At 41.2% G+C, this 115,343-nt stretch carries 107 protein-coding genes, 2 tRNA genes and 2 pseudogenes (2 of these 111 cut by a window edge); 65 read left to right on the top strand and 46 right to left on the bottom strand.

Features of this window, described 5'->3' with window-relative positions; genetic code table 11:
* Nucleotides 1–502, top strand: partial view of a 2-iminoacetate synthase ThiH gene (thiH, locus tag EHQ64_RS10015; protein ID WP_135649344.1) — the 3' portion only. Its footprint begins 632 nt before the window's first position; only the last 502 of its 1,134 coding nucleotides appear in the window; its start codon lies off the left edge, out of view; it ends in the stop codon at nucleotides 500–502.
* Nucleotides 503–508: 6 nt separating this feature from the next.
* On the opposite strand, the gene EHQ64_RS10010 is transcribed toward thiH, so the two are convergent.
* From EHQ64_RS10010 to EHQ64_RS10000, 3 genes are all read right to left on the bottom strand, one after another.
* Nucleotides 509–796 carry a Cys-rich protein gene (locus EHQ64_RS10010; RefSeq protein ID WP_135649343.1) on the bottom strand — a complete coding sequence of 96 codons (288 nt, stop codon included), beginning with the start codon at nucleotides 794–796 and terminating at the stop codon, nucleotides 509–511.
* 23 nt (nucleotides 797–819) lie between these two features.
* Nucleotides 820–893, bottom strand: a tRNA-Met gene (locus EHQ64_RS10005).
* Between the two features lie 122 nt (nucleotides 894–1,015).
* Nucleotides 1,016–2,269, bottom strand: coding sequence for a hypothetical protein (locus EHQ64_RS10000; protein WP_135649342.1), 1,254 nt, complete (start codon nucleotides 2,267–2,269; stop codon nucleotides 1,016–1,018).
* Between the two features lie 319 nt (nucleotides 2,270–2,588).
* Between EHQ64_RS10000 and glnA the strand changes: the two genes are divergently transcribed.
* Nucleotides 2,589–4,010: a type I glutamate--ammonia ligase gene (gene glnA / locus EHQ64_RS09995; RefSeq protein WP_135649341.1), complete on the top strand. Its 1,422-nt coding sequence runs from the start codon at nucleotides 2,589–2,591 to the stop codon at nucleotides 4,008–4,010.
* Nucleotides 4,011–4,254: 244 nt separating this feature from the next.
* Here glnA and EHQ64_RS09990 read toward each other — a convergent pair whose 3' ends face one another.
* Nucleotides 4,255–5,013, bottom strand: a complete 759-nt coding sequence (locus EHQ64_RS09990) for a hypothetical protein (protein ID WP_135649340.1) — start codon at nucleotides 5,011–5,013, stop codon at nucleotides 4,255–4,257.
* Nucleotides 5,014–5,248: 235 nt separating this feature from the next.
* On the opposite strand from EHQ64_RS09990, the gene EHQ64_RS09985 reads away from it, so the two are divergent.
* Entirely contained in the window at nucleotides 5,249–7,177 is a 1,929-nt protein-coding gene (locus tag EHQ64_RS09985; RefSeq protein WP_135649339.1) for an alginate export family protein, read from the top strand.
* Nucleotides 7,178–7,405: 228 nt separating this feature from the next.
* On the top strand, nucleotides 7,406–8,818 hold the full coding sequence (locus tag EHQ64_RS09980) for a protein-disulfide reductase DsbD family protein (protein ID WP_135649338.1): 1,413 nt from the start codon (nucleotides 7,406–7,408) through the stop codon (nucleotides 8,816–8,818).
* A gap of 495 nt (nucleotides 8,819–9,313) precedes the next feature.
* Here EHQ64_RS09980 and EHQ64_RS09975 read toward each other — a convergent pair whose 3' ends face one another.
* On the bottom strand, nucleotides 9,314–10,276 hold the full coding sequence (locus tag EHQ64_RS09975) for a prolipoprotein diacylglyceryl transferase (protein WP_135649337.1): 963 nt from the start codon (nucleotides 10,274–10,276) through the stop codon (nucleotides 9,314–9,316).
* Between the two features lie 72 nt (nucleotides 10,277–10,348).
* Nucleotides 10,349–11,365 (bottom strand): M23 family metallopeptidase, encoded by a 1,017-nt coding sequence (locus tag EHQ64_RS09970; protein ID WP_135649336.1) that lies wholly within the window; start codon nucleotides 11,363–11,365, stop codon nucleotides 10,349–10,351.
* A 59-nt stretch (nucleotides 11,366–11,424) separates the two neighbouring features.
* On the opposite strand from EHQ64_RS09970, the gene pcnB reads away from it, so the two are divergent.
* Nucleotides 11,425–12,876: a polynucleotide adenylyltransferase PcnB gene (gene pcnB, locus EHQ64_RS09965; protein ID WP_135649335.1), complete on the top strand. Its 1,452-nt coding sequence runs from the start codon at nucleotides 11,425–11,427 to the stop codon at nucleotides 12,874–12,876.
* Nucleotides 12,877–12,878: 2 nt separating this feature from the next.
* Here the strand turns inward: pcnB and recJ are convergent, their stop codons facing one another.
* From recJ to EHQ64_RS09935, 6 genes are all read right to left on the bottom strand, one after another.
* Entirely contained in the window at nucleotides 12,879–14,783 is a 1,905-nt protein-coding gene (gene recJ / locus EHQ64_RS09960) for a single-stranded-DNA-specific exonuclease RecJ (RefSeq protein WP_135649334.1), read from the bottom strand.
* 2 nt (nucleotides 14,784–14,785) lie between these two features.
* Entirely contained in the window at nucleotides 14,786–15,106 is a 321-nt protein-coding gene (locus EHQ64_RS09955; RefSeq protein WP_135649333.1) for a bactofilin family protein, read from the bottom strand.
* 501 nt (nucleotides 15,107–15,607) lie between these two features.
* A complete protein-coding gene (locus tag EHQ64_RS09950; protein WP_135649332.1) occupies nucleotides 15,608–16,777 on the bottom strand; it encodes an iron-containing alcohol dehydrogenase in 1,170 nt (389 codons plus the stop codon).
* An 83-nt stretch (nucleotides 16,778–16,860) separates the two neighbouring features.
* On the bottom strand, nucleotides 16,861–17,184 hold the full coding sequence (locus EHQ64_RS09945; RefSeq protein ID WP_135649331.1) for a flagellar biosynthesis anti-sigma factor FlgM: 324 nt from the start codon (nucleotides 17,182–17,184) through the stop codon (nucleotides 16,861–16,863).
* A 12-nt stretch (nucleotides 17,185–17,196) separates the two neighbouring features.
* Nucleotides 17,197–17,946: a 16S rRNA (cytidine(1402)-2'-O)-methyltransferase gene (gene rsmI / locus EHQ64_RS09940; RefSeq protein WP_135649330.1), complete on the bottom strand. Its 750-nt coding sequence runs from the start codon at nucleotides 17,944–17,946 to the stop codon at nucleotides 17,197–17,199.
* Nucleotides 17,943–18,668 (bottom strand): LIC11073 family putative lipoprotein, encoded by a 726-nt coding sequence (locus EHQ64_RS09935; protein ID WP_425460415.1) that lies wholly within the window; start codon nucleotides 18,666–18,668, stop codon nucleotides 17,943–17,945. Before EHQ64_RS09935 ends, rsmI begins: the two co-directional genes overlap by 4 nt.
* A gap of 58 nt (nucleotides 18,669–18,726) precedes the next feature.
* Between EHQ64_RS09935 and EHQ64_RS09930 the strand changes: the two genes are divergently transcribed.
* Nucleotides 18,727–19,449, top strand: coding sequence for an LIC_20245 family lipoprotein (locus EHQ64_RS09930; RefSeq protein ID WP_425460410.1), 723 nt, complete (start codon nucleotides 18,727–18,729; stop codon nucleotides 19,447–19,449).
* An 882-nt stretch (nucleotides 19,450–20,331) separates the two neighbouring features.
* On the opposite strand, the gene nadE is transcribed toward EHQ64_RS09930, so the two are convergent.
* Together nadE and EHQ64_RS09920 are read right to left on the bottom strand one after the other, a co-directional pair.
* The gene (nadE, locus tag EHQ64_RS09925; RefSeq protein WP_135649328.1) at nucleotides 20,332–22,221 is read right to left on the bottom strand and encodes an NAD(+) synthase; all 1,890 of its coding nucleotides are present in this window, start codon (nucleotides 22,219–22,221) and stop codon (nucleotides 20,332–20,334) included.
* A 197-nt stretch (nucleotides 22,222–22,418) separates the two neighbouring features.
* Nucleotides 22,419–23,654, bottom strand: a complete 1,236-nt coding sequence (locus EHQ64_RS09920) for a 3-deoxy-D-manno-octulosonic acid transferase (RefSeq protein ID WP_135649327.1) — start codon at nucleotides 23,652–23,654, stop codon at nucleotides 22,419–22,421.
* A 6-nt stretch (nucleotides 23,655–23,660) separates the two neighbouring features.
* Here EHQ64_RS09920 and EHQ64_RS09915 point away from each other — a divergent pair, with 6 nt between their 5' ends.
* Nucleotides 23,661–24,278 carry an HAD family hydrolase gene (locus tag EHQ64_RS09915; RefSeq protein WP_135649326.1) on the top strand — a complete coding sequence of 206 codons (618 nt, stop codon included), beginning with the start codon at nucleotides 23,661–23,663 and terminating at the stop codon, nucleotides 24,276–24,278.
* Here EHQ64_RS09915 and EHQ64_RS09910 read toward each other — a convergent pair.
* Nucleotides 24,250–24,993 (bottom strand): flagellar filament outer layer protein FlaA, encoded by a 744-nt coding sequence (locus EHQ64_RS09910; RefSeq protein ID WP_135649325.1) that lies wholly within the window; start codon nucleotides 24,991–24,993, stop codon nucleotides 24,250–24,252. The genes EHQ64_RS09915 and EHQ64_RS09910 overlap by 29 nt on opposite strands.
* A 99-nt stretch (nucleotides 24,994–25,092) precedes the next feature.
* Between EHQ64_RS09910 and EHQ64_RS09905 the strand changes: the two genes are divergently transcribed.
* From EHQ64_RS09905 to proC, 3 genes are read left to right on the top strand one after another with little or no spacing between them, the layout of a single operon-like run.
* Nucleotides 25,093–25,785 (top strand): hypothetical protein, encoded by a 693-nt coding sequence (locus EHQ64_RS09905; RefSeq protein WP_246048682.1) that lies wholly within the window; start codon nucleotides 25,093–25,095, stop codon nucleotides 25,783–25,785.
* Between the two features lie 15 nt (nucleotides 25,786–25,800).
* A complete protein-coding gene (locus EHQ64_RS09900; RefSeq protein ID WP_135649323.1) occupies nucleotides 25,801–26,466 on the top strand; it encodes a YggS family pyridoxal phosphate-dependent enzyme in 666 nt (221 codons plus the stop codon).
* The gene (gene proC, locus EHQ64_RS09895) at nucleotides 26,463–27,245 is read left to right on the top strand and encodes a pyrroline-5-carboxylate reductase (RefSeq protein WP_135649322.1); all 783 of its coding nucleotides are present in this window, start codon (nucleotides 26,463–26,465) and stop codon (nucleotides 27,243–27,245) included. The genes EHQ64_RS09900 and proC overlap by 4 nt, the downstream gene beginning before the upstream one ends.
* 114 nt (nucleotides 27,246–27,359) lie before the next feature.
* Here proC and EHQ64_RS09890 read toward each other — a convergent pair.
* A tRNA-Met gene (locus EHQ64_RS09890) sits at nucleotides 27,360–27,432 on the bottom strand.
* A gap of 200 nt (nucleotides 27,433–27,632) precedes the next feature.
* Here EHQ64_RS09890 and EHQ64_RS09885 point away from each other — a divergent pair.
* The 12 genes and pseudogenes from EHQ64_RS09885 (at nucleotide 27,633) to EHQ64_RS09830 (ending at nucleotide 41,586) form a co-directional block, all read left to right on the top strand.
* A pseudogene (locus EHQ64_RS09885) lies at nucleotides 27,633–28,697 on the top strand (diguanylate cyclase domain-containing protein).
* A gap of 65 nt (nucleotides 28,698–28,762) precedes the next feature.
* Nucleotides 28,763–28,993 (top strand): hypothetical protein, encoded by a 231-nt coding sequence (locus tag EHQ64_RS09880; protein WP_135649321.1) that lies wholly within the window; start codon nucleotides 28,763–28,765, stop codon nucleotides 28,991–28,993.
* 107 nt (nucleotides 28,994–29,100) lie between these two features.
* Nucleotides 29,101–30,120 carry a retropepsin-like aspartic protease gene (locus EHQ64_RS09875; protein WP_135649320.1) on the top strand — a complete coding sequence of 340 codons (1,020 nt, stop codon included), beginning with the start codon at nucleotides 29,101–29,103 and terminating at the stop codon, nucleotides 30,118–30,120.
* On the top strand, nucleotides 30,113–31,264 hold the full coding sequence (gene mnmA / locus EHQ64_RS09870) for a tRNA 2-thiouridine(34) synthase MnmA (protein WP_135649319.1): 1,152 nt from the start codon (nucleotides 30,113–30,115) through the stop codon (nucleotides 31,262–31,264). The genes EHQ64_RS09875 and mnmA overlap by 8 nt, the downstream gene beginning before the upstream one ends.
* Nucleotides 31,240–33,525 carry an alpha-hydroxy-acid oxidizing protein gene (locus EHQ64_RS09865; RefSeq protein WP_342775349.1) on the top strand — a complete coding sequence of 762 codons (2,286 nt, stop codon included), beginning with the start codon at nucleotides 31,240–31,242 and terminating at the stop codon, nucleotides 33,523–33,525. The genes mnmA and EHQ64_RS09865 overlap by 25 nt, the downstream gene beginning before the upstream one ends.
* Nucleotides 33,526–33,770: 245 nt before the next feature.
* Nucleotides 33,771–34,970 (top strand): annotated as a pseudogene (locus EHQ64_RS09860) (PilZ domain-containing protein).
* Nucleotides 34,918–35,934, top strand: a complete 1,017-nt coding sequence (locus EHQ64_RS09855) for a pseudouridine synthase (RefSeq protein WP_425460414.1) — start codon at nucleotides 34,918–34,920, stop codon at nucleotides 35,932–35,934. The pseudogene EHQ64_RS09860 and the gene EHQ64_RS09855 overlap by 53 nt, the downstream one beginning before the upstream one ends.
* Complete coding sequence (nhaC, locus tag EHQ64_RS09850) at nucleotides 35,931–37,391, top strand: Na+/H+ antiporter NhaC (RefSeq protein ID WP_135649315.1); 1,461 nt, start codon at nucleotides 35,931–35,933, stop codon at nucleotides 37,389–37,391. The genes EHQ64_RS09855 and nhaC overlap by 4 nt, the downstream gene beginning before the upstream one ends.
* A gap of 177 nt (nucleotides 37,392–37,568) precedes the next feature.
* Entirely contained in the window at nucleotides 37,569–39,572 is a 2,004-nt protein-coding gene (locus EHQ64_RS09845) for a PLDc N-terminal domain-containing protein (protein ID WP_135649314.1), read from the top strand.
* A gap of 48 nt (nucleotides 39,573–39,620) precedes the next feature.
* Nucleotides 39,621–39,935: a PLDc N-terminal domain-containing protein gene (locus tag EHQ64_RS09840; protein ID WP_135649313.1), complete on the top strand. Its 315-nt coding sequence runs from the start codon at nucleotides 39,621–39,623 to the stop codon at nucleotides 39,933–39,935.
* 17 nt (nucleotides 39,936–39,952) lie between these two features.
* A complete protein-coding gene (locus tag EHQ64_RS09835) occupies nucleotides 39,953–40,981 on the top strand; it encodes a multicopper oxidase domain-containing protein (RefSeq protein ID WP_135649312.1) in 1,029 nt (342 codons plus the stop codon).
* On the top strand, nucleotides 40,978–41,586 hold the full coding sequence (locus EHQ64_RS09830; RefSeq protein ID WP_135649311.1) for an SCO family protein: 609 nt from the start codon (nucleotides 40,978–40,980) through the stop codon (nucleotides 41,584–41,586). The genes EHQ64_RS09835 and EHQ64_RS09830 overlap by 4 nt, the downstream gene beginning before the upstream one ends.
* Nucleotide 41,587: 1 nt before the next feature.
* Here EHQ64_RS09830 and EHQ64_RS09825 read toward each other — a convergent pair whose 3' ends face one another.
* The 3 genes from EHQ64_RS09825 to EHQ64_RS09815 all read right to left on the bottom strand — a co-directional run bounded on the left by EHQ64_RS09825 (nucleotide 41,588) and on the right by EHQ64_RS09815 (nucleotide 42,827).
* Nucleotides 41,588–41,929, bottom strand: a complete 342-nt coding sequence (locus tag EHQ64_RS09825) for a DMT family protein (RefSeq protein WP_135649310.1) — start codon at nucleotides 41,927–41,929, stop codon at nucleotides 41,588–41,590.
* Between the two features lie 90 nt (nucleotides 41,930–42,019).
* Nucleotides 42,020–42,409 carry an Hsp20/alpha crystallin family protein gene (locus EHQ64_RS09820; protein ID WP_135649309.1) on the bottom strand — a complete coding sequence of 130 codons (390 nt, stop codon included), beginning with the start codon at nucleotides 42,407–42,409 and terminating at the stop codon, nucleotides 42,020–42,022.
* 10 nt (nucleotides 42,410–42,419) lie between these two features.
* Nucleotides 42,420–42,827 carry an Hsp20/alpha crystallin family protein gene (locus EHQ64_RS09815; RefSeq protein WP_135649308.1) on the bottom strand — a complete coding sequence of 136 codons (408 nt, stop codon included), beginning with the start codon at nucleotides 42,825–42,827 and terminating at the stop codon, nucleotides 42,420–42,422.
* Between the two features lie 260 nt (nucleotides 42,828–43,087).
* Here EHQ64_RS09815 and purU point away from each other — a divergent pair, with 260 nt between their 5' ends.
* The 4 genes from purU to EHQ64_RS09795 all read left to right on the top strand — a co-directional run bounded on the left by purU (nucleotide 43,088) and on the right by EHQ64_RS09795 (nucleotide 48,314).
* Nucleotides 43,088–43,951, top strand: coding sequence for a formyltetrahydrofolate deformylase (purU, locus tag EHQ64_RS09810; protein WP_135649307.1), 864 nt, complete (start codon nucleotides 43,088–43,090; stop codon nucleotides 43,949–43,951).
* 27 nt (nucleotides 43,952–43,978) lie between these two features.
* On the top strand, nucleotides 43,979–45,385 hold the full coding sequence (locus EHQ64_RS09805; protein WP_135649306.1) for an SLC13 family permease: 1,407 nt from the start codon (nucleotides 43,979–43,981) through the stop codon (nucleotides 45,383–45,385).
* A gap of 124 nt (nucleotides 45,386–45,509) precedes the next feature.
* Nucleotides 45,510–46,973 carry an SBBP repeat-containing protein gene (locus tag EHQ64_RS09800; protein WP_135649305.1) on the top strand — a complete coding sequence of 488 codons (1,464 nt, stop codon included), beginning with the start codon at nucleotides 45,510–45,512 and terminating at the stop codon, nucleotides 46,971–46,973.
* A gap of 147 nt (nucleotides 46,974–47,120) precedes the next feature.
* Nucleotides 47,121–48,314 carry a CapA family protein gene (locus EHQ64_RS09795; protein ID WP_246048681.1) on the top strand — a complete coding sequence of 398 codons (1,194 nt, stop codon included), beginning with the start codon at nucleotides 47,121–47,123 and terminating at the stop codon, nucleotides 48,312–48,314.
* 2 nt (nucleotides 48,315–48,316) lie between these two features.
* On the opposite strand, the gene EHQ64_RS09790 is transcribed toward EHQ64_RS09795, so the two are convergent.
* On the bottom strand, nucleotides 48,317–48,715 hold the full coding sequence (locus tag EHQ64_RS09790; RefSeq protein ID WP_135649303.1) for a type II toxin-antitoxin system VapC family toxin: 399 nt from the start codon (nucleotides 48,713–48,715) through the stop codon (nucleotides 48,317–48,319).
* On the bottom strand, nucleotides 48,699–48,977 hold the full coding sequence (locus tag EHQ64_RS09785) for a FitA-like ribbon-helix-helix domain-containing protein (RefSeq protein ID WP_135649302.1): 279 nt from the start codon (nucleotides 48,975–48,977) through the stop codon (nucleotides 48,699–48,701). The genes EHQ64_RS09790 and EHQ64_RS09785 overlap by 17 nt, the downstream gene beginning before the upstream one ends.
* Before the next feature lie 321 nt (nucleotides 48,978–49,298).
* Between EHQ64_RS09785 and rpsF the strand changes: the two genes are divergently transcribed.
* The 14 genes from rpsF (at nucleotide 49,299) to EHQ64_RS09715 (ending at nucleotide 63,030) form a co-directional block, all read left to right on the top strand.
* Nucleotides 49,299–49,574, top strand: a complete 276-nt coding sequence (gene rpsF / locus EHQ64_RS09780) for a 30S ribosomal protein S6 (RefSeq protein WP_135649301.1) — start codon at nucleotides 49,299–49,301, stop codon at nucleotides 49,572–49,574.
* On the top strand, nucleotides 49,567–50,004 hold the full coding sequence (locus tag EHQ64_RS09775) for a single-stranded DNA-binding protein (RefSeq protein ID WP_135649300.1): 438 nt from the start codon (nucleotides 49,567–49,569) through the stop codon (nucleotides 50,002–50,004). Before rpsF ends, EHQ64_RS09775 begins: the two co-directional genes overlap by 8 nt.
* 14 nt (nucleotides 50,005–50,018) lie before the next feature.
* Nucleotides 50,019–50,333 (top strand): 30S ribosomal protein S18, encoded by a 315-nt coding sequence (gene rpsR / locus EHQ64_RS09770; protein ID WP_135649299.1) that lies wholly within the window; start codon nucleotides 50,019–50,021, stop codon nucleotides 50,331–50,333.
* Between the two features lie 10 nt (nucleotides 50,334–50,343).
* The gene (gene rplI, locus EHQ64_RS09765) at nucleotides 50,344–50,808 is read left to right on the top strand and encodes a 50S ribosomal protein L9 (protein WP_135649298.1); all 465 of its coding nucleotides are present in this window, start codon (nucleotides 50,344–50,346) and stop codon (nucleotides 50,806–50,808) included.
* Nucleotides 50,809–50,821: 13 nt separating this feature from the next.
* Nucleotides 50,822–52,144, top strand: a complete 1,323-nt coding sequence (dnaB, locus tag EHQ64_RS09760; RefSeq protein WP_135649297.1) for a replicative DNA helicase — start codon at nucleotides 50,822–50,824, stop codon at nucleotides 52,142–52,144.
* Between the two features lie 94 nt (nucleotides 52,145–52,238).
* On the top strand, nucleotides 52,239–54,044 hold the full coding sequence (gene aspS, locus EHQ64_RS09755; protein ID WP_135649296.1) for an aspartate--tRNA ligase: 1,806 nt from the start codon (nucleotides 52,239–52,241) through the stop codon (nucleotides 54,042–54,044).
* Nucleotides 54,045–54,048: 4 nt separating this feature from the next.
* Complete coding sequence (locus EHQ64_RS09750; RefSeq protein WP_135649295.1) at nucleotides 54,049–55,017, top strand: PhoH family protein; 969 nt, start codon at nucleotides 54,049–54,051, stop codon at nucleotides 55,015–55,017.
* Nucleotides 55,017–57,425, top strand: coding sequence for an HD family phosphohydrolase (locus EHQ64_RS09745; RefSeq protein WP_135649294.1), 2,409 nt, complete (start codon nucleotides 55,017–55,019; stop codon nucleotides 57,423–57,425). The genes EHQ64_RS09750 and EHQ64_RS09745 overlap by 1 nt, the downstream gene beginning before the upstream one ends.
* 65 nt (nucleotides 57,426–57,490) lie before the next feature.
* On the top strand, nucleotides 57,491–57,910 hold the full coding sequence (gene ybeY, locus EHQ64_RS09740) for an rRNA maturation RNase YbeY (protein WP_425460413.1): 420 nt from the start codon (nucleotides 57,491–57,493) through the stop codon (nucleotides 57,908–57,910).
* On the top strand, nucleotides 57,883–58,656 hold the full coding sequence (recO, locus tag EHQ64_RS09735; protein WP_135649292.1) for a DNA repair protein RecO: 774 nt from the start codon (nucleotides 57,883–57,885) through the stop codon (nucleotides 58,654–58,656). Before ybeY ends, recO begins: the two co-directional genes overlap by 28 nt.
* A complete protein-coding gene (locus EHQ64_RS09730) occupies nucleotides 58,649–58,906 on the top strand; it encodes a hypothetical protein (RefSeq protein ID WP_135649291.1) in 258 nt (85 codons plus the stop codon). The genes recO and EHQ64_RS09730 overlap by 8 nt, the downstream gene beginning before the upstream one ends.
* 19 nt (nucleotides 58,907–58,925) lie before the next feature.
* Complete coding sequence (gene argS, locus EHQ64_RS09725; RefSeq protein WP_135649290.1) at nucleotides 58,926–60,692, top strand: arginine--tRNA ligase; 1,767 nt, start codon at nucleotides 58,926–58,928, stop codon at nucleotides 60,690–60,692.
* On the top strand, nucleotides 60,689–61,945 hold the full coding sequence (locus tag EHQ64_RS09720) for a nicotinamide-nucleotide amidohydrolase family protein (protein ID WP_135649289.1): 1,257 nt from the start codon (nucleotides 60,689–60,691) through the stop codon (nucleotides 61,943–61,945). Before argS ends, EHQ64_RS09720 begins: the two co-directional genes overlap by 4 nt.
* Complete coding sequence (locus tag EHQ64_RS09715; protein ID WP_135649288.1) at nucleotides 61,942–63,030, top strand: hypothetical protein; 1,089 nt, start codon at nucleotides 61,942–61,944, stop codon at nucleotides 63,028–63,030. The genes EHQ64_RS09720 and EHQ64_RS09715 overlap by 4 nt, the downstream gene beginning before the upstream one ends.
* Before the next feature lie 240 nt (nucleotides 63,031–63,270).
* Here EHQ64_RS09715 and EHQ64_RS09710 read toward each other — a convergent pair whose 3' ends face one another.
* From EHQ64_RS09710 to lepB, 8 genes are all read right to left on the bottom strand, one after another.
* A complete protein-coding gene (locus EHQ64_RS09710; protein WP_135649287.1) occupies nucleotides 63,271–64,263 on the bottom strand; it encodes a response regulator transcription factor in 993 nt (330 codons plus the stop codon).
* Between the two features lies 1 nt (nucleotide 64,264).
* Complete coding sequence (locus tag EHQ64_RS09705) at nucleotides 64,265–65,389, bottom strand: LIC_12097 family sensor histidine kinase (protein WP_135649286.1); 1,125 nt, start codon at nucleotides 65,387–65,389, stop codon at nucleotides 64,265–64,267.
* A 5-nt stretch (nucleotides 65,390–65,394) separates the two neighbouring features.
* Nucleotides 65,395–66,147: an endostatin-like outer membrane lipoprotein LenA gene (gene lenA / locus EHQ64_RS09700; protein WP_246048679.1), complete on the bottom strand. Its 753-nt coding sequence runs from the start codon at nucleotides 66,145–66,147 to the stop codon at nucleotides 65,395–65,397.
* Complete coding sequence (gene secG / locus EHQ64_RS09695) at nucleotides 66,089–66,466, bottom strand: preprotein translocase subunit SecG (protein WP_135649285.1); 378 nt, start codon at nucleotides 66,464–66,466, stop codon at nucleotides 66,089–66,091. The genes lenA and secG overlap by 59 nt, the downstream gene beginning before the upstream one ends.
* A 129-nt stretch (nucleotides 66,467–66,595) precedes the next feature.
* The gene (gene tpiA, locus EHQ64_RS09690) at nucleotides 66,596–67,351 is read right to left on the bottom strand and encodes a triose-phosphate isomerase (protein ID WP_135649284.1); all 756 of its coding nucleotides are present in this window, start codon (nucleotides 67,349–67,351) and stop codon (nucleotides 66,596–66,598) included.
* 30 nt (nucleotides 67,352–67,381) lie between these two features.
* On the bottom strand, nucleotides 67,382–68,560 hold the full coding sequence (locus EHQ64_RS09685; RefSeq protein ID WP_135649283.1) for a phosphoglycerate kinase: 1,179 nt from the start codon (nucleotides 68,558–68,560) through the stop codon (nucleotides 67,382–67,384).
* A 3-nt stretch (nucleotides 68,561–68,563) separates the two neighbouring features.
* Nucleotides 68,564–69,571, bottom strand: coding sequence for a type I glyceraldehyde-3-phosphate dehydrogenase (gene gap, locus EHQ64_RS09680; protein ID WP_135649282.1), 1,008 nt, complete (start codon nucleotides 69,569–69,571; stop codon nucleotides 68,564–68,566).
* A 308-nt stretch (nucleotides 69,572–69,879) separates the two neighbouring features.
* A complete protein-coding gene (gene lepB / locus EHQ64_RS09675; protein WP_135649281.1) occupies nucleotides 69,880–70,437 on the bottom strand; it encodes a signal peptidase I in 558 nt (185 codons plus the stop codon).
* A 121-nt stretch (nucleotides 70,438–70,558) separates the two neighbouring features.
* Here lepB and EHQ64_RS09670 point away from each other — a divergent pair, with 121 nt between their 5' ends.
* From EHQ64_RS09670 to topA, 6 genes are all read left to right on the top strand, one after another.
* Complete coding sequence (locus tag EHQ64_RS09670) at nucleotides 70,559–72,079, top strand: LA_3751/LA_3752 family putative glycosyltransferase (RefSeq protein ID WP_135649280.1); 1,521 nt, start codon at nucleotides 70,559–70,561, stop codon at nucleotides 72,077–72,079.
* A 102-nt stretch (nucleotides 72,080–72,181) separates the two neighbouring features.
* Nucleotides 72,182–72,739 (top strand): gamma carbonic anhydrase family protein, encoded by a 558-nt coding sequence (locus tag EHQ64_RS09665; RefSeq protein ID WP_135649279.1) that lies wholly within the window; start codon nucleotides 72,182–72,184, stop codon nucleotides 72,737–72,739.
* Between the two features lie 54 nt (nucleotides 72,740–72,793).
* Nucleotides 72,794–73,864, top strand: a complete 1,071-nt coding sequence (locus tag EHQ64_RS09660; protein WP_135649278.1) for a hypothetical protein — start codon at nucleotides 72,794–72,796, stop codon at nucleotides 73,862–73,864.
* 123 nt (nucleotides 73,865–73,987) lie between these two features.
* On the top strand, nucleotides 73,988–74,917 hold the full coding sequence (cysK, locus tag EHQ64_RS09655; protein ID WP_135649277.1) for a cysteine synthase A: 930 nt from the start codon (nucleotides 73,988–73,990) through the stop codon (nucleotides 74,915–74,917).
* Nucleotides 74,918–75,448: 531 nt separating this feature from the next.
* Nucleotides 75,449–76,297, top strand: coding sequence for an oxygenase MpaB family protein (locus EHQ64_RS09650; RefSeq protein WP_135649276.1), 849 nt, complete (start codon nucleotides 75,449–75,451; stop codon nucleotides 76,295–76,297).
* 34 nt (nucleotides 76,298–76,331) lie between these two features.
* Nucleotides 76,332–78,173 (top strand): type I DNA topoisomerase, encoded by a 1,842-nt coding sequence (gene topA, locus EHQ64_RS09645; protein WP_135649275.1) that lies wholly within the window; start codon nucleotides 76,332–76,334, stop codon nucleotides 78,171–78,173.
* A 90-nt stretch (nucleotides 78,174–78,263) separates the two neighbouring features.
* Here topA and EHQ64_RS09640 read toward each other — a convergent pair whose 3' ends face one another.
* On the bottom strand, nucleotides 78,264–79,064 hold the full coding sequence (locus EHQ64_RS09640) for an ABC transporter ATP-binding protein (RefSeq protein WP_135649274.1): 801 nt from the start codon (nucleotides 79,062–79,064) through the stop codon (nucleotides 78,264–78,266).
* Entirely contained in the window at nucleotides 79,051–80,532 is a 1,482-nt protein-coding gene (locus EHQ64_RS09635) for an HDOD domain-containing protein (RefSeq protein ID WP_135649273.1), read from the bottom strand. Before EHQ64_RS09635 ends, EHQ64_RS09640 begins: the two co-directional genes overlap by 14 nt.
* A 114-nt stretch (nucleotides 80,533–80,646) precedes the next feature.
* Here EHQ64_RS09635 and EHQ64_RS09630 point away from each other — a divergent pair, with 114 nt between their 5' ends.
* A complete protein-coding gene (locus EHQ64_RS09630) occupies nucleotides 80,647–80,934 on the top strand; it encodes a hypothetical protein (protein WP_135649272.1) in 288 nt (95 codons plus the stop codon).
* 81 nt (nucleotides 80,935–81,015) lie between these two features.
* Nucleotides 81,016–81,264, top strand: coding sequence for a hypothetical protein (locus tag EHQ64_RS09625; RefSeq protein WP_135649271.1), 249 nt, complete (start codon nucleotides 81,016–81,018; stop codon nucleotides 81,262–81,264).
* Between the two features lie 319 nt (nucleotides 81,265–81,583).
* Here EHQ64_RS09625 and EHQ64_RS09620 read toward each other — a convergent pair whose 3' ends face one another.
* The 3 genes from EHQ64_RS09620 to EHQ64_RS09610 form a co-directional block, all read right to left on the bottom strand.
* Nucleotides 81,584–82,435: a hypothetical protein gene (locus tag EHQ64_RS09620; protein WP_135649270.1), complete on the bottom strand. Its 852-nt coding sequence runs from the start codon at nucleotides 82,433–82,435 to the stop codon at nucleotides 81,584–81,586.
* A 164-nt stretch (nucleotides 82,436–82,599) separates the two neighbouring features.
* A complete protein-coding gene (gene panD, locus EHQ64_RS09615; RefSeq protein WP_008592788.1) occupies nucleotides 82,600–82,956 on the bottom strand; it encodes an aspartate 1-decarboxylase in 357 nt (118 codons plus the stop codon).
* A gap of 6 nt (nucleotides 82,957–82,962) precedes the next feature.
* The gene (locus EHQ64_RS09610) at nucleotides 82,963–83,496 is read right to left on the bottom strand and encodes a type II toxin-antitoxin system antitoxin SocA domain-containing protein (RefSeq protein ID WP_135649269.1); all 534 of its coding nucleotides are present in this window, start codon (nucleotides 83,494–83,496) and stop codon (nucleotides 82,963–82,965) included.
* Between EHQ64_RS09610 and lipB the strand changes: the two genes are divergently transcribed.
* The 6 genes from lipB to EHQ64_RS09580 all read left to right on the top strand — a co-directional run bounded on the left by lipB (nucleotide 83,474) and on the right by EHQ64_RS09580 (nucleotide 92,657).
* Entirely contained in the window at nucleotides 83,474–84,163 is a 690-nt protein-coding gene (lipB, locus tag EHQ64_RS09605) for a lipoyl(octanoyl) transferase LipB (protein ID WP_135649268.1), read from the top strand. The genes EHQ64_RS09610 and lipB overlap by 23 nt on opposite strands.
* Nucleotides 84,164–84,229: 66 nt before the next feature.
* Nucleotides 84,230–85,192: an LIC_12071 family protein gene (locus EHQ64_RS09600; protein ID WP_135649267.1), complete on the top strand. Its 963-nt coding sequence runs from the start codon at nucleotides 84,230–84,232 to the stop codon at nucleotides 85,190–85,192.
* Nucleotides 85,193–85,198: 6 nt separating this feature from the next.
* Entirely contained in the window at nucleotides 85,199–85,912 is a 714-nt protein-coding gene (locus EHQ64_RS09595) for an STAS domain-containing protein (RefSeq protein ID WP_135649266.1), read from the top strand.
* Between the two features lie 36 nt (nucleotides 85,913–85,948).
* The gene (murJ, locus tag EHQ64_RS09590; RefSeq protein WP_135649265.1) at nucleotides 85,949–87,538 is read left to right on the top strand and encodes a murein biosynthesis integral membrane protein MurJ; all 1,590 of its coding nucleotides are present in this window, start codon (nucleotides 85,949–85,951) and stop codon (nucleotides 87,536–87,538) included.
* 9 nt (nucleotides 87,539–87,547) lie between these two features.
* Nucleotides 87,548–87,778: a DUF167 domain-containing protein gene (locus EHQ64_RS09585; RefSeq protein WP_135649264.1), complete on the top strand. Its 231-nt coding sequence runs from the start codon at nucleotides 87,548–87,550 to the stop codon at nucleotides 87,776–87,778.
* On the top strand, nucleotides 87,771–92,657 hold the full coding sequence (locus EHQ64_RS09580) for an LA_1737 family protein (RefSeq protein ID WP_135649263.1): 4,887 nt from the start codon (nucleotides 87,771–87,773) through the stop codon (nucleotides 92,655–92,657). Before EHQ64_RS09585 ends, EHQ64_RS09580 begins: the two co-directional genes overlap by 8 nt.
* Nucleotides 92,658–92,717: 60 nt before the next feature.
* Here the strand turns inward: EHQ64_RS09580 and groL are convergent, their stop codons facing one another.
* Together groL and groES are read right to left on the bottom strand one after the other, a co-directional pair.
* Nucleotides 92,718–94,358 (bottom strand): chaperonin GroEL, encoded by a 1,641-nt coding sequence (gene groL / locus EHQ64_RS09575; protein ID WP_135649262.1) that lies wholly within the window; start codon nucleotides 94,356–94,358, stop codon nucleotides 92,718–92,720.
* Between the two features lie 18 nt (nucleotides 94,359–94,376).
* Nucleotides 94,377–94,664, bottom strand: coding sequence for a co-chaperone GroES (groES, locus tag EHQ64_RS09570; protein WP_135649261.1), 288 nt, complete (start codon nucleotides 94,662–94,664; stop codon nucleotides 94,377–94,379).
* A 342-nt stretch (nucleotides 94,665–95,006) separates the two neighbouring features.
* Between groES and EHQ64_RS09565 the strand changes: the two genes are divergently transcribed.
* The 5 genes from EHQ64_RS09565 to EHQ64_RS20525 all read left to right on the top strand — a co-directional run bounded on the left by EHQ64_RS09565 (nucleotide 95,007) and on the right by EHQ64_RS20525 (nucleotide 99,723).
* Entirely contained in the window at nucleotides 95,007–96,518 is a 1,512-nt protein-coding gene (locus EHQ64_RS09565; protein ID WP_135649260.1) for a deoxyribodipyrimidine photo-lyase, read from the top strand.
* Between the two features lie 78 nt (nucleotides 96,519–96,596).
* Nucleotides 96,597–96,932, top strand: a complete 336-nt coding sequence (locus tag EHQ64_RS09560; RefSeq protein ID WP_135649259.1) for an Mpo1-like protein — start codon at nucleotides 96,597–96,599, stop codon at nucleotides 96,930–96,932.
* Nucleotides 96,933–97,004: 72 nt separating this feature from the next.
* Nucleotides 97,005–97,217 carry an ArsR family transcriptional regulator gene (locus EHQ64_RS09555; protein ID WP_135649258.1) on the top strand — a complete coding sequence of 71 codons (213 nt, stop codon included), beginning with the start codon at nucleotides 97,005–97,007 and terminating at the stop codon, nucleotides 97,215–97,217.
* A 231-nt stretch (nucleotides 97,218–97,448) separates the two neighbouring features.
* Nucleotides 97,449–99,647: an ammonium transporter gene (gene amt, locus EHQ64_RS09550; protein WP_135649257.1), complete on the top strand. Its 2,199-nt coding sequence runs from the start codon at nucleotides 97,449–97,451 to the stop codon at nucleotides 99,645–99,647.
* Nucleotides 99,613–99,723, top strand: coding sequence for a DUF5360 family protein (locus EHQ64_RS20525; RefSeq protein ID WP_210410840.1), 111 nt, complete (start codon nucleotides 99,613–99,615; stop codon nucleotides 99,721–99,723). Before amt ends, EHQ64_RS20525 begins: the two co-directional genes overlap by 35 nt.
* Nucleotides 99,724–99,868: 145 nt before the next feature.
* Here the strand turns inward: EHQ64_RS20525 and EHQ64_RS09545 are convergent, their stop codons facing one another.
* Complete coding sequence (locus tag EHQ64_RS09545) at nucleotides 99,869–100,276, bottom strand: DUF5360 family protein (RefSeq protein WP_135649256.1); 408 nt, start codon at nucleotides 100,274–100,276, stop codon at nucleotides 99,869–99,871.
* The gene (locus tag EHQ64_RS09540) at nucleotides 100,276–101,553 is read right to left on the bottom strand and encodes an adenylate/guanylate cyclase domain-containing protein (protein ID WP_135649394.1); all 1,278 of its coding nucleotides are present in this window, start codon (nucleotides 101,551–101,553) and stop codon (nucleotides 100,276–100,278) included. The genes EHQ64_RS09545 and EHQ64_RS09540 overlap by 1 nt, the downstream gene beginning before the upstream one ends.
* A 232-nt stretch (nucleotides 101,554–101,785) precedes the next feature.
* On the opposite strand from EHQ64_RS09540, the gene EHQ64_RS09535 reads away from it, so the two are divergent.
* The gene (locus EHQ64_RS09535) at nucleotides 101,786–102,472 is read left to right on the top strand and encodes an oxidoreductase (protein WP_135649255.1); all 687 of its coding nucleotides are present in this window, start codon (nucleotides 101,786–101,788) and stop codon (nucleotides 102,470–102,472) included.
* 9 nt (nucleotides 102,473–102,481) lie between these two features.
* On the opposite strand, the gene EHQ64_RS09530 is transcribed toward EHQ64_RS09535, so the two are convergent.
* From EHQ64_RS09530 to EHQ64_RS20520, 3 genes are read right to left on the bottom strand one after another with little or no spacing between them, the layout of a single operon-like run.
* Entirely contained in the window at nucleotides 102,482–103,360 is an 879-nt protein-coding gene (locus EHQ64_RS09530) for a SpoIIE family protein phosphatase (protein ID WP_167882381.1), read from the bottom strand.
* The gene (locus tag EHQ64_RS09525) at nucleotides 103,351–103,536 is read right to left on the bottom strand and encodes an SDR family NAD(P)-dependent oxidoreductase (RefSeq protein ID WP_135649253.1); all 186 of its coding nucleotides are present in this window, start codon (nucleotides 103,534–103,536) and stop codon (nucleotides 103,351–103,353) included. Before EHQ64_RS09525 ends, EHQ64_RS09530 begins: the two co-directional genes overlap by 10 nt.
* Complete coding sequence (locus EHQ64_RS20520; protein ID WP_135649252.1) at nucleotides 103,533–104,789, bottom strand: hypothetical protein; 1,257 nt, start codon at nucleotides 104,787–104,789, stop codon at nucleotides 103,533–103,535. The genes EHQ64_RS09525 and EHQ64_RS20520 overlap by 4 nt, the downstream gene beginning before the upstream one ends.
* Before the next feature lie 292 nt (nucleotides 104,790–105,081).
* Here EHQ64_RS20520 and EHQ64_RS09515 point away from each other — a divergent pair, with 292 nt between their 5' ends.
* Complete coding sequence (locus EHQ64_RS09515; RefSeq protein ID WP_135649251.1) at nucleotides 105,082–105,843, top strand: SDR family NAD(P)-dependent oxidoreductase; 762 nt, start codon at nucleotides 105,082–105,084, stop codon at nucleotides 105,841–105,843.
* A 121-nt stretch (nucleotides 105,844–105,964) separates the two neighbouring features.
* Here the strand turns inward: EHQ64_RS09515 and EHQ64_RS09510 are convergent, their stop codons facing one another.
* The 3 genes from EHQ64_RS09510 to EHQ64_RS09500 form a co-directional block, all read right to left on the bottom strand.
* Nucleotides 105,965–107,719 carry an acyl-CoA dehydrogenase family protein gene (locus tag EHQ64_RS09510; RefSeq protein WP_135649250.1) on the bottom strand — a complete coding sequence of 585 codons (1,755 nt, stop codon included), beginning with the start codon at nucleotides 107,717–107,719 and terminating at the stop codon, nucleotides 105,965–105,967.
* Nucleotides 107,720–108,448: 729 nt separating this feature from the next.
* Nucleotides 108,449–109,255 (bottom strand): major surface lipoprotein LipL32, encoded by an 807-nt coding sequence (gene lipL32, locus EHQ64_RS09505; protein WP_135649249.1) that lies wholly within the window; start codon nucleotides 109,253–109,255, stop codon nucleotides 108,449–108,451.
* A 263-nt stretch (nucleotides 109,256–109,518) separates the two neighbouring features.
* Complete coding sequence (locus EHQ64_RS09500) at nucleotides 109,519–109,917, bottom strand: ParB N-terminal domain-containing protein (protein ID WP_135649248.1); 399 nt, start codon at nucleotides 109,915–109,917, stop codon at nucleotides 109,519–109,521.
* A 195-nt stretch (nucleotides 109,918–110,112) separates the two neighbouring features.
* Here EHQ64_RS09500 and metK point away from each other — a divergent pair, with 195 nt between their 5' ends.
* The 3 genes from metK to EHQ64_RS09485 are packed head-to-tail and all read left to right on the top strand — an operon-like array spanning nucleotide 110,113 to nucleotide 112,580.
* Nucleotides 110,113–111,273 carry a methionine adenosyltransferase gene (metK, locus tag EHQ64_RS09495; RefSeq protein WP_135649247.1) on the top strand — a complete coding sequence of 387 codons (1,161 nt, stop codon included), beginning with the start codon at nucleotides 110,113–110,115 and terminating at the stop codon, nucleotides 111,271–111,273.
* Nucleotides 111,273–112,232 carry a transketolase family protein gene (locus EHQ64_RS09490; protein ID WP_135649246.1) on the top strand — a complete coding sequence of 320 codons (960 nt, stop codon included), beginning with the start codon at nucleotides 111,273–111,275 and terminating at the stop codon, nucleotides 112,230–112,232. The genes metK and EHQ64_RS09490 overlap by 1 nt, the downstream gene beginning before the upstream one ends.
* A gap of 33 nt (nucleotides 112,233–112,265) precedes the next feature.
* Nucleotides 112,266–112,580, top strand: a complete 315-nt coding sequence (locus tag EHQ64_RS09485; protein ID WP_036090316.1) for an ATP-dependent Clp protease adaptor ClpS — start codon at nucleotides 112,266–112,268, stop codon at nucleotides 112,578–112,580.
* Nucleotides 112,581–112,965: 385 nt separating this feature from the next.
* On the opposite strand, the gene EHQ64_RS09480 is transcribed toward EHQ64_RS09485, so the two are convergent.
* Both EHQ64_RS09480 and lsa23 read right to left on the bottom strand, forming a co-directional pair.
* Nucleotides 112,966–114,141, bottom strand: a complete 1,176-nt coding sequence (locus EHQ64_RS09480; protein ID WP_135649245.1) for a MaoC family dehydratase — start codon at nucleotides 114,139–114,141, stop codon at nucleotides 112,966–112,968.
* A 74-nt stretch (nucleotides 114,142–114,215) separates the two neighbouring features.
* Nucleotides 114,216–114,815, bottom strand: a complete 600-nt coding sequence (gene lsa23 / locus EHQ64_RS09475; RefSeq protein WP_135649244.1) for a surface adhesion protein Lsa23 — start codon at nucleotides 114,813–114,815, stop codon at nucleotides 114,216–114,218.
* A gap of 98 nt (nucleotides 114,816–114,913) precedes the next feature.
* On the opposite strand from lsa23, the gene EHQ64_RS09470 reads away from it, so the two are divergent.
* Nucleotides 114,914–115,343: the beginning of a M3 family metallopeptidase gene (locus EHQ64_RS09470; RefSeq protein ID WP_135649243.1), read on the top strand. It continues 1,529 nt past the right edge of the window; the window shows 430 of its 1,959 coding nt (coding positions 1–430); its start codon is at nucleotides 114,914–114,916; its stop codon lies beyond the right edge, outside the window.

The following is a 115,343-nucleotide window of genomic DNA, read 5'->3' as shown; positions in this document are numbered from 1 at the left end:
GGATCGAGGAGGACTCGCAGGTTTTCGTCGTATCGGAGTGGGGGCACTTTTAGGACTTTCGGATCCATACGGAGAAATGTTTCGTCTTGGAGAACATGCACATTATCTTTCTAAAAAATACTGGAGAACTACGATCCAAATCTCTCTTCCTAGAATGAGGCCCGCAGAAGGGGAGTTTGATAAAACGATCTTTGTTTCTGATCGAGAGTATGTTCGTTTTCTATTCGCTCTTCGTTTGTTTTTACCCGATAGCGGGCTTGTCCAATCCACAAGAGAATCTGTCGGAATGAGAGATCATCTCTCAGGAATGCCGATCACTCATATGTCTGTGGAATCTCGTACGGATCCTGGAGGTTATTCAGGAGGAGAAGAGCTAAAACAATTTGAAATAGAAGATACTCGAAAGATCGGGGAATTTACTCAGATGTTGAGAGAGAAGGGACTGGATCCCGTATTTAAGGATTTCGATCGGGCATTTTTGGGATCGCCCGATCGGATTTGATTAGGATTATTTTTTTCCTTTATAACTATCCATTAAGCAAGAGTTGAAGGCAGTACATTGGCCTGAGTGGCTTTCGTAACAAGAAGTAACTGATGCATAATTTTTACGGCAGGTATTTAAACATCCTGCTCCTACTTTTTGTTTATCGCCCGCGCTTAATTTTTTTTGGCCTTCTACGCAGCTAGTGTAAAAATCACAGATTTGATTACATGCTTGGCTTTGAGCGTTTAGATTGGAAATTCCTGCAAAAGCAAGAACTGTCAGGACTAAGGTTGCGAGGATTGTTTTTTTCATTAGGTAACTTTCTCCAAAGGATCTAGCGACGCAGGGATTCGAACCCCGGACCTGCGGATTATGATTCCGTTGCTCTAACCAGCTGAGCTACGTCGCCGTTTTTCCTAGGAAATGCCCAAAGGACATTCACCGGTCATTTTTTTTGAAATACCGGCCTTGTCAAAGATTTCTCTTCCCGAACCTTGAAAGCTTTCCTAGGGTAAACTGGCTTTAGTTTCCTTAGTCAGACCTCTGGCCGATCAGAATGTTCCAGCTTTCAGGGCTTTTTCCGTCCCCTTCTGAAGAAGGAATTAGTAAATTTTTTCTTTCCGAGAGTAAATTTTCCAAACGATCTTGTAATGTTTTTCCGATTTTTTCCCACTCGGATTGTAGATCTTCCGGGAATTTAAGTTTGGAATGAGAATCCAATTGAGAAAGTAGATCCGGGATCAGCTTTTCTTCTATTTCGGTTTTTCTTTCCGTAGAATAGGATATTAGGTTCTTTTTAGAACGGAAATATTCTTCTTCTAATCGTTTCAGAAGGAATCGATCCGTTCTATCCGAATATTTATCCAATAATCGAACGATCCTTTCTTCAAAGATCGCATACATTCCTGACTCAGAATGAGGATGAGATTCTTTATGAGTCCATTCTTCCAATTTGATAAGTGCATCTTTTAGTTGAGGTCTTTCTTCAATCCAGAGAGAAACTAACTCTTCGTAAGCTTCTGCAAAAACAGTGAATAATAGTAATAGTTGTAAACCGAAAGAAAAATGGGTCTTAGGCAAGATCACAAATCTATCTTGCGCCCCCGATTTCCCGAGCGCTCCTAAAAGGGAAAAATATTTTGAATTCGTTCTTTTGAATAAGAATCGCAGAATAGCCGCTTCTAATTCCGAATTCGTTTCCGTATTTAATTCGTATTCTGTGATCTCTCTTATATCGGTCAAAGATCCTACAAAAAAAGCGGACTCAGGAGATAGGGGAGAAGAGAGTCTTTGTCCGTTCTCCTTTTTGCCCCAGAGCTTTTTTTCTAAAAGATAAGAAACCGAATGTTTCTCTTCTTCTTTCCAAACGATTTTCAAGATGGATTGGATCTCTTCTCCAAAAAATCCGGAGAGTTGTGCTTCTGCCTTTCCGATCTTTTCTAGAACATGAAAGTACGAATCCGTAAGACTTTTTCCATCTCCATCAGTAGTCCAAATACAAAGTTTATTCCCGAATAATACAGGAGGGAGTAAATAAGAGAGGGAAGAAGTTCCTAAAACTTTTTCTGAGTTAGAGATTGGATAAGAAGGTAAAGAAGATAAATACTCTTCTCTAGGAGGCCATTCTTCTAAAGGAACAAAAAAGTATTCTCCTGCTTGTTTTTCTTTTGCCCATGCCAAGATGGATTGGATGTATTCGTCTGGGTTCGGAATTGCCGAACTTGTTTCTGATCTATCTAAAAAATTCAGATCGTTTGGACTCGGCCATTGGGCAAGGGTCTGCATGGTTTCTCCCATGATTATATTTTGAGCGTAGTGTACCAAACTAACGCAGGAGCAGGTATAGATCAGAGAAAAACTCTATGGAACAAAAATCTATCGAATCCGCTTATTCGGAGTTTTTTACTGATTGCCTCAGGTTCAAGGATTTTTAGCCTGAGCAAGAGCTGCTTTTATAGGGGGTCCCACTTTTTTTAAAGCGAGGGACGATACTTGCAAGATGGGTTTTAGGATTTGGCACATCTCTTGCATAAGCATAAGCAGGACACGCTTTTCGCGTGCGAATTAGAGACCCCTAGTACAAACAAATAGGAGATAAGTATCAATGGCGAAAAATGCCGCAGAAGTGATTGCTTTCGCAAAAGCGAACAAGATTCTTTTCTACGATTTCCGGTTCACGGATATTAAAGGAGCTTGGCACCACGTTTCTTACCACGTAGATTCCGTAGACGAAACTACTCTTAAAGGACTTCCTTTCGACGGTTCTTCCATCCCTGCTTGGCAGCCGATCCACAAATCGGACATGCAGTTGATCCCTGACCCAACTTCTATCTTTTTAGATCCGTTTACTGCAGATCCTACTCTTGTAGTATTCTGCGATGTTTGGGACATTTATAAGAACCAAGCTTACGAAAAATGCCCTCGTTCCATCGCTAAAAATGCGGTGAAATACCTGAAAGATTCCGGTATTGGTGACACTGTTTATTTCGGACCAGAAAACGAATTTTTCATTTTCGACGGTTTGAAAGTAAGAGACGCGATCAATATCCAATACTACGAATTGGAATCTTCCGAAGGTATTTGGAATTCCCACACTGATCTTCCTGGTTCCATTAACACTGGACACCGCCCGGGAACCAAAGGTGGTTACTTCCCAGTAGCTCCAGTGGATTCTCAAGTAGATCTTCGTGCTGATATCGTTAAAACCCTTCATAAGATCGGAATGGAAACTTTCGTGGTTCACCACGAGGTTGCTCAGGCTCAAGGGGAAATCGGAGTAAAATTCGGAACCCTGATCGAAGCAGCGGATAACGTTCAGAAATTGAAATACGTTGTTAAAAACGTAGCTCATAAATGGGGAAAAACTGCTACCTTCATGCCGAAACCTCTTTACGGAGACAACGGTAACGGTATGCACTGCCACCAATCCATTTGGAAAGACGGTAAAAACCTGTTCGCAGGAAACGGATACCAAGGATTGAGCGAGCTTGCTCTGAATTATACCGGTGGCGTGTTGAAGCACGGAAAAACCGTAGCTGCTTTCACTAACGCTTCCACTAACTCTTACAAAAGACTTTTACCAGGATTCGAAGCTCCTGCGATTTTAGCTTACTCTGCTCAGAACCGTTCCGCTTGCGCGAGAATTCCGTTCGTTAGCGGTGAAAAAGCGAAACGTGTTGAGTTCCGTTTCCCTGATTCTTCTGCGAACCCTTATCTTGCATTTGCAGCATTGCTTATGGCAGGACTTGACGGGATCCAGAACAAGATCGATCCAGGACCTCCTCGGGAAGAAGACTTATTCGAACTTTCTCTGGATGAGATCCGTGAGAAAGGGATCCAACAAATGCCTCACACTCTTAGAGAAGCTGTTGAGCATATGTTGGCAGGTAAAGAGATCTTCAAAAAAGGAGATGTATTTACTGAAGAGTTCATCCAAACCTACAAGGCTTACAAATTCGAAACCGAAATTTGGCCATGGGAAGGACGTCCTCACCCGTTCGAGTTCCTTACTACTTATTCTTGCTAATCGCAGGGAAACCAAGTATGGATCAAAAAACCCCGAGATTTCTCGGGGTTTTTTATTTTGTGAGTTCGGGTCCGCACGGAGTTCACTGAGAACACAGAGATTTAAAAAAGACAAAATCCTTAGCGTCTTTGCACCTTTGCGTGAACCCAAAAAACTCGTTCAACAATTTTCGCGCGAAGCCGCGAAGAAAAGAAGGTTCTACTTATAAAGCGCTCCGTGAGCTCTGTGGCCTCTGTGCGAAATCTTAAGGAATTTGATCTAAGTTTGGCTTATCCGCTTCAGGATATTTCGCCAGATACTCGCGGACGGTTTCTCTTTTTTTGGTAAGCCTTTCTCTATGGTCTGAGATGATCTGACCGAAATCCAATTTACCTATGATGATCTCGTATCTTTCGGTTTCCATTGTGCCTAGATCCAGATCATAATCGATCTCGGAGGCTTCATCCGCGTATTTTCTGGCGGCTTCCCAGTAGGGGATCGCTTCCTTATAAAAGGAATCTGCGACTTCGAAGGATTGTTTGAGCTCGTGGGCGAAATCTAAATTATAAAAATATAAATGCCTTTTATCGAATTGGGATGCGATCCTCATATAGGATCTCATGATCTGAAGATTCATATGCATAAAAATTAGAAGTCTATATTTATGATATTCTTCTTCATTTCGCACCTGGCAGAGAGCATTACGAGGATGACGAAATCTCTTCTTCAAACCTGCTTTTAAGAAGAATATATTTCTTCGAAGTTCATTCTCCTTATAATGGAGTTTTAGCCCGTACATCTCATAATAATCTTCTAAAAACTTGGGTTCCCATTTATGGAGTTTATAAGGGACCCAATCGGAGAACTTGGTATAAACACCGTTCTTCTCATATTCGTAATTATAATCTATATCCACTTCTGTGCTAATGGATACAGGGATTGAATTCGTGGTTTGTAAATTCGGAGAGACTAGGAGAAAAAGAAATGTCCATGCCTGGAATATGTATTTGCTTTTTCTCTGCATTCTGTCTTAATCATCGGCCTTTCTGATGATTTCTGAATGGAAAAGAGGATCTTAGGAATTCTACTTTAACAGAGGTGCTGTCGATTTGGCCGTTAAAGGCTATAATTCTTGATCAAAATGATACACAGCTGTCTAAAAAAGTTCCCAAAATTCTAAATAATCCTTTACAAAATTCACTAAAGTTAAATTTATATCCGCTATATTGGATTTATATCCAAAATAAGGGACTCTCCATATGTTAAAAAATACACTCTTTCATCGCTCAGATGGGAACAAAAAATACAGGCAATTACCGATCCGACTCCTATTGTCGTTCGGTTTCTTAGGATTAGAGACAGTTTGGGCTCAAGGGGCGGATGCTCCTAAGCAGGAATCGGTTACACAAGCGGAGAGTGCTCCTGTTAAACCTGCGACTGTAGAAGAAAAACCAGCAACTACAACACCGACCCAAGCACCGGCTACCACTACAGCGGCTCCGGATCCTAAGGACAAAGACAAGGATAAAGAAAAAGCACCTGCTGCTCCTTATAAAAGTCCTTGGAAAGGAAAATTGGACGGAGAACTTCTAGGAACATTACTCTTAACTCCAGAGCACCAAGATTCTGTGAAGAAGAGCACAAATCTTTGGATCACAGATAATCTTCGTTTCGGATTACAGATCAGACCTAGATTCGAAAATTTTAATAACCAAGATTTTGATAAGTCCACAAGCGATTCTAAAAACTACGTAACTCAGAACACTCAATTCTGGACCTTATTGGATATTAACGAATCCTTTGCGGTGAAGTTGACCATCCAAGATACTCGTCTTTATGGACAGTATAAGGATCCGAGTGGAACTGGATACGGGCCGACTAGTTTTACGAACTCCATCGGAACAGCGTATGCACCAGGAAGCCAGATCCCTGTAAAAAACAATACTGATATCAGAGAAGCATACGTAATTTGGAAAGATTTTCTTCCTTATACTAAATTGTATTTAGGTCGTCAGGTTTTCTCTTACGGTGATTCAAGAATCATAGGAGCAAGGAACGATAGCCAGATCGGTAACTCTTTCGACGGAGTTCGTGTGGCATTCGATACCAAAACTTGGTCCACTCACGCAGGTTATACTGTTCTTGCTGAAGAGAGTAATGGTCCGAACGGATTTGTGACTGCAAACAGCCAGAAAGTAGGGGGAGCAAAATCCTTAAACGACACCTATCTTGCTTTCTTATACAATACTTGGAAACCTTCTGAGGAGTTGGTAGTCGATCTATACGAGATCGGTGTTGTTAAAAAATACAATACTACTACCGCAACTGGTCCTCTTGTAGATCCGAACGAAAGAACCAACGGTAGAGATAATCTTTTCACTACAGGAATTCGTTTAAGCAATAGAACTGCTTCCGGTAGAAGTCTTCCTGCAGGAAAATCCTGGGATTGGGGACTCGAGTATGCGGCTCAAACAGGTAGCACAGGCCAAACCATCAATGCTTCTTGGGATACACTGAATACCACGATCGGAAGCGGCGCGGATAAACATGCAGCTTACAAGGAAACTGTGCAACATGATGCTTCCTTCTTCTTAGCCCAAACTGGATATACCTATAAAGGATTTAGGCTTGGAGTTCAGTTTGCTCGAGCTTCCGGGGATCCAAACCGTGCAGATGGAAAATCCGGGACCTGGGATCCTCTATTTGCGACCAGATCCGGAGGATTCCCTTACTTCGATTCAGGAAACGGTATCGCGAACGCTGCATTCTGGGCAAACGTGAGAACTTCTTCCGTTCATATTCAATACTACGATGATACTTGGGGAAGATTCATTTTTGCAGTTTATGATATTCGCAAGGATAAGGTCCAAGACGCATGGTACGACGGGAACAGAAATGCTGTTACAGGTAGCACAGGTTTCGATGCAAACGGAGACTTTTTGGCAAACAAGACTGTTACAGGAAGTACAGAAAACTTCTCCAACGATCGTTTCATGAAAAATTGGCAACCAGGACACAGGCTTTTATTGGAATATGATCTGATTTATATCAAGAAAGTCAGTGATTACTTCTCTATCTGGGCAGGAGCGACAGTTCTTTACGCTGGAGACGCGATCAAGAACCAAAAACAGTTCAATTTCGACAAAAACAGCACCTATTTCTCTCTCACACTTCAGTTCGCAATCTGATCCGGAGAGAAAGTTTAGAGGCCCGGTCTTTTTTAGGAAAGGTCGGGCTTTTTCACATCTTTTGGGCCTTTCGGCTCGTCCAAACAAGTACAGACAAAATCTAGGGTTGTCGTCCGGGACTTTCGGATTGACCATACTTTTGGAAATCGCAATCTGGATTTCGAGGTTAATACCGAAAATGAATCTTAGGAGAAATAGAAATCCTGTTTGGGTCTAACTGTCCATCCCATGAAGAAAGTTCGGATTTTCCTTTCCAAAATATTTTTTTCGCCTAAGATCGCCCTCTTAGTACTTCCATTTTTTACTTCTTCTATATTTGCTCAGGGCTCGGATGTTTCCGGTTCTTGGATGGGTTCCCTGAGCCGCTGGATGGAGACTGGCGTTTCCGGTTCTGAATTCGGTTTCGATTCCGCTCTTTTTCTGATCGCCGGAGGACTTTGCGCGAGCCTTCTTCCTTGCGTGTATCCTTTGTATCCGATTACAGTCGGTATCATCCAAGCTAGGGGAGAATGTAGTAATAGTAATAAATTTTTCCATCCTCTTGTTTACTATTTCGGCCTGGCATTTATGTATTTCTGCTTCGGCCTTGTTGCTGGAATTTCGGGAGGAGCCTTTAATACTGTCTTAAGATTTCCTGCCACAAATCTTTTTCTTGCTGTTCTAATATTCTTACTCGCACTTGCTTCCTTAGGATTTTTATATTTACCGATTTTTCCCTCTAAAGAGTGGAGAGGCGGAGAAGGTTGGAAAGGAACATTTCTTTTAGGAATGGGGGCTGGCTTTTTATCTTCACCTTGTGTAGGGCCTGTAGTAGTCGCGATCCTGATCCAAGTTACTGCAGGAGTCCAAAGCGTAAGTTTTGGTTCCATTACACTTTCTGCATTTAAGATGTCCTTATTCGGATTCGGACTTGGACTACCTTTCTTATTTTTGGGAGTGTTCGGACTTTCACTTCCTAAAACCGGAAAATGGACCAGATGGATCCAAATGGTTTTGGGTCTGATCGTTTTCTATTTCGCTTGGTCCTATTATAATAAGGCGATGCAATTATGGTCTGTTCCTACGGATCTAAGTCTTGGCATCTTAGCCGCTGGGCTTGGAGTTTTGACTACAGCTTACTTTTATCAGTCCGCTTCTCTTCTTCGCACTGAAAGAACGAAACGTGCATTACTTCTTACAGGATTTGTATGTTGTAGTGCGATCCTGATCCGTCTGGCAGGTTGGGGAACCTTAAACGGTGGGGTCAAAAAAGACGTAGTAGAAGAGCATGGGAATTTAGAATGGCATAGAATTTCGGAGACCGCATTCGAGACTGCTCGTAATGAAGATCGTTTGGTATTTGCGGACTTCTATGCGGATTGGTGTTCCAACTGCAAGGCATTCGAAGAATTGACTTTATCCGATCCGAGTTTGAACCAAGCTCTCGGAAAAGCGATCCTCTTAAAAGTCAGGGACGATGATAAAGACTTTGCTCAGTATGAGAATGATCCTAGATTCCCTGAGTTGAAAATCGGTCTTCCTTTCTTTGTAATTTTCTCTCCTGATGGCAAAGTTCTTTTTAAAACTACCAATTATCTAAATACAGCTGACATGATCCGAACCATCAAAGGTGAAAATATTCACGCTGCCTCCGGTGAGTGAGACGAGAGGGTAGCTCTTAGTTGCATTTTCACGCCGAGACGCAAAGCCTCGGAGAAAAGAAGATCTGGCCTTTATTTACCGAACCCTCCGTGTTCTCAGTGTGCTCCGTGCGAACCAATTATTAAAATAAATTTCGCACAGAGACCACCGAGGTCACAGAGCTTGGGGCAGTAAAAACAGAACGTCGGTCTTAAGTACTTTCGCGAATGCGAAGTGTATAGCGCGCGAAGCCGTACAAAAAGAAGGTTTGGCTTTTTATTTGCCAAACCCTCTGTGTTCTCAGTGCACTCTGTGTGAACTAAATTACAAAAACAAGTTTCGCACAGAGACCACCGAGTTCACAGAGCTTGGGCAGTAAAAACAGAACGTCGGTCTTAAGTGCTTTCGCGAATGCGAAGTGTATCGCGCGTGAAGCCGTACAAAAAGAAGGTTTGGCTTTTATTTGCCAAACCCTCTGTGTTCTCAGTGTACTCTGTGTGAACTAGTTTTTACAGATTAAGCTGGGACTGGTTCTTTTTCCCAGAGTTTCCATTTCACTAAGAAAAATACACCAACCAGGATGATCGCGATCGAAACATATTGGGATTGAGAGAATCCATGCCAGTAATACCCGTTTAAGAAGGTAGTAGTTTCTACTGCTGCTCCTGGGATATTCGCTTGGGTAGGAGGATCAAAGAATGGGATCACCGCTTTATTTACTCTTAAGAATTCAATCGCAAGTCTTGCAATTCCATGAAGGATCAGATATTGAGCCCCTAAACTGAAACGTTTAAAGTTTTGGAATCTTGCCCATTTCTGGAAGTATAGAAAATACAAAAAGGAAACGATGGATTCCATGATTGGAGTGTTCCATACGGGTACACCACTTGGCACGGCGCTTGTTGGCCAATAGGTAAATGTAAGAAGTGGAATATGAGTATGAGTTGCGAATCCGTAACAACCGTCTCCGGAAACAAAACATCCTAATCTACCAATCGCGTAACCTAATGCCATGCTTGGAACGGCAGCGTCCAAATACTCTTTTACATTCAATTTGTTTTGGATCATGTAAAGGCTAATGAACAAGATCCCGAATAGGAACCCTCCGTAGAATACAAGACCGCTTCCGGAGAATAAACTGGACCAAAGTCCCATACGTCCCGGAAAACCTTCGAAGTGGGTGAGGGGATACGCATACTTTCCGTCGAAACCGGGAGTATCTACGAAGATCTGATCCCAGATCTCAAAAATGAAAAATACTTTAGCGCCTACGAATGTTCCGAAGACCCCTAGGATCAAAAGCCAATCCGCATGAACCGGATCTAAATTTTTTCTCTCTAATTCTTTCGGTAGAAGATAAGAAGCCGCCAAAAAGGCGAAGACTACTAATATACTGAATGTGGAAATTCCTTCCCAACCGCTGCTAATGTATTTCTGGACGAAAGGTACGAGTCCGGGAATCTCAATGACTTTATACATGGTTCCTTCTTTGGATCTTTTTTCCCTAGTATTCGTTCCCCGAACCGGGAAAGTTTCGGAGAGATTTAATAATTATTCCATATTCACAAATTCTGCAGGGTCCATCGGAGGATCATAACCTATATGGACCTCGTAATGAACATGGGGACCGGTCGCTTTTCCTGTCGAACCTACATTACCGATATGTTGCCCTCTTGTTACGATCTGTCCCTTCTCTACTAAGACTAAGGAACAGTGGCCATATACGGTATAAAATCCGTTCAAATGATTGATACGAATACTTTTTCCAAGTCCACCCGCAGATTGTCCATTATCTTCTATAATCCCGGGAGCGGTCGCATAGATTGGAGTTCCTTCCCCTGCGGCAAAATCTATCCCAGAATGGAATTCTCCCATTTCTACAAGTCCGAATGGATCCACCCTTCCTCCGAAAGTGGAAGTAACAAATCCGACTCCGGGCTTAAGAGGTCTACCTCTAGGCATCGCGTATAGAATGGATTCTCTCTCTTCTAGATAATCGAATGCGTTTTGGAATGCATGTTTGATCTTATAGAGTTCTATATTTCTTTCGGCGAATCCTTCTACAGTATCTTGGTATAAATCCATGTTAGTCGAAGACTCTGGTACATTTTTTTTCAAACTGAACTCGGGCACATAGTCGAAGGTAAGGATCCTTTTCCATGGAACTTCTTCCCACGCGACTAGATTCAGTTGTTCAGTTTTCTTTTCGAGTCCTGAAATTTCTTTTTTAGCGTCTTTCAAAAGAGAGTTATAATACAAGAATAGCCCGACATTATTATCAGTTTCTCGGATCAGTTCCCGATTCGGGACGAAGAAAAAATTCATATAGACTACGAATGCGCTCGCGAGAAGAAAAAGTAGGACGGAAAGTACTCCTAAAAACGCAGCCATAAAAACGCTGAGCTCCACATTGAGTACTGCTTCGTGATCGTGAGGTACAAGTAGGAAAGAAATTTTCCGAGACCCCTTTTCTTTCATTTTTAGCCAGGAAGAACGAAAGCGAAGATACTGAATCTTCAGCCTTTCTGCGGCTCTGGGGCGGTCTTCGAACTTTGCCTCGTTGTTCATAGATTTTTACTTGCAGGTAGGGGTCCGACGGGGATTATAGGACTTAACTATCCCATCATATGAAATTTCTGTCCAATCTCTTCAAGAAAAAAATAGGATCCGTCGACGACATTCTTATTTATCCGGAGGGAAAGAGATTTTACAGGGATTCGCATCCGGTTCGCAAGACTATGATCGACGAGGATGCGGTCAAGATCATTCATCGTCTTCATAAATTCGGATACAAGGCCTATATAGTGGGCGGAGGAGTTCGAGATCTTCTCTTGGGACGTAAACCCAAAGATTTCGACGTGGTCACGAACGCGACTCCGAACCAAATTAAAAAAATCTTTAATAACTGCAGAATTATCGGTCGCAGATTCAAGATCGTTCATATCCTATTTAAGGGAAAGGTGATCGAGGTCAGTACTTTCCGTTCTCTTCCGGAACATCGTTTTGAAAAACCTGTCGAAGATCAGGATTATCTGATCAAGAGAGATAATAAATTCGGAACTCCTCAAGAAGATGCTGCTCGAAGAGACTTCACGATCAACGCGTTATACTATGATATTCGTAACGATTCCATCGTGGATTATGTTGGTGGATACGAAGATATCCAAGGCAGACAACTCAGGGTGATCGGAAACCCCGACATTTCTTTCAGGGAAGATCCTGTGAGAATGTTGCGTGCAGTTAAATTTGCTGTGTTGCTTGGATTAAAGATCGATCGCGGAACTTCTAAGTCTATCAAGAAGAATGCATACGAATTGGAGAAGGCTTCTTCGTCCCGTATGTTGGAAGAGTATAATAAAATCTTCCGCACCTGGAGAACTTCACTTATCTTCCAAGGTATGGCCCAAAATTCCTTATTGGAAGTTTTGTTTAAGGATGCTTTCGAAAGAGAACGTAAAAAGAATCCTGACTTCGGAGACAAGTTTTTGGAAACCAGGGTAGGTAAACGCCTGGCGATCGCAGATAAACTATTATCCGAAAGAGAGGAACTTACTCCTCAGATCTTCTATGCACTTTTATTTTCCGATTTAGTCGAAGAGTCTTTATCTAAGAAGAGTGGGGGGCATTTGGTTGCTTCTCTCAAACAGGCCCTAGAGCCTATTTTCCAAAGACTCGGAACTCCTAAAAAAGATAAGGAAAGACTGATCAAGGTTTTCGCTTCTCAAGAAAGATTTACTCATACAGAGGACGATAAAGCCACTCAGAATAATTTTTTCCGTAAAAAAGACTTCTTCTACGATGCATTCTACGTCTTTAAGATAAATGCGATTGCGGATAATAACGATCAAGCTTTACAATCCGCATTCTTCTGGGAGATTTCTCTTAGAAAAAGACCTGTGCTGCCAAATAGTATCGGTGGTGGAGGAGGCCGCAAAGAAGGTGGTCGTCCGAACAAGAATCGCAAAGAGAGAGAAGGTCGTTTTCGGGATAAAAATCGAAAAGGCCGCCAGAATGGAGAATCTTCTAAATCAAAAGAGGATTCTGCGGAAGCTTCGGATTTTTCAGATTCGGAAGATTGATCTTATTCGAAAAATTGGATCACGAATTGTAGGCTAGTTTTGCCTTTAAAAGTGTTTTCTTCCAAAGTTCCCCAAAGATCCAATTCTCCTTTTTCTCTTAGAACTCTGGAAAATTCTTCCGCCTTATTCCAAATGATCGCTTGGATCGATTCTGAAGAGGCTAAAATTTTAAATCTTGCATGTTTTCCATCGGATAAAGGTCTATAAGAAAGTATTTTAGCTCCTTTGATGGAAAGTAATGGAGTTGGGTTTTCCATTCCGAAAGGTTCGAAGATCCCAAGTTCTGTATAAATATTTTCTCTTAGTTCTTGTGGTCTTAGGCTTACTAAACTTTTGGTCTCTTCTGCAATGTTTGAAACTTTTTCTTCTTCTAACCAGCTACCTGCTTCTTGAAAAAGTATTTCTGCTAATTTCGGGATCCGATCTATAGAAAGTGAAAATCCTCCCGCTTCCTTATGGCCCCCGAATTGATGAAAAATATCTTCCGCTTTTTTTAATAAGTTCAGAACGTTTTCCGTTCCGTAAGCTCTTACACTTCCTTTTGCGTGTCCATGGTCCGGGGCGATAAATACTACGGGTCTTTTGTATTGTTCTACGAGTCTTGTTGCGACGATCCCGGAAACTCCAGGTTCGAAGTCCGGCTCATAGCAGAATAGAATAGGCCTTTCCGTTCTTTCTCTTTTTCTTTTTAGAAAACCTTCTACCCTGAATAGATTACGTTTGGTTCTTTCTCTTCTTTCTTCGTTTAATTTTAGAAGGTCAGTAGCAAGATTTTCCGCTTCTTTGTTGGAGTTAGAAAGTAAAAGACCGAGTGCAGTTTCCGTTTTTTGCATTCTTCCCGCGGCATTGAGTGCGGGCCCAATACTCCAGCCTAGATCTCTGGAAAGAACCTTCTTCTTATCTAAATCCAATTGTGCTAAAAGTTGGTATAGACCCGGGCGATGAGAAAATTCTCCAGTCTTGATCCTTTGAAGAGAAACACATCCTTCTTTTACGATGATCCGATTTTCTCCTACAAGAGGCATCATGTCAGTGATAGTTCCTATAGAAGCCAGATCCAAATTTTTTTGGACCTGTTCCCATACTGCAGGTGATCCCGATATCTGGGAAAAGAAAACTTCTCTTTCTGGAAATTGTGTTTTGGAAACTTTTCCCCAATTGATAAAATTTCCTCCAAAACGTTTTTCAGCTTCGGATTTATCTCCCTGGAAAAGTTTGATCCCTTTTTGGACTAAACTTCCGCTAAAGAATGTTTCTCCATCCGGGACCCAGTAATAAGAATCATAATTTTCTAATGTAGTATAAAGCCATGCGGTGACCAGTTTCCATGCGATCACGGACGTGCAGATCTTTTCAGTCGGATATAAAGAATCTCCTCGTTTAGGAGAGATCAATTTACATGCAGAAGGGATCCTTTCCGGGATCTCATGGTGATCCAAGACCACCACTTGAATCCCTTCTTGGTTTAGTTCCTCGATTTCAGCGCTATTGCTCGTACCAAAATCAAGAGTGATCAGAAGATCCGGTTTTACTTCCCTCACATACTGCATCGCGGGAGCACAAAGTCCGTAATCTTCTTCGCTCGAAGTTTTTACTGTGAGTTTTCCTGGATGGATCCCTTGCAGAAAAGAGGCGAGTAGACTTGTGGAACAAACCCCGTCGCTATCCCTGTCTCCATAAAGTAGAATGGATCTGTTTTCTTTTATAGCTGACTGAATGGTTTTAATGGATTCATCCATATCAGGAAGAAGGAAGGGAGAAGGAAGATCCGCTATACTCAAGCCAAGGATTTGGCCTGAGTTCGAGACTTGCCCGAATTTAGATTTGAATATATGAGATTGAAGACCTGTTAAGCCCTGTATGGATGAATTAGGTAGATTATGAAATTCGGGTCCATGCTGGGGCATAATTACATGATGCAGTTCCCGCTAAATTTTGCTCCTGATTCTATTTCCAGATCCGGGGTGCGAACATCTCCTACTAATTTTCCGGTCTTGCGAACGGATACTTTAGAAGAAGCGCTGATATTTCCTTTGAGATCCCCTTCGATTTCGAGGGTTCCGGTTTCTATATCAGCTTCGACCCTACCGGTCTCTCCCACGATCAGGGATCCGGTTGTTTCAATCGTGCCCTTAAATTGGCCCTTGATCTTGAGTGCGTTATTGAAACGCAATTTTCCTCGGAATTGGATATCTTCTCCGATGATCGTGTCTATGGATTCTTCGCTCATGTGTCTACATTTTCGAAGTCCGACCCCGCCTTTCAAATATTTTTCAAAGACATAAGGCTATTTTTTTCGGTTCACACGGAGTTCAGAAACGGCACGTAGAATAGGATGGTTCTCAGTAGAAGTTCCTAAAATAATAAACCCTCTGTGACCTCAGTGTTCTCTGTGCGAACTATAAAGATTGGAAATTTCACACGGAGTTCACGGAGACACAGAGTTAGAAACTTACAATATCCAAACCCTTGACGTCTTAGCGCCTTTGCGTGAACCAAAAAACTCGTTCAATAATTTTCACGCGAAGTCGCGAAGAGAAGAAGGAGTGGTCCCTGAGTGATTTTCACGAAGTGAAAATTGTATCGAAGGGAGGTTAAAGGAAAAATTTAATACTAATATGTTCCCAACTTCGTGACGCTCCCGCGTGCGATACAATCTTCGCTTTTGCTCAGATTACTCGGGAACCGATAAAAACCCTCTGTGTTCTCAGTGGCCTCTGTGCGAAACGAACTAGAACGCAGCGACTAAGATTGTTTCGATCTCGTTTTTAGGAAGTTCTCTCGGAAGAGAATCCAGGAAAGGAAAAGAAGAAGCAAGGCTTGCTATCCCCGGCAGATCTATTTTACGAACCTCGTATTCCGAAAGCCTTTGTGGAATCTTAAGTTCGATATAAATTTTACGGATCCCTTCTACAGCTTTGATCGCAGCCTCGATCACTGAAATATTAGTGATGTCTTCATCCAAAGCTTTCGCGATCATTACGTATTTACCCGCGGAGGAGGTGAGGTTGTATTCCATCACATGGGGGAGAAGAATGGACATCGCCTGAAAAACATCCAAATTTGTCAGATTGGAAGCTGCCAAAGAAAGTGCATAACAAAGTCCTAATGAACTGGAAGAATGGGACATTCCTACAAGTAAACTCGCACCGAAGATTGCGTTCTTGTATTGTAAATTCTTAGGGTCTCTGATCGCAGGAACCAAGTTTTTATAAATGATCTCTATGGCGCGCAATGAAGAAGAGTTTGTAAGCTCGTTTGAGTATTTGGAAAGAATGCTATCCACTGCAGCTGCCAAGATCCCAACTCCAACTTTCGCAACGTCTGCGGAAGTCATAAAACTACTGATCTTAGCATCTGCGATCACCATCTCCGGAAAAAGATGTTCATGTGAAAAATAACGAACAGTTCTATCATCGTCCATGTAAACGGTTGCAGTAGGGGAACATTCCAGTCCCATCACTGGATGGGTCGGGATTAAAATAAGAGGGATCGGTTTTTTAAGTCTTTGCGTTTTTCTTAGTATAAAAACATCTTCCGCAAAAGAATCGTTATTCGCGAGTAAGGAAACTAACTTGGCAGTATTTAAACTTTCGTAGGAACCGTAACCAATAATGCAGTTTGCGTTGGAGATCCTCGCAAAATATGCAGCAGTATCTAGTTCTTTTAATGTTGGCTCCTTCTCTATATTGTCGTAGAGGATAACACCATCTATATGTTTTTCTAAAGAAGTTTTGATGATGGAGAATTCATCCATATTCTCCAACTCGCTCTGGGTGGAGAGAATGACAGCACGACTTCCAACATTCTTTACGAAATTTCCCATTTTGAAACCACAATCTGCTTCAAAATGGATTTTGGTGGGAAAACTAAAATTGATCCAGTCGGGGAGTATCGGCATTTTGTGTCGTTCTCCCTTATGATTTGAGAGGAGATAAGTAGAACCCGGAATCCAAGGGAAACAACTCCGGGTTCAGTGATGAATTAACGGCCTAAAAAAGATTCTGCAATACGATCAGCGACTGCATTCAGTAATTCAGGGCTGAGATTATCATAATCTCCGTTCTTTAATTTTTCCTTAACTTCCTTAAGTTTCGCAGAGCGCTCTGAGTCTACAGGGCTTGCTACGATCTTTTGAGAAATCGTTTGCACTTCCGCTTGGATACGCGCTTCAGAAGCCTTCTGCTTTGCGGTATCGGAAATAGAAATATTGTCGAATGATTCCTTAGATTCAGTTTTGCGAACAGGAGTAGATTTACGTGGCTCGTAAGATCCTCCACCAATGCCGCCAATTTTATCGATAGTCATGGGTTTTCCCTCTCACTCCAAAGTATCGGCATATCCGACACGTCCGTTAAGCATTTTTTTAGGATTTGTATAGATTAATACTACAAATTCTCCCTTTTCCGGGAATTTCAGGGATTCTATCGGCTGAACGGGTTCTATTTTTAAGATTTCCTCATGGATTTTGGTCAATTCTCTCCCTAAAAGGATGGGAGAATTTGGGAATATTTCTCTGATTGCGGCGAGGGTGTCCCGGATCCTATGCACGGATTCGAAGATGGTTAGAACTCCTTCGAAGTTTTCCCATTCCTTGAGTTGGTTGCGTTTCTTCCCTTTTTTTTCCGAAAGAAATCCAAGGAAAAGAGAAGGTTGCACCTGCCATCCGGAAATAGAAAGCATAGAAGTAAGAGCGCTTGCTCCAGGGATGGGAACGATTGGAATATTCTCTTCTCTCAAGATCCTTACAAGTTGGGAGCCAGGATCAGAAACTCCAGGAGTTCCTGCATCCGAAACAAGTGCTAATGTCTTTCCGGATTTTAGATCTTCTATGATCGCTTTGTACGGTTCGGAACCTTGGTCTTTGTATAAGGTCCTTGCCGGTGTGGAAATTTCATAGGTTTGAAAAAGTCTTCTGCTATGAGAAGAATTTTCACAATAGATCATGTCTGCTTGTTTGAGGACCTGAACTGCTCTAAAGGTGATGTCTTCTAGATTTCCGATCGGGGTCGCGACTACGTATGCGCTTCCTTTTTGGATAATAAATTTGGACTCGGGGCCCTCTGTCATAGATTACAACCCGGCGGAGATTCTCCCGCAGGGCAGGCGCAACCTGTGGCTGCGACTCCTTTTGTGCAAGGATTACATGCAGTTCCTACAGGGCATAAGGCTTGGGTAGAAGAAGAACAACTGGATGTTGTGCAGGCAGTAGGATTACAGCTCGTGTTTGTTCCACAATGATCCGGATAGATTGTGCTACATCTGGTGATCGGAGTGGACATATTGGATGTGATCCCTGTATTCAATAATGCCCTAAGCGTAAACGTATACACTTCACATTTTTGGAACATCTGAACAGGAGAGAATGGTTGTAGATTCTCGATTGTTTGAGTTACTACATTTGCAGTTGAAGCCTGCACTGCGAGTTGTGGAAAAGAAGGTTGGACCCCGTTTTCTAAATAGAGATTAGCACCACTAGTCGTTTCTCCGGCGGAAGGGATCGCGAAGGTGATATACAAATTATATCCTACGAATTGAGGTTCTAAATTCGTAACATAGTATTTCAGATCATATTCAGGTCTATGTGGATCAAGATTATCGTATTTAGCGGTAATAGAAAAAATTTGAGGGACGGCAACCGGAGTAATGAAGACGAAGGGAGACTGGGCCACTTCGGTATTCGTACCGCAAGAAGCGAATAAAAGGAAAAAGGACAATAAAACCGCCCGAAAGGCAGGGTTTTTTAGGTTGCCCGTCTTTTGGGTCTCTTGAATCCTAAATTTACAACCCACAAGGATAGAATTCGACCTTGGAGTGGTCTTACAACTAAAAAAATGGGGCTTCCTCATCGTGACTAGAGTTCGCACTTTATTATTTTCAGCAATTTTCATTGTAGTATTCATTTTCCTACTCGTTGTACTTTTCTCGACTGATGACGAAAATTCCGACGCAAAGAGTAAACAAAGTGAGGCAGAAGCCTTAGCTAGTGTATTCGGCGGAGGAATGGGTTCTTCTTCTCGAAATTCTTCCTACGGTAAGACCGGGGCAGACCCTTCTTTATTCGATTCTAACTCAGATTTTTATAAGGCAGGCAAGGCAGAATATAGAGAGCCCGAAGTAAGTGGGGATGGTTCTTCCGAAAACAAGTCGGGAGCTCCTGCTACGGATTCGAATAATCCGGTAAATCCACAAACCGGAAAACCATATACAAATGAAGAGATGGAACGATTTGCCCAATTAAAGGAGAAGTTCCCGAATAACTCCTTACTTCCGAGCAGAATGACCCCTGCAGAAAAAGAACAGAAAAAAGTTTTCGAACAAAAAGTATCCGAAGCTACTAGAGCAGTTTTAAGCCGCACCGCTTCCAAAGATCAGGTTTCCACATATTATGATTTTATGGAAAAACAATCCAAGGACAGATTGGAAATCGTAAAATACCTAGTCGATCTCCAAAAAGGTTCCGGAGATCCTGAGCAAGAGAAAAAACTGGAAACCATTCATCAGACGATGATACAACAATTGGAACAAGTGCAGAAGGATAAGCAAAGAGCATACGAGCAAGCCGGGATGTGAAGATTTTATTTTCCGTATTCTTTTTCCACGCGAAGTCGCGAAGGAGAAGAAGGTTTTGTTGGAATTCCTACAAAACTCTCTGTGGCCTCCGTGAGCTCTGTGTGAACTAAATTACTCAAATGTTTCGCACAGAGAACACTGAGTTGGAAAAATCAAAAAATCCTTAGCGTCTTTGCGTCTTGGCGTGAACCCAAAAAACTCCTTAAACAATTTCACGCGAAGCCGCGAAGGAATGAAAGTTCTGTTGGAGTTCCTACAAAATCCTCCGTGTTCTCTTTGAGCTCCGTGCGAACTAAATTACTCAAATGTTTCGCACAGAGAACACTGAGTTCACGGAGTTAGAAAGAATCAAAAAATCCTTAGCGTCTTTGCGCCTTGGCGTGAACCCAAAAAACTTTTATAATATATTTCACGCGAATCCGCGAAGGAATGAAAGTTCTGTTGGAGTTCCTACAAAATCCTCCGTGTTCTCCGTGAGCTCTGTGTGAACTAAATTACTAAAATGTTTCGCACAGAGAACACTGAGTTCACGGAGTTAGAAAGAATCAAAAAATCCTGCGTCTTTGCGCCTTGGCGTGAACCCAAAAAACTTTTATAATATATTTCACGCGAATCCGCGAAGGAATGAAAGTTCTGTTGGAGTTCCTACAAAATCCTCCGCGTTCTCTGTGAGCTCCGTGCGAACTAAATTACTAAAATGTTTCGCACAGAGAGCACTGAGTTCACGGAGTTAGAAAGAATCAAAAAATCCTTAGCGTCTTTGCGCCTTGGCGTGAACCCAAAAAACTTTTATAATATATTTCACGCGAATCCGCGAAGGAATGAAAGTTCTGTTGGAGTTCCTACAAAATCCTCCGCGTTCTCTGTGAGCTCCGTGTGAACCTAAAAAGAGATCTCACTTAGGATCGGAAAACGGAAACTGGATTTTGGATCCAATCCGTATTCGTCTAAATGGAAAGAAGGTGGAAGCCTTTCTCTTTTCCATTGGCTTGCAGAGAATAATTTCAGGAATTTTTTCTTACCTTCTTCCGCTTGTTTTGGATCGGACCATTCCTGAGTTTCTAAAAGATCATCGGGAGATTTTCCTAAGAACACAAAATTCCTTTCCAGCTTTTGGAGAAGAGGATAAGGCATTAGATCTTTTTCATCCTCCTGCTTTTCGGAGAGCGGTTTTAGTTCTGCAGTAGGTTTAGAATTTAAAATTCCTTCTAAAGCCTGGATCTTAGGTAGGATCGGATCCTTTCCTTCATAAACGTTCTTAAGCCAGGAAAGTAAAAACTCTTTACTGACTCCCGTGAGAGGGGCAACTGAACCGGAAGAATCTCCATCCATTGTAGTATATCCGACACTCGCTTCACTTCTGTTCCCAGTGGAGAGAAGAAGATGTCCGTTTAAGTTTGCAAGTAACCAGATTAAGGGGGATCTCACCCTTGCTTGTATATTTTGGAGTGCGAGATTATGGTCTGTCCAATTCGGAATTAAACCTTTGACAGCGGAAATCTTTTCCAGCATAGATTTTACTTCGGAATCTACAGTAATAGAGGAATGAGGAAAACCTAATTCTTCTGAAAGTTCTTTTGCGGTATTTTTGGTTTGTTCAGAGTTATTTTCCGTTCCCTGGAAAAGTGTGAATAATAGCTGATTTGGAATTAAACCCAAGGATTCCAGATACTTTTGTCCTAATTCTTTTTCAGAGAACAAGATCCCTGCTTTTACAAGAAGCGCACAGGCTGCACTATCCGCTCCACCGGAAAGGGATAAGGTGTAACCCTTGGTCTTGGATTTGATCAGATAATCGAATAATCCGAGTGAAGTTGCTCTCGTAAAATCTTCGAATAGATTTGTGTTCGAGACCTTAACTTCTTTCGAGATAGTTTCTCTTGTTTGTAATGGAAGTAATTCTATCCTTTGGAGCCCTTTTCCTCTGGATCTGAATTCCCTTGTGCCGGAAGATCTGAAATTTCTGGCACGATTGGATCTAAGCTCGGACGAATCCAATTCAAGATGAGTGCATTCGAAATCAGTAAAATGAAGTTTTGGTCCTTCTTGTTTTACATTTCCGTCTACAATCCCTAAACATCCTCCTTCGAAGATCAAACGACCGGATTCATTTCCGTTTAAATTTGCGAATAGGATCGCAGTAGAAGAATTTCGGGAAGATTCCGAGAACATTTTTTTACGAATGTCTTGTTTCCCCAAAGCGAAATGGGAGGCGCCAGGAGAAAGGATTAGATCTGCTCCAGCTTCTACCAGATATTGCCCAGGTCTTGTTTGAACCCAAGAGTCTTCGCAGATCTCTATTCCAAAATTAAAATTAGGACTTTCGAATAATAAAGAACCGAAGGGGAGTTCGGATCCATCCGGAGTGATCGCATAATTTCTGGATTCTTCTCCTTTTGTGAACCATCTGTTCTCGTAATGAACTCCGGTTTGAGCTAAATTTTGTTTTGGGACAAGTCCTAATATTTTTCCGTTCTGTAAGACTGCAGCTACATTGAATAGATAGGGGCTTTGGAAGAATGGAAGTCCTACAATTACCGTTTTTTGGGAAGTATGTTTAGCAATTTCTAGAAGGCTTTTCCAAGATTGTTCCCAAACCCAAGGAAAATAGAAAGCGTCCTCGCAACCGTAACCAGAGATACAAAGTTCCGGAAATAAGATTAAAGAAGAAGTTTCGTTGGCCTGGATCGCAGCTAGGATCTTTTCTCGGTTTCCCTTAAAATCCAAGGCGGTCGATTTTAAACTTACGGCTGTGCAACGGTAGATGGACATTTCCACCCCAGTATCTTTGATTATCAAGTGGGAGAAAAGGATTTTTTGTTTCGCGCAGAGGGTACAAAGATGACAGAGTTTAGGAGAGGCGCAAGGTTGTTTCCACGCAGAGCCGCGAAGCCACGGAGAGAAAAAGTTCGAGACATTGGAACTCCTACATAAAGCCCTCTGTGTTCTCTGTGGGCTCTGTGCGGAATCTATAAAGAAATTTCGTTATAGATTCTCTCTGCGGCTCCTCGGCCGGTTTCCACAAATTGTCTATTGGAAAAACGAATGGCTTCTTTCCGCTCGGAACTTAATTGCAGGATCTCTAAAACTTCTTCTCTAGTTTGGATGATGAATAATCCGCCTCTATGATTCAGCTCGATCGCTTCCGGAGCATGATGGATCCTCGGTCCGGTTAATAACGGAAGTCCGAAATAAGCAGGTTCCAAAACATTATGCACTCTATTATGTAAGGCTCCTCCGATGTATGCAAAGTCTGCCGCTCTGTACGCATGTGCTAAAATCCCGAGCACATCAAATAAGATCACTTTGGATTGGATGGAATCGAAATCCGATCTGGAATAAAGAGAATAGTCTTCAGTAATAGACCGGATCTCTTCTTCTAATTTTTGTATCCTTGTTGGATCCGTTTTATGAGGAAAGATCCAGAAAGAAGAATTTTGAAGAGAGGATTCTTTTAGAAGAGGAAGAAGTAAATTTTCACAAGGCTCGTAAGTAGATGCGAGAAGAAACACTCGAGAGAAAGGATAATTTTTAGGTCTTTTGAATTCTTTTTGACTAGACTCTATTTTTTGAATGACTGAATCGAATCTAGAATCACCTAAAGTTTTGATTGAGGCCTTGTTCCCCAGTAGTTCTCGAAACTTTTCTTCTCCCGAAGAATGCGAAGTGAGAATTTTATCGAATAATGAAAATGCTGCTTTATAAAATTTTCTTTTTAAGAAATTTTTGGGAGGAGTGATCACAGCAGAGGCAAGGATTGTTTGGATCTTTCTTTTTTTTGCTCCGAGTAATAAATTCGGCCATCTGTCCCAGGCCATACAAACCAGAGTCTCAGGCTTGAACTTATCGAAAATAAAATTGTAACTCCAAGGAAAATCCAAAGGGAGACGGAATTTCAGATCTGCAGGAAAGGCTTCCAAACTAGAGTCTCTTACTGAATCGGAAAAAACGGTTTGGAGTAGAAACGTTTCTGGTTCCTTCTTCTTATAAACCTGAGCGACCGCTTTGCATTGATCCAATTCTCCCACAGAAGCAGCGTGCATCCAGATTACCTTCTGGCCTTTAGAGGAAAAAGGGTAGGAGAGAATTCTATTCTTATCTAGTTTTCGCACTTTAAGAAAATTTCTGGCGCTCGGAATGAAAAGAGAGAAAACGAGGACCAAGGGCCAAAGAAGGATCGTCAAAATCCGATACGTTATTAGCATAGTGGTATGAGATCTCCTCTTTTCGTATTCGACCTGATGGACACATTGATCCATGATCCGTTCCATCTGGCATTAAAAGAACTTCTACCCAGAGAACATTGGGAAGATTTTAAGAACGGTCGGGAAAAGCAAGCCTTCTTAGATTTTGAAATGGGAAGAATTGAAGAAGAGGATTTTTTTAATCGTTTCTATCTGGATTCATATAAGGACAAAGGACTTCCTCACCCTAAAGACTTGAAAGAGAAGATGTTTTCAAGCGTCCGTCCGATCCAAGAGAGTATTGATATAGTCAAAAGCCTAAGAGCCAAAGGTTTCTCGGTGATTTTAGCAAGTAACTATTCTATCTGGTACAAAGAGATCTTAAAATTTCCTGAGATAGGAGAAGTTCTTCATTCTTTAAATGCTCTATATTTTTCCTGTGAGATGGGAGTTAGAAAGCCCGCCCAGGAATATTATCAATGGATTGAGACTGATTTTCCGGGAAAAGATTATGTGTTCGTAGACGATAATGCTACGAATGTGGAAGTCGCAGGTTATATGAATTGGAATACTTTTCGATTTAATTCTAAGAAGCCAGGGGAGTTAGAAGAATTCCTTAAAGAGCAGTACCCCAATTGTCTTTGACCTCTGCTCCTGGATAAGACTCTTCTCTGCTATCGATCAGTATCCCTAAACGATCCATATAAAAATAAAATTCACCTTTAGGTTGGAAAGGATTCGGTTTGATCCGGATAGAAACTAACTCTAGAGGAAAACGTAAAGATTGGTTTAATCGAATATTTTTCGCAGGAACTGAGATTTGTGCTTCGACTCTTTTCCAACCGTCAAACTTCAGATCACCCAATTCCAAAACGATCTCTTTGGATTTTTTCTGATGAAACACAAGTTCCAAAACCACGTTATGGTTCAAGGAGTATGCCCAAAAGAATACCCTTGTAGGAATTCCAATCGGTAGACTGATCGGTTCTTTTGGGCGTATTTCCAAATGTTCATGTTTTGGATTTTCGAAGAACGTTTGGATCATCATGGATCTGTATTCTTCTGTAGGAGATGCCTTGTATAATTCTCTCTCTTTCAAGAATGCGGGAGAGTTTGGGACCTGGGAAACATAATCAATCCGATTGAGAAAAGAGATACCTCTGTAAATTTCCCAAGGTCTCTCTCCTTCGAACGAATCTACTAGAAAAAGATTGTAATGCTTCCAATCTAAGAGTACTTTTTCTAATTGTAGGACCTTATTTGCTTCGTCTTCGTCTCTTTTGACGGGGGGTGCCCAGCTGGGGCTAGGCAGAAACCAGATACTGATCAGAAAACATAGGAAAAATCTGCCCTTACTCACTCTAGTCCTTTCGGTAGATTTTGCAGTTCTCCTAATAAGAAGCTTCGTTTTTTGCCAAATTCTGGGGTCCTCGTAGCCGATAATAAACCAAGGTATTTTATGAACCGGGATATTCTCAAAATCCTACTCAGCGGACTATTGATCTTATTACTTGGATCTTTGGCTTTCTATTTATACGTAGAAAGAGAAAGGATCGCAGCCTGGTATAAGGACAAAAATGTTTCGGTAGAAGAGAAGTCCCAACCGGAAAGGACCATCCTTACCCCGGAAGAAGTCCCTGAAAATAGGGATCTATCCCAAAATCAAAACTTCGATTCTGATTTTTCCAAACCGAAAGAACCGGTTACTGAACCTTCTTCCCAATCTCTGCCAAAACAAGAATACGAAGTTCCAGGATTAGGAAAAGAGAAGAAGGATCTTCCAAACGCTAAAGTGACCGAAAAGTCAGAGCAAAGAGAAAAAGTTTCCGAAAATTCGGATCTTCCTCGTAGAGAGGAAATGGATCGCCCAAGAACTAAACAAAGAGATGAGAGTCTTGTAGAATACGACGACGGCCCGAAACTTAAAAAAGAAAAACGTTATTCTAAAAAGTATAAGAAACGCAAATCTTCCAATTCCGGAGTAAACGCTAAGATCAGTTCTTTGGAAAAGAGAGTAGGTCGTTTGGAAAAGAAATTAGGAATGAAAAACTCTTCTCCTAAAAAGAAGAATAAAAAAATTTCCCTTCGCAAGCGTGTGGAAATTCTGGAAAAAGAAGTCTCCGGTCTAAAGAAAAATTCCAAGACCGAGTAGACCTCCCGAGGGTCCGTGGGAGTTTCAGAACATTATCATTCTATCGTTCGGGAGTTGGGAAATTTAAAACCTGTAGGAACTCCTACACTCATTGCTGTTTCTAAATTCCAGCCCAAAGAAAAAGTGATCGAAGCGATTGCCGGAGGAGTTTTACATTTCGGCGAGAATCGTGTCCAGGAAGGGATCGAAAAATTTTCCTCTCTTGGAAAGCCGGGCGAAAATTTCATCCTACATCATATAGGTCCCGTCCAATCTTCACATATTAGAAAGTATGCAGGGTTATATTCTTTCGTTCATGGGGTCGGTTCTATAAAGATCCTAGAAGAATTGAAAAGGAGAATGGACCAGGACCGTTGGGAGCTGAAATACTTTATGCAAGTAAATCTTACTGGAGAAGATAGTAAGTCCGGTTTTACTAAAGAAGAAGTTTTGGATCTTTTGCAAAAACCGGAGAATCTTTCTTCGGAGTATTGTAGCTTGGAAGGATTTATGACCATGGGGCCGAGTTCAGGAGAACCTGAGCCGACCCGAAAAGTGTTTAGAGAGATTTCTGAGTTGAGAAAGGAATTTTTTCCCCAAGGAAAATTATCCATGGGAATGTCCGGTGATTACAGGATTGCATTGGAAGAAGGAAGCGATTATCTTAGGATCGGGACCGCAATATTCGGAGAAAGAACATGAAATATACTAAAATCGGGATCATCGGCTGTGGGAATATGGGCGGTGCAATTTATAGATCTCTCCAGTCTAGAAAAATAGATGTGATCGGTTTCGATCCTTATCTAGATCCGAAGAAGGCCGAAGGAATGATCCTTGAATCCGATTGGTCCCAGTTCCAGAAAAAAGCGGACCTGATCATTCTTGCAATTAAACCTGCGGATGTTGCTAAAACCTTAAAAACATTAGAATCTCCAAAGGCGATCCTATCCGTGGCAGCGGGAATTGATACGGGGACTCTAACTTCTTCTTCTCCGAACGGTTCTAAAGTGGTCCGTATCATGCCCAATCTTCCTATTTTAGTGGGTAAGGGCGCCTTAGGTTATTACGGGGACAAGGACCTCTATGAAAGTTTGAAGGAGATCTTCTCTCCTATCTCTTATTGTTTGGAATTGTCTAAGGAAGAACTATTGGATGCGGTGACTGGATTGTCAGGATCCGGGCCGGCCTATGTACTTAGGTTTATTCAAAGTTTGGCGGAAGGTGGTGTTGCCTCCGGACTCGCATACGCTCAATCCTTAGAATTAGCTATTCATACCGTATCAGGCGCTGCAGAATTGCTTTCCAAAGAATTGGAAAAAAATCCGGAAACTCATCCAGAAGTTTTGAAGAACAAAGTAACTTCTCCCGGAGGAACTACGATTGCAGGTTTGGAAGAGCTGGAGAAAAATCAGTTTCCTTTTGCAATCATCTCCGCAGTCAAAAGAGCGACGGAACGTTCTAAAGAACTCGGAACTAAATAGAAAGGATTAGCAGATAAGAGATTTATTTCTTTTTTATAAGGAAAGAGTAGAAAAAGTAGAAATTAAACGTCTCTTTGTCTACTTTTGAGGATAATGATTTGAGATAAAACGCTCTAGCGCGGACAGGATTCGAACCTGTGACCTTTGGGTTATGAGCCCAACGAGCTACCGGCTGCTCCACCGCGCGGCGTCTAAAACCATGTTTCCTTAACCCAGGCTGAAAGTCAAATGAAAAACTAAAAAGAGTTTGATTTCCCCGAGGAAAGCTTTTTGATGCTACTACCTCAGCGGAAATAACTTCACGGAAATTGTTCAAGAGTCCGTCGGTGAAGAAACGGATTAGCGAAAGAAATTATCTTTTCAGTTTTGTATTGGGAGATTCCACAGTTGATCGGAAAAGACAATGATCCATTGATGATCGAGTACTACGAGAAGAAGATCTATGATCAGAAACAACTTCTCGAGATTAGTAAAGCTCTTAATTCCACATTGGATTATAAGTATCTAATAGATGCTATTTTAAATATTTGTTTAGCTCAACTTCAAACATTGAGCGCGGCCATCTTTTTGGCTCCGGAAGCTGACTCGAATTATTTCGAATTGGAGCCTAGTTTTAAAGGATTCGATCTTGCGGAAGATGATGCAGGTTTCAGGATCAAAACGGATGCACCTCTAGTTACATTTTTAGAAACTAAATTAAAAGCAATGACTCCCGATCAAGTGGAAGAGGCGATGGGCTTGAGCCCGGAGCTTGAATTCCTAAGAAGGATCGGCGGGGATTTGATCATTCCTCTGAACGCGAAAGGTAAAGTGAACGGTCTTCTTCTTTTGGGAGAAAAGATCACGATGGGAGAATGGATGGAAGAAGATAGAGACTTCCTTACCACTCTTTCTACCTTAGCAGGGATTGCGGTGGAAAACTCTCGTTTATACGAGCTTGCCACTGTGGATATGATGACCGGACTAAAAGTACATCATTATTTCCAAACGAAATTAAAAGAAGAGATGTAACGTTGCCGTAAAAAAAGAACGAGCCTCGCTCTTCTATTCACTGACGTGGATAATTTCAAAAAGTTTAATGATACTCATGGCCACCAAGCTGGAGACCAGGTATTGATCGAGGTCGCTGCAAGGCTTATTCAATGTGCAGGAAAACACGATATCGCCGCAAGATACGGCGGGGAAGAATTCTGTTTAGTTATGCCTGGGGCCGATCTAAAACGCGGTTTTGAAATGGGAGAACGTCTTCGAAAAGCGGTAGAATCCACTTCTATCCCGAATCCGAACGGAGGGCCTGATTTCCAAGTAACACTTTCCATCGGAGTTTCCGAATTCTGGACTAGCGACAGAAACAATAAGGATCTGATAGAAAGAGCGGATAAGGCACTTTACGAGGCAAAACATTCCGGTAAAAACAGGACTGTTTCCTTCCAAATCCCGGTCCAAAACTAGTTTTTTTCCTCTTTTCCAATAGAATCCGGCTTATCGATTTTTGAATTCCGGCCGAAAACTCTAGCATGGAAAAACAACTTGAGCTGGACCATTATTATATCAGCCAGATTGAAGAGGCTGAGCTCGGTAAACGGATCCGAAATCGCGCCCTAGGAAGGGAAGAGTTCGATTTTGCGCCTTATTCCTGTTTTATAGAATATAAAGCGAAGGATGTCCAGACAGGGATCGAATATAGGGACTGTGTGATCGATTACACTCGTTGTCCGAATTCTCGTTGTATCAAAAAACTACTGTAAAATCCAAACGAACTCTCTAGAGAGTTCGTCTCCGGAAATTTCCCACCAAAAAAAGAATCGATTTTTTCCGCAAGTTTGAGAGCCTAATCGGGTTTTCAGATCTCGACATGAATTCATTCGGAAATCGTACATTCAAAAAAAGAGATATTCTTACAAGACTGATCTTCACTGTAGTCTTGTCCTTTCTGACATCTTGTTCTACTTTCGATTTTCGGAATTTATTCTCAGGTTATATCCGCTATGAGAAGGATGCAGGCGGGATTTGGATTCGCCTTCCTCTAAAAGAAGTGGATCATCTCCCTATCATCTATCTCTCTTTGGAAAAGGAAAGAGAACCTTTACGTTTTCTGATAGATACAGGTGCGTTCGTTTCCTTTTTAGCGGAAGATCATGTGCCTGAAAATTCTCCTAAAAGAGTTTTGAGTGCAAGTTTTCCCGGAGGCTCCGTTCAATCCGTAAGAAGAACGATCCGAAGCGATCTATTTATAGGAGGGATCCGCCCCTTCGAGTCTGTGGAATTTTTCTCCCATGTATTTCCGAAAGAACTTAGAGTGGATGGGATTTTAGGAATGAATGCATTCTTAGGCTCGGTGATCGTCTTGGATCTTCCGGAAAAAATTTCTATTTGGAGATCTTCTACTTCAAGTCCTGCTCCTGGATTTTTGGAAGAAAATTTATTTCCTTTGTATTTGAAATCCGGCCAACCATCCGCAGTTCTTCTTAGGCCTCCAGGAGTCAGAAAGGAATCTTGGATCTTGGACACAGGCGCAGAATATAGTGTCCTGGACTGGGATACAATTAAATCGGATCATTCTACGGAGTATGTAGAAGGGAAGGAAGCCACCGTATTTAATTTTGGAGGGGGAAGGCTAAAGGCCAAGATCCGAACTCTTCGGCCTTTTTGTCCCGTTTTCGTAAGGAATGACTCGGAAGGGATCGGATTCTGTAGACCAGAATTGGAGGTTTTTCCAGGTGGGATCCCCCCGGACGCATTACATTCGGACCATAGAAGGGGGATCGTCGGGATCCTGGGGCGGAATTGGATGGAAAACTATCGAATTCTTTTGGACACAAAAAGGAGTCTTATTGGTATAGTAGGAAAGGAATCGGTCCCGGAAAATGAGTAAAGGTAAGATCATAGTAGCTATGAGTGGTGGGGTGGACAGTGCGGTTACTGCTGGCCTTCTTATGGAAGAAGGTTATGAGGTGATCGGGGTCAATCTTCGCACCTGGGAATACGAGGCTCCAGCCTGCGATACTACTAAAAAATCCTGTTGTTCTCCCGAAGATATTCGAGACGCGAGAGATGTAGGTCTTTCTCTAAACATTCCTTTTTATGTGATCAAGATGGAGAAACTTTTCCAAGAGAAGGTCATAGATAGATTTGTGAACGATTACAAGGAAGGGAAGACCCCGAATCCTTGTGTAGAATGTAATACTTTTGTGAAGTTTGGTGCGTTATTCGATAAAGCATCTGCGTTAGGGATCGATAAAATTGCAACAGGTCATTATGCGAATATCGTAGAAGTGGATGGAAGATACGCGATTTCCAACGCCCAAGATATGAATAAGAACCAAGCGTATTACCTTTACGGATTATCTCAGGAAAACTTAAAGAACACAGTTTTTCCTTTGGGTGGAATGACAAAACCTGAAGTAAGAGAGATCGCTAGAAGAATGGGATTGCCTGTTGCAGAAAAGGCTGAGTCTCAAGAGATCTGTTTTATTCCTGAAAACGATTATAGGAAGTTTTTGGCCAAAAAAAATATCGATTTCACTCCCGGAGTTTTTAAATTACAAAACGGTCAAGTGATCGGAGAACATTCCGGAAAAGAGAATTTCACTATAGGCCAAAGAAAAGGTCTAGGCATCGCTTGGAAGGCCCCGTTATACGTTATCTCTATCCAAGACGACGGAACTGTCGTGCTCGCAGAAGAGAGACAAACTTTTGTGGGATCTTTTATTGTAGAAGATCTGAATTTGCAAGCTTGGGCTCCAGTTTTAGAAAACGAAGGATCGGAATGCAGAGTTCAAGTACGATATCGTTCTCGTCCGATCCGCGCTAAAGTGGTCCGAAATGAGAATTTTGTAGAGGTATTTCCTTTGGAAGAAGTGAAAGGTGTAGCTCCCGGACAATCCGCGGTATTCTATCCTTTGGATTCTGATTATCTGCTCGCGGGTGGAATTATCCGAAAGGGAAGTGTATCCACTTACGAAAAATCCGAAACTATATTAGAAAGTTCTGAATTAGGAGCCGGCGCCCTTCCGTGAGTAAAAAAATCGCCGGTAAGACGATCCTGATCATAGGCGGAGGACTTTTACAAGTTCCCATCATCCAAACTGCAAAGACAATGCTTCTGAGAACTGTCGTCGCTGATATGAATCCGGAAGCTCCTGGATTAAAAATTTGTGATATTCCTATGGTCATGTCCACAAAGGACATAGAAGGAATGGTCCGAGAATCTAAAAGATTATCAGCGACAACTAAGATTGACGGAGTAATCACTGCGGGAACTGACGCGAGTATGACTGTCGCTGCGGTCGCAAATGCGTTGGATCTTCCTGGGATTAGGTTCGTAGATGCCGAGGCAGCTTCTAATAAAGTAAAGATGAGGGAACGTCTGAAAAAAGCAGGGGTTCCAATTCCTGGATTTGCAGCTATTTGGAGTATCCAAGACACTCGTGACGCGTTGGAATTCCTACAATTTCCTTTGGTCATGAAACCCGCGGATAATATGGGTGCTCGCGGAGTAGTAAAAGTTAATAATAGAGAAGAACTACAGGCTGCTTTTAAACACGCCAAAAAATATTCTCCCACAGGTGAAATGATCTTAGAAGAGTATATGCCGGGACCTGAGGTGTCGGTAGACGCTCTTGCCTGGGATGGAAATTATAGGATCACAGGTCTTGCCGACCGGATCATCGAAAGAGAACCATATTTTATAGAAATGGGGCACAATATGCCTTCTTCTCTTTCTCCTGAGATCCAAAAAGAGATAGAAGACGTAATGTTTCGAGGGATGCAGGCCCTCGGTATCAGAAGAGGTGCAGGAAAAGGTGATATTAAAGTAACACCGACTGGAGTAAAAGTGGGAGAGATCGCAGCAAGACTTTCCGGCGGTTTTATGTCTGCATTTACTTTTCCTTTATCCAGCGGAATTAATCTAAACCGCGCTGCCATCTTAATCGCGTTAGGCGAAGAGCCCGACAATTTAGATCCTTTATTCCATAGAGTTTCGATAGAGAGAGCGCTTCTTGCTCCTAAGGGAAAACTCCTTTCCATCGAAGGGTTGGAAGATGCAAAAAAGATAGAAGGTGTGACTGATATCTATCTTTTGCATAAAGTAGGAGATATTATTCCGGAGCCTACGAATAATATAGAAAAGACCGGACACGTAATCATCTCAGCGGAAAATCTAAACCAAGCGGAGAATATATTCTCTAAAGTTTTAGAGACGATCAAATTTAACTCCGACGAGCTTTATTCTATTTCTGAAAAAGAGATCGCAGCGAATGCGAGAACCAGATTCGGAAAGGAAGTATGTTGGGTTTGTAAAGTTTGTGATGGAACGGACTGTGCCTCCGGAGTTCCGGGTATGGGCGGCGTTGGAAGAATGCTTAGCTTCCAGGATAATACAAAGGCATTGGAAGAATATTCCATTTTGCCTAGATACATCCGAGAGAATGTACAAGCTAGTACTGAGGTCAACTTCTTAGGTCAGAAATTATCCACTTCATTTATGTCCGCACCCATGACAGGTGCAATTACGAACATGAGCGGAGCTATGGATGAGTATACTCTAGCTGCAGTTCTTTTGGAAGGATGTCTTGCGTCCGGCAGCTTAGCGTGGTTAGGTGATGGGGCCAGTCCCGAAAAATATCTGATCATGTTGGAAGCCTTGAAGAAGGTGGATGGAAAAGGAATACTGATCTGCAAGCCTAGAGAAGATGAAGGTCTTATCCGAGAAAGATTCCAGGAAGCTGAAGCTCAGGGGATCCTTGCACTCGGAATGGATATAGACGCAGTGAATTTTAAGACGCTTGTCCAGAAAAAGATCCCTTCTGTTACAAGAGGAGTGGACGCTCTTTCTAAAATACGTTCTTATACAAAACTTCCTTTTGTTTTAAAGGGAGTGATGAGCCCTGAAGATGCGATACTTGCGAAAGAAGCAGGCGCAGACGCGATCGTTGTTTCCAATCATGGTGGTCGTGTGTTGGATGATATGCCGGGAACTGCAAGAGTTCTTCCTATGATCAGAGAGGCTTTGGGAAAAGATTTCCCGATCTCAGTGGATGGTGGGGTCAGAAGCGGGGCAGACGTTTTTAAAATGCACGCCCTTGGAGCAGATCATGTTCTGATCGGCAGGCCTATGGCGATTTCCGCGGTAGGAGGGGGAGTCGCAGGAGTTCGTTTTCTCATCAGTCAGTATACGGAAGGATTGGCCCAAGCGATGAATACCGTAGGTGTTTCCAAAATTTCGGAAATTAGGAAAGAATTTATTTTTAGAAAAAAAGAGGAGACGATTTCTTAAAATTGCCTTACAGTTTTTTGTTTTGCTGAAGTTTTGCGACTGTCTAATCCTCTTTAATCCCCCGAACGTATTAGTAGAATATAATGCAAAATGTCGAACCTTAAATTAGAGTCGGAATTCCCACATAAGTTTGGAAGAATGATTAGGAAAATTCCCCGAAACCCGTAATTTCCTTTCCCTAAACGAGGGAGCCGTTAAAATCGGATACCTGTACCGGAAGGACCAGTTTCCTTTGGGGGGAAAGTTTGGATAGGACCGTTAAAGAAACAGAGGCTCTTACTAAAATCCTCCAAACATTGTTTGCAAGGCTGCCTGTTTCTGTCGAGATCAAGGGTAGGTCCTATCCTGCAAAGGTTGTCGGCGTCAAGGACGGGGTCTATTTAGTTGCTTCTCTTCCTGGAAAATCGGAAGGCGAGAAGACCAGGATCCTATTTCTAACTCATAATAATCATTTTTTTCACGGTGTATTCACGGTAACCCAAAGAAATCCGAGTAACGGTTTGGAATTATTGCGGATCCAAGCGGTAAAAGTTACCGAAGCCAAACGTTCTCAAGGAAGGGTGGATCTGGAAGGAGGGAACGGGGAGCCGATCACTCTTACAAATATCATTAATCAACTTCATCTAAGACGTTCATTAGGTTTTATTGATAAGTCCGTAGAAGGGATCCTGCAGAGACATTCCAAGAAGATGAAGGAAACTTATCCTGATTCTCTCATCTATTTTTCGGATAGAATGGATAATAGACTTCGGATCATGTACAATTTCGAACAATCTATTTTTGTCACAAATCGTTTGGAAAGAAGTTCAGGGGGTGCCGGGTCCGACTTTGTGCCTATTGAAGAATATCTGAAATTGTTAATGTTGAATAAGATAGAATCCCGCTTTATTTCGGAGATCTCCGTGCTTATTCGTTATAAAAATTATACTCCTTTAGGCTATGTCCAAGTTTTGTCGGATAGGCCGATGGATACCGAAGATTATAATAAGATCACCGTATTTGCCGCAGCAGTTTCTAGAGACGTGATCTCTTCCGGATTTTTTCAAGAGTCCAAAGAGAGATGCCAGGCTGAAGATATTAGCCGAAGCGGTCTCGGATTCTTTCATCCTCAATCCATTTTCTTTTCCAGGAGTTTCGCTGTCGGCGAGATCCTACTTTTTGACCTGCAATTAAATTCGGAACTAAAAGGAACATATAGGGCCGTTATTCGAAATATTACGAATACCGATAAGATGTTCCGTATCGGTTGCCAATTCTTCAATTTGAATTCAAAAGAAGAGGAAATCTTAAACCAATTCGTGGATTCAAGACTCGGCCCGGGGGAAGGTTCTCAGGCTCCGGAATCGGATGTCCAGGAACCTATCCCTTCTTCTTCGTGAGAATTAGAATCCTCTGCAGAAGAGATCCCGGATATGGGTTTCGAAGGGGAAGAAGAGTCTGTCTAACGCGACTTCACAGGAAGGACTTAGGACAAAGATCGGAAAAGAAGAAGCAGGATTACGTTTAGATGTATTCCTTGCTGCTCGGTTTACGTATCAATCCAGATCCAATTGGAGGAGAGTATTAGAAGAAGGTAAAATACTTGTACAAGGAAAACCTTCTAAACCTTCTTATTCTTTAAAAGAGGGGGATGAAATTCTTTATTTGCCTGGAGAGATAGAAGAACCTCCAGTAAACTCTGAGTTTAAGATCTTATACGAAGATCCTCATTATTTCGCGGTTGAAAAATCAGGTGATCTTCCTATGCATAGTGCGGGAAGATACAGAAAAAATAATCTCACCGATCTTTTGGAAGCGAGCGGTCGTTTCCAAAAAGTATATCCGATCCATAGACTGGATCGGGAAACATCCGGAATTGTGATTTTTGGAAAAGACCCCGAAGCAGCATCAAAACTTTCCGATCTGTTCTCGAAAAGAAAGGTCCGAAAAACATATTTAAGTTATGTCTGGGGGAAGTTTCCCTCTAAAGTTTATACAAAAGGATTTTTAACTTCTGATCCTTCTTCTTTGATCCGGAAAAAGAGAAGGTTTATTTCTAAAGAAGTTTCTGACAAAGAGGATCTCAGTTTAGAAGAATTGGAATCTTCTGAAACTTATTTTAGAAAAATCGGAGAAGGGAATATAGATGGAATTCCTTATTCCAAATTATTTTGTTTTCCCAAAACGGGAAGGCTCCATCAGATCAGGGCCACTTTATTTTCTTTAGGATTTCCATTACTCGGGGACAAAATTTACGGTAAAGAAGAGAAAGTTTTCTTGGAATTTATCCAAGGAGAAGAGCCTGATCTGATCTCTAAACTGGGAATGTCCAGACAGGCATTGCATTCTTATTCGCTTACATTTATTCATCCTTATACAAAGGAACTGATCAAGATCCGTTCTAAGGCTCCGGAGGATTTTCCTAAATGAACGAAAGGCCCGGATTTTGGATCTCTCTATTCCCACTTGGGTTTTTGATACTCACCCTAAGTATTTCAGGATTTCTTTTTGGAGGCGGCATCGCAGAAGGGCCTGCTCAAATCTTACTTTTTACTGCGGGTGCGATCTCTGCAGGAATTTCCAGGCTAAGGGGAATTTCCTGGGTCAGAATAGAAGAAACAGTTTTAGATTCTTTACGGAATGTATTACAGCCTATCTTGATCTTATTATTGATTGGTGCATTGATCGGGGTTTGGATCCGTTCCGGGATTGTTCCTGCTTTGATTGTTTGGGGATTGGAACTATTAAAACCTGAAATTTTTCTTCCTTCCGCATTAATTTTATCTTCGGTTGTTTCTTTGGCTACCGGAAGTTCTTGGTCCACTGCCGGGACGATCGGTGTTGCTTTGATTGGAGTAGGGGCCGGGCTTGGAAAACCGTTAGGAATGGTGGCGGGTGCAGTTGTATCCGGTGCTTATTTCGGGGATAAACTTTCTCCATTTTCGGAAACTACAAATCTTGCCTCGTCAATAACTGGAGTTTCTCTATTATCACATATTCGTAATATGGCTCGCACCACATTGCCTGCCTTTGGTCTCTGCTTGGTGGTTTTCGGGTTTCTGGGATGGGGAGGAAGTTCCGGAGAAACGGATACTGCTACTGGACCGGTAATCCAAGCTCTTCGATCCGAATTTAGGATTTCCTGGATACTTCTCTTTCCTCCACTTCTTACTTTTTTTCTGATATATCTTAGAATATCCGCGATCCCTTCTATTTTTATCGGGATCGTTAGCGGGGGATTCTGCTTTGTATTAACTCAATCCGATCTATATTCAGATTCTTTAAACTTTAAGGAAGTGTCCGCTATTTTATTCAAAAATCTGATCTCTGCGGCTTCTGAAGGGACAAAGGTAAAAACGGGGCACCCTGTAGTGGACGGTTTATTGTCTAGGGGCGGAATGTCATCCATGCTTTCTACAGTTTGGCTGATCATATCCGCAATGTTTTATGCCGGGACTATGGAAGGTGGAGGAATGACCCAAGTTTTGGCCGATAAGGTCTTGAATTGGGCGAAAGCAAGAGGTTCCTTATTTACTGCGACGATATTTACCTGCGTAGGTACTAACTTATTCTGCGCGGATCAATACTTAGCGATCGTTGTTCCGGGTAAAATGTTTAAGGAAGCTTATTCTAAGAGAGGTTTGGATCCCAGAAATCTTTCCAGATGTTTAGAAGACTCGGGGACCATGACTTCAGCTTTAGTTCCTTGGAATTCCTGCGGTTCTTTTATGGCTACCGCCTTAGGAGTTCCTACACTCGTGTATCTCCCTTACGCATTTTTGAATTTACTTTCTCCATTATTTTCTTTAATCACTGGCTGGACTGGTTGGGGGCTTGCTGGAAAGGAAACAGACCCTAAAAAAGATCCTTCTAAGAGTTCTTTTTAGCTTTTAAGTAAAGGGAACTTTCTATAACGTTTGCTCGATTATATTTTCGCTAAAAAAGACTTGTATCGGCGTACCGTTATGCGAAAATATTGAAAATGTGAGCAAAAGCTCACATTTTGAAAAAGCGGCTTCTTGGGCGGAAGTCAAAACTTCGGAGATTTGAGGAGAGGAGTTCAGATGCCTAAATTCCAAATAAAAGAAAGGTATATCCCCGTTTTAGGACTTTTGGTCCTGGGGATTTTCATGGGAGCCTTCGCTTCTTCTTGCGGCAGCAAAGAAGGAGAGACGGAAGGTTTTGCCCACGTAGTCATGGTGGACAATGCGTTTTCTCCCCCAATGCAAAAGATCCCGATTGGTGGTCAGATTGAATTTATCAATTCAGGAGCGAATCCTCATAATGCGATCGCAGTAGATAAGTCCTGGTCTACCGAGAAAAGTTTCGGTAATATTGTAATGCCTCGCGGCGCTAAGGTTAAGATCTCCTATCCGAAAGAGGGAGTTTTTCCTTATTACTGTAGCTTCCACGCGACTCCGGATGGAAAAAGTGGAATGGTTGCAGATATCGTAGTAGGAAATGCCCAATACAATCCTGCAGCAAGAGCAGGTAAAGATTGGAAGACCGCGGAAAAATTCTCCGGAACTACCAGAAAAGTCCCACAAGCATATCCTACGATTCAAAACGCAGTGGATGCATCTTCTCCAGGTGACCTGGTTCTTGTAGATGAAGGCGTTTATTATGAAGAAGTAGTAGTTACTACACCATCTTTGACGATCAGAGGAACCGACCGTAATAAAGTGATCTTGGACGGACAGTTCCAAAGAGCGAACGGTATCATCGTAGTAGGAGCAAACGGAGTTGCGATCGAGAACATGACCGCTAGAAACTCCACATTGAACGGCTTCTTCTGGACAGGAGTTAAAGGATATAGAGGTTCTTATATCACCGCATACAATAACGGGGATTACGGTATCTACGCTTTTGATTCAGTGAATGGAGTATTAGAACATTCTTATGCTTCCGGATCTCCTGATGCAGGGATCTATGTAGGTCAATGTTATCCTTGTAAAGCGATCCTTTACGATGTGATCTCGGAGAATAGCGCGCTTGGATACTCCGGAACAAATGCTGGCGGGGAATTATATATCCTAAGTTCCATTTGGAGAAATAATATCGTTGGTCTTGGACCGAACTCTTTGGATAGAGAACTTCTTCCGCCTGAAAGAGAGACTTATATCATAGGGAACCTGATCTATGATAATAATAACTTAAGCGCTCCGATCAAACCTTTGGAATATCCTACTTACGGAACAGGGATCCTGATCGCAGGTGGACTTCATAACGTGATCAAAAATAACGTAGTGATCGGACATGATAACTACGGGATCGCGATCTTCCCGAATTTGGACGAAAATTTCTGGTTCTCTCACAAAAACGTAATAGAGGATAATATAGTTCATTCTTCCGGTTTCGGAGACTTGACTATGGCGGGACCGATCAGTATCGGCAACTGTTTCTCCAATAACAAATACCAAACCTCAGTTCCTCCTTTATTAGAAAAAACGAATGGTTGTGGTTCTGGAATTAGAGCACCTATGGGTGGAGAGATCTTCACTGCATACAATGCTCTTTCCCTGATGGTGGATGCTTCTCACGGAAATTACCCGAGTGGAGATTGGAAGAATCAACCGGTTCCTCCTCCTCAGAAGAATATTCCTGGTGGAGTGGGAGCTCCTGTAAAACCCGCAGTCCATCCTTTCGAAGATTTCGGTCTGGACTTATCCAAGATCACTCTTCCAGAAGAAGCTGCTAAAATTTTAGCGGAAAGAAAGCCTAAGTTCGGGGATGTTTTGGGAGGATTCTCAGTTCCAAAACCTTTGGATATTCAGATCATAATTTTCCGTTGGTTCGGATATCTTCTTCCGTTGCTACTGTATGTATGCTTGGTCAGCTTGAGCGTGTATGATCTTGTTTCTAAGTCGGATAATAATTCCGGTAAATATGCGTGGTTGGCTTTTGTTACTCTTGTTCCATTTATTGGCGGGGGAGCATATTTACTGTCCGGTAAAACATCTTATCCTAAATATCTCAGATTTACTCTGGTATTTGCAGGATTCGGTGCATCTCTAACGTTTGTCGTTTACCTTGCATTAACAATTGTAGGGAACGTAGGCGCCGGCTGATACGGATTTGATTTAAATTATAATTTTTGAATATATAAGGAGTTATTTATGGAAACTACTCAATTTTACGACCCAGGATTTTTTACCTTACTTTTTAACTTTTACGGATACTACATCTTCTATATCCTGTTTGCTCTTTGGGCGCCTTTGGCACTCATCGACTTGTCTAAGAGAGACGACGTAGATGCTAAAAAAGGAAGTCTTTGGACTGCTGCGATCATTCTTGTTCCTCTATTCGGAGCAGGAGCTTACCATCTGGTAGGAGGATCCAAGATCCCTGATTGGGCTAAAAAAAGCCTCGTATACGGCGGGATTGGTCTGCTAGTTCTTACACTTTTAATTTCCACAATCGCTAGGTTCTAAGTCGGATAATAAGAAGTATGAATCGGAAGGAATTCCTAAGTTGGCTCGGAATTGGTGGTGCAGGACTTGCTGCTGGGACTGGGATTGCCAGTTTAAGCGGCAATAAAAAAGAAGATCCTCTTTGTAGGACCGGATCTTCCACATCGGTTTCGGCTCCATTAACTGCGGCGACTAGACTCCCCGGAGAGATCAGTGGGAATTCTTACGGAAGCATGGTGCATCCTCCCATGTTTGCCAACTCTACTCTTTTATCTAGAATGGAGTTAAATTCTACAATCCCGGAGGCTCCTCCGGGACCCAAGTTCAAGTCAGAGATCAATATCGTTGAGATGCCATTGACGGTAGCCCATAATACGATCGTGGATGCTTGGACATTTGATGGTATCGTTCCTGGGAAAGTCATCCGAGCGAGACTTGGACAGGAGATGGAGCTTCTTTTTAGAAATCATTCCAACCATCCTCACTCAGTTCATTTTCATGGGACTCATGATCCTGGGCAGGACGGATGGGAACCTATTGGTCCTGGTTCTGAAAGGATTTATAAGATCACTGCGGGTCCGATCGGATTTCATCCGTATCATTGTCATGTTCCTCCTTTAGCAAGTCATATGTCCAAGGGTTTGTATGGAGGTTTTATAGTGGATCCTCCTGGAGGTCGTCCTCCTGCTCTCGAGTTTATGCTGATCCTTGCTGGTTGGGATCTAAAAGAATCCGGACGAAATGATATCTATGCATGGAATGGGATCGCTGGATATTATGACCGTTTTCCCATCAAGGTTCCTGTCGGAAAAAAAGTCAGGTTATATATCGCGAATATGACAGAGCATGATCCTGTTGCTTCCTTCCATTTGCATTCTCAAACCTTTGACGTATATAGGACAGGAACAAAACTTGTACCAGATGAACATACGGATGTGATCACCCTAGGGCAGACTGAAAGGGCGATCATAGAATTTACTCTTACAAAAAGAGGAAGGTATATGTTCCATCCTCACCAAACCAATATGGCGGACAGAGGCGCGATGGGTTGGATCGTTGCAGTATGAATTTTTTAAAATCGAATTATAAAAACCTAATTCTTTCATTGTTGGTGCTCGGGACCGGTTTCGGCGTGGGTTATTATTTAAAAGGAAAACCCAAGGCTACATTCGCTTCTGAAACTCCTGTTTTGGAATGGAAGACCGCAATTTTAAAGGATACGGAAGGAAAAGAAATAAGGCCTTACGAACTCCCTGGAAATTTGTTCGTAGTCTATTTTGGTTTTTCGCATTGCCCCGATATGTGTCCTATGGCCTTAAACGATATAGAGAACGCATTTCATATTCTAAAAGAGGATTCTAAAAATATCACTCCGATCTTTGTCACTGTAGATCCGGAAAGAGATACTCCCGAAGTTCTTCGTAAATATATAGAACGTTTTCCCGGAAAAGAACTCGTTGCCTTAACCGGTTCTAAAGAGCAGATCGAAAATTTACAGAAAGGGTTCGGAGTATTCTCTCAAAAGACTGCGATCCCTCGAGGTAATGGAGAATACGGAGTAGATCATTCCTTATTCATATATCTGGTGGATACTACTGGAAATATCCTAAGAGCTTATCCGACCGGGATTAAAGGAGAAGAACTCGCAAAAGAGATCCGAGAACTTTTGTAGATCAATCTTTATCATAAAAAGCGAATACTACTGCGAGTATTACTAGGAAAAAACTGACCGCGTGGTTCCATTTCATTTTTTCCTTCAATACAAGGATCGCAAATCCTACAAATACAGTGATTGTGATCACTTCCTGAAGTATTTTTAATTGGAATCCGGTTAGTCCGTCTTCTGCGTATCCGATCCTATTTGCAGGGACCATCAGGCAATATTCGAAAAAGGCAATCCCCCAAGAGATCAAGATCGTTTTCCAGATCGGGAAATCCTTGAAGAACTTTAAATGTCCGTACCAAGCAAAAGTCATAAAAAGATTGGATAAGGTCAGAAGGGCAAACGTTCTCATAAGGCCAGATATAAGAGAGATGTGAAAAGAGGCAAAAAAAAACCGGACTTTTGGTCCGGTTAAATTCAGTAAGGATTTGCTGAAAAACAATTAAGAGGTTTTTACTTCGATCTTTTTACTAAGAGGTTTTTTCCTCGGTAGTTTTAATTGAAGAACACCGTTTTGCAAGACTGCGGAAATTTTTTCCTCATCCACCGGTTCCGAGAGCAGAAAACTTCTCTTATAGTCTCCTGTTCCATACTCGGAGTATTTTAGATTTCCTTTTTGTTCCGCTACATTTGTTTTCGCGGAAATACGGAGTTCGTCCTTCTCGATCGAGATTTCAAGATCCGATTCTTTAACTCCAGGCAGATCCAGGACGAGAAGATGTTCTTCTTCGTTCGAATAAAGATCGGTAGCTGGAGTATAAACCGTTCTTGGTCTTTCCGTTTTTTCGACGGAAACTTTTTCTTCTGTTTTTAATAATTCTGATACGCTCATCTTCTTCTCCTTATTCTTTTACATCGATCCGGATCTTGCGAGGTTTCTCACTTTCTAAAACCGGTAATACTAGGGTCAAGATCCCGTCTTTTACGGACGCTTGTACTTTTTCCGAATCCACCGCTACGGGTAGTTCTAATCTGCGTTGAAAATTTCCTCTAGCTCTTTCGATCCTGCGAGGTTTGGATTGTGTGTATTCTTTCCATTCTCCTGAGATAGTGAGAAGGTTATGAGCTACTGTGATCTCCAGATCTTCAGGAGAAAGTCCCGGGACCTCTGCAGTAACTGTGATCTGGTCTTGGTCCGAGTAAACATTCAATGCAGGATAGGCATGTCCACCTTCCCAAACCGGCTCGAATAAATTATGGAATCTGTTTTGAATTCTTCTGACTTCGTTAAAAAAATTTGGGTGTCTCATTTTAGCCTCCTGGGCGTATTTAGCACTCATATATATAGAGTGCTAATATTGAAAAAAGTTTCAATTATTTTTCATAAAATTTAGCACTTTTTTATAAAGAGTGCTAATGGAAGAAGGTTGAGCCTTCCCCAGAAATCAGGTAAAAATCGGGCGGAATTCTTCTTAAGGCCTTTGAAAAGAAGATATTCCTTTTACCGTTTGCATGAGAGATTAGCCGAAATTTCAGTTCAAAGGCCTTTGACGCTTCTTAGGGAGAAAGTTTGAATTCAGATCCGAATTTTACAAAGAACAGAGTTTTGCTAATTCAGTGCAAAGATGAGGCCGGACTGATACATCGAATTACCGGATTTTTGGCAAAAATCGGAGCCAATATCGTAGGGAACCAAGAATTCGTAGAACCGTTAGAAAAGGTTTTTTTCATGCGGACAGAATATTCCCTTCAGGATCGGGAAAAGGAAGAAGGATTGATCACTGAACTTTCAAAGATCCTTCCGACAGATGCTAAGCTTAGTCTATCTAAACCTCGTCTTCCAAAAGTGGTCCTATTTGCAACCAAGGAGCCTCATTGTTTGGGGGATATTCTTCTTCGTTGGAGATATGGAGAGTTACCGATGGAACTTTTGGGTGTGGTTTCGAATCACGAGACATTGGGAGATCTTGTTCGGGATTTTAAAGTTCCGTTTACTTGTATTTCAAGCGAAGGATTATCTAGAGAAGACCATGAGGATAAATTAAACTCATTACTGTTGGAGCTCCAACCAGATTGGATCGTTCTTGCTAAATATATGAGGATCCTAACTCCAGATTTCGTAAAAAAATGGGAAAATCGTATATTAAATATTCATCATTCTTTTTTGCCTGCGTTTGTCGGAGCAAAACCGTATGAGCAGGCATATAAAAGGGGCGTAAAGATCATTGGCGGGACCGCACATATGGTTACGGAAAATCTGGATGAAGGGCCTATCTTGGTCCAAGACGTCTGTCACGTGGATCATGGATATTCTCCTGAACGTTTGGTATTGTACGGACGGGATTTGGAGAAGGTCGTACTTTCCAAGGCATTACGTTTGCTTTTGGAAGACAGGGTGATGGTCTTTCGGAACAGGACTATTATTTTTGAGTGAGATATCATATTAGGATCTTATAATTCGATGAAGTTGAAAAATATTGGGTTTATACTTTCTTTAGTCGTTGCCGCAATTCCTCTCTATGTTTCTTTTCTAGGTTATCTTCCTCCTTCTGTGGGAGGGATGTTCTTCATTTTTCTAACCGCCGCAGGGTTATGGATCTTTGAGATCATCCCGGGTCACGCGACTTCAATACTTATCATACTTTCCGAGATACTTCTTTTTTCGAATCCAGGAAAATGGGAATTTTTAAAACCGTATTCCGGAGCAGAAAAGCCGAGTCCTCCTGGAGTGTTCTTGGCTTCTCTCGCGGATTCCGCAGTTGTTTTGTTTTTAGGAAGTTTTGCTTTAGCCAAAGCCTGCGTGAAAGTCGGGGTGGATCGTTGGCTTGCGAATCATGTTCTTCCTTATTTCGGGACTTCTCCCAAATATGTTTTGTTGGGGCTAATGTGTATTACTGCTTTAATCTCTTTATGGATGAGTAATACTGCGACTGCATCTCTTATGATCGCTCTTGTATTTCCCTTACTGATGGTTCTGGATACGAAAGAAAAATTTAGAAAAGCGATCCTGATCGGTATTCCTTTCGCTGCAAATTTAGGAGGTATTGGTACTCCGATCGGATCTCCTCCAAATGTGATCGCATTTGCAAATCTGAAGAACCACGGTTACGGAGAATTTATTTCTTTCGGGTCGTGGATGTTAGTTGCAGTTCCTTTATTACTGATCCTTCTATTTGCTGCTTGGTTTTGGTTACTACGTGCGTTTCCTGCGAGTCCCGGATTACAGTTATCACTTAGATACGAGACTGTTTCGGGAGAAGGTTCCGAAAGAAGATTAAGATTTGTTCTTTTGGGATTTTTATTAACCGTAGTTTTCTGGCTTACCGAATCTTTCCATGGGGTTCCTGCCGGTGTAGTTGCTTTATTTCCATTATTTCTTTTTACCGCTTCGGGAATTTTAGAATCGAATGATCTGCGCTCTTTAGAATGGGATGTTTTGATCTTAGTAGCCGGAGGGATTGCATTAGGAACTGGGATAGAAAAAAGTGGGGCAGGGGTTTGGTTCGGAGAATTGATCGGTAAACAAGCAGGCCCTGGAGAAAGTCTCTGGGTACTGGGTATTTTCTTTTCGATTGGTTTATTTCTTTCTACCTTCTTATCCAATACTGCTACTGCCAATTTACTGGTTCCTTTGGCATTACCTGTTGCTACATTACTATTGCCTGGAAATGAATCCTACGCGATCCAACTTGTTTTGGGGTCCGCGTTAGGTGCGTCTCTTGCAATGTCTTTGCCCGTTTCTACTCCCCCAAATGCGGTTGCTTATGCAGTGGGTGGATTCGAGATCAAGGATATGGCGAGGGTAGGCGTGAAGATCGGTATCTTTGGCCTAATTCTCGTACTTTTGGGATTTCTGATCTTTCAATGATCAATTCCCAAAATCGCCTTAAAAGGATAGGATTTAGGAATAAGCGCTAAAAATATAGGAATGAGCCTAACATGTATTATATGAAAATTTAGGAAAGACAAGTTAGTCGCTTGTTGTTCCGAGCATGTATCCAGCTCTTCAAAGAATTCTATATCTTTTCCTATTAGTTTCTTTTTTTTCCGTTTCTTGCACCGGATCCGACGGGCAGGGTATTACTTCAGCCTTAGCTCTCGTTTTTGGCAATACTGCAGGGTCGTCGTCTCAGCCTCCTTCCGATCCTCACAAACCTTGGCCTAAATTCCTTGGAGTTTTTGGAAAATTGACTTTTGCATCTTCTGCAAGTGTAGATCCAGAAGGAAATATAATTGCAACGGGATTTACGGAAGGGGATCTGGGAGGCCAACCGATGCTCGGAAAATTGGATTCTTATATTATAAAATATGATGAAGAAGGTAAAAGACTTTGGACCAGGCATTTGGGCGGAGGTCCTAAGGATTATTCCAAAGGAAGTACTTATGGTCTTGCGATTAAATCAGATAAGGACGGAAACGTTTTAAGTACAGGAATGACTGTCGTAGAAGTATTAGATGGGCAGAATAAAATCGGATATCAAGACGCCTATCTTTCAAAATACGATAAGGACGGGAATAAAAAATGGACCAGAATGATCGGTGGAGGTAGCAACACTGATTTTCACCAAGGCACTTCTGCCGGAAGAGGAGTTTCTTCCGATCAGTTCGGGAATATTTACGTAATAGGAACTACAAATGCAGGCACTTTCTTTGGAGAAAAGAATACTGCCGAACATAATGGATTATTTATAGTTAAATACGATCCGGATGGAAACCAGATATGGGCGAGAGCTCCCCGCAATACGGGTCCGGATAATATAGAATCGATTGGCGGAGATTTGACAATTGATCCGAATGGAGAGATATATTTTGTAGGAGCAGCTCAAGGTGGTTTTGATGATCAAGTCCAGATCGGGATCGAGGATGCTCTCCTAATTAAATATGATTCCGACGGAAATAAACTCTGGGTCCGTTTATTGGGTGTTCCTGATCAAATTTCCGTTGCGAATGATATTGCTATAGATCCGGATCGAAATATTTATATAGTGGGCATTACTTCCGGAGACCTTGATGGACAAACTCCGATCGGAACTACGGATACTTTTATAGTAAAGTATGATAAGGATGGAAACAAATTATGGACCAGACTTATAGGGAATCCCGACTATTCTGGTTTTTTCATGGCTGAAACCCAAGGATTCGGAATTGCTGTGGATCTTAATGGGAATTCGTATATTGCCGGAACAATTTCCGCGGTAAAAATACCTTTTACTAATTCTATAAATAATGCGTTCTCGGCAAAATTCGATACGGACGGGAATTTGGTCTGGTCGAATTTGAAATATATGGAAGATGCCACAAAATGTGAGGTCCATGCGCAAGACGTGGCCCTAGGATTGAATGATTCCTTTTTTGTAGTAGGTTATACGTCCTGTCTTTTAAGTATAATAGATCCAGTGAACGGCATCAATAGTTTGTTTATTTCTCAAGAAACATTGGGAACAGGGGTTAAGTAATAGAAGATCGATATTCTTCTTAAATTCGGGCCTCTTCCCGAGGCCCTGAAAGTTTATTTTCTTTCTTTATTATTTATTTCCTAATTCGAAACGGATTCTAAACTGTCCGCAAAGATGCGGTTTGTTCCAAAAGATTTCCGTAAATCGATGCGGATCCTTCTCCATTTTCAGATCCTTATTGCGCTCTCCTGTGCAACCTCTTCAGAAAAGACTTCTTCAGGGGAAGAAAGGTCAAATTCTGCCTCTTCCGTAGTTTCAGAATTTGTAGAACAATTAGAATCTAAAATAGAAAAACTATTAACCAAGGAAGAAGATCCCGAGATCGTAAAAGTCCTTCTTGGTGGGGATGTAATGTTCAATTGGGGGATCCGGGACACGATCAAGGCAAAAGGAGAACTTGCTCCTGTGAAAGGTTTGAAAGAACTTTTTACAACTGCCGACCTGAGAGTTTTAAATTTGGAAACTCCGGTAGTCTCCGAAAAAAATTGGGATATAGGAAAAGCATACGTATTCCAAGCAAAAGAAGCGGATCTGGAAAGTATGAGTTTTCTAGGTGTGGATCTTGTATCACTCGGGAATAATCATGCAATGGATCATGGCCCGGAAGGTCTAGAAGAAACTCTTAAATTCCTTTCGGATAGAAAGATCTCAACAATAGGTGCGGGAAAAAATTTAGAATCCGCTTTTCGCCCTTGGACCTGGGATGAAAAAGAAACATATCTTAGGATCTATTCCGCCACCAATGTTGCGGAAGGAAGAACTCATTATGCTAGTATGAGTCCTGGGGTTATGCCGTTGGATGCGGACTTATTGGTAAAAAAATTCCAAGCAGAAAATTATATTATGAATTCTGCAAAGAATGTTCCGAAACTTCCGAAAAAAAATCCTAAAACTTTGCCTTCTCAAAATCAATTTAGGATACTTTCACTTCATTGGGGAGTAGAATATTCTCCTTTCCCAACTTTGGATCAAAGAAAGATCGCAAAAACTTTAGCAGATAACGGTGTGAGTGTGATTATAGGCCATCATCCTCATATTCCTCAGGGGATCGAGAAAATAGGGAAAACTTTGGTCTTTTATTCTTTGGGAAATTTGATCTTCGGAAGCCGTAACGCATATTTAAATCATAATCTGATCGTGATTCTTCATATTAAAAAAAGCAAACTGATCAAGGCGGAATTAGTTCCGATCTTCGGTAAATTTCAAAACGAGGATCATTTAGTTCGCCCTTTGGAAAAAAAAGAAGCGGAGAATTTTTTACAGGAGATTTCGGTCCTTTCTCAAGACCTGGGTACTAAAATTAGGATCGAAGACGGCAGAGGTTGGATCGAATTAGAATAAATTTATTTTGTCCAATTTTCTATCCTTAGTCCTGGTATAGTTCTAAAATGTTTTTCGTTGTTCGTTACAAGAACATAATTTAAGTATAGAGCGCTTGAACCTATCAATAGATCGAAATCTTCTATCGTATTTCCTTTTTTTTGTTCGGAAGCTTTTAATTCTCCGAATGTTTCCAGAATTCCCGAATTTAATTCTATCAAAGGAAAAAGTTCCGCGATCCTTCTGACAGTCGCTAAATTTCTTTCCTTGTAGGAGGATTTATGAGCTCCGAAAATCAACTCACCATAAGTGATCACGGAAACCGTTTTAATAGAGTTTTTACGTTCTAAAAAATTTTGTCTGACTTTTGGATGATCCTTTAAGCTGTAAATGATGATGTCAGTATCAATCAAATAGCTCATCTTCTTTTTTACTCCTTGTATTTTTGGTTCTGGAACTTCGGATCTCTTTGATGATCTTTTCGGAATTACGATCATCCATCCAGGAATTAGATAATTCTAGGAATCTAAGTGTTTTTTGTTCGGACTCTTTCATATCATGAGCGAGATAATTCTCGATCAGGAGTACAACTTCTTGGCTTACGGATCTATGTTCCAATTCGGCTCTCCTTTTTAATGCTTCGTAAAGTCGATCATCTATATCTCTTACTTGTAAATTCGCCATTTTCAATACCTAGAAAATGGTAAGAAAAATTTCATGAAGATGCAAGCAAAATTCATGAAAAGTGGACTAAGATAGATAGGCGTTTTTTATCGCATTTTGGCTTAAATGATGATTAGAATGGAATATTAAAATGAGAAATAGAGTTAAGCAGCGGAATTCTTATTCATATTAGCCGATACGGCCAATTTAGGGAGCAAGGTGGCTTCTTCATTGGATTACATTCCACTTGACCCCTATACAAAGCGCACAAAAATAGTAAAAAATTCGGTTCTTCTGCTCGCCACAAGCACGTAGACGGGCATTTTCCCATAGGAGAAACTTTTGAGAAACTACGAGATTACCACAATCACGCGTTCAACCGCGAAGGAAGTAGCTAAAACTGAAGTTCTTGAGATCTTCAAAAAGCATTCCATTAGCGTGACCGCAGAGGAAGATTGGGGCCAGAAAAAACTTTGGCATCCGATCAATCATCAGGACTACGGAATATTCACACATTTTAAAGTGAATGCCGAGCAATCAGCCTTAGAAAAGGTAGAGCGGGACTTTGGTTTAAACCAAAATCTACTTCGCTCCATGATCGTCCGCCTCAATGGCTAACGATATCAATAGGGTGACCCTAGTAGGGCGCCTTACCCGTGATCCGGAATTTAAAACCGTAAACGGGACTTCCCTTGTGAATTTTTCCCTAGCAAACGGTCGCACGTATGTTGCCGGCGGAGAGAAAAAAGAGGAAACTCATTTTTTCGACTGCGAAGCTTGGGGAAAGGGTGCAGATATCATCCAACAATACTGCAAGAAAGGCAAACAACTCGTTATTGAGGGACGCCTAAAGCAGGACACTTGGGAAACCATGGAAGGCAAAAAAGCATCCCGGATCAGGATCGTCGTGGAGAATTTCCAGATGATCGGAGCTAGGGAGAATGGAAGCGGGGAGTACGGCTCTTCCGCAAACAGCGGATCTTCTTCTTATTCATCTGCACAAGATGATACTGGAAGTTCCGGAATGGACGACGATATACCTTTTTAACGAGGACAACACTCATGTCAGATAACGAAACACAAGAAGAAACAAAGCAGGAAATGACTGCTGAGGGCATGCCTTTAGATCAAGACGGAGGCCGCCCGCCTAAAAAACAAAACAAGTACAAGAAGAAAGTTTGCCGTTTCACTGCAGACCCTGAACTTGCAAAACAGATCAATTATAAGAATATCGAACTTTTGGAAAGATTCATCACGAACCGTGGTAAGATCATTCCAAGAAGAATTACCGGAACTTCCGCAAAATATCAAAGAATTCTTGCGAGAGAGATCCGCAAAGCGCGCAGCATCGGTCTTCTACCGTTCAAAGTAAACTGAGGAGAAACTAATGAGAGTTATATTACAAAAAGATGTTTCTAACTTAGGTGATGCAGGCGATTTGAAAGAAGTCGCAGACGGATTTGCTCGTAATTATCTTTTCCCTCAGAAGCTCGCTGTAAGAGCTTCAGAAGGTAAGACTAAAATGGCTCTTCACCAGAAGAAGCTTGCGGATCTAAAAAAAGAAAAACGCAAAAAAGATATGGAGTCCATTTCCGGTGGATTGAACGGTAAAGAATTTGAAATTACCGTTAAAACCGGAGGCGGTGACAAACTTTTTGGAGCAGTCACTCCTGCCGACGTTGCAGCATTATTAAAAACTGCAGGCTTCGAAGTAGACAAACGTAAGATCGAGTTCCCTGAGCCGATCCGCAGTTTAGGTTCCTATAAATTGAAAGTTCGCCTTGCCGAAGGTATCCTCCCAACTATCACTATCAACGTGAAGAAAGAGGAAGTCGTTTCAGCTGAGGCATAAGCCGGATCTTTAAATGCAAGCCGACTCCTTATTTGAACTGGAATCCGAGAAATCTCTTCTCGGATTTCTGCTTCTTAAGGGAGCGGATAATCTAATCGATATCCCCCTCGTTCCAGAGGATTTTTACCAAGACACAAACAGAAGAGTTTACAAGGCGATCTTAGACCTTGTGGACAAAAGGATCGCAGTAGATCCTGTTTCGGTTTTGAATTATCTAAAAGAGAATTCATTACTGAAGGATCCCGAAAAAGAATACGAGTACATCTATTCTTTATACAAGGATTCAGTAGTTTCCCATCCACTCGGATATTATGCGGAAAGGATCAAACGCCTTTCAGAAAGAAGAAGATATTCTAAATTATTAATGAATGCTCTGGACCTGATCCAGAAAGAACCGGGCGAGAATGAGTCCGTATTCAATCAGATCGAGCAGAGTTTAACCGAAGTTTCCAGATCTGCGGATGTAAAAGGACTTTTGCCTGTTGCCGGGGATAAGGCTGCACTTTCCGAGTATATCAAAGAGATCATGGAAAGTAGAGGCCAGATCAAGGGCCTTCGAACGAATTTTACTCAGTTCGATGAGATGACTTCCGGCTTGAAAGAGTATGAGATGATGGTCCTTGCGGCTCGTCCAGGAAACGGAAAAACGACACTTGCTCTGAATATCGCCTCGAATGTTGCGCTTATCCATAATCGTCCTGTGGTCATTTTCTCCTTAGAGATGAGTAGGATGGAGCTCCTACTAAAACTGGTTTGTTCCTACGCTCAGGTAGAATCGAATAAACTAAAACGTTCCGAAGTGACTAAATCGGATGCGCCTAAGCTCATAGATGCAATTATCAAAGTAACTTCTTCTCCCATTTATATAGATGATTCCGGTGCGCTAAGTGTGGACGATTTTAAAGGAAGAGTTCGTAAACTTCTTACCAATGAAACTTTGGGACTGATCATCGTGGATTATCTCCAGCTCATGAACGATCCAAAGAATAGGGACGGGGGAAGACAACAAGAGGTTTCTTCCATTTCAAGGGCTCTCAAGCAGATGGCGAAGGAAGCAAAATGTCCTGTCATCGCTCTTTCTCAGATGAACCGATCCATCGAACAACGGTCCAAGGACCAAAGACCTCAACTTGCGGACTTAAGAGAGTCCGGAGCGATCGAGCAGGACGCGGATATTGTTACATTCATCTATCGGGGAGAGAAGGGGAAAGACGAGGAAGAAGATCCTAGGATGAAGGGAATGGCGGAAATCATCATCGCCAAAAACAGGTCCGGGCCTACGGGTTCTTTTCCACTTGCCTTCCGACCTGAACTTTCCAGATTTGATAACGTGTAGATTCGGAAAGACCGAATTTCGTAATAGAAGTCTTATTCGGGTGTTAACCGAACTGGGACGAGCACTCATATAATAAAATAAGGAACTGGATTCTTTGGAAGATTGGATTTTAGAAGGTTATAGAACTAGAGCCTGGGCCGGAGAGATTACCGAAGCCCAAGAAGGTAAAACTCTTACATTATTCGGTTGGTCTTTCCGATTCCGAGACCAAGGCGGGGTGATCTTCGTGGACCTTCGCGATAGGACCGGGATCTTGCAGATCGTTCTACGCAAAGAAATTCTAGGAGAAGCGTTCTCCCTAGCGGAAAAGATCCGCTCCGAATACGTGATTGCTATTCAGGGAAAACTGAAAAAACGCGACTCGGATAGTATTAATCCTAAGATGAAGACTGGGACAATAGAGCTTGTCGCAGATAATCTGGTCATTTTGAACCAGGCAAAAACTCCTCCATTCTCCTTGGATGAGTTCGAAGAGATCTCGGAAGAGAATCGTTTGAAATACAGATACCTGGATTTCAGAAGGGACGAACTCAAGAATAGAATGTTAAAACGTCACGAGTTCGTATTCGCGATCCGCAATTATTTGAATTCTCGCAAATTCGTAGAGATCGAAACTCCTATTCTGAATAAGTCCACTCCGGAAGGTGCAAGGGACTTTTTGGTTCCTTCTCGCCTAAACCCGAATTCCTTTTACGCTCTTCCACAATCTCCTCAGATATTTAAACAAATTCTGATGGTTGGCGGAATGGAGAGATACTTCCAGATCGTAAAATGTTTCAGAGATGAAGACCTGAGAGCGGATAGACAGCCTGAGTTCACTCAGCTCGACATGGAGTTCTCCTTTGTTTCCCAAGAAGAGATCCTCTCCGAGATCGAGGGCTTATTCTCGAGCATAATGAAGGACGTATTCGGTCTGAACTTCCAAGGGCCTTTTTCTAGAATGCCTTATAAACAAGCTATGGAAGAATACGGTTCAGATAAACCGGACCTTCGTTTCGGAATGAAACTGGTAGATGTTTCTGAGATCGTAAAAGATAGCGAGTTCCAAGTTTTCTCAGGAGCAGTCACAAACGGTGGAGTAGTCAAGGCTGTTTGTGTTCCCGGCGGTTCCGTGATCTCCAGAAAGGAGATCGAAGATCTGACTGCTTGGTTAAATAGGGATTATAAGGCTAAAGGCCTTGCCTATATGAAACATGGGGCAGAAGGTTTAGAGTCTACTATTACAAAAAGATTTACTCCGGAAGCTCTTTCTAAAATTGCAAGCTTAGTCGGCTCGAAAGAAGGAGACATGGTCTTTTTCGGAGCAGATGAGAGAGAAATCGTAAATCATTCTTTAGGCGCTCTTCGTTTGAAACTCTCGGAAAGATTTGACAAACCTGCGGAAGGAAGCTTTCATATTTCCTGGATCGTAGACTTTCCGATGTTCGAGTGGAATAAGGACAGCAAACGCTGGGATTCCTTACACCATCCGTTTACTTCTCCGGGAGATTCTAGTTTGGAAATTTTTTCATCCGAAGAAAGACTCCAAAAAGAAGCTGGAAATGCTCTCGCTAAGGCCTACGATCTGGTGCTGAACGGAGTGGAGATCGGTGGAGGTTCCATTCGTATCCATTCGAAAGATGTGCAGACTCGGGTCTTCTCCACTTTGGGGATCGGACCAGAGGAAGCAAAAGAAAAGTTCGGCTTCCTTTTGGAGGCCTTGGAATACGGAGCTCCTCCTCATGGAGGAATTGCTTTCGGAATAGATAGGATCTTGATGCTCATGACAGGTGGAAGATCGATCCGAGATGTGATCGCTTTCCCAAAAACACAGAAAGGTGTTTGTTTGATGAGTGAATGTCCGTCTGAAGTGGAAGAAAAGCAGCTCCAGGAATTGAAGCTTAGATTGATAAAGGTTTAATCGTATCAGGAAAGAACAGTTTACTTTCGAAAACCAAGACCTGTATCGTAAGATCTGCGGGATCAACGATACGGGCGTCCGAAATTTGGAAAAACAATTGGAGATCGATCTTATCCCGAGAGGGAACGGTTTCCAAGTGGAAGGAAATCCTGAAAAAGTGGATTTCGCTTTGGATTTTTTCCATTTATTGGAAACCAACTACAGAGATAGGCCGGACAGGGATTTTACCGACTCCTTCGATTTCGGATATCTTCTTAAACAAGCCACTAAAGAAAGAAAGAAGGAAGAAAGGAAGTCTGAAGACGAACCTTTCAAGCCGAATGAAAAGATCCTTACGACTTATAAGGGAAAACATCTTTATTCCAGGACCAAAAACCAGGAAAAGTATATTCAATCTTTCTTAAATAATCTGATTACTTTCGGGATCGGCCCTGCCGGAACTGGAAAAACTTTTCTCTCAGTTGCTATGGCTTGCAGATTCCTGCAGAATGGGATCGTGGATAAGATCGTTCTTACTCGCCCTGCGGTAGAAGCTGGAGAAAATCTTGGATTTTTACCCGGGGACCTGAACCAAAAAGTGGATCCGTATCTTCGCCCAGTTTACGACGCATTGAACGAATGTATAGGTTTTGAAAAAACCCAGGAATATATAGCTCTTACTAAAATTGAGATCGCTCCTGTCGCTTTCATGAGAGGAAGGACTCTATCCAAAAGTTTTATCATTTTGGACGAGGCTCAAAACTGTACACTCGCCCAGCTTAAGATGATTATGACCCGTTTGGGGCGAAACTCCAGGATGTGTATCTCTGGAGACGTCACCCAGATAGACTTGGAACATGGTAGATCAGGTTTCGATCGTGTGGTAAACTTATTCAGACAAACCGAAGGGATCGGACAGGTTTTCTTCGGGAAGGAAGATATCACGAGACATCCATTAGTGGAAACTATCGTGAGGAAATTCGAGGAATTGTAATGTTTCCGTTGGGATCGTTTTTAGAAAGAGGAATGGCTTGGATCACGGATACCTTGACCAAGATCCGTCCGATCTCTTTCGTCCGAAAATTCCAAGTTATACTAACTGCGATCACTTTGATCATAGTGACTTGGATGCTTGCGATCCCATTTTTTGGTCAGGATAAAATCGATCTTTCTCAGGACGGTCCTTATTCCGAAGGAAAGAACGCCTTAGATAAAGTAGTTTCCACCAAAGATATCGTTTACGAAGACGAAGAGAAGACTAAAGCAAAAAAACTCAAAGCATATCAATCCGCTCCGAATTTCTTTGATCGTGATTATAGGATCTTAACCGATGTAATCCGCCCTGCCATTCAGGAAGATATGGAGAATTATAGGGCTCCCAAAACAACGGGAGAGGCGAAAACTTCTGCCGAACTGCTTGCTACAGTTCCTAGATGGAAAAATAGATCCAAAGAGGAATTGGACCTCTTACTGAAAACTCCCGGTAAATCCAGGGTAAGGGATCTAGTCCAACAATATAGTAATTTAATTTTTTCTAATTTTTGTATTTTAAGGGATCAGCCGGCCGACTATGCCGCGATCCGTTCTGCAGAGGCAAGGATCCGAAATTCAGGTGCAAGCGGGAATAAGGAACAGATTTCTTCTTCCGAAGGGGCTCTTGTTGTTCCTAGAACATTTTTATACAGGGACAATTCCACAGTAGAAATTTTAAACAGACTTGCTTCGGAAAAATTGCAAGCCACAGATCCTCAACTTCTTTCTGTGATCCAAAAACTTTCTCTCACTTATGTGTATTCTAATCCTGCATGTACTTATAACGCGGAAGAGACCAAAAACCAGAAACAGGCAGTGATGGACAGGACGGAACCTGTCAATAGTAGGATCAATGCGGGTGAAACGATTGTAAAAGCTGGAGAGATCATTACTCCAGATATTTACCAAAAAATGCTGATCGTAAATCGGTATGCAACTCGCGCGAATATCGCCTCTATCATTTCGATCCTTCTAATCCAATCCATTTTTGTAATTATTGTTTATGCATTCCTGAAGAAATACAATCCGAAACGTTTGAACGACGTTTCCAGTAACGTGATCGTATTTACTTTGATCTGGTCTTTGGTTCTTTGGACCTATCTTGCGTCTAAAGCATTTTTCAGTTTTGAGAACAGTTACGATTCCGTTTTCTATTTTGCATTGGTGATCCCGACCGGAATGGTCTGTCTCATCCTGTCCATGATCTATGATGAGCAGTTATCGATAGCGATCGGATTTTTCTTGTCCTTCTTCGTTTTTGCGGCGTCCAGATATAATCCTACTTCCTTCATTCTTGCATTCGTTATGACGGTGGTTGCTGCAACTTACGGCAGAAAAATGAGAAAGAGGATCGATTTTATCAAGGCAGGCTTCTATATGGCCTTGGTCCAGATACTGATCTCTTCCTCCGGTTATCTATTCGATTCCAGGAATTATTGGGTGGCTGTTCCTTCCGGTTCTCATTTGAGAGACCTTTGGGAGTCAAATATATTCAAATTGTATTTATTATGTTTAGTGAATGGGTTCGTATGTTCCACTTTGACCCAGTTGCTTCTTCCTATCTACGAATATGTATTTAATATCCCAACTAGATTTAAATTGATGGAACTTGCAGATACGGGTCATCCATTGCTCCAGGAACTTTTGACTAAGGCTCCTTCTACCTACACTCATACTTTCCTGGTTGCTGCAATGTCTGAGAGAGCGGCACAGAATTTAGAATTAGATTGGCTTCTTACGAGAGTAGGGGTATATTTCCATGATATAGGAAAGATCCCGAACGCAGGATTCTTTGTAGAGAACCAGCACTTGATTCCTAAAAAGGAAAATATCGATAAGAATAACCCGGCCAAGGCTGCTAAGATCGTAATCGATCATGTTTTGGATGGGATCGAGATGGCTAAGAAGGCGAGACTTCCAAGAGAAGTGATCGATTTTATTCCGGAACATCATGGAACTTCTACCATGGCTTTCTTTTATCATAAGGCACTTGCGGAACTTTCTCCTTCCCAAAAGAAGAAGTTGAAAAAAGCCGACTTCCAATATCCGGGACCTAAACCTCAGAGAAAGGAAACTGCAATCGTTATGATCGCAGATAGTTTGGAAGCTGCGAGTAGATCCTTAGAGGAAGTTACGCATGAATCTTTGGATATTCTGATCTCTAAAATTGTAACAAGCAAATTAGCCGAAAACCAATTGGATGAATGCGGTCTCACTCTCGGAGACTTGGAAGTCGTAAAATCTTCCTTTAAAGAAGTACTTCTCTCCAGTCTTCACTCTAGACCGAAATATCCTAAGCCGGAAGACACAAAGGCGTTAGAGGAAAAAAACAGAAATATTTTGGGCAAACACGCCCATAAGAGCGGCTAAAGTTGTTCAATTTTTCCTCGGACTTCGAGCCGGAAGATCTTCCTACATGGCTCTCGGAGTCTGAGTTGGAAAGTCGCTGGAAAATTCTAAGTCAATTCGCTTTTCCTAATATACAAACAGATCTTTCTCTATTGCTCGTGGATGATGATTCCATCCGGGAACTGAATCGTGTCCGTAGAAGTAAGGATTATTCTACAGACGTTCTCTCCTTTCCTCTCAGTTTTGATCTGATTCCTTGGGAGCTTCCCCCCACCAAAAAAAAATCCTTCGGACCTATCTTAAGTTTGGGAGAGATCGTGATATCCTGGGACACTTGTAAGGCCCAAGCAAAAACGATCGGTCATAGTGAAGAAGATGAATTTTTTAGACTATTCGTGCACGGTTTTTTACATTTGATCGGTTACGATCATGAACGTGGGGAAGAAGACGAGGCTCTAATGAAGGAGAAGGAGGATCTATGTCTGGATCTAGTCCTGGGGCCTTAAAAAAAACGACCGGGATCGTAATGGAGAGTAGGATCCTCGCAGAAGGTGACGCTTTCCTCCGACTTTTACCTGAAGAAGGAGAGGTAGGAAGTTTTAGAGTAAAAGGGATTAAAAAAAGTAAAACAAGACCGATTGCTGCAGTCGAGCCAGGATCCTTAACCGTATTAGATTATTATTTTACTCAAGGAAGAGATACTTATAACGTAAAAGAGATCGGCCTTGTTCGAAGATTCGATAAGGCTAAGACTGGATATGCAGGCACAGTTCTTGTATCTTATTTAGTCGAACTTGTATCCGCTTTTTTGACGGAGGGGGGAGCTCATCCCCAGGAATATAAACTTCTTTTGGGCGCATTAAAAGAATTGGACGAAGACGATTATAAGCCTGTGTTCCTTCCATTTTTCAAACTGAAACTTTTATACGTGGGTGGATTTTTATCCAAAGAGATAGAATGTGCTAGCTGCGGTAAAAGCCTCTCAGAAATCGAAGCCTGTAGTTTGGACGAAACACATTTCGAGATCGTCTGCGGGGATTGCGGAACTCCAAAACCGGATAAATATGGCCTTGTACTTTTTGTCCAAGATTGTCTTGCTCTTCGTTACAGAGACCTAAAAGACAAAAAGATTTCCCTTGAACTTCTAAAGGAGGCGGATAGCTTGAGCAACCGGGCCTTAAAACCGCTTCTTGGAAAACGTTTGAAGTCGGAACCGATGTTATACGAATCCTTAGGGGAAAATCTTGGATAAAGTTTTTAAAACCAGCTTTCTTTTGATCTATCTTTTCGGCCTGGTCTTTTTGGTTATCCTACAAGAAAGATGGGGAAAGAAGGATGTCCCGGCTCGCCCTGTATTCGCTGATAATTCCAGGAATTGCCAATATCTTGAATGTATCCTAAGGGAGAAAAATCTGGTCTTAGGGGCCTTGGATAAAAGTTGGAACCTGATCCGTGACAAAAGATTGTTTCCGGATTGGGACGATCATTCCCCTAAAAAATAGGAAATATCTTTAGACTAGAATGAAAGAAACGGATACTCTTAAACAAATCGTTTTAGAAGCCCTGAAAGACGGAGTTAAATCATACTGCGAAAAGGAAGCTCCGAATGCTCCTTTTGCCGATCTAAAAATCAGGATAGAATATTCTAGAGAAGAATCATTCGGAGATTATTCCACTTCATTTGCTTTAGAAAATGCAAAACTCTTGGGTAAAAAGCCTATAGAATCTGCAGGCCTTCTAGTCAGGTATTTGCAGGCAAAAACCGAACTTTTTGAAAAGGTGGATTTTACCCCTCCCGGCTTCGTAAATTTCAGGATCTCTCCTTCTTATTTGATTCGCTTTTTAGAATCCAATATTCAGAAAAAGGACGTATTTCCTAAATTAGAAAATCCTAAAAAAGTAAACTTAGAATTCGTAAGCGCGAACCCCACGGGTCCACTCAATATAGTATCTGCGAGAGCCGCGGCAACCGGTGAAGCTTTTGCAAACTTGCTAAAAGCAGTCGGACATTCCGTAGATAAGGAATTTTACGTAAACGATTACGGGAACCAAGTATTCCTGCTCGGTGTTTCCACTATGGTCCGTATTCGGGAAATTTTAGGAGAGACTTCTTCCATCCAAGAAGATGCAGAAGACGGAAGAAAGATAGAAGATCTACTTTCCGGGAACGTGATCCCTGCGGAAGGATATCGTGGGGATTATTTAAAAGTAATCGCAAAACAATTATTAGAAGATCGCCATACTGAAAAAGAGATCAAGGCCCATTTAGATAAAAAAGAATATTCAGCTCTTGCGGAAAAATGTTCCAAGTGGACTGTCCAATCAAATCTAGTTTGGCAAAGAAAGGATCTGGATCTATTCGGAATAACTTTCGACAGATTTTTTTCGGAAACCACATTGCATGATTCCGGAAAAGTTTTAGGTGTTTTGGAAGATCTAAAAAAATCCGGGAAAGTTTTTAGCGAAGACGGTAAACAAGTCTTTAAATCGGAAGATTACGGAGATGATAAGAATAGAGTAGTGGTCCGAGATGATGGACGTCCTACATACCTTCTTGCTGATATCGCCTATCATAACGATAAAATTTCCAGAGGATATGAGAAGATCATAGATATCTGGGGCCCGGATCATCACGGATATATCGCAAGACTTGCGGGTGCAGTCCAAGCATTAGGATATCCTAAAGAGAATTTCCAAGTAGTGATTGCTCAACAGGTTAATCTTCTAATGGCCGGCCAGAAAATGAAAATGAGTAAACGTGCAGGAGAATTCCAAACGATGGAAGATCTTCTGGGCTATCTTGGAAAACATGCAAAAGACGTTGCTCGTTATTTTTTCACGATGCGTTCTTTGGATTCTCCATTAGATTTTGATTTGGATCTAGCAAAGGATGAATCGGATAAGAACCCTGTATTCTATCTTCAATATGCTCACGCAAGAGTTTGTTCAATATTCAGAGAAGTAGGGACTTCTTCGGATGCGAAAGCTCTGGAAAACCTAGAGATGACAGAAGAACGAAAAAGACTTCTTTTCTGGATCTCTCGTTTTCCGGAAGAAGTTTTGGATGCGGCTGCTACGTTAGAGCCTCATCGGATCGCGAATTATCTTCAGAATTTGGCGAGAGCATTTACGCAATTTTATATCGCTAAGAACAATCGACTGAAAGATTCCGAAGAGAATACGAGACTGGGCCTTGCAAGGATCTGCCAAGCAGTTCAGATCGTTCTTTCTCAAGGACTTGGATTACTAGGAGTTTCTGCTCCGGAAAGATTGGAGAAAGAAGAATGAATTCTCCTAGGGTAACTGTAATTTCCACAGGTTCAGAGCTCACCGCAGGAAGAAGTCAGGATACGAATTCTTCCTGGATCGCGAACGAATTATTCGGTCTTGGATATTCTGTGGAAAGATTCGTGGTTTTACCCGATGATCCTAAACTGATCCGAGACGAATTAAAAAGTTTAAGTTCGAATGCAAGTGCGGAACATCCGGTTTTACTCGTGATGACCGGAGGGCTTGGGCCCACGGAAGACGATTATACCTTGGAAGTTGTATGCGAACTTACTTCTTCCACACCGATCCTGAATGAAAAGGCACATGATCGTTTACAGGCATTGTATAGATTGAGAGGAAAAGGTTTCGAAGAAGCTTTGACTACAGCTCTTCGCCAAGTATCTATTCCTTCCAAATCCACCGCTTTAAATAATTCTACAGGGATCGCTCCAGGTTTTTGGTCGGAACTCCAACAAGGAGCCTACCTCGCCTGTATGCCTGGAGTTCCGAAAGAAATGACTTCTATGTTTAAAGAGGAATTAGTTCCTCTGATCCGAAAACAATTCCATGCAGGAGAGTTGTATTCCGATTTTCTATTGATCTGGGGAATGAGCGAGTCTTTGTTCCAACAAGAATTCATAATCAATCTTGATGTTTTAAAGAACGGAAAAGCAGTCTGGGGAGTCGCGGCTAAGAAAGGGTATATACGAGTCACATACCAATCGGAAGATAAGAGTGTCGTAGACGAATTAATTCAAAAGACCAAAGAAAAATATACGGGACTATGCACAGGAGATCTATTCGAAGATTTTCCGAAACTTCTCTCTGAGAAAAAACTTACCATCGGAACGATTGAAAGTTGTACTGGCGGTCTCGCTGCAAAAATACTTACGGATCGCGCCGGTTCTTCAGAATACTTTTTGGGATCAGTGGTCAGTTATTCCAATTTGATCAAAGAAAATATCGTGGGCGTTAAAAAGGAAACCTTAGAAGCTCACGGTGCAGTAAGTATAGAGACTGCGACTGAAATGGCGGATAATGGAGCAAAGCTTCTCGGTACTGATCTTGCGATCAGCATCACTGGGATTGCAGGACCTGGCGGAGGAACTCCTACAAAGAAAGTTGGAACCGTCTTTATCGGAACTCATATCAAAGGCCAAAAAACGGAAGTGAAGGAGCTTTTTCTTCCGTTTAAGCGGGATCTTTTCAGGGAAGTAGTCGCGGCGACTTCTTTGTATATAATGTATAATCGATTGAGGAAACTTGCATGATCTCTCGAATTTTGGGCCTAAGCTTTATATTCTTTCTCGGGTTTTATTATTTTTTAGGAAATCCATACGAGTCTGCAAGGACAGTACAGAAAACTTGGTATTGGAATAAAGAATCTAAAATTGCAAGTTTTCCGGATCCTCGTAGCGATTTTGATCCGGAAAAAATCCTGAACGGATATAAAACGAAAACTTCTTATATTCGTATTCCGAGCGGAGAGTCTTTACCCTCCGACGATCAAACAAGGATCGAATATTCTCTTAGAACAAAGGGATATTTATCTTATAAGAAGATAGGTAATGCTGTGGATTTTTTTTCCGAAGCAGGAGAACTTCTTTGGACGAAGGAATACAAAAGTTATCCAAGGATCCATCCGGACGGAAATCTGGTACTTTTTCTATCCGGGGATAATAATCAGATCTTGATATCCGATATAAATGGAAATTCTGTCGGAACAAAAAAACTGGACGGAAGATTTTTGACGGATATCTCTTTTGCGCCTAAAGGGATTTCTGGCGGAGAAACTGCAGTTATTTTTTCAGGTGGAGAGTTATTCGTTTTAGATGGAAAGGGAGAAAAACTTTTCGAAACGAAACTAGGAGAGAAAGAACCTGTATTTGCAAAAAGTGTTTCTATCTCTTCTAATGGACAGAAGATCGCAGTTCATTTCTTAAAAAATAACCGGGACTTTATCCGAGTTTATGACGGAGACGGTTCGGAATCCGAAGAATGGAATTTAGGAAGAGTGATCCCTTACAAGGTGAATCTTGCTGTATCCGACAATGGGGGAGTTCTTGCAGGTTTCTCCGATAAATTGGTATTATATTCGGATTCAGGAAAAGTTTTATTTGAGAAGAATCGGTCCAAATCAGGATCCGTTTACCAAACGGTATTTCATTCCGGAACTTGGTATGTAGGAGAATTGGAAGGAACTCTATTTTTCTTAGACGAAGAAGGTTATATCCTAAAAGAAGACAAGATTAGAACCGCAGAAAAACCGTTTCGATTCTATTCTTCCGGCCGCAAGGGAGAAGCTTTCCTAGAAGGGAACAACGACATCGTTCTCTATCGTGAGTTAGAACGGTAGAGTTCGCGCAGAGTTCATGGAGGACACTGAGGTAAAAATTAAGCATTAGGTTCCCGAGTGATCCGAGCAAAAGTGAGGATCGTATCGAGGGAACGTATCAAGAAAAAGTTTTCAGCGTTATCGTTCCTAACTTCGTGACGCTTTGCGTGCGATACAATTTTAGCTTCGCTAAAATCACTCAGGAACCGCTCTTCGGTTATTAAAAAACTCCGTGCTCTCTGTGAGCTCCGTGAGAAAAAATTAAACTTCATAAATCGACAAAGACTTATAACCCTTATTGGTTTGTTTGTCCATGAGAGCGATGATCTCGGTTCGAGTATCCTTTTCTATATTGAATATGAGCTGATCAGATATCTCTCTACAGATATATAGACCTCTACCATGAGAATCCGCAAGACCAGCCGGAAGGCCAGAAGGACTTTCCACAGTGATATGTCTGTCCAAACGTTTTAAGATCTCTTTTTTATTCAAAGAACCGAAATGATCTCGGACCACAACGATATAGGAATTTTCAGCGATCCCATAACCGATCTCGAAATAATCCGTTTCTGCAAGTTGTATATGTTCTAAAGGAACAAGTAGATCTCTAGAAGGAAGTTCATACTGATATTTTGAATTTCCTTTCGAATCTCTTGGGGCGCGGATCATCGCATTGGAAGTGAGCTCTTCTAAGATCTGTTGCACTGCGTTTGGAGCACCTTTTTCGATCAAGAATGCACCGATTCGGTTACAGATATAATTTCTGTCCTTGTCGGAACTGATCTTACGAAAAACGATCCCATTCTCCGGAGGAACTAAGAAACCGTCTCCGGATTCTTCTAAAATTTGAAAATCAGGACCGAAGTATTTTTCTACCCCGAATATATCTTTGTACAAAAGTTTTTTGACCATCACAGTGATCAGGTTGATGTCCAAGAATGAATATTTCGGAATGATATTCCATACATCATGTTGGTGGGCGAAATTGATGTAGTCGTTGATATTGTATGCAGTCATTAAGGAATATTGGACCGAAGGGTATTCCTTTTGGATGGTTTTGATCAGATCCAATCCGGACTTTCCCGGCATACGGATATCCGTGATGACCAGATCGATATGTTCCTGAGAAAGTATTTTTACCGCTTCGTCATAATTCTCCGCATCGAATACTTCATAATCTCGAATAAGAATATCTTTTACCGCTTCCCGAATGGAATGAATATCTTCTACGACTAGAATTCGATGATTGGGCAATTTAATTTCCTTTTGGCTGCACTAAGGGGAGAGAAATTTTAAATCTGGTCTTTCTGTCATAAGAGCGCACGGTCAATTCTCCCGAATGCTCCCTGACAATGGAATGACAGATAGAAAGTCCGAGTCCTGTTCCGATCCCGGACTTATTTTTGGTAAAGAAAGGAGAGAATATTTTATCCAACATATCTTCCGGAATTCCACCTGCTGTATCTTCCACGAAAATATGCATCATATTACGAGTACGTCTGACTTCTACCCGGATCTTACCTTCGCCGTAATCGTACGCTTGCAAAGAGTTTTTGAAAAGATTGATAAACAATCTTTCCATCTTTACGGGATTGAATTGGAAGGTCATCCCTGGTTCGCTTAAAATTTCCCATTCAGTATTTTTGGAAAGAACAGGATACACCCAGGTTACGGAGTCCTTTGCTTTCATGATGGTTTCATGAATATCCGCATTTGTAGTAACTAGTTTATCAGGTTTTGCAAAACTGATTACATCCAATACGATCATTGCAGCACGGGTAAGATCTTCTTTGATCATCTCCAATCTTTTTCTGAAAAAATTCGGGTCCATGCTGGAGAGATTATTCATCAGATTTTGGAGAGTCAGGCTCATACCTGTGAGAGGATTGTTCAGCTCATGAGCGACACCGGAAATAAAAATACCTAAGGAGGCGAGGTTACGGATACGAAGATTCTCTTCTTCTTTTTCTTTGATACGAGTAATATTACTTATTTTTTCTACGACAGAAACTATACTTCCGTCTTTGCGGATCGGGAAAAAATCCAGATACAAAGTTTCTTTTTGATCGTTCGCAACATGGAAGATCTCGCGGCCGACTTCTCCCTTTCCTTCGAATTGGGCATCAAAATCGGATTCGTCTTCATGATGATCCCTCATCGGGCAGTAAGGGCAAACCCCGGAGCGATTGTACAGAACCTCATAACATTTTCTTCCTAAGATAGAAGAAAAGTCAGGTTCGGCAGAGAACTCCAAAGTGGCCTTATTCACACGACGAACCCTGAAGCCCGAGTCGATTAAGACTAGTGGCTCCGTGATTCCGTCGAGAATTGCCTGGAGTTCCTCCGCTCTTTCGTGGAGGTTTTCCATTAGGGATGACATCCGGATTAGTATTCTAGGGATTCTTTATAACTTTGCAGTAATTTTTTTTGATTTTTGGAAGAATGTTGAGACTGCATTTCTTGAAGCCTTAGAACATGAACAAAAAAATCCTCAATCAGTTTTAGATAAAATTCCTTCTTAAATTCCGATCTATCCCTGTTTACCCCCTCATCAGGTAGGTAGTTGAGAGGATATTCCGCTTCCTTACCGTTCCGATCCGCATAGATCACAAGATCATCTACGTTATTATCCAAGGGGGTATTGTCGGTCATACGGATCACAATATTGTCTTCGGAGGTATAATTTGCAGTTTTGATCTCGGAAACAACTTTAGATAGAGTGGATCCGTTGAATTCCAGGAGAATGGACTTCTCTTCCGCTTTTGCTATCCCACCCGGAGTAGAGGAAGGAGTTACGGAAAACTTAGTGATCCGAACTCCTTTTCGATTCGGGAAATTTCCAACCCAAGTAACAAGAGTCCCGATCGGCAAAGCTTCCATTCTTTCGAATTTCAAAAGTTCTCTGGCCACACTTAAACTTTCATAAGCTTTTAAGATCCTTTGGTTCAGGATCCCCGAAGAACTGTTCTGGGATTTTGTCGCATCCTGATTCTGGGCTTGGGTAGGAAGAATGATTAGAAAGGAAAGAAGAGAGACAAAGGCGGTCTTTTGTGCCGCCTTTAGGATATAGGAAGAAGGATTAAGGTTTAGGTTGTTGTCCTTCCGTAGGTGCAGTAACCGGTGCGGTTTCTGGTGCATTTGTCCCTCCTTGGTTGCCACTCTGAGTTCCTTCTACAGCTGGAGGAGGAGTAAGCTCAGATGTTGGAGTGGTATTGTATCCACTACTCTTAGCAAAAAGGAAAGAAAGAATCAGAGACAGAGCTAAAAAAAGAAGTCCTGCAACTCTAGTTGCTTTAGTCAAAACATCCGCAGTAGAGGAACCGAAAACGGATTGGCTTGCACCTCCGCCTAAAACTCCTCCCATTCCACCTTTACCGGTTTGGATCATAACAAGAAGGATCAGAAAAAGACTGACGAAAACGAAAAGAACAAGGATGGTTCCGGTAATAAAGCCCATTTGAGTCGAATTCCTAGAGGGTAAAATTCTATTTTAGCGAAGTAAATCGCTCTATAAGTCCAAATTACGGTTTGGGCCTAGGCTGACAAGCCGTTTCGGGATTTCAAAGGATCGACTTCTTTTACAGTTCTATTTGAAAAGAGCAAGGAAGCTGTCTAGCTTCTGACTTGCACCACCCACAAGTCCACCATCTATATCCGCTTGGGATAGGAGTTCCTTCACGTTATCGGCTTTGACGGAACCACCGTATAGGATTGGGATAGAATCAGAGATCGTTTTGCCTTCTTGGAAAAGTCCTGAGATCTCTTTTCTAAGGAATGCATGAGCCTCTTGAGCCTGGGCCGGAGTTGCAACTTTTCCTGTTCCGATCGCCCAAACTGGTTCGTAGGCTACCCAGATACGAGGGAATAGATCACTTTGGATAGAACCGAGTCCTTCTTGGATCTGTTTTCCTAAAACTTCGAAAGTTTTACCTGCTTCTCTTTCCGCTAGAGTTTCGCCCACACAATACACTGCAGTAAAACCGTTCTTCGCAAGATAAGAGATCTTTTGATTACAGAAGCTACTGGACTCGGCAAGAAATTGCCTTCTTTCAGAGTGACCTACGAGAGCGAATTTGATCCCGAGTTCAGAAAGTTGATCCGGTCCTGTTTCTCCTGTCATCGCAGTCAAAGGAGCAGGGTAGATGTTTTGAGCTCCCACTGCAATTTTGGAATTTTCTAAAATTCTAGAAACTGCAGCAAGATGAATAGAAGAAGGAAATACTACCGCCTTTTTATCATCGGGAAGAGAAGAGGATTTTTCCTTAAGACCGATTGCAAGAGCAAGTGCCTCCTTTTCGGAAAGATTCATTTTCCAGTTACCAGCGATAATTTTAGGGCGCATATGTATTTCCTTATGATTCGTTTTAGATCTTTATTTTAGAAGAGCGACCACTCCGGGAAGTTTTTTCCCTTCTAAGAATTCCAAGGAAGCTCCTCCTCCAGTGGAAACGTGGGTGATCTTATCTTCTACCTTAGCCTTATTGATCGCAGCGATGGAATCTCCTCCGCCCACTACGGTTCTTGCTTTGGATTTAGAAACAGCTTTCGCGATCGCCATGGTGCCAGGAGCGAATTTATCAAATTCGAAAACTCCCATAGGGCCATTCCACACGATGGTCGCAGCATTTTTAATTACCTTTTCGTAATTTGCAATCGTCTTAGGACCGATATCCATTCCCATCCAGCCGTCCAAAATTCCCATTTTGTCCACTGTTTTGGTTTTGGCATCTGCAGAGAATTTATCTCCGATCACATGGTCCACAGGTAATTGGAAATCCACACCCGCGACTCCTGCTCTTTCAATCAGCTGGAAAGCTTCCACTTCGAAATCTTTTTCTATCAGAGAATTTCCAACAGGGATCGCTCTGGATTTCAAGAATGTATAAGCCATTCCTCCGCCGATCAGGATATGATCCACTTTTTCGATCAGGTTTTTGATCACACTGATCTTAGAAGAAACTTTGGACCCGCCAATAATCGCAACGAAAGGTTTTGCAGGACGAGAAAGTAAGGAAGAAAGTTCGGTAATCTCCTTATACATCAAAAGACCTGCAAATGAAGGAAGAAGATGTGCAATCCCTTCCGTAGAAGCGTGAGCCCTATGAGCAGCACCGAATGCGTCGTTTACATAAACATCCGCAAGTGCAGCCAGGCTTTTGCTGAAAGCGGGAGCATTCTCTTCTTCTTCTTTATGAAAGCGTAAATTTTCAAGGACTAGGATCTCACCGTCTTTCAGCTCTTTGGAAAGTTTAACCGCGTTCTCACCGATCACATCTTTCGAAAAGTTGACGGAAGTTTTTACTAAACCTTTAAAAACTTCGTAAACCGGTTCCATAGAATATTGAGGATCCGGTTTTCCTTTTGGGCGGCCCAAATGGCTTGCGATCACCACTCGGGCTCCCTTTTTTACCAATAATTCTATTGTAGGAAGAGTTTTTTCAATTCTAGTCTTGTCGGAAACTTTACCGTTATCCAGAGGGACGTTAAAATCGACCCTCAAGAAAACACGTTTCCCCTTGACATCCTCGTTTTCGAGTCTGGGTAATTGCATCGATTAACCTTTTTTCGCCATGTAACGAACTAGGTCCAACACTCTGTTGGAGTAACCCATCTCGTTATCATACCAAGAAACCAATTTGAAAAATTTAGAGTTTAACTCGATACAAGCATCCGCGTCAAAGATAGAAGAAAGAGTAGAACTTAAGAAATCGTTGGAAACAACCATCTCGTCAGTGTATCCTAAAATACCTTTCATCGCACCTTCGGAAGCTTCTTTCATTTTTGCAGAAATTTCTTTCAGGCTAGTTTCTTTTACAGTTTTAACGGTTAAGTCCACAACGGAAACGTCCGGGACCGGAACTCTGAAAGACATACCGGTTAGTTTTCCGTTTACTTCAGGAATACAAAGACCGACCGCTTTTGCAGCACCGGTAGAAGCAGGGATAATGTTTTGCATAGCACCTCTACCGCCTCTCCAGTCTTTTTTAGAAGGACCGTCTACAGTAGGTTGAGTGGAAGTAGTTGCGTGGATCGTGGTCATCAAACCTTCTTCGATCCCAAAATTGTCTAGAACCACTTTAGTGATTGGAGCCAAGCAGTTTGTAGTGCAGGAAGCATTGGAAACAACATGATCCGCACCAGGATTGTATTTCTCGTGATTCACTCCCATTACGAAAGTAGGGATGTCTTTGTCTTTTGCAGGAGCAGAGATCACTACCTTTTTCGCACCTGCTTTCAGGTGTTTTTCAGCTCCGACTCTGTCAGTGAAAAGACCTGTAGATTCGATCACGTAGTCAACTTTCAGATCTTTCCATGGAAGTTTTTCAGGGTCTCTTTCGGAAACGCAAAGAACCTTTTTACCATCTACGATCAATTCTTTGTCTGTGTGTTCTACAGTACCGTTGAAACGTCCGTGAGTAGAGTCGTATTTTAAAAGATATCCTAGATTATCAGGAGTTACTAGGTCGTTGATTGCTACGAATTCTAAATTTGGGTCTTTGATCCCGGAACGGAAAACTAGACGACCGATACGGCCAAATCCGTTGATAGCGATTCTTGTCATTTTCTTCCCTTTATTTCCTTATTGTTGTTTTATGAAGCAAGGAGCGTTTAGCTCTTTTAAATACATGTTTTTATACCAAAACCATCCTGAAAATCCGTTTTTTGCTGAATTTTAGAAGCGATTCTAGTGAGAAATAAGTGTTCGGGCGACCCCTCGCATGGCTCGGGCCGCGCTGCTACGGGCTACGCTTCGCTTCGGTCTCTTCGAGACTAAACCCTGCGCATCGCTGTCGCGTTTAGTTTGCACAGAGATCACAGAGTAAAAAAAGATCTCCGTGATCTCTGTGTCCTCCGTGCGAAATCTTAGGGTTAAAAAACTTTGCCTAGGATCTTTTCGAAGGGGATCGGGCCAAAGTCTCTAGAATCCAAACAATCGTCGCGATTATCGCAGAGTACGAAATAATTCCGATCTTCAACTGTTAGGTTAGATAGATTATCCCTGTTCGAATCATGTTGGGAAAAGGCAGGTCTTGCGTCTTTGAATTGAAGGGAGAAGGAGAATTTTTCTTGGTTCTCCGGGATCCCGTTCCGTAACAATACCTTGTCCTTGATGGACATCTGGTCTCCGGATTTACCCATGATCCGGACTAGGACTACTTTTCCTTTTTGAGTGGGATGTTCTGTTAGGATCACGTCGCCTAAAAACAAACTGGAGTCTCTAAAAAATCTAGAGATATAAATTCTTTTTCCTTTCGGATACGCAGGAGACATTTCTTCCGTTTCAGGGACGAACGGGAATATAAACCAGATCCTAATTGCGCTTGAGAATAAAAATCCGATCGTCACTGAAATTAAAACGATCTGTAGGAACTTCTTTCGATCGAATTTTTTTTCCTTCTCTCCGAATTCTTTTTTCAATGATAACATTTTGAACTACAGTATGAACCAAGTAAATTCGGTCAAAGTAGATTTTATTTGAAAAAAAGTTGAATTATCAATTTTTTGCGGGTCATATATTATTATCCGAAATGTAAAACCGAGTTCTTCCTTGGACGCGAATCGAATTAATAAGTATCTTCCTCATTCTCAAATTCTATTTCTATTCGTTTGTTTTCTATTCACTGCTTTATTTATCCTTAAAATCGATCCGAATTCGATCCTAGTCGCAGACAATCAAAATAAAATTTTCCAAGCCCAGGCGTTTTTAGATTCAGGATACGGGAGCCAATACGCAAGTTGCAAAATACTTTCAGACCTAGGTGGATGTGAATTTTTCCCTAGCTGGAAGATCCGTTTAAAGGACGGTATTTCCGGTCCATTCCCGGTTGCATTCTCTCTATTCGCTTCCTTATTCGGTCTACTAGGGGATTATAGTTTATTATTTTATGTTTCTATTTTGTTCTTTTGGATCGGTATATTTTTCTTAAAGATCAGAACGGATCTAAAATGGATTGGGGTGCTATTTTTAGGATTAGGCCCGGCCTTCTTTCACTCGGCGTTATTTCCGGATTACTCCATTACTTTTTTATTAACATGTTTCGGACTGTGTATTTATTATAAACCCGCTTCGAATAAATATCTAAACTTGTTTTCCGGATTTTTAGTTGGACTTGGATTTTTCTTTCGACCTGAAAACACGATCCTATTCAGCTTTTTGGGAGTATTCCATTTATATGAATATATAAGAGATCGTTCTCGGATCTCAGAGATCGACAGAAGTAGATTATATCAGCTGATGGCTAGCGGGGTCGCGGTCGTATTTTATGGATTTATCAATTATTCATTATACGGTTCCCCTTTTGGAACAAGGATACAATCTAATTGGGGCCTAGCTTGGGAAATCGGGCTTCTAAAGTATGCTTCTCTTTTATTTTGGGGAAATGGAAGAGTCGGCTTTTTGGCATTTTGCCCTTGGGTCCTTCTTTGGTTGGCCTATTTATTATACCGTTGGAAAGATCTAGAGAATACGGAAAAAAAACTCTTACTATCCACTTTATTGAGCCTTGTATTTGCGACGGTATTTTCACCTAACGATTCGAATATAGATTGGGGAACGAGATATCTATCTTGGATCACCGTTCCGGCGGTCTTATTGTTTTTTAACGGAAAAAGATCGGATACTATCCCCAAATATATGAAGATCCTGACCGGTTTGTTATTTATTCAGACATTATTTTTCTCTAGGGCCTATTTTATCTTACAAGAGAAACTTTCTCATGAGTTTGTGAAATACAATCAGTTCCTTTTGGATTCTGGTTCTGATATTTATATCACCAATAGTTTACGTTTATCCGCATTATTCGGTCAGGAAATATTCTCCAAAAAAGTGCTGATCATAAAACAATCAAAATCAATATCCAAGATCTCCGAATTACTTTCCAGGAAAAAAGGATCTGTCTCCATCATCAGATATAACGATGAAACTTCTTCTTTCGTACTTTCCTTAGAAAATCCTCAGGCGATCGATCTAGATCTATTACTGGAAAAGGAACTTATACGGAATGGATGGGAGCTAGTATCCAAAAATTCCCTAGAAAAAATAGAGATCCTGAAATTTATCCGTAAATAAATCCGGAAAACGAAAGTTTCCTTCCTTAAAAAAGTTCCACCAATTTGAGCTTGTCCAGGTCTTAGAATATTGTAAGATTGATCCGCTATCGAGGGAAAATATATGCAAGAAGTACATTTAGCCGGAAATATTTTGGAGTATATGGGAAAACGTCCCTTTTTTAAAGAGAACGTCTTTTTAGCACCAGGTTCTTTAGTGGTCGGAGATGTTACGATCGGTAAAGATTCTTCCATATGGTTCCAAACTTTAGTTCGTGGGGATGTGAATTATATTCGGATCGGAGACAACGTAAACATCCAGGATATGACCGTGGTGCATGTTTCTAAAAACACTCATCCAGTAGAAATTGGGGACAATGTTTCCGTAGGGCATAGGGCAGTGCTGCATGGATGCAAACTCAAGGACAATGCGTTTGTAGGAATGGGCGCGATCGTGATGGACGGAGTAGAGATCGGAGAATATTCATTTGTGGCCGCAGGTGCTATGGTAACTCCAGGAAAGATCATCCCTCCAGGAGTAATGGTCATGGGATCTCCTGCAAAGATCGTAAGAGATATTACGGAGCAGGAAAGACAATTGATCGATAGAACTGCCGCCAATTACGTGAACTACAAGAACAACTATTTGGAAGATTCTTTCTATAGGATCAGCGCTCTCTAGTAGATCCGAAAAATTTTCCTATACGATTTCGACCGAGATCCGGAACATCGAAACGTGGGCGAAGTCAAAACTCCAGGAGTTTATCTGAGAGGCACGGGGGTCATAGGTTGGCCTCTTGCTTCTATTCTACTCGTATTGCAAAATAAGTTTGGGGGTTTTAGAGTATTCGTAGAACCTTATAAACTGCAAAAATCCGAAATCCCTCAAATTCTTTCCCTGATAGAAAAGGGAGCGATCGTTGTGGACGACGGTAATAATTCAGTCCGAAATTTTTTCCCTGAATACATTTCTAAAGAAGAGGCTCTTACGAGCTCACTCGTAGTATGCGATTCTTCTCCTCCTGGAATTGCAGATAAAAGAAAATCCGAATATTCGGATCCGATCTATTCTTCGATCCGGATCTTTATCGCACAAGGAAGCGAACATTCTTTCGGACCTCAATTTTTGTATCCGGAAAGTGCACCGATCCTGGAAAAAGATCCTCCAAAGTTTATTCATGTATCCACATGTAATACTCATACATTGGCAGGGATCCTTCGTCCTTTGTATTCGGACAAACCTCAAGAGCTTAATTCTATTTTAGAAGAGGCGGACTTTTTTGTGATCCGAAGGGACGCAGATATGGCAAAGAATGATCCTCACGTCACTGGGCCTTTACTTGTTCTTCCGGAATCAGAAACTGGAACGCATCATGGGAGATTATTGAATGAGGTGTATGCGGATTTAGGTTTTAAGATCAAATTGGGATCTTCTTCCGTAACTATCAATTCTCCTTATATGCATTTGATCCGTTTTCATCTGAGATTAAAAAGAGAGATTAATAAAGAATGGTTGGTCTCTAAGATAGAGAATGATCCTTTTTTAAGTACAACAGAACTTGTTTCGACGAACTCAATCTTCTCTTCTGGGAGAGATCGTGGATTGTATGGAAGGATCTTTTCTCACGCTGTATTTCCGATCTCTGCATTGGAAGTAAATGGGAAAGAAGTGCGTGGATATGCAGCGACACCTGGAGATTCGAATGTTCATATCTCCACAATTTATGCTGTTTATAAGGGATTAGGACTTTCTTTCGGGCCGGAAACGGAAGCATTCCTTGCCGGAATTGTCTTGAAAGAAGTTTAGGTTATCTTAGAAATATCCAGTCACTTTTGATCTTTTTTCATTGATCGCATTTGATATATTGAAAAATGTGTTTAATATATTGACAAGTTCAGAAAAACCCAGCTGCAGAGGTAGGAATTCCTAATGAAAGCAAATAATATCTTAGAGACGATCGGTAATACTCCCCATGTAAAGATCAACCGACTCTTTGGATCCAAATACAATGTTTATTCTAAATTAGAGCGTAGTAATCCCGGCGGATCTATCAAAGATCGTATTGCGCTTTCTATGATCGAAGATGCTGAAAAAAGCGGGAAACTCACAAAAGACACTGTAATCATCGAGCCTACTTCAGGAAACACAGGGATCGGTCTCGCACTTGTTGCTGCTGTAAAAGGATATCGTTTAATCCTAGTTATGCCTGAGTCAATGAGTGTGGAAAGAAGAAGAATTATGGCAGCTTATGGTGCAGAATTCGACCTGACTCCTCGCGAAAAAGGAATGCCTGGCGCGATCGAAAGAGCGAAACAACTCGTTGCTGAAAATCCTAAAGCTTGGATGCCTCAACAGTTCGAAAACGAAGCAAACATTAAAGTTCACGTAGAAACAACTGCAGCAGAAATCCTAAAAGACTTCCCGAACGGAGTTGATGCTCTGATCACTGGAGTTGGTACAGGTGGACATATCACCGGAGTTGCAAAAGTATTAAAAGAGAAGTTCCCTAAAACGAAAGTATTCGCAGTAGAGCCGGAAGCTTCTCCTGTAATCTCCGGAGGAAAACCTGGACCACACCCAATTCAAGGGATCGGTGCAGGATTCATTCCTAAAAACTTACACACTGATCTACTAGACGGAGTGATCCAAGTTTCCAAAGACGAGGCATTTAACTATGCACTTCGCGCAGCAAAAGAAGAAGGTATCTTCCTCGGAGTTTCTTCTGGAGCGGCACTTGCAGCGGTTGCGAAAAAACTTCCTGAACTTCCGGAAGGAGCAACAGTTCTTACCTTCAACTATGATACCGGAGAAAGATATCTTTCTATCGAAGGACTTTTCCCAGTACCATCTAACGGCTAAGATTTACTATAAATCTATTCGTTTTCAAAATCCCGGCTATTTCGCCGGGATTTTTTTATATCTACGGAACGTTTCGCACAGAGCTCACTGAGTTCACAGAGAATAGGTATGATTTTGAATTCGCAAGCTGCCTTTACGAACATACGCAAAACCAGTTTAGAAATGCAAAGATCTTCTTTTTCTTAGCGCCTTGGCGTGGCCTTGAGGTCTATCATTTTCACGCAAAGCCGCGAAGGGAAGAAGAGAATGGATGAGTACATTGAAACCCTCAGTGTTCTCTGTGCCTCAGTGCGAACTCATATTTAATTGAAACTTTCGCACAGAGTTCACGGAGCTCACAGAGAAAGATTTTTTCTCGGAGGCATCAGTGTTCTCTGCGTTCTCCGTGCGAACCCCAATCCTCAAAACTCTGGGGCTTATTGTTTGGTATAAAAGTATCTGAATAAAAGAGTTGCATTAAATATTTAATCGAACATTTGTGCGAAAAAGTGGAAATCGAAAGAATTTAAAAGAAAGGAACGATGTAAACAAATGTTCAACCGTTTAAGAGTATTAGAGCAAATCAAAGATCTGGATGCAGAGAAAGATTCTCAGAAGATCGTATTTCTTTCAGGGAGTTATGATTTTCCACAAGATGTGGAGATCTCGCTTGCGATCTCTTTTTTTAGGACTTACGCGATCCCTTCTATTTCTAAAATATTAAATACAACAAAACAATTCGAGATCGCAGGACAAAAACGTTACGATGATACCGCATTGATCCTCGCTGAATTTATAGAGAACGGACTAGATAGCGAAAGAGGAAGAGAAGCCGTCAGAAGGCTAAATCAGATCCATAAACAATATGATATAAAGAACGAAGACTTTTTATACACTCTTACAACATTCGTTTTTGAACCGGATCGTTGGAATAAAAAATTCGGATGGAGAAGAAGCACCGAAAAAGAGAGACTCGCGAACTTCTATCTTTGGAGGAAGATCGGAAAACTTATGAATATCAAAGATATTCCGGAAACTTATGAGGAATTATTGGAGTTTAATATCCGATTCGAAAGGGAAAAATTCAAATGTACTGAGGACTCTAAACAGGTTGCGCTTGCTACGATGAAAATTGCATCTGCAAGGATCCCGAAAATTCCTGGATTAGAATATCTGATTTATCATGCTGTCTATTCTCTTATGGATAAACCATTAAGAGATGCGGTTGGATTTCCGAGTCCGAATCCTTTGATTGCTGTCTTAACCTACGGGATTTTCAAATTCAGGGCATTCTTCTTACGATATTTTTGGCCCCCAAGAAAAACTCCTTATTACGTGACGAAACGAAATAACCCTACCTATCCGAATGGATATTTGATTGAAGAGTTAGGACCTCATTAGAATACTTTAACGAGGGCTTTTTGCTCTCGTTAGAATGTCCATTCTTGTACTTGTAGAATCTCCCACAAAAGTAAAAACAATCTCTTCCTATTTAGGAAGGGATTACAAGGTGCTTGCTACCTTCGGCCATATTCTGGACCTTCCTTCGGATCGGATCGGGATCAAAATTGAGAAAGATTTTGAGCCGGAGTATGTTCCTCTGAAAGGAAAAAAGAAAATCCTCTCTCTGATCTTGAAAGAAGCAAAAACTTCTTCTTCCATTCTGATCGCAACAGATCCGGATAGAGAAGGGGAGTTTATCGGATTTATCTTAGCTCAAAAATTGGGTAAGAAGAAGATCTCTAGGATCAGATTCCAAGAGATCCAAAAGGAAAAGATCTTAAAGGCGATTTCAGAACCGGACGAGATCGATCTGGATTTGGTAGATTCCCAAAAAGCAAGACGGATCTTAGATAGACTGATCGGATACAAGATCAGCCCATTTTTGTGGAGAGCTGTCGGCGGAGAAGGTTTATCCGCAGGAAGAGTACAATCTGTCGCACTAAAATGGATCTGCGATAGAGAAGAAGAGATCCGAAATTTTGTGCCGGTAACTACATGGCTTGTTGCTGCTACTGTATCGTACGGACCTGGAGAAAATGATCATATCATCTTCTACCCTAAACGTGAGGCTTTTGCTACAAAAGAAGAAGCTTCCGAATTCCTGGGATCAATATTAAAAAAAACAAAAGAACTGGAGATCACCGAAAGAAAGGAAAAAGTAGGAGAAACACTTCCTCCGCCTCCTTTTACTACAGCGGCTTTACAACAAGAAGCATTTCGTGTATTAAAATTCTCTGCATCCAAAACGATGAAACTCGCGCAAGAATTGTATGAGGGAGTCGATTTAGGAAAAGGAAAAACTCAAGGGCTCATTACTTATATGAGAACGGATTCCGTTCGGATCAGCGAAGAATCCAAGGAATCGATCCGTAAAAAGATCAAAACCTTATACGGACAAGAATATGTTTCTGACAGATCCCAAACCTATCGTGTAAAAAAGACAAAAGGAAAATCCCAAGACGCACACGAAGCAATTCGCCCAGTGGATATAGGTTTAGAACCCTCATTCGTTTTTTCTTTAGGAGATCGCTCCTTAAGTAAGGATGCTAAAAAGATCTACGAACTTATCTGGAAACGTTCTCTTGCATCTCTGATGAAACCTGAGGTTTGGAAAAGAATAGAATTCATTTCTTCCGGTGGGGGGCAGACTTGGGAGGGAGAAAAACTTTTTACAATCGATCCGGGTTATAAAAAGATCTATAATGGTTCTGCTTCTTTACTCCCTTCTTGGAAAAAAGGGGATCGGCTGAAACCAGAGTCTTGGGACTTATCGGAAAAAACCACAGAAGCTCCTCCTAGATATACAGAGGCGAGCCTTGTCTCCAAATTGGAAAAAGAGGGGATCGGTAGACCTTCTACGTTTGCTTCTATTCTCGAAACATTATATAAAAGAAAATACGTTCGATCCGAAAAAGGAAAATTATTCTCAGAAATTTTGGGAGAAAGAGTAAATTCTTTCTTACAAGCAGCGTTTTCAGAACTATTCAGAGAAAGATTTACATCCGAAATGGAAACAAAATTGGATTCAATTGCTTCTGGAGAAGAGACAAGATCCAAGGTTCTTACAGAATTTTATTCCGTTTTAGATTCTCAGATCAAAAAAACGGATATTAGAGAGATCAATAAACAGCTGAAGGAAAAACCAAAAACTCCTAAATACGGGATCTGCCCTGTATGTAAAGAAGGAGAAAGGGTCCGAAAAAAATCCTCAAAGAAGAAAGAATACTATATCTGCTCTCGTTTTCCGGAGTGTGACTATGCTGAATATATTTAATTAAGTTCACACAGAGCTCACGGAGTGCACAAAGAATGAATCAAGAGAAATCCTCAGTGATCTCTGTGTTCTCCGTGCGAACTGAGATCTTTACTTTCTTTCTGTTACTGCGACCCAGGTGCCGTTTTTGTTTTCGGCTTCTACCTTACGATCGTAAAGATCGGATAATCTTGCAGAGGTAAATGCCTCTTTGATCTCTCCGGAAAATAGGATCTTTCCCGATTTTAAAAGAGCTGCATGCTCGTAGAAAGGTGGGATCTCATCGATCCTATGTGTGATATAGATGGATGTGAAGCTACGATTCTTCTTATATTCATCTAAAAAATCGATAAATTCTTCTCTAGCTGTTAAATCTAATCCGGAGCAAGGTTCATCCAAGATCACAAACTCGGGAGAAGTGCACATTGCTCTTAAGAATAAGATCTTCTTCTTTTCTCCGGAAGAAAGTGTGCGGAATAGCTGGTTCCTTTTGGCTCCGAATCCGTTCTCTTCCAAGATCCTTTCGGCTTCCTTTTCTTCCCAAGCGTTAGATTCTCTATAAAAACCGATAGTATGAAAAAAACCTGTAAGAAGCACATCGTACACTGTAAGACTTTTTTGAAGAGCGCTTTCCTGTTGGGAGGAATCCAGGATCCCGATCTTATTTCTGAGGATCTGTAAAGGGGTCTCCCCGAAAGTTTCTCCGAATAGATTGATCCTACCTGCTGTGGGCCAAACGGAACCATAGATCAAATTTACTAAAGTAGTTTTACCGGCTCCGTTCCTTCCCAAAAGAACCCAATGTTCTCCTGAATTGATCTGAAAATCGATCCCGTCTAGGATCGGCGTACCGGACCGATAAAACTTGATCCCATGCAGATTTAGCAGATTTCTAGATTCAGTTTTCTTCATTCGCGATCTCGTAGGCCTTTGCTAATTTTTCGCAGGTCTCTTCGAATTTTGCCTTATCATCCAACTGGAATTTTTTTAACACATTTGAATCCACAGCATAATAGCTGATCTTCTTTTCCAGATAATCGCACATCATATTTGCTACGTATACGGAATCAACTAAATCCGTATAAATCGTGTTAGTCGCCATGAATGCCCTATGATGAAATTCGATCATATTCACTAGGTCCGGAGGGAAATCCCATTTTCTAGCAAGCATTGCTCCTAAAGTAGGATGAGATATCCCTGTAGAAATTTCTTCCAAGATGGTCGAATTGGAAAGATCCCTATTTTTTTGATAAGAGGCTAATCTTTTAAACAAAGTAGGATCCAAAGAAAGCAAAACGAATTTTCCTAAATCGTGGAGTAAGGCTCCGACTGCTGCGATATCGGAAAGTTTTCCAAGACCAGCTCTTTGAGAGATCTGTCTTGCGAAATAACTCGCCAGGTTGGAGTGATTCCACACTTCTTGTAGTTTGGAATATCTTCCTTCCATGATCTTTCGTACTCCGGAGACATACAAAAGATTTCGAACGTTCTTCAGCCCAACGACCTTAACAGCTTGGACGATGGTATTCACCTTATTCCTACTTGCGAAACCTGCAGAGTTCGAAAGTTTTAAAAGATCGGCACTGATCGCCGGATTTCTTTCTATCTCTCCTGCGATTACACCTAAATCCGAGTCTGGATTATTACAAAGGTTTATGATCCTAGTAAGAGTATGAGGAAGAGGAGGAAGTCCTTCCACTTCTGCGAGGATACGATCTTTAAGTTTTGTAGCAACGTCCAAAGGAACGATCTGTTTTGGAATGACTAGTGTCGCTCGAGTGATCTTTCCGTCCGTTTCTATCTTGAATTTATCCGAACCAATCCCTGAGTTTTTCAATAGTAACTGGATAAGCACAAGTCCTAAACCGGCACTTTCTTGGCTATCGGCCATGGAGAGAAAAGCATCTGATAGATCGTTAAATTTACTCGCGGACTCAAGCCTCGCTTTGATCCTCTCCAATTCTTGGGGAAGAAGAGATGCATCATTCTCTACGAGGAAGATCAAATTTTGGTTCATGATCTTCGCACGAAGTCTGACACCAAAATTGGAACCTTTCAGTACTTTTTCCTGCTCGTCCCATTTATGAATGATATCTTCCAAAAAACGTTTCATTCCCTTGTTATAGTGGGAAGGTTCGTTTATGTTCAGACCTTCGGTAAGGAAGAAGATCCTTTTGGCGTTCGCTTTATTTGCGTTCATCAAAAGTTCTTTCAAGACGGTAGAAATGACTTCCGTCAGAAATAATCTGTCTAGATTTCCGAGAACCTGTAAAAGGAGCAGATAAATCTGCTGGTGGTCCTCGTCGGAAATAAACCTGTATTCTAGTTCTATATCTTTGCCGGAAGCGAGAGTTTCCGTGAGTTCGGTAACATTTAGCATTCCCTCAAATTTGGGTCTAAACTCCCTTGTCGCAAGAAAAAAAACGCGCTCAAATCTTCTGTTTCGAGACCCGTTTGTCCGGGGGAAACCTAAAATTATACTGGGAGCCTGGAAATGGATCTAGAGTCGGAAAATCCAAAAGACGAGTCTGCAAAAGTTGGAGAGGATTTGCAGGAAGAACTCAAATTTTTCCTCGAAAATCGCCTGGCCGGTCTTTTGGACGAGGCGGAAAAATTCAGGAAGGTAAAACAATCCGTCAGAAAGGATAGGGGTAGGTTTTTGAAGAAAGAGTTCCAAGGAGAGAAAAACCAGGGTTTTTTACCCTTTCTTTATTCCGTTTCCAAGAACCAGGGGGAGAATCGTGAGGAACCTGGGTCTAAAGTATCAGGAGACGAACCATGAATCTGGTCCAAACCCTAGATTATTTTCTCATTAGACAAATAAAGATGGACATTTGTATGGAACGATCCAAGGTAGAGGTGGATGGATAACAACTTCTTCTTCGAAGAGGCCCCTGAGGATTCGGAGAGTCGGGATATCTTAGATATCATGGACTCCTACCGGTACATGAATTCCTCGTATTTTTTCGATTTTATATCGGATGGACGATGGGATCATGGGAAAGGTTGGGTGGAGAAAAACATCGACCGAGGACTCTGGACCACAAGATTCGTTCCGGGCAGTATAGATCGTTATCGTAGACCAGGATCTGGCTCTGGCCAAAATCCCTGAGGACTAAAAAAGGACCCCTGTGAGGGTCCTTTTTTTATACGCTGACCATTTTAACCCTGGAAGGTGCCGGTATTGGGCTTACAATTTTAGATTCACGCTAAGGCGCTAAGATAAGAAGGTTCTTATATTTAAATGCTTGGCAGTTTCTTGAATTGATTTGGCGAAAGACTATTTCATAATCTCTGTGGATTTGCGTCTCTGCCTGATAAAAGGCGGAAGCTCTTCTTCACTTCGCGGCTTCGCGTGAAAAATTTGTTTATAAACAAAAAAGGACCCTTTCAGGTCCTTCTTTTTAGTTTTAGATTTAAAAATCTGATCTTTAGTTAACGAGTTTTAATCCGTTGATATCTACGATCTTACGGTAAACCAGTTTGTTTTTCTCTTTCTGAGGGTTGAAGATTAGAACTACAACCTTATTGAAAGTGAAATACCCTGGGCGGTATTCAGTATAATGATGAGAGAAGATAGTAGTCTTATACTTAGCGTTGTAGATCGTATAAGTGTGTTTGCTCAAACTATCATGCTTCTGTTTTTGTAGATCTTCAGCAGTTTGAGGAACAAAATTACTAACTAATACCTTATCCTTATTCGGGCCTTCTTCTCCATAGAGAATGATCGGAAGAGCGTCTTTAGGGTTATTGGTAAGATAATGTACAAGTTCATCCAAATTCGGATTTGGCATCTTGATCTTTTCGCCCTTAGAGATCTTTTCGTCGTAGTTCTTCTTAACTTCTCCGAAACGTTTATCTCCCCAAACGGCCTTATTGTCCAGTTTTACAGGAACTAGGTTATGGAAGTTTACCACCTTAGTGCTTTCTTCCACATCGAATTGTCTCCATTTAGGGAAGGGGACCAATTCTCTTCTATCATCCACACGAGAGAGTGGAGTTTCATTTACCGCTAAAATATAAACGGAGAAGTTTGCAGCGTCGAAGTCTCTGTTTTCGAGTTCTACCATTACGTCCATGAACTCGCCTTTTCCGTTGTCCGCATGTCTGCGGAAGAAGGAAACATCTTTGACGAGTAGCCTATCATCATAATAGGCAAGGGGATAAAATTCAACTCCGCCTTCGGAACCTTTTCCTTCCTTTTCAGCGTTGTTTTGGCCGGAGATGCCATTTCCCAAAATTAAGAATAATAGGATGAAAGAAAATTTTGCGATGGATTTCATGCGGTTTATTATCCCAGTACGGTTCTTCCTATTGAATATCGACCAAACTACCACGAAACTTAGGCTACAGTTTCGTTTTTTATCGAAAAAAAAAGGGTTTTGGCTCGTTTCGACCGAATGGCATCGATCTTATCGAATTAGGGAAATTTAGTCCAGCCGTATATTTAGGCTTTTTTGATATGGTTCTTGTCGTCCACAAGAACGACTTGAGGTTTATAACCTTTCGGAAGGTCTTTCTCCTCTAAGGAACCGTAGGAGATGATGATAACTTTGTCTCCTTTCATTCCAAGGCGAGCTGCGGCACCATTCAGACAGATCTCTCCAGATCCACGTTTACCTTCGATCAGGTAGGTCTCGAATCTTGATCCGTTGTTTACGTTGACTACGGAAACTTTTTCGTAAGGAAACATTCCAGCCGCGTCCACGAGATCCATGTCCACTGTCAGGCTCCCCTCGTAATTCAGATCTGCATCTGTTACGGTGGCCCTATGAATTTTTCCTTTGCAAACAGTGATGAGCATTCGTTTTTACTCGCTAAAAAGTACCTTAAATATTTTGCCCGAGATATTCAAAAGCGTTTTTCTTTTGAAGAAATGGATTTTCGTATTAATAGTTTCTTTGCTAAACTTAATTTCCGAAAAAAGAGGAGTGATTACGTAGTTTTCATACAAATTCGGATACACCCGATTTTCGTCGTACACACTTCCCTTGAAATTTTCCAGAACCTTACGAAGGATCCTTTTTTCCTGACGGTTCAAGTCGATCTCGTCCTCGTGCCCAGAACCAACCCAGGTTAATAGATAACCAGCGATCCCGGTATCCGTTAATTTCGGAGTCACATCTATTAGACTGTTTTCCTTTAAGTGGAGCAATGCATTGTTCAGCTCCATCGGATAGGGAGAATCTTCTAAATGGATATATTTTTGCTCAGTAATTACTTTGGCGTATTTTTGGAAGAATACTCCATCTGACAAATAGATCAGTTTAGCGAGTTCCTGACGGTTTCTTCCGCGAGGAGATCTTTGTAGGATAAAGGAGATGACTTCGAGCAGCTTTTCCATAAATAATACGAGTGTGCAGGCTTTTTCCCTGAAAAATCCCCTTCCTTATGAAGATTACGTCCGCTTCCAAGAGAAGTCCAGGGCGAAAAGAAGAGAATCGATTCTATTTTTGGAACACCCTCTTACGATAACCGGGGGGATCAATTACAATATCGACAATCTTCTGCGAAATGAGGACTTCCTTTCGGAAAACGGGATCTCTCTCCAATACATTAAAAGAGGAGGGGATTATACCGCTCATGAGCCCGGACAGATCGTTACCTATATACATTTGGACTTAAAAAAAAGGGAAATTTCCATCTCAGATTTTTTGGATCTGGTATTAGAAATTGCGATACATGCGACTAAAGAAGTTTGGGGACTCACTCTTGTAAAAAATCCGAATGCTCCAGGACTCTATCTTTCCGATTCTCCAAACCGCAAAATCCTTTCCATGGGTGTACTTTTTAAGTCCTGGTTCACGAGCTACGGGATTGCTTTGAATGTTTCCAATGATTTTTCCGCATTCCAGTGCATTCATCCTTGTGGTCAAGACTGGAGATCTATGGTTTCTGTTGCAGGCCTGGGGCTCGATAGCGGAGAAGAGAAAAAAAGGGAATGGAGTAGGCTTTTCCAATCCGAATTTTTGGGCCATTTGTACGGATTTAACTCTAAGATCCTGACCTAAACTGAGAATTTATTCTTTAGAAAAATGCCGAAATCGGCCGATTTTTAAAAGAAGAGAGGTTCTCAGGTGCAAATTTTCAAACATATTCTATTCTTTATTTTAGCACTTTTGATTTGCGAAGGGATTGCTGTAGGAGCCTCTGCATGGTCCTTCTTGGAATCCTCTCTTGCTTCTTTCGAGCAGATCAAAAATTTATCGGATCAGAGAGCAAGAGATACGATCGGTGCGATCTCTAAGTCCAGCGAAGGTAGACTAAGTAAGGACAAACTAGATGATCTAAACTTTGCATTCTCTAGACTCGTAAAAGTGACTTCAGGAGATAAGGAAGGTTTTATTATTTCCGAGATCACCATGACGGATGATTCAGGAGTAGTTCTTGCATCTTCTAATGAAGACTTTGTTTCGGAACCTCGAGCTAAACGTAAGCCTGAACCTAAGTTTTTATCCCCGAATTATACGGCTGCACATCATTTAAGAAAATGGCAAATAGGAACTCCGATCTTACTCGAAGAAAAAAAGGCAATTGATAAGGATAAACTAATGCAAATAGTTTATCCTTATTTTCCGGAGATCCTTGCGCCGGATGTACTTCTTTCTATGGCGGTCTATCATCCTGAAAAATTGGAAAGGGTAGCCTCTCTTCATATGAAATACGAAAGAGGGAACTTCGCTCATTTTGTGAAGATCCAAACGGAACTATTCTGGTGGACACTTCAGAATAACGCGATCATCGCTCTTATCTGCGCTCTAATATTAGGATTTGCTCATCTATTGATCAAAAGTGTAAGAACATCTTTCACCAGAGATGGACAATATATCGCAGATCCGGTTGCTCCTCCATTATGGGAGAAGGTGGACTTTGCTCAGACGGAAGGACCTGTTCGTTGGAGAGAAAATTCTCAAATTCCTGCGGCTCAGCCAGTTCAATCTGTTTCTCACTCCGCTCCATCTCATCCTGTTGTTCCTCCTCAGGCTCAACCTGTGAATCGGGAAAAAGCTGAAATTATAGACGCGATCTATTTAGGATAAATCTCTTTGGAAATTCATACTACAAAACTTGGGACCATATTGAAGATCACTCCGAAAGGAGTATTGGATTCTTATTCCGCTTTTGATTTGGTGAGATTTGTCAAGACTAGATGGGAAGATGGAGAAAGACTAGTACTAGTCAATTCTCATCTCATCGAATATATAGAAGAAGACGGGATCTCCGCACTCGTCGAGTTGAAGAACTTTTTCGAGAAGTTCGGTGGAAATATAGCGTTCAGCGAATGGAATGAAGAAAGCCATTTAGTTCTTGGATTATTCGGTCTGAACAAAACCGCAAATTTTTTCGATAAGGAAAAAGACGCGGAAGTTTGGCTTTCCTCCTTAAAGATAGAAGATAGAAGAACAAGATCCGAAAATTTAGAATCGATTTCTTCTCTTCGTCAAACGAAACCGATACAGTTTTACTCCAGTTCTAAAAGTTCTCTTAGCAAATCGGACGTATATGTTCCGGAAATCAGCACTGTTCCGATCCCAGGCCAGGAGACTGTATCTTCTCCTAAGAAAGAAGAAGTTAAAACAAGTTTGGAACATTCTCTGGAACATTTAAAACAAGCACAAGAAAGGATCTTGTACTGTGAATCCTGTAAGGTAAGACTTCGGATCAAAACCTTGGGAAGACACCAATGTCCTAACTGTGGAATTCAGTTTGACGTCAGCCGGACAGGCGGGATTCGATACTTAGAGAAACTATTAGGTTAGTTTTATCAGTCGGAAAAACCGACTACGTAGGATCTTTTGTCCCAAGCCGCTAAAAGAAGTTTTGCTCTTTCCTTCTACACTCTAATCTCCAGAATTTTAGGAGTATTCCGAGATCATTTTATGGCCGTCTCCTTCGGGACGGGCACCGTAGCATCCGCGTTTTCGGTCGCTTATAGATTGCCGAATATGTTCCGCAATCTACTCGCCGAAGGAACACTTTCCCAATCCTTTATGCCTCTCTATTCCGAATCAGATAAAGAAGGGACCGAAGCTGCACGTAGAATGAGCGGGGCAGTATTAAGTTTTCTTTTTGTGATCTTACTCTCTTTTGTAGTTCTTGTTTTTAGTTTTTCTCCATATGCCCTTCCTTTCCTTGTAGGAGGAACTGCGGAATATTCTGGGCTTGTTGTAGAACTTACCTATATTCTGTTTTTTTTAATCGTTACCGCTAGTCTTTCTTCTATCTATATGGCGATCTCGAATGTGAAAAATCGCTTTTTTGTTCCTTCTCTTTCTCCGATCATCCTAAACCTAAGTTATCTTACGGTTTTTCTTGGGATCTTTCCCTTTGTGGAATGGGAACTTTTGACCAAAGTAAGAGTTCTTTGTTTTGCGATCGTAGGAGGGGGGATCATCCAACTTCTGGTCCAAGCATGGTATGTTTCCAAAAATGGAGAAGGTCCTATATTCTCCTGGAATTATAAACATCCTGCTATTTCGAAAATTTTTAATCTGATGCTTCCTGCCGTAGTTGGGGGAGGCTTCTACCAACTTGGACTTTTGGTAGATATATTTTTGGCGAATTGGGTCCAGAACCAAAATCCAGGTTTAGGCGCTGTTGTGAGTTTGGATTATGCACAAAGACTCGTGCAACTTCCTACAGGGATTATTGGGGTTGCACTTGCAACTACAACTCTTCCCGCATTACTTTCTTCTTTAAAACAAAATAGGCATTCTGAGGTTCCTAAAGAGATGTTGGGTGTTCTTGGGTTTGCAGGATTTCTAACTGCTCCGGCAGCACTCGGTATCGGGATCCTTGCAGGGCCGATCTTGGATTCGATCTATTTTGGGGGAAGATGGGATCATCTTGCAACGGAGACTACGATCCTACCTTTGATCTTTTATTCCGTTGCGGTCCCATTTTATAGCATGAATAAGGTTTTGATCTCTACCTTTTATGCATTTCAAGACACAAAAACTCCTCTCAGAGTACAGGCATTTACTTTCGCTCTAAATTTAACTTTGAACTTTTCGTTGATCTTCTTTTTAAAACATTCTGCGATTGCTCTTTCTTCCGCAGTATCTACGATCGTGACTTGGACTTTACTTTCTAGAAGTTTAAAAAAGCATGAAGCTCCTTTTCCTTGGGAAGGTTTTTTTTCCAAGATCGTAAAATTGATCCTACCTCTTCTCTCTATGGGAATTTTTTTATTTCTTTATAAAGAATTTGCCCATCGCCCTGTGATGGATTTTCTTTCCGAAATAGGCCTAGGATACGCGAATTCTTCCAGAATTTCCCTGACTGCAGCTGTTCTGCCGGGGATGATAATTTTTTTCTCTTCTAGTCTGCTTTTGGGATTAGAAGAGATAAGGTTAATAACTGGAAAATTACTTCGCAAAAAGTAATCTTGTCAAGTGTCCGTATTAAAGATAGAAGTCCGGGTAAAACCTAACTCTAAAAAACCTTCCTTAACAAAAGGAGAAGACGGGATTTGGGTTGTGGCGGTTAAAGAACCAGCGACTGAGGGAAAAGCAAATGACGCGATCTGTCGGGCGATCGCTGAAGAGTTAGATATTGCTCCCTCCAAGGTCCGGATCGTAAAAGGGGAAAAAAGTAAACGGAAACTTTTGGAGGTATATGATTAGGGTCTTTTCGAAATTTTATCTTCCAAAACTCAGGCGAACTTCGTTCCATTTTTTAGTTTTTCTTATTTGTTTCTCTTCCTTTGAGTTGGGAGCCGTCGACTATTTCGATACCTTAACCGAAGATAAAAAACCTATCTTAGGAAGTGATAAGGAAGATAAATACACCTTTAGGCTTCCTCCTTTTGCAAGTGTGGAGAATTGGGGCCCACATTACTCGGCAAACGCTTTTATACTTTTCACATATACGAATTATCCTAAATTCACTCGTACAAGTTTCTTTCCTCTTTTTGATCATTTGTCCGCAAAGGAAAATGGATCTTTTCGCTCTTATGGATTCCCTTTTTACTTCGCTCAACGTATCCAAAATGCTCAATCGGATACAGGAGTAAATTTTTCCTTACTTCATTATAATTCGTATGAAGATCGAGGCCCACAATTTTCGGATAGTTGGGTCTCTTTTCCTTCCTTTCTACCTTTAATTGGTAGGAATAGAAAGATCGAAAATGGAAGAGAGGAAGTGTTCCGCTTTGCGGTCCCGTTTTTATTCTTTAGGAATAGTAGCCCATCTGAAACTTGGAATCACTTTCTGATCTTTCATTGGGGTGAAGATAAAGAATCAAATTACGGATCTATTTTGCCTCTCATGTATTGGGGATCTGGAAAAAGGAAATTTCATTTTAGTTTTTTTCCGATCTTCTTTTATAATACCTATTATAATTCTTATTCAGATAAAGAGAATTTTCATTTTACGATCTTTCCTTTGTTTTCGTATAATTCTTGGGACTCCGGACAGGAAGGATCCTTTTTCACTCCGATTTTTGGCCAAACCTGGAAAGAAACTCCTCAATTGGGAGGAGGAGGTAAGTTAGAAGAGAAGTTTTCCTATTATCTGCTCTTATTCTTAAATAGAAATTATGAAAATGGAGAGCTAAAAAAATATTCTGCTACGATCCCGATCTTATTTCAAAGGAATTGGGAAGATGGAAAATCGAATACAAACATATTATTGATCAGTGGTTGGAATACGAACGAAAAAAGCGAATATTCTTCATCCTATTTATTCCCTCTTTTCTTTCATAAGAAAAACGATTATTTATATTTTTTCCCTCTATATTTTGATAATGGATCGGAAAAGTTCGGGATCATCCCTCCTTTTTACTATAAAAACACCGCAACAAATTTTGATCTTTACGCTTTGAATTTTTATTATACTAAGGATTGGAACGGTTCTTCTAAACTTTTATTCTTTCCTTTATATTATCATTCGTTTAAGCCGAATGAGTCCAAGGTAATTACACCGATTTCCTATTATTCATCGAACGAATCTGGAACAACTACACTTCTACCTTGGTTCCTTTATTATCGAAATAAGGAGAAGGAAGCCTCTCAGAATTATCTTATCAATACTTACCTGTCTTGGAATGAAGAAGGGAAATTTAAGCAGGGATTTTTCTTCCCGCTTTGGTTCTATAGATCCAATCAATATTTTCATTTTCTACCTCTTTGGGCGAAGGGAAATAAATTCGGAGATGAATACACTTGGATCATTCCATTGCTCACATATTGGGACAAAGATAGGACTTGGATCGGACCTTATTATTCAAGGAAGAGTGAAACGGGAGATCGATATGAGAAGTTGGTCGTACTTCCTTTTTTCCAGTGGAGTAATACGACTGAGTATAAAGAGTTAATTACACCTTTATCTTATCAAAAAGAATATAAGACAAAATTTGAAAATTATTCACTGATCACATTATACGAAAAATATGATACTGACCAAGAATCCAGAAGAAGGATCTATCCGTTCTATTTTTCGAATAATACCAACGAATATTCTTACTGGAATGTGCTCGGGCTTGCAGGCAGAGGCCTTGATAAGGCGGGCGATCCTAGATATACTTACTTCTTTCCTTTATATTTTTATAAACGGGATAGCTTTTATCTTGTTTTACCTTTGTTTTTGAAATTTGGGAACGACGAAGATAATCACAAACATTTCGGTCTTTTTCACTATTATAATACTTCGGCTGAGAAAGATAATACTTGGATCTGGCCTGCCTTATGGTTTACGAATATTGATAAGGTGCGTAAAGAGGAATTTACCACTAAATTCCTTCTTTATTGGAATTGGAATACTCCACGTAGCAAAGGGAATATCGTGCTCCCTTTTTACTTAAAATATGAAGAAGCGGATAAAACTTTAGAGCTTGTGCTTGCTTACTCTTCTTCACAAACTCTTGGCAATTTTGGAGCTGGGGCGGGGGCTACGGAAAAAGATTATTATTTAGATACCGATGTTTCTATATTTTATAATCTGTTCAGTATTTCCGCAAGGTCTTCTATTTCTAAGGAAACTCTGGAGTTTTGGAAATCAAAACATCCTGCAGAAGAGATCCCGATAGAAACGATCAAAAAAGAAGCCGCTTCTGAAAAGAAAGAAGAGGGTGACGGTTTAAATAAATATAATAGATTAACTAGAGATAATGTTCGTTCTTTCTGGGGAGTAAGCGCATTATTCGGGATTTTTAGTTATGAACAAGGAGACGATAGGCGACATTTCCGTCTTCTTCCTCTAAGCTGGTTTTCTTGGTCTAAAAAAAGTTCGGATAATGTTTTTGCAGGTCCTTTATTTTTCTTCAGCACGATCGGAGATGAATCTTATTCGGTTGTATTTCCTTTTTATGCAAGCCAAACAAAAGGAGAAGATTATTTAAAATCTTATCTTCTATTCGGTTTCATTCGTGGAAAACAGGGGCAGGTAAAGGATTATTCAGTTCTCTGGCCGATCACACGGTTGTATTTTTCTCCGGATGCTTGGGGTTTTAGGATTTTTCCTTTGGTCGCACATGATCAATCTAAGGACCATTCTAGAACGATCTCTCCTTTATATTATAGAAAGAGGATCGTGGAAGGAAATACTACGACTAGGTCTTTTCATTCTTTACTTTTACCTCTGTTCCATTCTGGCTCGGAAACGAACCGAAATGGGGAAATATTTCAAGAGAATTCTTATAGTTTATTGATACCGTTTTACTTAAGTTACGGTTTAAGTTCTCAATCTTCAGCTGGAGAATCCTCAGAATCGAATTTTTATACTTTATTGTCCGCTTATTCTAATAAAAAGGAAACGAATGGAGCTGAATCTTCATCTCTACTCACTCCATTCTATTATTTTAATAGATATAAGGCAGCTGGAGAAACTCCGGAACAAGCAACTAAAACGGATTTCTTACTTATTCCGGGGCTTTATTATAAGAGGAATTTAACCGAAAGCACATTCTTCCTGCTTGGATATTATAGTGAATCTTCCGGTTCTGTGTCTAAAGGAAATTTTTTAGGAATAGTTTCTTCCTCCAATGAGAAGAACGGAGAGAATGTTTCGAGCTCGTTTCATATTTTTCCTTTTTACTTTACTGGTTCTAAAAAAGAAGGAGAGAAGACAGTCGAAAGTTATACGACTGTTCCGGTTTTGTACTACGGCTATAAAAAAGGAAATGAATCCGGTTGGAATGTTTTGGGAATTTTGAACGGTTCCGGTTCCGACAGGGAGAGTTCTTTTGCGATCTATCCTTTCTATTCTAATGCGGAGAGAAATATCCCGAATGTTCTAAAGGAACGGACTACTTGGGGACTTTTATATTATTCGGACAAAACACAATATGAAAATGGAAATTCGGATTCTTACAATTTGAATCCATTTGGATCCTTCTCTTCAACCAGGTCAAAATTTTACGAATCTTCTTCTTCCTTTTATTTTTTACCGATCCCACTCTTATATACAAATTCTACATCGTATAAGTCAGAGAAGAGTGAAACTTCATCTAGAGAAGTTACTTTCCTTAAGCTGATTAATTATAATAGTTCTTCAACGATTGCGAATGAAGATAATTATCCCAAAAGTGCTGTTAATAATAGCACTGGATTTTCTGCATTATTCCTTTTCTCGAATGATTTTTCCAGTTCGGAAAATTATAGAACGGGAGAGAAAAGTTCTGAAAGCCAAAGTTATCTATTTCCTTTATACTGGTATAATTCCAGAAATAGTTATAATGGAAATCAGAAACATTTAAATTTTCTTATATTCTTTGATTATAGATCCAAAAATTCGAGTGTGGAAAGGTTGGTCTTTGGTCCCGCTTTTTATTTGGACAATTCTGAACGTACTGCTTATGGTTTAGCTCCACTTGCGTTTTATAGACAAAGTAAAGAGTCTAGGTTTTGGTTTACTCTCGGTCTCTATGGTTATACGGATAAAGATTGGGATCGCTGGGGATTTGCAGGAATTTTCGATACAAATTATGAATCAACTTGGAAACGTAGGAACTTCAATTTATTCTTAGGTTTGATCCATATAGAATTGGAAGAACAAAGAAGGAAGGTAGCAATTTTCGGTGGTCTACTCGGAGGCCATGAGCGTAGTCCTGATTATTCAGATACAAATCTTCTATGGTTGCGTTATCGTTCTTCTCCAGGCGATACTTTGGTGAATCTACTTCCTGTATTGTATTATCATTCGGATCCTGCTGGAACTTCTACACTGCTTCCTCCGGTACTCGGATACTTCTCTTCCGAAAAAGACGGAAGGTTCGATATGCTTGGCTTAGGATTATTATATTACAGAAATCAAAAGATCTCTCAAGACGAAGATCTGATGCTCGTTGGCCCCGGATTATTCTATTATAGAAAATATCCGAACTTAAACGGATTGAATGCGATGGGAATTTTAGCAGTTCCTGGACTTGGTGGACTTCTTTGGGATTGGGAATATGAAGAGAAGACCAAGTATAGTCGCCATGCGATCCTTTCCTTACTCTATACGAATGTAACGAATAAAGAAGGGAAAACTACGAATAAGATCTTCGGAATTCCTCTCTGGTAAAAAATAAAAAAGCCGAGGATCTCTCCTCGGCTTTAACTTTCCTGAAAGGAAGAGCAGGCATTACATCATGCCGCCCATTCCTCCCATACCGCCCATTCCACCCATAGGAGGCATTCCGCCACCGTCTTTTTCAGGCTTGTCGGTGATTGTAACTTCTGTAGTTAACAACATTGATCCGATAGAAGCAGCGTTTTGGAGTGCAGAACGAACTACTTTCGCAGGGTCAACGACTCCGGCTTGTAGTAGGTCTTCCCACACCATAGTAAGAGCGTTGAAACCTTCGTTTCCTTTTTTACTTTTTGCTTGCTCTACGATTACGGATCCTTCCAGACCAGCGTTAGAAGTGATCATACGGATCGGTTCTTCTAATGCGCGGAAGATAATTTTTGCTCCAGTAGCTTCGTCGCCTTCTAATTTAAGACCTGCAACTGCTTCTTGAGCTTTTAGAAGAGTTAATCCACCACCAGGAACGATTCCTTCTTCTACTGCTGCGCGAGTAGCTGAAAGTGCGTCTTCAACACGGTGTTTTTTCTCTTTCATTTCTACTTCTGTTGCTGCACCAACGTGGATCACTGCAACACCGCCAGCAAGTTTTGCTAGACGTTCTTGGAGTTTTTCACGATCGTACTCGGAAGTAGTATCTTCGATCTGTTTTTTGATCTGACCTACACGACCTTGGATATCTTTAGAAGCACCTTGTCCTTCGATGATGGTGGTGTTTTCTTTATCCACGGTAACTTTTTTAGCGCGTCCCAGTTGTTGAACCGTTGCGTTTTCCAATTTCATTCCGAGGTCTTCGGAAATCACTTGTCCGCCGGTAAGGATTGCGATATCTTCCAACATCGCTTTACGACGATCTCCGAATCCAGGAGCTTTAACAGCAACGCAAGAGATAGTTTTACGAAGAGTGTTCACTACGATAGTAGCTAATGCTTCTCCTTCTACTTCTTCTGCGATGATCACTAAAGGTCTACCCGCTTGAGCAACTTTTTCCAATACAGGAAGAAGGTCTCTCATAGAAGAGATCTTTTTGTCGTAAATTAGAATATAAGGATCACTTAAAGTAGCGATCATTGCTTCAGGATCGGTTACCATATAAGGAGAAACGTATCCACGGTCGAATTGCATACCTTCTACCACGTCTAAAGTGGTTTCGATAGATTTTGCTTCTTCTACGGTGATAACTCCGTCTTTTCCGACTTTGTCCATAGCATCTGCGATCAGATTTCCTATATCCTTGTCGTTATTTGCGGAGATAGTCGCAACGTTAGCGATATCTTTTTTGTTTTCGATCTTAACTGAACGTTTTTTGATACTTTCTACTGCTGCATTAACTGCTTTGTCGATCCCGTGTTTAAGGGCCATTGGGTTTGCACCCGCAGTAACGTTTTTCAATCCTTCGTTAACAATGGATTGAGCGAGAATAGTAGCGGTGGTAGTTCCGTCCCCAGCGACATCATTTGTCTTAGTGGAAACTTCTTTTACCATCTGAGCGCCCATGTTCTCGATAGAATCTTCTAGTTCGATTTCTTTTGCTACGGTAACTCCGTCCTTAGTGATGGTTGGAGATCCGAATTTTTTGTCGATTACTACGTTTCTTCCCTTAGGACCAAGGGTAACTTTTACAGCGTTTGCAAGTTTGTTGACGCCTTCTAAAAGTTTGCGTCTAGCTGATTCATCATACTCGATAATTTTTGCCATTTTAATTTCCTCGGCCTATTACTTTTTCACGATGGCAAGAATGTCGCTTTCGCGGATGATTAAGTATTCTTTACCTTCGGATTTAATTTCAGTTCCGGAATATTTGCCGTATAGAACGACGTCGCCGGCTTTAACTTCTAGTGGTATAAGCTTTCCGTCTTCATAACGTCCGCTTCCTACTTCTACAACTTTTCCCTCTTGCGGTTTTTCTTTAGCCGTATCAGGAACGAAGATGCTGCCGATTTTTTCTTCAGCTTCTTGTTTAGGCTCGACCAAAACACGGTCACCTAGCGGTTTAATCGCCATGACTTTCTCCTTTTAGCACTTGAAATAAATGAGTGCTTGAATATAAATTCCAGGAAATCCGAAACAGGGGTAGGCGGTCAAGCACTTTGGACTGAAGAGTGCTAAAATATTCATCAAAACTCGTCTTACTAGCCGAATTTTTCATTTCCCGTTTTTTCGGGAGAGAAGTCTAACACCGAATTGGAAATAGAAAAAGGTTGTGCACGGAGACCACAGTGTTCACGGAGTATTTTATTTCGAGATCATTCTTTGAAAGCATTGTCTTCGGTTGAATTTTGACTTTATTCATTCTCAGTGCTCTCTGTGTCCTCAGTGCGAAAGAATATATTAGGTTAGGATCATTTGTTTTCTGAGAAAAATTTAATTCGGGTTAGGGAGGGGAATAAGAAGCCAGTTTTAGAAGAAGGAGAGTACATTCTCTATTGGATCCGGGCCAATCGTAGACTCGCATGGAATCATTGTCTGGATTACTCCATTCATTTGGCGAAGAAGTTCCAAAAACCATTAGTGATATTCGAATCTGTGATGATGGAATTCGAATGGAGTTCTCCTAGACTTCATCGATTTCTTTTGGAAGGGATCTGTGATACTGCAGCAGATGCGGAAAAACTTGGATTTACTTATTGGTCTTTTGTAGAAACGGAAGAACATTCCCTTTCCGAAGTTGTTCCTACAGTTTTAAAAAATGCATCGGCAGTGATTACAGATGATTTCCCTTGCTTCTTCTTGCCGGAACATGCAGAAACATTATCTGAACAATTAAGTTGTAAACTTCTACTCATAGATTCGAATTCAATTACTGCTTTGGCTTCTTACGAAAAATCTTTTGAATACGCGAGAGTGTTCCGACCTAGACTTCATGACCGATTTGTAGAATCATATATCCTTCGTTCCGATCCAAAGCCGAAATCCAAAGGAATCCCGAGTTCGGAGCATCTAAAGAAACCGAAGTATCTTTTCTCTGCCAAAAAAGAAAATATAAATAAAACTCTTAGCAAGATGAGATCTAAATTTCCGAATGTTCTTCCTGTCTCTTCGAAAATAGGAGGAAGGGTAGAAGGTTTGAAGATCTTAAAGAATTTTTTAAAGGAAGGGCTTCCCTTTTATTCGGAAGAAAGAAGTGAACCTAGGCCCCCCGATCGGATGAAGGCTTCTGCTCTTTCTCCTTATTTACATTTTGGAATGATCTCCGTGGACGAAGTGGTTACTGCGGTTTTGGGATCGGATCCAAAGATAGATTGGAGTCCGGACCGGATCAATCATTCCCAAAGAGGAAAGAACGAGGGATTTTTTCATCCGAATCCTAATATAAATTCATTTTTGGAAGAATTGCTGACGTGGAGAGAGTTAGGATACCTTCTATTTTATAAGTCTCCAAGTTTCAGAAAGGATCTTTCTATTCTTCCTACATGGGCGAAACAATGCCTACAACTTCATAGAGGAGACGAGAGAACGTATTTGTATACGAAGGAAGAATTCGAAAATGCAAAGACACATGACCCAATCTGGAATGCCGCCCAAAAAGAATTGGTCCTAACCGGAAGTATGCAAAACTATCTTAGGATGTTATGGGGGAAAAAAGTAATAGAATGGTCTTCTAGTCCGGAAGAGGCATTTCGTATATTAGAAGATTTGAATCATAAATACGCGTATGATGGTAGGGATCCGAATTCTTATACTGGGATACTTTGGTGTTTCGGAGCATTCGATAGACCTTGGTTCCCTGAAAGAGCTGTTCTTGGGAATATTCGTTATATGTCTTCCGATTCTACTGCCAAAAAATTTAAACTAAAACCCTATTTGGAATATATACAAGGTTTAGAAGGTCTTTCTGAACCAGGGTTTTTTAAATAACGGATGTTATTCAATGGTAAAGAGAAATAGTTGCGGATTCTTTTCCATATTATATAATGTAGCTCCGGAGGGACAAAGATGACTGAAAATAAAAAATACGAAACCCTACAGGAATTCTGGCCATTCTACTTAAGAGAACATTCGAATAAAATGAACAGAGTGTTCCATTTTATCGGAACTAGCTTTGCGTTGGCATTCATTGTTTCTGCAATCTTCTTCTTAAATCCTTGGTACTTGCTGGGAGCTTTGTTTAGCGGATACTTATTTGCTTGGATCGGGCATTTCTTCTTAGAAAAGAACCGACCTGCTACGTTTATTTATCCGTTCAAATCTTTCGTAAGCGATTGGAGAATGTATTTCTGCACGATTACTGGTCAGCTCGGCAAAGAACTGCAAAAAGCGGGCGTAAAATAATCTAATCTCGGCCCGGGATTTCTCTTTCCGGGCCATCCTATCCATCCAATGTAAGTCCGTCGGACTTCCTACATGTCTAAACCTAATCTTTTTAAACCTGCGAAATTATGCTATGGCCATATCGGAGGCAAACTCGGATCCCTTCTTGTTACATCCTTTTTGGAGAAAGGTTGGATCGCAAAAGACGATCCGGATGATAAACACCTTTATATAACTAGTAAAGGGGAGAAGGAATTCCAGAAGTTAGGTATTGATATTTCTCAAATCGGATCTGAAAAGGCCTAAAACCTACATCCATAAAGGGATGCCATTTTATTTATTGAGCCTCGTTATGCGAAATTCCTACAAAAATTGATACCCTATTTGAGGGATCTCACTCCCGGCTTAGGGACCAAATTTTGTCTTCTTCGTTTATTAAGACTACGTCAGAAATTATTGAACGGTTTTCGTTTTTTTCTTTCTCAATCACGAATTAATAGATACTTATGCACATTCTCAAACGAAAAGAGGTTTTCGTTGGATCCCGTTTTACCCGCCGCCAAAGAATTAGCAAAGAATGTAGATACCTTATGGGTCATTTTCGCTTCCGCTCTCGTGTTTTTTATGCAAGCCGGCTTTCTTCTTTTAGAATCCGGATTAGTTCGTTCTAAAAATTCGATCAATGTCGCCATTAAAAATCTTCTGGACTATGTTGTAGGAACAATCTGTTTCTTCTTGGTCGGTTATGGTTTGATGTATGGAACAAGCTTCCAAGGTTGGTTCGGAAAAGATCTATTCCTGCTGGAAGGTTTAGATACTGGAAAGGAGTTTGCATTCTTCTTATTTCAGGTAACCTTTATGGGGACTGCAGCGACAATCGTTTCCGGCGCGGTTGCTGAAAGGATACGATTCCAAGCATATTTACTCTGCTCTCTTTTTGTTTCTCTTTTGATCTATCCTGTTTTTGGTCATTGGGCCTGGGGAGGAGGATGGTTAAGTAAATCAGGTTTTCATGATTTTGCTGGAAGTTCTGTTGTTCATTCCGTCGGAGCCTGGGTTTCTTTGGCGGGTGTGATCGTGCTTGGCCCTAGAAAGGATCGTTTCGATTCGGAAGGAAAACCTAGGGAATTGTACGGCCATAATCTTCCTTTTTCGGTCCTCGGAACTTTTATCTTATGGTTCGGTTGGTTTGGGTTTAATGGGGGAAGCACACTTGCGTTAACGGATGCAGTGCCTAAGATCATAGTCAATACAAGTCTTGCGGCTTGTGCGGGATGTTCCGCTTCTATCATTTTCGATTATATTACAAAGGGTGTTCCTCATGTAGGAGGAGCGATCAATGGGGTCCTTGCTGGATTAGTTGCGATCACCGCAGGTTGTGATGTGATGAGCCCGGCCTCTTCTTTGCTTGTTGGTTTAGTCGCAGGGATCCTTGTAGAAGCCGCCGTTTGGTTTATGGAAAATGTTCTGAAGTTAGACGATGTGGTCAGTGCATTTCCGGTTCACGGGATTGGAGGGATTTGGGGAACTCTTGCAGTTAGTATATTTGCAAGCGACGAAAATTTAAGATCCTGGACCCAGTGGCAGGCGCAACTTACCGGAATCGCTTCTTGCGCGGTTTGGTCCTTTTGTATGGGATTAATCATATTTTTCTTAATGAAGTTTACGATCACTATTCGGGTTTCTTCGGAAGAAGAGGAAAGAGGCCTTAATGAATCGGAACATGGGGCCAAAACGGTGTGGTTGGATCTAATGAATGCGATGAAATACGTCGCGGATTCAAAGGATCTTCGCAAACGAATAGAAGTGGATCCCGGGGTGGAGTCTGGAGCAGTCGCAGAACTTTTTAACCGTCTTCTTTTAAGTTTAACTCAGATCATTGGTGTTGTAAAAGAGAATTCGGATAAGATAGAGAACGAGTCCGAACTTCTGGAAAATTCCACTACAACGATTACAAGAGAGATAGAGAAACAAAAAGAAAGGACTATTTTGATCCGAGAAACTTCCGATCTACTCGAATCTTCTTTAAAAGCCGTCTTGGATCTAGTCAGAGAAGAAAGAACTCGTTCCGTGGAAATGCGCAGGATGTCGGAAGAAATGTCCCAAGGTATGAGAGAGTTGCAGACAGATATTCTCACCTCCGATAAGATCAGCGATACGATCCAATCCATTGCTTTTAGCGGAGAAAAAACATTAGAAAGAACAGTGAAAAGTATGCAAGGCCTGAACGGTTCTGCAAAAAAAGTAGAAGAGCTTGTAGGGATCCTTCAAAAGATCGCAGAACAACTTGGAATGTTATCTATTAACGCGTCTATCGAATCTGCAAGGGGAGGAGACAAGGGGTTTGCCGTAGTAGCAGAACAGATCTCCGTCTTATCCGAAAAAACTGCATCTAATGCAAAACAAGCAAATAAATATCTAAGAGAGATCTGGGAGACTGTAAACGGTTCTTTACAATCTCTTTCCGAAACTGTGGATTCTTTTAAGGCGATCCTAATCAAGATCCCTGAACTTTCCAAAAACATGAAAAATGCATTCGATTCAGTTCGAGATTATTCTCTTAGATCGGATGATCTGGAGGCTTCTATTCAGGGTGTCGCAAGTATGAGCGAATCTGTTGCTGGTGATATGGAAAAACGTTATTCTGAACTCAATCGGATGAGAGACTTTTTCTGCGAGATAGAAGACGGAGCTGTTCGGATTGGATCTCTTTTGGACGATCAGCTTCGATTATAATCTCAGTTGGTGGATACCGAATCTATATCTACTCATATATCCGCTTTATTATATTCCAAAATTGATACGCGCTTAACTTATTAAGCGATTTGTTCGCACGGAGAACACAGAGGTCACAGAGGGATGTTCCCTCGATACGATTCTCTCTTCGTTCGAATCACTCGGGAACCTAGAGCTCTTCTGAGCTCTGTGTTCTCCGTGCGAACAAATCGCTTAATAAGTTAAGCGCGTATCAATTTTGGAATATAATAAAGCGGATATATGAGTAGATATAGATTCGGTATCCACCAACTGAGATTATAATCGAAGCTGATCGTCCAAAAGGAAATTGCCTGTAACCCGGATGCGAAAGTTAAAGCTAAGGAAAGGATCGTAAATTGTTTCCAATGTATATTCCCTTGTTTTGAAAGAAAGAGACTGTAAAACCCAGTAAAAGATATGAAAAGGTCCAAGGGTAAAAAGGACCAATTCCAAGCCTGCAATATAGGGTTTTCGTAATCTTTAAAAAGATATTCGCTAGGAATTACATGTAATAATGTAATCGACCAGTATAAAATGAATCCTATATCCGTGATAAGGAATAGAAGGTTTAATCCTTTATAATCTTGGACCTTAGAATTCTGGCCCATCAAGCTCCTACTGCAACTACCGTTACAGGTTTTTCTTTTCCTTTTACTTGGACTGGAGGAAGAGTCTCTCCTACGAAATTTGCTCCTGCAAGTTTCCAAGTTTCTTCGGATACCAAAAGTTCTTTACCGAAATTTTTAGTCAAAGATTCGATCCTGGATGCGGTGTTTACTGCGTCCCCAATCACAGTGAACTCTGCTCTTCTGCTTGTTTCTATATTTCCTGAAAAAACTTCTCCAGTATGGATCCCAATTCCGATCCTGACAGGTTCTAAACCTTTGGATCCTCTATCTTTATTAAATTCTCCTAATTTTTCCAACATCTTCTGTCCACATTGTAAGGCACGGATCGCGTCCGAAGCAGGATCTGCAGAAGGGTAAGGGGTCCCGAAGGTTGCCATCACGGCATCTCCTATATACTTATCCAAAGTGCCACCGAATTCGAAAACACAATCTGTTAATGTTTCTCTAATGGAAGAAAGGAATCTGCTAAGTTCGAGAGGATCCATGTTTTCTGAAAGAGCGGTGAAATTTCGAATATCCGTAAAAAGAATTGTGGCAGTCTGCCTTCTTCCTTCCAATACATCGGGATTCGTCATCATTTCTTCCACCATACCAGGAGAGAAATATCTGGAAAGAAGGGATCTTTGTGCTTCTCCTTCTCCGATCCTTCGGATCATAATAAGAGTTCGCAGGATCCCGAAACAAAAGAAGAATGCTAGAACCAGATACATCATCGGTCTTCCGAAAAGAGCGTCGGAAAGAAGAACATAAGGACCGCTAACATATTCAGGCCAATCATCGGAAAACATGATCTTATTATTCGATACCGCATACGCAAAGATCCCGAAATATGCCGCATAAAATAAAACCACACTTAGTAAAACGAATCTAAGTCTGAATTGAATGAGAGAGAATGCGAGTGGGAATAGATAAAAATTTACGATCGGATTTTTGATCGCGAATCCATAATCAAGACTGGAGTTATTGATCGTATAAAAAACTAAAATTGCAGTGATGATCGCAAAATCTGCAATCAAAGCTAAATAAGAAAAACCTTTAACCGCCCAATCTGGGCAAGTCCGTATTACGATGGAATGCCCGATCGTAATCGAAAGATAAACTGCAAATCCGATCGCATTCGCCAAAATATCCCCGTGTTTCAAATTCACGAGAATTTGAACCGCGAAAAATATAGCGACTAAGTATCTGAATGCGTTAGAGATATAAGCTCCTAACATCTCTTCGTTTTCCAAAACTTTACGAACGGAATCGTCCATCTTTTTGCGATCCGTTGTTTGAAGTATATTACAAAGAAATTTCGGAAGGTATTGTTCTATGGGCATAGCTCCCAAAAATACTCCTTTCCATTTTCGCTTCAATCGTTTCTTATTGTTTCTACCGAAGAAGAAAACAAAACGAATGTTATAATTCTTAAATAAAACTTCGAATCAGGGGAACTTTTATACAAAACCCAGATCGAACCATGCTTCGGAAGAACAGGATGGAAAAATGGATCATAGGATCGCGATCGTAGCTGGTGGGACCGGTTTAGTCGGTGGAGAACTTGTAAGAGAATTACTCATAGATCCGGATTGGGATAAGGTGTATCTTTTGGTCAGAAAACCATTGGAATGGACCCATTCGAAATTAGAGATCATTCTTACTGATTGGGAAAAGTTGGAATTTCCGGAAAAAGTCACGGATGCATTTTGTATTTTAGGAACTACGATCGGTAAAGCGGGCTCTAAGGAAAATTTTAAGAAGGTAGATTTAGATTATCCTGTACGTTTTGCAAAAGTCGCAAAAGAGAAAGGGGTAAATTCATTTTATATAGTAACGGCATTAGGTGCAGATCCGAATTCAATGATCTTTTATAATCAGGTAAAGGGCGAAGTTGAAACGGAAATTTCTACTTTAGGTTTTTCTTCCTTAGGGATTTTTAGACCTTCTTTATTGGAAGGAGATAGAAAAGAATTCAGATTAGGAGAGAAGATTGGATCTAAAATTTCTTTTTTTATTAATCCTTTGCTTATCGGCCCATTTAAAAAATACAGATCTATCCATGCAAAGACGGTCGCTAAGGCGATACTAAACTTAGCTTGGTCATCCAAAAAAGGAAAATTTGTCATCGAGTCAGATAAGATCCAATCTCTTGGTTCCGGTACTGCGAGAGCAAATCTAGAAAATCTAATATAAGATTAGAGACTAGATGGAACCGGAGATCTTTTTAAAAATCTCAGTGGCCTTTTCGTTTTCCGGTTCTAATTCTAAACTGAGTTTTGCGTAGTTGGCGGCTTTTTCGGATCTTCCCAATCTATAATGTAAATCTGCAATATGAGCGAGGTTTGCGGGAATTCCAGGATTTCTAAGTTGTATTCTTTCTGCAAGTTCCAAGGAACGATTGAAGTTCCCGATCTTTTTGAAACAGAAGGACGCGATATAGATCATATCCGTGTCTCCCGGATTTTCTTCTACATAAGAATCCAAGAGTAGGCAAGCTTTTTGATGATCCGAGTTTCTGTAATAGAGACGGATCAAATCCCTTTTTAATGTTTGGTTTTCGGGAGAGAGTTTTAATGCCTCTTCGATTGCAAGGATCGCTTCCGGATTATTTTTGTTTTTTAGGAAATCCTTTGCCTTTAAGCTAAGTGTTTGGACTTCTTTACTTACTTTAGATTTTCGTGTGGATTTCCCAGGATCATATTCAATTCTTAGAAGAGAAAGATCGTCAGTAATCCTTCCTTTTTCTTCTAAACTGGAAAGTATATCGGGAAGATCTCCATCCGAGGATTCTACTACTTTTAGGAAGAGAGACTCGTCCTCGTTCATCATTTTTTCGCCTGATTTTGTTTGTATCTCCAGATCGTCTCTTCCGTCGGACCCGATTAAAAGAACATCATCCGGTTGGAGCCTGAAAATTTTTACACTTAAACTTCCTTCCATTCCTGGAGTGCCTAATTTTCTATATTGTAGGCTTTCTTCCAAAAATGAGGCTTTTCCATCCCTATATAAGACCGACCAAGGATGTTCTGCATTAATATAATATAATATTCCTGCTTGTTCGTCCAATACTCCTAAAACCATAGATACAAGCATGCTTCCGTCAAAGCCTTGAAAAAGTTCGTACGAGTCGCGATCGGATAAACAATCATAAGTTTATGAGGGCTTTTCAATTCGAATTGGAATGCTTCCGCAAACGAATGAACGGCCGCTTTGGTAGCGGAATATAATGCATAACCTGGGATCGAAAGAAAACTCATAGCAGATGCAGTAATGATTTGCCCATCGCATCCGCATTCAAGAATACCGTATAATCTTTTCCTCTCAGGGAAATTTCCTGAGCAATACAGATATCTCCGCCGATCTCGCTTTCTTTTCCTTTGAATACGAAGTTTTTCTTTTGTTTGATCAAAAAATCTACCTTCACTTTTCTTCCGCTTGTACGATTGATCCCAAGCGGTTTGATGAGAAGCGACGTAAGGAAATAATCTCCGTCCTGTTGTTTCTTAAGTTCTTCTACTGTGCGAAGAGTTTCTCTAAGTTCTGAAGTTTTTTCTTCCACTAAAGATTGAAGATGTTCTCGTATCCTACCTATCTCTCCGGTTGCTTTTGCAAAATCTCGAGCAAATCCTAAAAATTCACGATCGTTGGAAACTAATGGCAATTTCCCTGGACCTCCTGCGGCTAGATCATTTGCCGATTTTCCGATTTGTTCCAGTGTAGTAGAGATAGATTGAAAATATAAAATGATTAGAATGGTTGCGGCAAAGAATGTTAAGCCGATAAAAAATATGATCTCCAAATATGAATTTGGCTTAAGCCCCACATAAACCGCCAATATTGTTAAGGAAAGTAATACGAGAGATAGTAGAAATCCGAACTTACCTTTTAGTCCTAAAAATCCGGAAGGAAAATTGGAGGAATAAGATCTACTTAGAAGGACCTTCTTTAGCATGACTCGTTTTGGTCCTGTGATATAATCCGTAATGATATAACTAAATCCACAATATACGAAAACCGCGGCTAACCATCCTAAAAAGATATACCAAAGTTCTTTCAGATCATAACCGAATGCGAGGTATGCAAAAACGCTGGATAAAAATACGAAGAACCCGTAACAGAACGCGGAAATCATATTATGAGTGGGCAATTTGATTAGATCGAATAATGCCTTTTCTAATTCTTCCGAAGAGTTCCTACGAACAGAATGACTAGGATTTAGCACTCGATTGATTCGTTTAATATGTGCCTCGATCCCCGAGATCCCGATTGGAGTTAATAAACCATACTGTATCCCATGCAAAACTGTTACGAGAACCGTCGCAAATAGAAAGAAGATAACTACAATATAATGGGTTTGCAAAGAGAACATAGGAATTGTTGCCGATCCGAAGAAGAAAGCGTATACTGCTCCGAACCAACCTCCTACTAGGGAAAATGCAACTATGGAGAATGTGTAGGAAATTTTTTTGTGTATCGTCTCGAAAAGGCGATAAAAATATCTCTGAGTCATTTCAATTATCCTGGAGAAGTTCCGGATTGTTTATGGAATATAGGAAATAAGACGAAACGATTCTTCCAAACATATTTTGAAAGGAAACATATTTTTTCCTCCAGCTCTTTATCGAACACATAAATAAATTATAGAAGAATGTGGATATAATCCATGTTATTACGTCGATACAAAATGGATTGATCATAATTTTATGAACAATTGTTTACGTGTCTCGTTTTTCATTGGATATTTTGCTTTTCAAATACCTCGAATAAATTAGCTTCACCTTGGATCATAGAAGGAAGGATAAATGGATATTCGAGGAAAGCGTATAGTAATTACCGGAGCTGCTTCCGGGATCGGAAAGGAAACCCTGATCAAGTTCCTGAAATTCGAAGGAGTAAAGATCCTTGCCGTAGATTTGGATCCTTCTCGTTTGGATATCTCCGATAATCGAGTGAAAACTTTTAAATGCGATGTTTCTTCCTCGGAATCCGTAGATAAAATTTTTAAAGAAGCTGAAAAGGTTTTAGGCGGTATAGATATCTTTTATGCGAATGCGGGCTTTGCATATTATGAGGAGATCAAGAAGCCTGACTGGAAACGTATGGAGAAAATTTTCCAAACAAACGTTTTCTCTGCCCTTTATGGGCTTCAAAAGGTCCAGGCTGAATATTCTAATCCTGTATATTATATCATTACTGCATCTGCTATGAGTTTTCTTTCGATCCCAGGTTATGCATTATATTCCGCTACCAAAGCGGCCGTTCATTCGTTTGCGGAAGCATTCCAATTCGAATTGAAAAGCCCTCATAAACTTATGATTGTTTATCCGATCGCGACTCGTACGAACTTTTTCGATGCAGCAGGTAAAAAAGTCCCAGTTCCTTTTCCGTCCCAGACCCCTAAGCAGGTCGCAACTGCAGTAATTTCCGGGATCCGTTGGAATAAGAAGAAGGTTCTTCCTTCCAAAATATTCTCCCTAATGATGTTCTTGGATAGGTTTTTGATCTATCCACTTCGAATTTATCAGATCATCGAAAACTGGAAACGTAAAAAGGCTTTGGGCTAAAGCATAGAATAGTTTCGCACAGAGATCACTGAGTTCACAGAGCTTTCAAGTAAGTCAGCAGGCTAATTCAAAAACTAAATTCCTCCGTGCTCTCTGTGTGCTCCGTGCGAAATCTCTTTCGCTAAGCTAACACAGCTGTTCTTTTGTTTTGAATACGGATCTTATTGTATTCTAATAGAGCAAGGCTGTCTAAGTTGTAAGCGCGAACTAAGTTTGCTCTCTCTCCCTTCGCATCCCCTTGCAGTTTATTTAAACTTCTTTCCAGGGTCACTCCTATGATGACTCTGGTTGCCGACTCTACGAGTTCGAAAGAAACCTCGTCTTTATTTTCTCCATTGCCGAGAGATAGATAGATCTCATGAGATTCTTCTAATTTTGTCCTGTTTTCTTTCAGTTCAGGACTTGCTGAGAAAGAATTCATTTCTTCGTCAAGATATTGGCGTAAAACACCTTTTGCACCCAGTCCGGTTACAATACCGCCGATTGCAGCAACAACCTGTAGTTGAGTAGTTCCTTCGTAAATATTTGTGATCCTTACATCTCTGTAGATCCTGGAAATATCGTAATCGTAGGTATAACCTGCGCCTCCGTGGATTTGGAGTGCGTCGAATGCGATCTTATTTGCCTGTTCTGTGATATAATATTTAGAAAGAGGAGTGAATAGGTTTGCGAGTTTCTCCCATTTTTTAATGGTCTCGTCTTTTTTGATCTCTCTATCTTCCACTCCATGTTCTTTTAATCTTTCGGATTTCCAGTGATAGAGATCGATAGATCTGGATGCTTCCTGGAGAATGGAGCGCATCGCCAAGACTTCTCTATCCATAAGATCCAACATCTTTCTTACGGCAGGGATATTTCTGATCTTTTTACCGAATTGTTCCCTTTCATCAGCATATTTTTTTGCTTCGAAGTAAGCTGCGGCCCCGATCCCCATTGCTTGGCCTGCGATGGAAAGTCTTGCTCCATTCATCATTGCCATAGAATATTTTACGAGCCCGTATCCTTCTTCACCGATTAGAATTCCCGGAGTGTTTTCATATACTACTTCGCAGGTTGGAGAACAATGAAGCCCCATCTTCTTTTCTATTCCGGCGATCTCTACATCTTCACTTTTTACTATAAAGAAGGAGAGACCTCTTGCGCCACTTGTAGGGCTTCCTGTTCTTGCTAAGGTAAGAATGATAGAAGGTTTATCTTCGAACCCGCAACCATGAGTGATAAATCTTTTGGCTCCCGTAATTCTCCAGATACCGTCTTCACCTTTGATCGCCTTAGTTTGTAAATTCGGAAGATCGGATCCGTAATTCGGCTCCGTAAGAGCCATCGATCCGCATAATTCTCCCGCAGCCATTTTAGGTACGTAAGTTTCTATCATTTCTTCCGTACCGAATCTTTCGATAGTCTCTGCAAGATTCATACATCCCAGAGCGATTGCCATCGAACCGTCCGCTCTGGAAAATATTTCCATGAGCATAGCTTGAACGGAACATGGAAGCCCGAGTCCTCCGTGTTTGCGTCCGATAGAATAGGGGAGGATCCCCGCTTCTTTCACTTGATTTACGGCGTTTATCATTTCTTTAGGAAAAGTTACTTTACCGTTTTTGTATATTAGGCCTTCTGCATCCATTTTTTGTGCGTAAGGAGCGACTTCTTTTCCTGCGATCTCTCCAGCAGATTCCAATACGGATCTATAAAATTCGATCGCTTCTTCTTTACTTCCCGGAGCTAATGAAAATTCTTCTTTTCCTGTTTTTTCGTATTCTTTTTTATCTAAAAAACCTTGTTCGAATGCATCCACGATCTCGTCCCAGTTTATTAAGGATTCGAAATGTTGCTTTAGGTCTTCGTTTTCCAGGAAATAGTTATTTTCTATCATGAGGTTGCTCCGCAGGAGAATGAACTTTTGTTCAAAATATTTGCACTTCTTAAGGAAGCCTTATTTTACGGATTTGAAATGGAAAGGGAAAAAATTTGAAGAATGAAACCTTTTTTATAAATGAACACTATTCGGTTGAAGGAGACGCCGAGTTTAAAAGAATCGTAAAGATTTATTTCCACGCAGAGTCGCAAAGCCGCGGAAGGAAGGTTCGCACGGAGCACACAGAGATCACGGAGGGGGGGGGGTATACGGGATTATAATTTGAGATCTGTGCCAGCAAACTCTGTGAACTCCGAGGGCTCTGTGCGAAATGTTATATTAAGTATTTCCACGCAGAGTCGCAAAGTCGTGGAGAGAGAGGTTTGGATAAGAGTGGTTCCTGAGTGTCCCGAGCAGATGCGAGGGATGTATTGCACGCGAAGCGTCACGAAGTTAGGAATCGGTATAGAGAATTTATATTATTAAAGAACTTAACTCTGTGAACTCCGTGGGCTCTGTGTGAGATATTACATTATGTATTTTCACGCTAAACCGCAAAGCCGCAAAGAGAGGTTCGCACGGAGAACACAGAGATCACGGAGGGGGGTTTATACGGGATTATAATTTGAGATCTGTGTCAGCAAACTCTGCGTCTCTGCGTGAAAAGGTGCTAAAAAAAATGCATAAAAAAAGCCGCCGGTTTGACCCGACGGCTTTCGGCTTTTCAGCAAAGCAGAAAAAGAAGGATTACTTCTTGTCTCCAGCGATAGCTGCTTTCAACTTCTCTTCTTCAGCAACAGCCAATTTTTGCAATTCGACTGGGTTTGAGTGAAGGATAGGAGAAAGACCTGGAACACCTGGAGGGCCAAGAACTCCAACAGTAGCTACGAAAGAACCTTTAACTTCTCCTACTTTGTAAGTAGTGAAAGTAATTCTGTATAAACCGCGAACTAAAAGTTTTTTAGTGTCGATGTTTTTAAGTTCATCCAAGCTTTTTGGAATATTAGGAATTTGGATACGAAGTAAAGAGTTGTACTTGTTGTGACGCTCTTCAGTGTAAGTATCGTCTCCATCATCATTGTCGCCAAGATTTTGAAGTGCTTTTCCTTTAGCTGCTCCTTCGATTTGGTTCGGCATAATAGCTGCTAAGCGCTCTACGCGGATCCAAGTATCGAACCAGTTCGGCATGCTTTTTTCTTCTGGAGTTGCAGCTTTGAAAGCCTCACTCACGAAGTCGCTGCTAGATGGCTCACCAATTTCTCCGGTAGGGGAAATTAGACGAACACCTAATTCAACGATTGCTGCTGGAACCCAAATATAAAGGAAATATGATTTCTTTCCGTTTACTACTGCGTCAGCGGCTTGTCCTGGTTTGATGTATCCCCAATAGTTCACAGTTTCAGAATAAGGCGCGAAAAGCTTCTTAACTCCTACTCCTGGAATGTCTTGTTCTCCGACCGAGAAATTACTTTGTAGGCCGGGAAGTCCACCGATACATGCAGCAAAGCTGACCATTATAGCGGTGGAGATTATAAGGATCGAAGATTTTTTCATTCGAGAGATCTCCTTGGTATGGATTGCTCAAGATAGAGAAGAGATTCCTTTTTGTAAATCTAATTAATAAATTTTTGTTTCCTGACCCCTTTTGGCGGTGCAAAAATTTAAAAAAGGGGATTTCGAATATCGGACCTACGTTTTATGTTCCGGAATCCAACTGTTAATGGAAATCATATAACAGGTTCCATTTGGTGAGTAAAAAAATTTCCAGGTCTCCGAACGGAAACCTTTATGTGTTAGGGTTGATTGATTCTTTCGGTTTAGTTTTTAAAGAGCCAGGACCAAATCCATTCCCAAAGATCCAAAAGCCAGGCAATCAATCTACCGAGTATTCCTGTATGGGAATATCTTCTTAATAGTTTTTGGGCCCTTTCTTGTTCTTCAGGGGTAAACGGTAGCCGGACATTGTTTTCTTCGGCTTCGATCAGAACTCTTTCTTTTTTACTTCGTACATCTACGATTCTGACATCTACATATTCCCAGCCCAAAAGTTTCACACATTCCAGGCGTCTTTCACCAGAGACTAATTTATTGTCCAGGTCGATAATGATCGGATGCAAAAGCCCTAAGTTTTGAATGGAAGATTTTAGACCGTGTAGGTCGCCCAAATCTTTACGAATGCGGTTCTTTACCTTAATATCGGAGACCCGAATTTTCATCTAAGAAATGCTTTTTTCACCGTATTATTCCTACAAATCAATTTCGGAAGTTTTGACTAAAATTCCGAAAGAACCGCCTTCTCCGAAAAAGGTTCCGGTCGGATTCACTTGACACCGACGACTTGGCTAGGTTTATAGTTTTAGGGGAACGTTTTACCCCTCCAAAGAAATAATTTTAATAGGAACTACAATCGAATGTCCCTGCAAGACTTTATCTTTACCTCGGAATCCGTATCAGAAGGACATCCGGACAAGGTTTGTGACCAGATTTCCGACGCAATTTTAGATGCATATTTAGCTCAAGATCCTAAGTCCCGGGTTGCTTGCGAAACTTTAGTGACTACGAACTTAGTAGTAGTAGCAGGAGAGGTTACTAGCAAGGGAAAGATAGACGCAGTTGAGATCGCAAGAAATGTAATCAAGGAAATCGGTTACAATGATGTTTCTCTTGGATTCGATGCAGAGTTTGCAGTAGTTTCTTCCCATATTCATGCTCAAAGTCCTGATATTTCTCAAGGTGTTACCGAGGGAGAAGGTCTTTTTAAAGAGCAAGGAGCAGGGGATCAAGGTTTGATGTTCGGTTTTGCGATCGACGAAACTCCGGAACTGATGCCTATGCCGATCTATTATTCCCACGAATTAGTAAGACATTTATCCGGTCTTCGTCATGACGGAAAATTAAAATGGTTACGTCCGGATGCAAAGTCCCAGGTAACTGTTGAGTATAAGAATGGAAAACCTTCTCGTGTGGATACAGTAGTGATCTCTACTCAACATGCTCCTGAAGTTTCTCATAAACAAATCGAAGAATCTGTAATCGAAGAATGTATCAAAAAAGTAATCCCGGCGAATTTCTTAAAAGATACAAAATATTTCATCAACCCTACCGGCCAGTTCATCATCGGTGGACCTCATGGTGATACAGGCCTAACCGGACGTAAGATCATCGTGGATACTTACGGTGGTTACGGAAGACATGGAGGAGGAGCATTCTCCGGAAAAGATCCTTCCAAAGTGGACCGTTCTGCGGCTTATATGGGAAGATATATCGCTAAAAATATCGTGGCAGCAGGACTTGCATCTCAGTGCGAAGTTCAGTTGGCATATGCGATCGGAGTTGCGGAACCTGTTTCGGTTCACGTAGATACTTTCGGAACTGGAAAACTTTCTGAAGAAGAGATCGTTAAAAGAATTAAGGCAAACTTCAAACTGACTCCACGCGGGATCACAGAATCCCTTCAATTATTGGAGAAAGGAAGAAAATACAGGGAAACCGCAGCTTACGGGCATTTCGGAAGAAGCGGAGAAACTTTCACCTGGGAAAGAACTGATAAAGCAGGAGCATTGAAAGGTTAATGGGAGCAGTATCCGCATCTAGCGCAGACCAAAAAGCAACCAGAGACGGTTACGGAGACGCATTACACGAACTAGGGGCGGAACGTTCCGATATCGTAGTTCTGGACGCAGACCTTTCCGGTTCTACCAAGACCAATAAGTTCGCAAAAGCTTTTCCGGATCGTTTTTTTAACGTAGGAGTTGCGGAGCAGAATTTAGTGGGGCATGCTGCAGGACTCGCGCTTGCTGGATACGTTCCTTTTGCTTCTTCTTTCGCAATGTTCTTATCCGGAAGAGCCTGGGAAGTAGTCCGAAACAGTGTAGTTTATCCCTTTTTAAACGTAAAATTGGTCGCTTCTCATGGTGGTATCACCGTTGGAGAGGACGGAGCTTCTCACCAATGTATCGAAGATTTTGCTACTATGAGAGCAATCCCTGAGATGGTTGTGATTTGTCCTTCCGATTATAACGAAACAAAACAGATCATTAAAGCGATCGCTGATTATAAAGGGCCTGTTTACGTTAGAGTGGGTCGTCCGAATCTTCCTTTGATCGAAAGAGAGAGTTATAAATTCGAGATCGGCAAAGCAGAAGTGATGAGAGAAGGAAAAGACGTTCTTATCATCGCGAATGGTGTGCTCGTGAACGAAGCAATGATCGCTGTTAAAGAATTGGAAGCAGAAGGGATCCAAGCAACTCTTCTGAACATGGCGACCATCAAACCGATAGATAAAGAAGCTATATTAAAATATGCTAAACTTTGCGGAGCGGTTGTTACTTGCGAAGAGCATAATGTGATCGGTGGATTGGGTTCTGCTGTCAGCGAATTTTTATCCGAAGAATATCCGGTTCGAGTCCTTAAACTTGGAATGAAAGACAGTTTCGGTAAGTCAGGGACTTGGTCTGGACTTTTGGATTATTTCGGTTTAAGATCTAAAAACATAGTAGAATTAGCTAAAAAAGCAGTCCAATCCAAATAATACCAGCATAGACCGGTATGTAGTTTTAGAGTAATGCCTAACTCACCATCGATAGAAGAAACCACCACAGAAGATCCGGTGCAAATCGGAGGCCCCTGGCGAGTGGTTCTTTGGGACGATAACGAACATACTTACGAATATGTGATCACAATGCTCATGGATGTCTGCAAAATGACTCCTGAGCAAGCTTTCGGTCATGCGGTAGAAGTGGACGCTCAAAAGAAAACGGTAGTTTTTGCAGGCGAGCTTGAACACGCAGAACATATCCAAGATCTTATCTTAAATTACGGCCCGGATCCTCTTCTTCCTGCATCCAAAGGTTCCATGAGTGCGACCCTAGAAGGGTAACATTTCGCACAGAGGCTACGGAGTTTTTAGGAATCTTAAACAAAAAATCTCTCTGCGTCTCCGCGCCTCTGGATGAAAATATTTCACAACGACTTTGGTTTCGCACAGAGACCACTGAGTTCACAGAGAGATTGATACATAGAAAGTAAAATTGGTTCCTGAGTATCCCGAGTAAACGCGAGGGATGTATCGAAGGAACTTATTTCGAAAATTTTTTACATTTCGGCCCTAACTTCGTGACTCTTCGCGTGCGATACAATTCTCACTTCGTTCGAATCACTCAGGGACCACTATTCTTCTATCGATTTGAAAATCCTCCGTGTCCTCTGTGTGCTCCGTGCGCAATAAAAAACCCGGCAGAGTTGCCGGGCTTTTCAAAGAAGTTTTACTTCTTCTTAATTAAGATCTTTCTTTCGATCTCGAAAATTTTCTCAGGAAGTTTTTCTTTCCCGTGTTTTTTCTTATCGTTCTCTTTTAAGAATAGATCCGCTCCGAATTTTTCGAAGGCGTCGTTTGCCTTGATGTTTTTCAGACCGATAAATTGAAGATGAACTTCTCCCGCAGGGATACCGAATTCGGTCCCTCTATCCTTAACAGCAAGAACACGAGTGATCGCAGTCACAGTGTCTCCGCTAAAAGAAGGTTGGGTATGATATCCTTCTGTGAATCCAAGATCCCATAGAACATTCTCCGTCACATCTCTGGAGGAAAGTCCGCATAACCATGCGAATACGAGTCCACCATAAACGACAGGTTCTCCACCCATAGGCCCGGAAATTCCGGAAGAATAGAGTTTATCGTAATGAAGTGGGTGAGTGTTCCCAACTCTGTAAGTCCAAGGGAAATGTTCGTCGGTGATCGTTCTTCCGTTTTGGTGAATATAGATCTGACCGGGAGCGAAATTCTCGAAATAAGTATCCGTCCAAGTAGAGGTCTCGAAACCTTTCGGTGCCTTTAACTCAGGCAATTCGATAACCGGACTGTCTGTTTCAGGGAAAAAAGCTTCTTTGATCACAGGCTTCGGAGTTCCTTTCGGTTTTCCGTTAGAATGATAGATCATGATCTTTCTTTCATACTGAAGAACGAGTTCTCTATTTTGGTTCAAACAAAGAGTTCTTACATGAACGATACCCGGTTTGTCCGCGCCCTTATCATCTATTTTGATGATCTTGGTTTTTGCAGAAAGTGTGTCTCCAGGATAAACAGGCTTTAGGAATTGAACATCATAGTATCCAAGGTTCGCTAATGCTTTTTCGGAATCGTTTTGCACTCCCAAGGAAAGGGCCACGTTAAATACCATTAATGGAGAAACTAATAGGTCTTTAAAACCGTGAGCCTGAGCGTAAGGAGCGGAAAGATAAAGTGGGTTCGCTTCCATAAAAGTGGTAGCAAACTCTTGAGCAAAAGAACGATCGATTGTCAGTTCTCTTGGGTGTTCGAAAATTGCGCCTTCGGTAAATTCTTCCAGATATCTACCGTAAATACCCCGTTTTACGGTTCCGGTTTCCACCGGAGTTTTGGGACCTAGTTCCGCGAAGGGGGAAGTAGGGATTTTAGCCATAGTGAGAACTCCTGCTTCGTCTTTTAGTTTCTTCCAGAATTTAGAGATCCTCTCCTCGGAAAAGGCTTTTTCGGTCAATAAGTCCCGAAATACCCATCCAATTGGCTTCTGGAACCGAAACGAAACTCGGAAATTTGGATCTCTTGTTTCGTGAGTTTTGGGTTATTATCCTTCTCCCCGAACATATGATTCCAAGTATTTATATATAGAACAGGGAAGGAGTTCCTACTTTCTAAAGAAGAAGAGGATAAGATCTTATCCTTATGAACAACAGGATCCTCTTCGAAGATCTGTTCTCCAGAATATACGTTTCTTAAATCCAATTGAAATGTTTTAGCGTCCGGCTCTAAACGGACTAAGAAAGATTCAATGTCGTAGGTCCTACCATAACGAAATCTTCTATAAATTCTATAGAAGAAGTCCTTCCATCCGCTCGGGTGGATCTCGTCTTGGAAAACTAAACTGATCTCCCATTCGAATCCGGCAGGAGTGATATCCGCCTTACAATAGATCCCGACGAGCCCATTCCCGGTTTGTATATCTATTTCAGGTTGGGATAGAAGGATTAGATCCGCTTTTGGACAGATCCCTTCTTTACTTGGAAAAACGGGTAAAGGAGGACTTGTACATCCTAAATAAAAGATAAAGATCGAAAAGAATAAACTGAGTTTCATGAGAATGGGTCGGGCAGGTGGAATTCGAAATCCTTTTTCGAGATTGTCAAGATGGAAAATAGGTGCTTTTCCCTTAGGGAGAGGAAAGACTGGAATCGATGAATTCTTTATTTCGTGAATTTCCTAAAATCGCTTTAGCAGACCAAAAACAAAGGGTCAGAGATAAGATCAAAAACTCTAAACAAGTTTTACAGGATGTTTTGGGGAAGAAGGACCTAAATTATGAGTCCGTAATACGGCCTCTAAACGACTCAATGGAAGAATTACAGGAAGAATTTACGGTTCTCTCTCACCTAAATAGTGTAAAGAATAGCGAAGAAACAAAAGAGCATTATACGGAAGTTTTGCCTGAGATCACTGAATTTTATACAGAGCTTGGTCAAAACGAAGAATTATTCAAATTATACTCACTCATATACGAAAAAGAAAAAACTTCTTTGGATCGTCCCAAGAATAAGGTTTTGGAAGACGCGATCTTACAATTCAAATTGGGAGGAGTGGGTCTCCCTGAAGACAAAAAAATTAGAT

This window comes from Leptospira sarikeiensis (genome assembly GCF_004769615.1).
GTDB classification, from domain to species: domain Bacteria; phylum Spirochaetota; class Leptospiria; order Leptospirales; family Leptospiraceae; genus Leptospira_B; species Leptospira_B sarikeiensis.
The sequence above is the reverse complement of the archived record's forward strand: the minus strand, read 5'-3'. Positions and strand labels throughout refer to the sequence as shown.

What these genes read in the sequence shown, in the direction of transcription:
- EHQ64_RS09490 (WP_135649246.1), top strand. Translation starts at nt 111,273, where the DNA reads ATGGGAGCAGTATCCGCATCTAGCGCAGACCAAAAAGCAACCAGAGAC.
- EHQ64_RS09610 (WP_135649269.1), bottom strand. Translation starts at nt 83,496, where the DNA reads ATGGAAAAGCTGCTCGAAGTCATCTCCTTTATCCTACAAAGATCTCCT.
- EHQ64_RS09580 (WP_135649263.1), top strand. Translation starts at nt 87,771, where the DNA reads ATGATTAGGGTCTTTTCGAAATTTTATCTTCCAAAACTCAGGCGAACT.
- EHQ64_RS09620 (WP_135649270.1), bottom strand. Translation starts at nt 82,435, where the DNA reads ATGAAATCCATCGCAAAATTTTCTTTCATCCTATTATTCTTAATTTTG.
- EHQ64_RS09980 (WP_135649338.1), top strand. Translation starts at nt 7,406, where the DNA reads ATGAAGAAAGTTCGGATTTTCCTTTCCAAAATATTTTTTTCGCCTAAG.
- EHQ64_RS09545 (WP_135649256.1), bottom strand. Translation starts at nt 100,276, where the DNA reads ATGGGCCAGAATTCTAAGGTCCAAGATTATAAAGGATTAAACCTTCTA.
- EHQ64_RS10010 (WP_135649343.1), bottom strand. Translation starts at nt 796, where the DNA reads ATGAAAAAAACAATCCTCGCAACCTTAGTCCTGACAGTTCTTGCTTTT.
- EHQ64_RS09905 (WP_246048682.1), top strand. Translation starts at nt 25,093, where the DNA reads ATGAACCGGGATATTCTCAAAATCCTACTCAGCGGACTATTGATCTTA.
- EHQ64_RS09825 (WP_135649310.1), bottom strand. Translation starts at nt 41,929, where the DNA reads ATGAGAACGTTTGCCCTTCTGACCTTATCCAATCTTTTTATGACTTTT.
- EHQ64_RS09720 (WP_135649289.1), top strand. Translation starts at nt 60,689, where the DNA reads ATGAATTCTCCTAGGGTAACTGTAATTTCCACAGGTTCAGAGCTCACC.
- EHQ64_RS09790 (WP_135649303.1), bottom strand. Translation starts at nt 48,715, where the DNA reads ATGAGCTATTTGATTGATACTGACATCATCATTTACAGCTTAAAGGAT.
- EHQ64_RS09630 (WP_135649272.1), top strand. Translation starts at nt 80,647, where the DNA reads ATGGATCTAGAGTCGGAAAATCCAAAAGACGAGTCTGCAAAAGTTGGA.
- EHQ64_RS09795 (WP_246048681.1), top strand. Translation starts at nt 47,121, where the DNA reads ATGCGGATCCTTCTCCATTTTCAGATCCTTATTGCGCTCTCCTGTGCA.
- EHQ64_RS09685 (WP_135649283.1), bottom strand. Translation starts at nt 68,560, where the DNA reads ATGCAATTACCCAGACTCGAAAACGAGGATGTCAAGGGGAAACGTGTT.
- EHQ64_RS09640 (WP_135649274.1), bottom strand. Translation starts at nt 79,064, where the DNA reads ATGAAGAAAACTGAATCTAGAAATCTGCTAAATCTGCATGGGATCAAG.
- rplI (WP_135649298.1), top strand. Translation starts at nt 50,344, where the DNA reads ATGAGAGTTATATTACAAAAAGATGTTTCTAACTTAGGTGATGCAGGC.
- EHQ64_RS09530 (WP_167882381.1), bottom strand. Translation starts at nt 103,360, where the DNA reads ATGGTTTTAGGAGTATTGGACGAACAAGCAGGAATATTATATTATATT.
- EHQ64_RS09525 (WP_135649253.1), bottom strand. Translation starts at nt 103,536, where the DNA reads ATGAGTTTTCTTTCGATCCCAGGTTATGCATTATATTCCGCTACCAAA.
- EHQ64_RS09510 (WP_135649250.1), bottom strand. Translation starts at nt 107,719, where the DNA reads ATGATAGAAAATAACTATTTCCTGGAAAACGAAGACCTAAAGCAACAT.
- glnA (WP_135649341.1), top strand. Translation starts at nt 2,589, where the DNA reads ATGGCGAAAAATGCCGCAGAAGTGATTGCTTTCGCAAAAGCGAACAAG.
- lenA (WP_246048679.1), bottom strand. Translation starts at nt 66,147, where the DNA reads ATGCACCAGAAACCGCACCGGTTACTGCACCTACGGAAGGACAACAAC.
- panD (WP_008592788.1), bottom strand. Translation starts at nt 82,956, where the DNA reads ATGCTCATCACTGTTTGCAAAGGAAAAATTCATAGGGCCACCGTAACA.
- recO (WP_135649292.1), top strand. Translation starts at nt 57,883, where the DNA reads ATGTCTGGATCTAGTCCTGGGGCCTTAAAAAAAACGACCGGGATCGTA.
- EHQ64_RS09535 (WP_135649255.1), top strand. Translation starts at nt 101,786, where the DNA reads ATGGATCATAGGATCGCGATCGTAGCTGGTGGGACCGGTTTAGTCGGT.
- EHQ64_RS09815 (WP_135649308.1), bottom strand. Translation starts at nt 42,827, where the DNA reads ATGAGACACCCAAATTTTTTTAACGAAGTCAGAAGAATTCAAAACAGA.
- EHQ64_RS09945 (WP_135649331.1), bottom strand. Translation starts at nt 17,184, where the DNA reads ATGACTATCGATAAAATTGGCGGCATTGGTGGAGGATCTTACGAGCCA.
- EHQ64_RS09950 (WP_135649332.1), bottom strand. Translation starts at nt 16,777, where the DNA reads ATGCCGATACTCCCCGACTGGATCAATTTTAGTTTTCCCACCAAAATC.
- EHQ64_RS09665 (WP_135649279.1), top strand. Translation starts at nt 72,182, where the DNA reads ATGCAAGAAGTACATTTAGCCGGAAATATTTTGGAGTATATGGGAAAA.
- nadE (WP_135649328.1), bottom strand. Translation starts at nt 22,221, where the DNA reads ATGTCCATCTACCGTTGCACAGCCGTAAGTTTAAAATCGACCGCCTTG.
- EHQ64_RS09920 (WP_135649327.1), bottom strand. Translation starts at nt 23,654, where the DNA reads ATGCTAATAACGTATCGGATTTTGACGATCCTTCTTTGGCCCTTGGTC.
- EHQ64_RS09705 (WP_135649286.1), bottom strand. Translation starts at nt 65,389, where the DNA reads ATGTCATCCCTAATGGAAAACCTCCACGAAAGAGCGGAGGAACTCCAG.
- EHQ64_RS09845 (WP_135649314.1), top strand. Translation starts at nt 37,569, where the DNA reads ATGCCTAAATTCCAAATAAAAGAAAGGTATATCCCCGTTTTAGGACTT.
- EHQ64_RS09880 (WP_135649321.1), top strand. Translation starts at nt 28,763, where the DNA reads ATGGAAAAACAACTTGAGCTGGACCATTATTATATCAGCCAGATTGAA.
- EHQ64_RS09830 (WP_135649311.1), top strand. Translation starts at nt 40,978, where the DNA reads ATGAATTTTTTAAAATCGAATTATAAAAACCTAATTCTTTCATTGTTG.
- gap (WP_135649282.1), bottom strand. Translation starts at nt 69,571, where the DNA reads ATGACAAGAATCGCTATCAACGGATTTGGCCGTATCGGTCGTCTAGTT.
- nhaC (WP_135649315.1), top strand. Translation starts at nt 35,931, where the DNA reads ATGAACGAAAGGCCCGGATTTTGGATCTCTCTATTCCCACTTGGGTTT.
- groES (WP_135649261.1), bottom strand. Translation starts at nt 94,664, where the DNA reads ATGGCGATTAAACCGCTAGGTGACCGTGTTTTGGTCGAGCCTAAACAA.
- cysK (WP_135649277.1), top strand. Translation starts at nt 73,988, where the DNA reads ATGAAAGCAAATAATATCTTAGAGACGATCGGTAATACTCCCCATGTA.
- EHQ64_RS09635 (WP_135649273.1), bottom strand. Translation starts at nt 80,532, where the DNA reads ATGCTAAATGTTACCGAACTCACGGAAACTCTCGCTTCCGGCAAAGAT.
- rsmI (WP_135649330.1), bottom strand. Translation starts at nt 17,946, where the DNA reads ATGACAGAGGGCCCCGAGTCCAAATTTATTATCCAAAAAGGAAGCGCA.
- EHQ64_RS09785 (WP_135649302.1), bottom strand. Translation starts at nt 48,977, where the DNA reads ATGGCGAATTTACAAGTAAGAGATATAGATGATCGACTTTACGAAGCA.
- groL (WP_135649262.1), bottom strand. Translation starts at nt 94,358, where the DNA reads ATGGCAAAAATTATCGAGTATGATGAATCAGCTAGACGCAAACTTTTA.
- EHQ64_RS09955 (WP_135649333.1), bottom strand. Translation starts at nt 15,106, where the DNA reads ATGAGCGAAGAATCCATAGACACGATCATCGGAGAAGATATCCAATTC.
- EHQ64_RS09745 (WP_135649294.1), top strand. Translation starts at nt 55,017, where the DNA reads ATGTTTCCGTTGGGATCGTTTTTAGAAAGAGGAATGGCTTGGATCACG.
- EHQ64_RS09485 (WP_036090316.1), top strand. Translation starts at nt 112,266, where the DNA reads ATGCCTAACTCACCATCGATAGAAGAAACCACCACAGAAGATCCGGTG.
- secG (WP_135649285.1), bottom strand. Translation starts at nt 66,466, where the DNA reads ATGGGCTTTATTACCGGAACCATCCTTGTTCTTTTCGTTTTCGTCAGT.
- EHQ64_RS20520 (WP_135649252.1), bottom strand. Translation starts at nt 104,789, where the DNA reads ATGACTCAGAGATATTTTTATCGCCTTTTCGAGACGATACACAAAAAA.
- EHQ64_RS09800 (WP_135649305.1), top strand. Translation starts at nt 45,510, where the DNA reads ATGTATCCAGCTCTTCAAAGAATTCTATATCTTTTCCTATTAGTTTCT.
- EHQ64_RS09715 (WP_135649288.1), top strand. Translation starts at nt 61,942, where the DNA reads ATGATCTCTCGAATTTTGGGCCTAAGCTTTATATTCTTTCTCGGGTTT.
- EHQ64_RS09500 (WP_135649248.1), bottom strand. Translation starts at nt 109,917, where the DNA reads ATGAAAATTCGGGTCTCCGATATTAAGGTAAAGAACCGCATTCGTAAA.
- proC (WP_135649322.1), top strand. Translation starts at nt 26,463, where the DNA reads ATGAAATATACTAAAATCGGGATCATCGGCTGTGGGAATATGGGCGGT.
- recJ (WP_135649334.1), bottom strand. Translation starts at nt 14,783, where the DNA reads ATGCCCCAGCATGGACCCGAATTTCATAATCTACCTAATTCATCCATA.
- EHQ64_RS09555 (WP_135649258.1), top strand. Translation starts at nt 97,005, where the DNA reads ATGTCTAAACCTAATCTTTTTAAACCTGCGAAATTATGCTATGGCCAT.
- EHQ64_RS09775 (WP_135649300.1), top strand. Translation starts at nt 49,567, where the DNA reads ATGGCTAACGATATCAATAGGGTGACCCTAGTAGGGCGCCTTACCCGT.
- lsa23 (WP_135649244.1), bottom strand. Translation starts at nt 114,815, where the DNA reads ATGAAACTCAGTTTATTCTTTTCGATCTTTATCTTTTATTTAGGATGT.
- lipL32 (WP_135649249.1), bottom strand. Translation starts at nt 109,255, where the DNA reads ATGAAAAAATCTTCGATCCTTATAATCTCCACCGCTATAATGGTCAGC.
- EHQ64_RS09820 (WP_135649309.1), bottom strand. Translation starts at nt 42,409, where the DNA reads ATGAGCGTATCAGAATTATTAAAAACAGAAGAAAAAGTTTCCGTCGAA.
- EHQ64_RS09560 (WP_135649259.1), top strand. Translation starts at nt 96,597, where the DNA reads ATGACTGAAAATAAAAAATACGAAACCCTACAGGAATTCTGGCCATTC.
- mnmA (WP_135649319.1), top strand. Translation starts at nt 30,113, where the DNA reads ATGAGTAAAGGTAAGATCATAGTAGCTATGAGTGGTGGGGTGGACAGT.
- EHQ64_RS09835 (WP_135649312.1), top strand. Translation starts at nt 39,953, where the DNA reads ATGAATCGGAAGGAATTCCTAAGTTGGCTCGGAATTGGTGGTGCAGGA.
- EHQ64_RS09805 (WP_135649306.1), top strand. Translation starts at nt 43,979, where the DNA reads ATGAAGTTGAAAAATATTGGGTTTATACTTTCTTTAGTCGTTGCCGCA.
- EHQ64_RS09515 (WP_135649251.1), top strand. Translation starts at nt 105,082, where the DNA reads ATGGATATTCGAGGAAAGCGTATAGTAATTACCGGAGCTGCTTCCGGG.
- lipB (WP_135649268.1), top strand. Translation starts at nt 83,474, where the DNA reads ATGACTTCGAGCAGCTTTTCCATAAATAATACGAGTGTGCAGGCTTTT.
- rpsR (WP_135649299.1), top strand. Translation starts at nt 50,019, where the DNA reads ATGTCAGATAACGAAACACAAGAAGAAACAAAGCAGGAAATGACTGCT.
- tpiA (WP_135649284.1), bottom strand. Translation starts at nt 67,351, where the DNA reads ATGCGCCCTAAAATTATCGCTGGTAACTGGAAAATGAATCTTTCCGAA.
- metK (WP_135649247.1), top strand. Translation starts at nt 110,113, where the DNA reads ATGTCCCTGCAAGACTTTATCTTTACCTCGGAATCCGTATCAGAAGGA.
- EHQ64_RS09975 (WP_135649337.1), bottom strand. Translation starts at nt 10,276, where the DNA reads ATGTATAAAGTCATTGAGATTCCCGGACTCGTACCTTTCGTCCAGAAA.
- lepB (WP_135649281.1), bottom strand. Translation starts at nt 70,437, where the DNA reads ATGTTATCATTGAAAAAAGAATTCGGAGAGAAGGAAAAAAAATTCGAT.
- EHQ64_RS09840 (WP_135649313.1), top strand. Translation starts at nt 39,621, where the DNA reads ATGGAAACTACTCAATTTTACGACCCAGGATTTTTTACCTTACTTTTT.
- EHQ64_RS09990 (WP_135649340.1), bottom strand. Translation starts at nt 5,013, where the DNA reads ATGCAGAGAAAAAGCAAATACATATTCCAGGCATGGACATTTCTTTTT.
- argS (WP_135649290.1), top strand. Translation starts at nt 58,926, where the DNA reads ATGAAAGAAACGGATACTCTTAAACAAATCGTTTTAGAAGCCCTGAAA.
- EHQ64_RS09985 (WP_135649339.1), top strand. Translation starts at nt 5,249, where the DNA reads ATGTTAAAAAATACACTCTTTCATCGCTCAGATGGGAACAAAAAATAC.
- EHQ64_RS09650 (WP_135649276.1), top strand. Translation starts at nt 75,449, where the DNA reads ATGTTCAACCGTTTAAGAGTATTAGAGCAAATCAAAGATCTGGATGCA.
- EHQ64_RS09875 (WP_135649320.1), top strand. Translation starts at nt 29,101, where the DNA reads ATGAATTCATTCGGAAATCGTACATTCAAAAAAAGAGATATTCTTACA.
- EHQ64_RS10000 (WP_135649342.1), bottom strand. Translation starts at nt 2,269, where the DNA reads ATGCAGACCCTTGCCCAATGGCCGAGTCCAAACGATCTGAATTTTTTA.
- EHQ64_RS09625 (WP_135649271.1), top strand. Translation starts at nt 81,016, where the DNA reads ATGGATAACAACTTCTTCTTCGAAGAGGCCCCTGAGGATTCGGAGAGT.
- EHQ64_RS09915 (WP_135649326.1), top strand. Translation starts at nt 23,661, where the DNA reads ATGAGATCTCCTCTTTTCGTATTCGACCTGATGGACACATTGATCCAT.
- topA (WP_135649275.1), top strand. Translation starts at nt 76,332, where the DNA reads ATGTCCATTCTTGTACTTGTAGAATCTCCCACAAAAGTAAAAACAATC.
- EHQ64_RS09540 (WP_135649394.1), bottom strand. Translation starts at nt 101,553, where the DNA reads ATGGACGATTCCGTTCGTAAAGTTTTGGAAAACGAAGAGATGTTAGGA.
- EHQ64_RS09480 (WP_135649245.1), bottom strand. Translation starts at nt 114,141, where the DNA reads ATGGCTAAAATCCCTACTTCCCCCTTCGCGGAACTAGGTCCCAAAACT.
- EHQ64_RS09970 (WP_135649336.1), bottom strand. Translation starts at nt 11,365, where the DNA reads ATGAACAACGAGGCAAAGTTCGAAGACCGCCCCAGAGCCGCAGAAAGG.
- dnaB (WP_135649297.1), top strand. Translation starts at nt 50,822, where the DNA reads ATGCAAGCCGACTCCTTATTTGAACTGGAATCCGAGAAATCTCTTCTC.
- pcnB (WP_135649335.1), top strand. Translation starts at nt 11,425, where the DNA reads ATGAAATTTCTGTCCAATCTCTTCAAGAAAAAAATAGGATCCGTCGAC.